Source organism: Psychrobacillus sp. FSL H8-0510, from assembly GCF_038008345.1.
GTDB classification, from domain to species: domain Bacteria; phylum Bacillota; class Bacilli; order Bacillales_A; family Planococcaceae; genus Psychrobacillus; species Psychrobacillus psychrotolerans.
Genome location: NZ_JBBOYZ010000001.1, coordinates 519,043 through 634,385 on the forward strand (window position 1 = coordinate 519,043; position 115,343 = coordinate 634,385).

At 37.6% G+C, this 115,343-nt stretch carries 113 protein-coding genes, 2 pseudogenes and 1 riboswitch (2 of these 116 only partly in view); of the genes and pseudogenes, 76 read left to right on the forward strand and 39 right to left on the reverse strand.

Going from position 1 to position 115,343, the window contains the following annotated elements; genetic code table 11:
• Window positions 1-422: the 3' portion of a DUF2798 domain-containing protein gene (locus MHI40_RS02580; RefSeq protein ID WP_093535953.1), read on the forward strand. 94 nt of this gene lie to the left of the window's left edge; only the last 422 of its 516 coding nucleotides appear in the window; the start codon falls outside the window, past its left edge; it ends in the stop codon at window positions 420-422.
• A gap of 203 nt (window positions 423-625) precedes the next feature.
• Here the strand turns inward: MHI40_RS02580 and MHI40_RS02585 are convergent, their stop codons facing one another.
• From MHI40_RS02585 to MHI40_RS02595, 3 genes are all read right to left on the reverse strand, one after another.
• Entirely contained in the window at window positions 626-1,072 is a 447-nt protein-coding gene (locus tag MHI40_RS02585; protein ID WP_340761396.1) for a universal stress protein, read from the reverse strand.
• A gap of 18 nt (window positions 1,073-1,090) precedes the next feature.
• Entirely contained in the window at window positions 1,091-1,282 is a 192-nt protein-coding gene (locus MHI40_RS02590) for a hypothetical protein (protein WP_340761397.1), read from the reverse strand.
• A 195-nt stretch (window positions 1,283-1,477) separates the two neighbouring features.
• On the reverse strand, window positions 1,478-2,284 hold the full coding sequence (locus MHI40_RS02595; protein ID WP_093535949.1) for a TIGR00266 family protein: 807 nt from the start codon (window positions 2,282-2,284) through the stop codon (window positions 1,478-1,480).
• Window positions 2,285-2,444: 160 nt separating this feature from the next.
• On the opposite strand from MHI40_RS02595, the gene MHI40_RS02600 reads away from it, so the two are divergent.
• The 5 genes from MHI40_RS02600 (at window position 2,445) to MHI40_RS02620 (ending at window position 7,871) form a co-directional block, all read left to right on the forward strand.
• Window positions 2,445-3,923 carry an aldehyde dehydrogenase family protein gene (locus MHI40_RS02600; protein ID WP_340761398.1) on the forward strand — a complete coding sequence of 493 codons (1,479 nt, stop codon included), beginning with the start codon at window positions 2,445-2,447 and terminating at the stop codon, window positions 3,921-3,923.
• A gap of 15 nt (window positions 3,924-3,938) precedes the next feature.
• Window positions 3,939-5,096 (forward strand): saccharopine dehydrogenase family protein, encoded by a 1,158-nt coding sequence (locus MHI40_RS02605; RefSeq protein ID WP_340761399.1) that lies wholly within the window; start codon window positions 3,939-3,941, stop codon window positions 5,094-5,096.
• Between the two features lie 2 nt (window positions 5,097-5,098).
• Window positions 5,099-6,292 (forward strand): acyl-CoA dehydrogenase family protein, encoded by a 1,194-nt coding sequence (locus MHI40_RS02610; RefSeq protein ID WP_340761400.1) that lies wholly within the window; start codon window positions 5,099-5,101, stop codon window positions 6,290-6,292.
• A 349-nt stretch (window positions 6,293-6,641) separates the two neighbouring features.
• On the forward strand, window positions 6,642-7,409 hold the full coding sequence (locus MHI40_RS02615; RefSeq protein ID WP_340761401.1) for a threonine/serine exporter family protein: 768 nt from the start codon (window positions 6,642-6,644) through the stop codon (window positions 7,407-7,409).
• A 12-nt stretch (window positions 7,410-7,421) separates the two neighbouring features.
• Window positions 7,422-7,871, forward strand: a complete 450-nt coding sequence (locus MHI40_RS02620; RefSeq protein WP_093535939.1) for a threonine/serine exporter family protein — start codon at window positions 7,422-7,424, stop codon at window positions 7,869-7,871.
• 202 nt (window positions 7,872-8,073) lie between these two features.
• Here the strand turns inward: MHI40_RS02620 and MHI40_RS02625 are convergent, their stop codons facing one another.
• Window positions 8,074-10,086: an EAL domain-containing protein gene (locus MHI40_RS02625; RefSeq protein WP_093535937.1), complete on the reverse strand. Its 2,013-nt coding sequence runs from the start codon at window positions 10,084-10,086 to the stop codon at window positions 8,074-8,076.
• Window positions 10,087-10,216: 130 nt separating this feature from the next.
• Between MHI40_RS02625 and MHI40_RS02630 the strand changes: the two genes are divergently transcribed.
• From MHI40_RS02630 to MHI40_RS02645, 4 genes are all read left to right on the forward strand, one after another.
• Entirely contained in the window at window positions 10,217-11,143 is a 927-nt protein-coding gene (locus MHI40_RS02630) for a DMT family transporter (RefSeq protein WP_281249744.1), read from the forward strand.
• A 108-nt stretch (window positions 11,144-11,251) separates the two neighbouring features.
• Window positions 11,252-12,988 (forward strand): ABC transporter ATP-binding protein, encoded by a 1,737-nt coding sequence (locus tag MHI40_RS02635; RefSeq protein ID WP_340761402.1) that lies wholly within the window; start codon window positions 11,252-11,254, stop codon window positions 12,986-12,988.
• On the forward strand, window positions 12,972-14,792 hold the full coding sequence (locus MHI40_RS02640; RefSeq protein WP_340764363.1) for an ABC transporter ATP-binding protein: 1,821 nt from the start codon (window positions 12,972-12,974) through the stop codon (window positions 14,790-14,792). The genes MHI40_RS02635 and MHI40_RS02640 overlap by 17 nt, the downstream gene beginning before the upstream one ends.
• Window positions 14,793-14,802: 10 nt before the next feature.
• On the forward strand, window positions 14,803-15,681 hold the full coding sequence (locus MHI40_RS02645) for a GNAT family N-acetyltransferase (RefSeq protein ID WP_093535931.1): 879 nt from the start codon (window positions 14,803-14,805) through the stop codon (window positions 15,679-15,681).
• Between the two features lie 141 nt (window positions 15,682-15,822).
• Here MHI40_RS02645 and MHI40_RS02650 read toward each other — a convergent pair whose 3' ends face one another.
• Window positions 15,823-16,221 carry a VOC family protein gene (locus MHI40_RS02650; protein ID WP_340761404.1) on the reverse strand — a complete coding sequence of 133 codons (399 nt, stop codon included), beginning with the start codon at window positions 16,219-16,221 and terminating at the stop codon, window positions 15,823-15,825.
• 203 nt (window positions 16,222-16,424) lie between these two features.
• On the opposite strand from MHI40_RS02650, the gene MHI40_RS02655 reads away from it, so the two are divergent.
• The 3 genes from MHI40_RS02655 to MHI40_RS02665 all read left to right on the forward strand — a co-directional run bounded on the left by MHI40_RS02655 (window position 16,425) and on the right by MHI40_RS02665 (window position 18,491).
• A complete protein-coding gene (locus tag MHI40_RS02655) occupies window positions 16,425-16,847 on the forward strand; it encodes an NUDIX hydrolase (RefSeq protein WP_340761405.1) in 423 nt (140 codons plus the stop codon).
• Window positions 16,848-16,979: 132 nt separating this feature from the next.
• Window positions 16,980-17,693, forward strand: coding sequence for an AAA family ATPase (locus MHI40_RS02660; protein WP_093535925.1), 714 nt, complete (start codon window positions 16,980-16,982; stop codon window positions 17,691-17,693).
• 78 nt (window positions 17,694-17,771) lie between these two features.
• Window positions 17,772-18,491, forward strand: coding sequence for a glycerophosphodiester phosphodiesterase (locus MHI40_RS02665; RefSeq protein ID WP_340761406.1), 720 nt, complete (start codon window positions 17,772-17,774; stop codon window positions 18,489-18,491).
• Between the two features lie 511 nt (window positions 18,492-19,002).
• Here MHI40_RS02665 and MHI40_RS02670 read toward each other — a convergent pair.
• The 4 genes from MHI40_RS02670 to MHI40_RS02685 are packed head-to-tail and all read right to left on the reverse strand — an operon-like array spanning window position 19,003 to window position 22,780.
• Window positions 19,003-20,010 carry a FecCD family ABC transporter permease gene (locus MHI40_RS02670; RefSeq protein ID WP_340761407.1) on the reverse strand — a complete coding sequence of 336 codons (1,008 nt, stop codon included), beginning with the start codon at window positions 20,008-20,010 and terminating at the stop codon, window positions 19,003-19,005.
• Complete coding sequence (locus MHI40_RS02675) at window positions 20,007-21,008, reverse strand: FecCD family ABC transporter permease (RefSeq protein WP_340761408.1); 1,002 nt, start codon at window positions 21,006-21,008, stop codon at window positions 20,007-20,009. The genes MHI40_RS02670 and MHI40_RS02675 overlap by 4 nt, the downstream gene beginning before the upstream one ends.
• 55 nt (window positions 21,009-21,063) lie before the next feature.
• Window positions 21,064-21,984 (reverse strand): iron-hydroxamate ABC transporter substrate-binding protein, encoded by a 921-nt coding sequence (locus MHI40_RS02680; protein WP_340761409.1) that lies wholly within the window; start codon window positions 21,982-21,984, stop codon window positions 21,064-21,066.
• Between the two features lie 4 nt (window positions 21,985-21,988).
• Entirely contained in the window at window positions 21,989-22,780 is a 792-nt protein-coding gene (locus tag MHI40_RS02685; protein WP_340761410.1) for an ABC transporter ATP-binding protein, read from the reverse strand.
• Window positions 22,781-22,906: 126 nt separating this feature from the next.
• On the opposite strand from MHI40_RS02685, the gene MHI40_RS02690 reads away from it, so the two are divergent.
• Window positions 22,907-23,947, forward strand: a complete 1,041-nt coding sequence (locus MHI40_RS02690) for an NAD(P)/FAD-dependent oxidoreductase (RefSeq protein ID WP_093535915.1) — start codon at window positions 22,907-22,909, stop codon at window positions 23,945-23,947.
• A gap of 180 nt (window positions 23,948-24,127) precedes the next feature.
• On the opposite strand, the gene MHI40_RS02695 is transcribed toward MHI40_RS02690, so the two are convergent.
• Entirely contained in the window at window positions 24,128-25,150 is a 1,023-nt protein-coding gene (locus MHI40_RS02695; RefSeq protein ID WP_340761411.1) for a DUF2804 domain-containing protein, read from the reverse strand.
• A 114-nt stretch (window positions 25,151-25,264) separates the two neighbouring features.
• Here MHI40_RS02695 and MHI40_RS02700 point away from each other — a divergent pair, with 114 nt between their 5' ends.
• A complete protein-coding gene (locus MHI40_RS02700; protein WP_340761412.1) occupies window positions 25,265-25,753 on the forward strand; it encodes an amidase domain-containing protein in 489 nt (162 codons plus the stop codon).
• 100 nt (window positions 25,754-25,853) lie between these two features.
• On the opposite strand, the gene MHI40_RS02705 is transcribed toward MHI40_RS02700, so the two are convergent.
• Window positions 25,854-26,702: a DegV family protein gene (locus MHI40_RS02705; RefSeq protein WP_175496209.1), complete on the reverse strand. Its 849-nt coding sequence runs from the start codon at window positions 26,700-26,702 to the stop codon at window positions 25,854-25,856.
• 105 nt (window positions 26,703-26,807) lie between these two features.
• Complete coding sequence (locus MHI40_RS02710; protein ID WP_340761413.1) at window positions 26,808-27,380, reverse strand: glycerol-3-phosphate acyltransferase; 573 nt, start codon at window positions 27,378-27,380, stop codon at window positions 26,808-26,810.
• 50 nt (window positions 27,381-27,430) lie between these two features.
• Between MHI40_RS02710 and MHI40_RS02715 the strand changes: the two genes are divergently transcribed.
• Both MHI40_RS02715 and MHI40_RS02720 read left to right on the forward strand, forming a co-directional pair.
• Window positions 27,431-29,248 carry a sensor domain-containing diguanylate cyclase gene (locus MHI40_RS02715; protein WP_340761414.1) on the forward strand — a complete coding sequence of 606 codons (1,818 nt, stop codon included), beginning with the start codon at window positions 27,431-27,433 and terminating at the stop codon, window positions 29,246-29,248.
• A 61-nt stretch (window positions 29,249-29,309) separates the two neighbouring features.
• A complete protein-coding gene (locus MHI40_RS02720; protein ID WP_340761415.1) occupies window positions 29,310-29,885 on the forward strand; it encodes a nitroreductase family protein in 576 nt (191 codons plus the stop codon).
• Window positions 29,886-29,986: 101 nt separating this feature from the next.
• On the opposite strand, the gene MHI40_RS02725 is transcribed toward MHI40_RS02720, so the two are convergent.
• On the reverse strand, window positions 29,987-31,384 hold the full coding sequence (locus MHI40_RS02725) for a dipeptidase (RefSeq protein WP_340761416.1): 1,398 nt from the start codon (window positions 31,382-31,384) through the stop codon (window positions 29,987-29,989).
• Window positions 31,385-31,557: 173 nt separating this feature from the next.
• Between MHI40_RS02725 and MHI40_RS02730 the strand changes: the two genes are divergently transcribed.
• The 3 genes from MHI40_RS02730 to MHI40_RS02740 all read left to right on the forward strand — a co-directional run bounded on the left by MHI40_RS02730 (window position 31,558) and on the right by MHI40_RS02740 (window position 34,427).
• On the forward strand, window positions 31,558-32,829 hold the full coding sequence (locus MHI40_RS02730; protein WP_340761417.1) for a hemolysin family protein: 1,272 nt from the start codon (window positions 31,558-31,560) through the stop codon (window positions 32,827-32,829).
• Window positions 32,830-32,935: 106 nt separating this feature from the next.
• On the forward strand, window positions 32,936-33,394 hold the full coding sequence (locus MHI40_RS02735) for a DIP1984 family protein (protein WP_093535901.1): 459 nt from the start codon (window positions 32,936-32,938) through the stop codon (window positions 33,392-33,394).
• A gap of 484 nt (window positions 33,395-33,878) precedes the next feature.
• Window positions 33,879-34,427 (forward strand): RNA polymerase sigma factor, encoded by a 549-nt coding sequence (locus MHI40_RS02740; protein ID WP_093535899.1) that lies wholly within the window; start codon window positions 33,879-33,881, stop codon window positions 34,425-34,427.
• Window positions 34,428-35,054: 627 nt separating this feature from the next.
• Here the strand turns inward: MHI40_RS02740 and MHI40_RS02745 are convergent.
• The 3 genes from MHI40_RS02745 to MHI40_RS02755 are packed head-to-tail and all read right to left on the reverse strand — an operon-like array spanning window position 35,055 to window position 37,893.
• On the reverse strand, window positions 35,055-36,620 hold the full coding sequence (locus tag MHI40_RS02745; RefSeq protein ID WP_093535897.1) for an ABC-F family ATP-binding cassette domain-containing protein: 1,566 nt from the start codon (window positions 36,618-36,620) through the stop codon (window positions 35,055-35,057).
• Window positions 36,621-36,654: 34 nt separating this feature from the next.
• A complete protein-coding gene (locus MHI40_RS02750; RefSeq protein WP_175496208.1) occupies window positions 36,655-36,843 on the reverse strand; it encodes an SE1832 family protein in 189 nt (62 codons plus the stop codon).
• Window positions 36,844-36,888: 45 nt separating this feature from the next.
• The gene (locus MHI40_RS02755; protein WP_340761418.1) at window positions 36,889-37,893 is read right to left on the reverse strand and encodes a hypothetical protein; all 1,005 of its coding nucleotides are present in this window, start codon (window positions 37,891-37,893) and stop codon (window positions 36,889-36,891) included.
• A gap of 79 nt (window positions 37,894-37,972) precedes the next feature.
• Between MHI40_RS02755 and MHI40_RS02760 the strand changes: the two genes are divergently transcribed.
• From MHI40_RS02760 to MHI40_RS02775, 4 genes are all read left to right on the forward strand, one after another.
• Window positions 37,973-38,734, forward strand: a complete 762-nt coding sequence (locus MHI40_RS02760) for an NAD-dependent epimerase/dehydratase family protein (protein WP_340761419.1) — start codon at window positions 37,973-37,975, stop codon at window positions 38,732-38,734.
• Window positions 38,735-38,874: 140 nt separating this feature from the next.
• Window positions 38,875-39,438 carry an NADPH-dependent FMN reductase gene (locus MHI40_RS02765; protein ID WP_340761420.1) on the forward strand — a complete coding sequence of 188 codons (564 nt, stop codon included), beginning with the start codon at window positions 38,875-38,877 and terminating at the stop codon, window positions 39,436-39,438.
• A 134-nt stretch (window positions 39,439-39,572) separates the two neighbouring features.
• A complete protein-coding gene (locus tag MHI40_RS02770; RefSeq protein ID WP_340761421.1) occupies window positions 39,573-40,091 on the forward strand; it encodes a sigma-70 family RNA polymerase sigma factor in 519 nt (172 codons plus the stop codon).
• Complete coding sequence (locus tag MHI40_RS02775) at window positions 40,084-41,388, forward strand: DUF4179 domain-containing protein (protein WP_340761422.1); 1,305 nt, start codon at window positions 40,084-40,086, stop codon at window positions 41,386-41,388. Before MHI40_RS02770 ends, MHI40_RS02775 begins: the two co-directional genes overlap by 8 nt.
• A 71-nt stretch (window positions 41,389-41,459) precedes the next feature.
• Here the strand turns inward: MHI40_RS02775 and MHI40_RS02780 are convergent, their stop codons facing one another.
• Both MHI40_RS02780 and MHI40_RS02785 read right to left on the reverse strand, forming a co-directional pair.
• Entirely contained in the window at window positions 41,460-43,448 is a 1,989-nt protein-coding gene (locus tag MHI40_RS02780) for a bifunctional diguanylate cyclase/phosphodiesterase (protein ID WP_340761423.1), read from the reverse strand.
• Window positions 43,449-43,649: 201 nt separating this feature from the next.
• Window positions 43,650-45,839 carry a DNA topoisomerase III gene (locus tag MHI40_RS02785; RefSeq protein WP_340761424.1) on the reverse strand — a complete coding sequence of 730 codons (2,190 nt, stop codon included), beginning with the start codon at window positions 45,837-45,839 and terminating at the stop codon, window positions 43,650-43,652.
• 326 nt (window positions 45,840-46,165) lie between these two features.
• Here MHI40_RS02785 and MHI40_RS02790 point away from each other — a divergent pair, with 326 nt between their 5' ends.
• The 6 genes from MHI40_RS02790 to MHI40_RS02815 all read left to right on the forward strand — a co-directional run bounded on the left by MHI40_RS02790 (window position 46,166) and on the right by MHI40_RS02815 (window position 51,951).
• Entirely contained in the window at window positions 46,166-46,837 is a 672-nt protein-coding gene (locus tag MHI40_RS02790) for a hypothetical protein (protein ID WP_340761425.1), read from the forward strand.
• A 16-nt stretch (window positions 46,838-46,853) separates the two neighbouring features.
• The gene (ybaK, locus tag MHI40_RS02795; protein WP_340761426.1) at window positions 46,854-47,336 is read left to right on the forward strand and encodes a Cys-tRNA(Pro) deacylase; all 483 of its coding nucleotides are present in this window, start codon (window positions 46,854-46,856) and stop codon (window positions 47,334-47,336) included.
• Window positions 47,337-47,421: 85 nt separating this feature from the next.
• Window positions 47,422-48,069, forward strand: coding sequence for a YczE/YyaS/YitT family protein (locus MHI40_RS02800; protein WP_340761427.1), 648 nt, complete (start codon window positions 47,422-47,424; stop codon window positions 48,067-48,069).
• A gap of 78 nt (window positions 48,070-48,147) precedes the next feature.
• Entirely contained in the window at window positions 48,148-49,209 is a 1,062-nt protein-coding gene (locus MHI40_RS02805; RefSeq protein ID WP_340761428.1) for a hypothetical protein, read from the forward strand.
• Window positions 49,210-49,352: 143 nt separating this feature from the next.
• Window positions 49,353-50,543, forward strand: a complete 1,191-nt coding sequence (locus MHI40_RS02810) for a glycine C-acetyltransferase (RefSeq protein ID WP_093535875.1) — start codon at window positions 49,353-49,355, stop codon at window positions 50,541-50,543.
• A 448-nt stretch (window positions 50,544-50,991) separates the two neighbouring features.
• Window positions 50,992-51,951 (forward strand): L-threonine 3-dehydrogenase, encoded by a 960-nt coding sequence (locus MHI40_RS02815; RefSeq protein ID WP_093535873.1) that lies wholly within the window; start codon window positions 50,992-50,994, stop codon window positions 51,949-51,951.
• A gap of 271 nt (window positions 51,952-52,222) precedes the next feature.
• Here MHI40_RS02815 and MHI40_RS02820 read toward each other — a convergent pair whose 3' ends face one another.
• The 5 genes from MHI40_RS02820 to MHI40_RS02840 all read right to left on the reverse strand — a co-directional run bounded on the left by MHI40_RS02820 (window position 52,223) and on the right by MHI40_RS02840 (window position 56,008).
• Complete coding sequence (locus MHI40_RS02820; protein WP_093535871.1) at window positions 52,223-53,563, reverse strand: YjiH family protein; 1,341 nt, start codon at window positions 53,561-53,563, stop codon at window positions 52,223-52,225.
• Between the two features lie 107 nt (window positions 53,564-53,670).
• Window positions 53,671-54,357, reverse strand: coding sequence for a bacillithiol biosynthesis deacetylase BshB2 (gene bshB2, locus MHI40_RS02825; protein WP_093535869.1), 687 nt, complete (start codon window positions 54,355-54,357; stop codon window positions 53,671-53,673).
• Window positions 54,358-54,370: 13 nt separating this feature from the next.
• Window positions 54,371-54,721 carry a YojF family protein gene (locus MHI40_RS02830; RefSeq protein ID WP_093535867.1) on the reverse strand — a complete coding sequence of 117 codons (351 nt, stop codon included), beginning with the start codon at window positions 54,719-54,721 and terminating at the stop codon, window positions 54,371-54,373.
• 126 nt (window positions 54,722-54,847) lie between these two features.
• Complete coding sequence (gene thiD, locus MHI40_RS02835) at window positions 54,848-55,681, reverse strand: bifunctional hydroxymethylpyrimidine kinase/phosphomethylpyrimidine kinase (protein WP_093535865.1); 834 nt, start codon at window positions 55,679-55,681, stop codon at window positions 54,848-54,850.
• Between the two features lie 69 nt (window positions 55,682-55,750).
• Entirely contained in the window at window positions 55,751-56,008 is a 258-nt protein-coding gene (locus MHI40_RS02840; RefSeq protein ID WP_093535863.1) for a hypothetical protein, read from the reverse strand.
• 103 nt (window positions 56,009-56,111) lie between these two features.
• Here MHI40_RS02840 and MHI40_RS02845 point away from each other — a divergent pair, with 103 nt between their 5' ends.
• Genes MHI40_RS02845 through MHI40_RS02865 form a run of 5 tightly spaced genes read left to right on the forward strand, consistent with a single transcriptional unit; the run spans window position 56,112 to window position 58,385 of the window.
• Complete coding sequence (locus tag MHI40_RS02845; protein ID WP_340761430.1) at window positions 56,112-56,861, forward strand: DUF4230 domain-containing protein; 750 nt, start codon at window positions 56,112-56,114, stop codon at window positions 56,859-56,861.
• Between the two features lie 5 nt (window positions 56,862-56,866).
• Window positions 56,867-57,520, forward strand: a complete 654-nt coding sequence (locus tag MHI40_RS02850; protein ID WP_340761431.1) for a uracil-DNA glycosylase — start codon at window positions 56,867-56,869, stop codon at window positions 57,518-57,520.
• A 37-nt stretch (window positions 57,521-57,557) separates the two neighbouring features.
• Window positions 57,558-57,737, forward strand: a complete 180-nt coding sequence (locus MHI40_RS02855; protein WP_340761432.1) for a uracil-DNA glycosylase — start codon at window positions 57,558-57,560, stop codon at window positions 57,735-57,737.
• A complete protein-coding gene (locus MHI40_RS02860; protein ID WP_093535855.1) occupies window positions 57,734-57,985 on the forward strand; it encodes a YwdI family protein in 252 nt (83 codons plus the stop codon). The genes MHI40_RS02855 and MHI40_RS02860 overlap by 4 nt, the downstream gene beginning before the upstream one ends.
• A gap of 19 nt (window positions 57,986-58,004) precedes the next feature.
• Window positions 58,005-58,385, forward strand: a complete 381-nt coding sequence (locus MHI40_RS02865) for a DUF423 domain-containing protein (RefSeq protein WP_093535853.1) — start codon at window positions 58,005-58,007, stop codon at window positions 58,383-58,385.
• A 156-nt stretch (window positions 58,386-58,541) separates the two neighbouring features.
• Here the strand turns inward: MHI40_RS02865 and MHI40_RS02870 are convergent, their stop codons facing one another.
• The 7 genes and pseudogenes from MHI40_RS02870 to hemQ all read right to left on the reverse strand — a co-directional run bounded on the left by MHI40_RS02870 (window position 58,542) and on the right by hemQ (window position 62,801).
• On the reverse strand, window positions 58,542-59,939 hold the full coding sequence (locus tag MHI40_RS02870) for an amino acid permease (protein WP_340761434.1): 1,398 nt from the start codon (window positions 59,937-59,939) through the stop codon (window positions 58,542-58,544).
• 336 nt (window positions 59,940-60,275) lie between these two features.
• Window positions 60,276-60,404 (reverse strand): formate--tetrahydrofolate ligase, encoded by a 129-nt coding sequence (locus MHI40_RS02875; protein ID WP_340761435.1) that lies wholly within the window; start codon window positions 60,402-60,404, stop codon window positions 60,276-60,278.
• Window positions 60,405-60,406: 2 nt separating this feature from the next.
• Window positions 60,407-60,685 (reverse strand): annotated as a pseudogene (locus tag MHI40_RS02880) (formate--tetrahydrofolate ligase); the annotation flags it as partial.
• A 108-nt stretch (window positions 60,686-60,793) separates the two neighbouring features.
• Window positions 60,794-60,943, reverse strand: a complete 150-nt coding sequence (locus MHI40_RS02885; protein WP_340761436.1) for a hypothetical protein — start codon at window positions 60,941-60,943, stop codon at window positions 60,794-60,796.
• Between the two features lie 235 nt (window positions 60,944-61,178).
• Complete coding sequence (gerQ, locus tag MHI40_RS02890) at window positions 61,179-61,508, reverse strand: spore coat protein GerQ (protein ID WP_340761437.1); 330 nt, start codon at window positions 61,506-61,508, stop codon at window positions 61,179-61,181.
• A gap of 18 nt (window positions 61,509-61,526) precedes the next feature.
• Window positions 61,527-61,941: pseudogene (locus MHI40_RS02895) on the reverse strand (cell wall hydrolase).
• 110 nt (window positions 61,942-62,051) lie between these two features.
• Window positions 62,052-62,801 (reverse strand): hydrogen peroxide-dependent heme synthase, encoded by a 750-nt coding sequence (gene hemQ / locus MHI40_RS02900; RefSeq protein WP_093535847.1) that lies wholly within the window; start codon window positions 62,799-62,801, stop codon window positions 62,052-62,054.
• A gap of 152 nt (window positions 62,802-62,953) precedes the next feature.
• Between hemQ and pta the strand changes: the two genes are divergently transcribed.
• Both pta and MHI40_RS02910 read left to right on the forward strand, forming a co-directional pair.
• Entirely contained in the window at window positions 62,954-63,898 is a 945-nt protein-coding gene (gene pta / locus MHI40_RS02905; RefSeq protein WP_340761438.1) for a phosphate acetyltransferase, read from the forward strand.
• Window positions 63,899-63,918: 20 nt separating this feature from the next.
• Window positions 63,919-64,749, forward strand: coding sequence for a lipoate--protein ligase family protein (locus MHI40_RS02910; protein ID WP_340764365.1), 831 nt, complete (start codon window positions 63,919-63,921; stop codon window positions 64,747-64,749).
• A 19-nt stretch (window positions 64,750-64,768) separates the two neighbouring features.
• On the opposite strand, the gene MHI40_RS02915 is transcribed toward MHI40_RS02910, so the two are convergent.
• A complete protein-coding gene (locus MHI40_RS02915; protein ID WP_093535843.1) occupies window positions 64,769-65,392 on the reverse strand; it encodes an RsfA family transcriptional regulator in 624 nt (207 codons plus the stop codon).
• A 255-nt stretch (window positions 65,393-65,647) separates the two neighbouring features.
• Between MHI40_RS02915 and MHI40_RS02920 the strand changes: the two genes are divergently transcribed.
• From MHI40_RS02920 to MHI40_RS02930, 3 genes are all read left to right on the forward strand, one after another.
• A complete protein-coding gene (locus tag MHI40_RS02920; protein WP_093061364.1) occupies window positions 65,648-65,875 on the forward strand; it encodes a DUF1450 domain-containing protein in 228 nt (75 codons plus the stop codon).
• A 76-nt stretch (window positions 65,876-65,951) separates the two neighbouring features.
• The gene (locus MHI40_RS02925) at window positions 65,952-67,247 is read left to right on the forward strand and encodes an HD domain-containing protein (RefSeq protein ID WP_340761440.1); all 1,296 of its coding nucleotides are present in this window, start codon (window positions 65,952-65,954) and stop codon (window positions 67,245-67,247) included.
• 26 nt (window positions 67,248-67,273) lie between these two features.
• A complete protein-coding gene (locus MHI40_RS02930; protein WP_093535839.1) occupies window positions 67,274-67,789 on the forward strand; it encodes a YwgA family protein in 516 nt (171 codons plus the stop codon).
• Between the two features lie 731 nt (window positions 67,790-68,520).
• Here the strand turns inward: MHI40_RS02930 and MHI40_RS02935 are convergent.
• Window positions 68,521-68,706: a 2-hydroxymuconate tautomerase gene (locus tag MHI40_RS02935; RefSeq protein ID WP_093535837.1), complete on the reverse strand. Its 186-nt coding sequence runs from the start codon at window positions 68,704-68,706 to the stop codon at window positions 68,521-68,523.
• A gap of 66 nt (window positions 68,707-68,772) precedes the next feature.
• Between MHI40_RS02935 and MHI40_RS02940 the strand changes: the two genes are divergently transcribed.
• Complete coding sequence (locus MHI40_RS02940) at window positions 68,773-69,294, forward strand: YwhD family protein (RefSeq protein ID WP_340761441.1); 522 nt, start codon at window positions 68,773-68,775, stop codon at window positions 69,292-69,294.
• Window positions 69,295-69,633: 339 nt separating this feature from the next.
• Here MHI40_RS02940 and MHI40_RS02945 read toward each other — a convergent pair whose 3' ends face one another.
• Window positions 69,634-71,700, reverse strand: a complete 2,067-nt coding sequence (locus MHI40_RS02945) for a transglycosylase domain-containing protein (RefSeq protein WP_340761442.1) — start codon at window positions 71,698-71,700, stop codon at window positions 69,634-69,636.
• Between the two features lie 166 nt (window positions 71,701-71,866).
• Here MHI40_RS02945 and speE point away from each other — a divergent pair, with 166 nt between their 5' ends.
• Window positions 71,867-72,700, forward strand: a complete 834-nt coding sequence (gene speE, locus MHI40_RS02950) for a spermidine synthase (RefSeq protein WP_093535831.1) — start codon at window positions 71,867-71,869, stop codon at window positions 72,698-72,700.
• Window positions 72,701-72,704: 4 nt separating this feature from the next.
• Window positions 72,705-73,577, forward strand: a complete 873-nt coding sequence (speB, locus tag MHI40_RS02955) for an agmatinase (RefSeq protein WP_340761443.1) — start codon at window positions 72,705-72,707, stop codon at window positions 73,575-73,577.
• A 145-nt stretch (window positions 73,578-73,722) separates the two neighbouring features.
• Here speB and MHI40_RS02960 read toward each other — a convergent pair whose 3' ends face one another.
• Window positions 73,723-74,811 carry a diguanylate cyclase gene (locus tag MHI40_RS02960; RefSeq protein ID WP_340761444.1) on the reverse strand — a complete coding sequence of 363 codons (1,089 nt, stop codon included), beginning with the start codon at window positions 74,809-74,811 and terminating at the stop codon, window positions 73,723-73,725.
• A 213-nt stretch (window positions 74,812-75,024) separates the two neighbouring features.
• Here MHI40_RS02960 and MHI40_RS02965 point away from each other — a divergent pair, with 213 nt between their 5' ends.
• The 24 genes from MHI40_RS02965 (at window position 75,025) to MHI40_RS03080 (ending at window position 101,862) form a co-directional block, all read left to right on the forward strand.
• Complete coding sequence (locus tag MHI40_RS02965; protein WP_340761445.1) at window positions 75,025-75,444, forward strand: DUF1934 domain-containing protein; 420 nt, start codon at window positions 75,025-75,027, stop codon at window positions 75,442-75,444.
• On the forward strand, window positions 75,445-77,112 hold the full coding sequence (gene argS, locus MHI40_RS02970; protein ID WP_340761446.1) for an arginine--tRNA ligase: 1,668 nt from the start codon (window positions 75,445-75,447) through the stop codon (window positions 77,110-77,112).
• Between the two features lie 323 nt (window positions 77,113-77,435).
• Window positions 77,436-77,576, forward strand: a riboswitch (cobalamin riboswitch).
• Between the two features lie 122 nt (window positions 77,577-77,698).
• Window positions 77,699-78,652: an ABC transporter substrate-binding protein gene (locus MHI40_RS02975; RefSeq protein ID WP_340761447.1), complete on the forward strand. Its 954-nt coding sequence runs from the start codon at window positions 77,699-77,701 to the stop codon at window positions 78,650-78,652.
• A gap of 4 nt (window positions 78,653-78,656) precedes the next feature.
• Entirely contained in the window at window positions 78,657-79,640 is a 984-nt protein-coding gene (locus tag MHI40_RS02980) for a FecCD family ABC transporter permease (RefSeq protein WP_419958817.1), read from the forward strand.
• Window positions 79,641-79,644: 4 nt separating this feature from the next.
• The gene (locus MHI40_RS02985) at window positions 79,645-81,117 is read left to right on the forward strand and encodes an adenosylcobinamide amidohydrolase (protein ID WP_340761449.1); all 1,473 of its coding nucleotides are present in this window, start codon (window positions 79,645-79,647) and stop codon (window positions 81,115-81,117) included.
• Window positions 81,117-82,076, forward strand: a complete 960-nt coding sequence (cbiB, locus tag MHI40_RS02990) for an adenosylcobinamide-phosphate synthase CbiB (RefSeq protein WP_340761451.1) — start codon at window positions 81,117-81,119, stop codon at window positions 82,074-82,076. The genes MHI40_RS02985 and cbiB overlap by 1 nt, the downstream gene beginning before the upstream one ends.
• Window positions 82,063-83,139 (forward strand): pyridoxal phosphate-dependent aminotransferase, encoded by a 1,077-nt coding sequence (locus tag MHI40_RS02995; RefSeq protein WP_340761452.1) that lies wholly within the window; start codon window positions 82,063-82,065, stop codon window positions 83,137-83,139. Before cbiB ends, MHI40_RS02995 begins: the two co-directional genes overlap by 14 nt.
• Window positions 83,112-83,642: a bifunctional adenosylcobinamide kinase/adenosylcobinamide-phosphate guanylyltransferase gene (locus tag MHI40_RS03000; RefSeq protein WP_340761453.1), complete on the forward strand. Its 531-nt coding sequence runs from the start codon at window positions 83,112-83,114 to the stop codon at window positions 83,640-83,642. The genes MHI40_RS02995 and MHI40_RS03000 overlap by 28 nt, the downstream gene beginning before the upstream one ends.
• Before the next feature lie 21 nt (window positions 83,643-83,663).
• Window positions 83,664-84,482 carry a cobyric acid synthase gene (locus tag MHI40_RS03005; RefSeq protein ID WP_340761454.1) on the forward strand — a complete coding sequence of 273 codons (819 nt, stop codon included), beginning with the start codon at window positions 83,664-83,666 and terminating at the stop codon, window positions 84,480-84,482.
• A complete protein-coding gene (gene cobS, locus MHI40_RS03010; RefSeq protein ID WP_340761455.1) occupies window positions 84,479-85,228 on the forward strand; it encodes an adenosylcobinamide-GDP ribazoletransferase in 750 nt (249 codons plus the stop codon). Before MHI40_RS03005 ends, cobS begins: the two co-directional genes overlap by 4 nt.
• Window positions 85,198-85,797: a histidine phosphatase family protein gene (locus MHI40_RS03015; protein ID WP_340761456.1), complete on the forward strand. Its 600-nt coding sequence runs from the start codon at window positions 85,198-85,200 to the stop codon at window positions 85,795-85,797. Before cobS ends, MHI40_RS03015 begins: the two co-directional genes overlap by 31 nt.
• Window positions 85,749-86,150: a bifunctional adenosylcobinamide kinase/adenosylcobinamide-phosphate guanylyltransferase gene (locus tag MHI40_RS03020; RefSeq protein ID WP_340761457.1), complete on the forward strand. Its 402-nt coding sequence runs from the start codon at window positions 85,749-85,751 to the stop codon at window positions 86,148-86,150. The genes MHI40_RS03015 and MHI40_RS03020 overlap by 49 nt, the downstream gene beginning before the upstream one ends.
• Complete coding sequence (locus tag MHI40_RS03025; RefSeq protein ID WP_093535799.1) at window positions 86,134-86,724, forward strand: cob(I)yrinic acid a,c-diamide adenosyltransferase; 591 nt, start codon at window positions 86,134-86,136, stop codon at window positions 86,722-86,724. The genes MHI40_RS03020 and MHI40_RS03025 overlap by 17 nt, the downstream gene beginning before the upstream one ends.
• Before the next feature lie 6 nt (window positions 86,725-86,730).
• The gene (locus tag MHI40_RS03030; RefSeq protein ID WP_340761458.1) at window positions 86,731-87,213 is read left to right on the forward strand and encodes an ECF transporter S component; all 483 of its coding nucleotides are present in this window, start codon (window positions 86,731-86,733) and stop codon (window positions 87,211-87,213) included.
• The gene (locus MHI40_RS03035) at window positions 87,206-87,868 is read left to right on the forward strand and encodes a hypothetical protein (protein ID WP_340761459.1); all 663 of its coding nucleotides are present in this window, start codon (window positions 87,206-87,208) and stop codon (window positions 87,866-87,868) included. The genes MHI40_RS03030 and MHI40_RS03035 overlap by 8 nt, the downstream gene beginning before the upstream one ends.
• A gap of 258 nt (window positions 87,869-88,126) precedes the next feature.
• Window positions 88,127-90,283 (forward strand): (Fe-S)-binding protein, encoded by a 2,157-nt coding sequence (locus MHI40_RS03040; protein WP_340761460.1) that lies wholly within the window; start codon window positions 88,127-88,129, stop codon window positions 90,281-90,283.
• A 379-nt stretch (window positions 90,284-90,662) separates the two neighbouring features.
• Complete coding sequence (locus MHI40_RS03045; protein WP_340761461.1) at window positions 90,663-91,871, forward strand: acetyl-CoA C-acetyltransferase; 1,209 nt, start codon at window positions 90,663-90,665, stop codon at window positions 91,869-91,871.
• Window positions 91,868-92,719, forward strand: coding sequence for a 3-hydroxybutyryl-CoA dehydrogenase (locus MHI40_RS03050; RefSeq protein WP_340761462.1), 852 nt, complete (start codon window positions 91,868-91,870; stop codon window positions 92,717-92,719). The genes MHI40_RS03045 and MHI40_RS03050 overlap by 4 nt, the downstream gene beginning before the upstream one ends.
• 14 nt (window positions 92,720-92,733) lie before the next feature.
• Window positions 92,734-93,870, forward strand: a complete 1,137-nt coding sequence (locus MHI40_RS03055) for an acyl-CoA dehydrogenase (protein WP_093535787.1) — start codon at window positions 92,734-92,736, stop codon at window positions 93,868-93,870.
• Between the two features lie 232 nt (window positions 93,871-94,102).
• Window positions 94,103-95,242, forward strand: coding sequence for an acyl-CoA dehydrogenase (locus MHI40_RS03060; protein ID WP_340761463.1), 1,140 nt, complete (start codon window positions 94,103-94,105; stop codon window positions 95,240-95,242).
• A 9-nt stretch (window positions 95,243-95,251) separates the two neighbouring features.
• The gene (locus MHI40_RS03065) at window positions 95,252-95,869 is read left to right on the forward strand and encodes a TetR/AcrR family transcriptional regulator (RefSeq protein WP_340761464.1); all 618 of its coding nucleotides are present in this window, start codon (window positions 95,252-95,254) and stop codon (window positions 95,867-95,869) included.
• Between the two features lie 36 nt (window positions 95,870-95,905).
• Window positions 95,906-99,163, forward strand: coding sequence for a fused isobutyryl-CoA mutase/GTPase IcmF (icmF, locus tag MHI40_RS03070; RefSeq protein WP_340761465.1), 3,258 nt, complete (start codon window positions 95,906-95,908; stop codon window positions 99,161-99,163).
• Window positions 99,164-99,501: 338 nt separating this feature from the next.
• Window positions 99,502-100,047: a DNA-directed RNA polymerase subunit delta gene (rpoE, locus tag MHI40_RS03075; RefSeq protein WP_340761466.1), complete on the forward strand. Its 546-nt coding sequence runs from the start codon at window positions 99,502-99,504 to the stop codon at window positions 100,045-100,047.
• A gap of 219 nt (window positions 100,048-100,266) precedes the next feature.
• A complete protein-coding gene (locus MHI40_RS03080) occupies window positions 100,267-101,862 on the forward strand; it encodes a CTP synthase (protein ID WP_093535779.1) in 1,596 nt (531 codons plus the stop codon).
• Between the two features lie 365 nt (window positions 101,863-102,227).
• Here the strand turns inward: MHI40_RS03080 and MHI40_RS03085 are convergent, their stop codons facing one another.
• Window positions 102,228-102,416, reverse strand: a complete 189-nt coding sequence (locus MHI40_RS03085) for a DUF2529 family protein (RefSeq protein ID WP_340761467.1) — start codon at window positions 102,414-102,416, stop codon at window positions 102,228-102,230.
• 160 nt (window positions 102,417-102,576) lie between these two features.
• Here MHI40_RS03085 and MHI40_RS03090 point away from each other — a divergent pair, with 160 nt between their 5' ends.
• From MHI40_RS03090 to pckA, 4 genes are all read left to right on the forward strand, one after another.
• On the forward strand, window positions 102,577-102,735 hold the full coding sequence (locus tag MHI40_RS03090; RefSeq protein ID WP_340764609.1) for a hypothetical protein: 159 nt from the start codon (window positions 102,577-102,579) through the stop codon (window positions 102,733-102,735).
• 157 nt (window positions 102,736-102,892) lie between these two features.
• Window positions 102,893-103,237, forward strand: a complete 345-nt coding sequence (locus MHI40_RS03095) for an ArsR/SmtB family transcription factor (protein WP_340758911.1) — start codon at window positions 102,893-102,895, stop codon at window positions 103,235-103,237.
• A gap of 105 nt (window positions 103,238-103,342) precedes the next feature.
• Window positions 103,343-105,097: a SulP family inorganic anion transporter gene (locus tag MHI40_RS03100; protein WP_340758912.1), complete on the forward strand. Its 1,755-nt coding sequence runs from the start codon at window positions 103,343-103,345 to the stop codon at window positions 105,095-105,097.
• 34 nt (window positions 105,098-105,131) lie between these two features.
• Window positions 105,132-106,640 (forward strand): phosphoenolpyruvate carboxykinase (ATP), encoded by a 1,509-nt coding sequence (gene pckA, locus MHI40_RS03105; RefSeq protein WP_340758913.1) that lies wholly within the window; start codon window positions 105,132-105,134, stop codon window positions 106,638-106,640.
• 217 nt (window positions 106,641-106,857) lie between these two features.
• Here pckA and MHI40_RS03110 read toward each other — a convergent pair whose 3' ends face one another.
• From MHI40_RS03110 to MHI40_RS03125, 4 genes are all read right to left on the reverse strand, one after another.
• On the reverse strand, window positions 106,858-107,223 hold the full coding sequence (locus MHI40_RS03110; protein ID WP_340758914.1) for a DUF6262 family protein: 366 nt from the start codon (window positions 107,221-107,223) through the stop codon (window positions 106,858-106,860).
• Window position 107,224: 1 nt separating this feature from the next.
• Entirely contained in the window at window positions 107,225-109,138 is a 1,914-nt protein-coding gene (locus MHI40_RS03115) for a tyrosine-type recombinase/integrase (RefSeq protein ID WP_340761468.1), read from the reverse strand.
• A 3-nt stretch (window positions 109,139-109,141) separates the two neighbouring features.
• A complete protein-coding gene (locus MHI40_RS03120; RefSeq protein WP_340758916.1) occupies window positions 109,142-110,227 on the reverse strand; it encodes a tyrosine-type recombinase/integrase in 1,086 nt (361 codons plus the stop codon).
• Window positions 110,228-110,340: 113 nt separating this feature from the next.
• Complete coding sequence (locus MHI40_RS03125; protein WP_340761469.1) at window positions 110,341-110,691, reverse strand: DUF2529 family protein; 351 nt, start codon at window positions 110,689-110,691, stop codon at window positions 110,341-110,343.
• Window positions 110,692-110,858: 167 nt separating this feature from the next.
• Between MHI40_RS03125 and MHI40_RS03130 the strand changes: the two genes are divergently transcribed.
• The 5 genes from MHI40_RS03130 to glpX form a co-directional block, all read left to right on the forward strand.
• Complete coding sequence (locus MHI40_RS03130) at window positions 110,859-111,215, forward strand: response regulator (RefSeq protein ID WP_340761470.1); 357 nt, start codon at window positions 110,859-110,861, stop codon at window positions 111,213-111,215.
• Between the two features lie 204 nt (window positions 111,216-111,419).
• Entirely contained in the window at window positions 111,420-112,277 is an 858-nt protein-coding gene (locus tag MHI40_RS03135; RefSeq protein ID WP_340761471.1) for a class II fructose-bisphosphate aldolase, read from the forward strand.
• Between the two features lie 83 nt (window positions 112,278-112,360).
• Window positions 112,361-113,008: a fructose-6-phosphate aldolase gene (fsa, locus tag MHI40_RS03140; protein ID WP_090565661.1), complete on the forward strand. Its 648-nt coding sequence runs from the start codon at window positions 112,361-112,363 to the stop codon at window positions 113,006-113,008.
• Window positions 113,009-113,027: 19 nt separating this feature from the next.
• Entirely contained in the window at window positions 113,028-114,305 is a 1,278-nt protein-coding gene (locus tag MHI40_RS03145) for a UDP-N-acetylglucosamine 1-carboxyvinyltransferase (protein WP_340761472.1), read from the forward strand.
• A gap of 249 nt (window positions 114,306-114,554) precedes the next feature.
• Window positions 114,555-115,343 carry the 5' portion of a class II fructose-bisphosphatase gene (gene glpX, locus MHI40_RS03150; RefSeq protein WP_093535769.1) on the forward strand. 174 nt of this gene lie beyond the right edge of the window, so 789 of the gene's 963 nt are visible here — the first part of the coding sequence; it begins with the start codon at window positions 114,555-114,557; its stop codon lies off the right edge, out of view.

Below are 115,343 nucleotides of genomic sequence, written 5' to 3' on the forward strand. Positions count from 1 at the left end.
TCAACATAATTCTTGCAGCTGGAGGATTTAACAGTGAGGTTGCAATGGATATGTTAATCCTGTTGCCTATTATTTGGGTTATTGTGATGATTATAGAACCGTTAGCTATCGGTCGTTTTGCTGAATTTTTAGCATCTAAATTTATTTCACCAACAGACGGTTTTGCTGCTCGTATTATGTTCCGTACACTGTTCACAGTTTTAGGTATGTCATTTACAATGACTATTGTTGGCGATATCATGGGGAATGGATTTACAACTGATATCTTTACTAACTTTATCCAAATTTGGCCACGTAACTTTTTAATAGCTCTATTCTTAGAAAGTTTGGTTATTCAACCGATTGCACGTTTTGTAATGGTTAAAATGCATGAAGCTCAAGATAGAAAAGCATTAGTTCAAACAAATACACAAAGTATCTAGGTAAAGTAAGGTACATGGACATTGCACTTACACATCGGATGAAGCTTTCTGTAATAGGGTAAATGAATCAGGAGAAGCTACGAGATACAGTCACGTAGCTTCTCTACTTTTTTAAGTAATCCTCCAATGTCGGTTCCCTAAAAGGTGAATAAGTTAATCCTATAAAAAAAGCGTCCAGACTTTTGAAAGTCTGGACGCTTTTTTTATATTGTTGAACCAGGTGTACGAATGACTAATACATCACATTTAGCTGAACGCACGATTGCTTCAGATACCGAACCAATTAAATAGCGTTCTACTGGCGTATGACCAGTAGCACCGCAAATAATTAAATCTGCCTCCACTGATTTAGCAATCTCTTTTGTTATTACTGTTTTAGGTGAACCATATTCAATAATGACATTTACATTTTCAACACGAGCCGCTATAGAGCGAGCCTTATAGCGATCTAAGATTTCCCGAGATTGTTCTTTAACTTCCTCCGCAACTTCTTGATCAAAAGCTCCAAAATAACGCGTATCAATAATGTTTACGATATGTAATTGCGCTCCTTCATTTCGATATGCAATATCAATCGATTTGCGGAATGCATATTCAGCCTCTTTTGAACCATCTACCGCTACTATAATACTATTATATTGATTTTCCATTGTTTACATCTCCTCCTTTTATATATTGGTTGAAGCTAGAACCATACCTACACCTAGCTTCCAAATTATATGTGTTAAGTTAAACATCCAAGTTGCTGTATCTGTCATTATTGTAACATAGAGCATGTAACGGATAACTGCTGTAATATGGACTTTTGGTCCGTATTTAAGGAATTCTCTCCCGATAATTGGAGTAAAAGTACAGTTCAATAAATTACATTACAAAATCCTCTTGTTGAGAAATACATTTTTTAATGATTAATGTGGAAAGCGTCACTTGAAACAGAAATCAGGGTTATTATATTGTTCAAAATACTTGGGGCACTTAGTTCAAGGTATAAAATATTATAATTTCATAAAAAAAAAGAATGGCTTAAAAAGCAAGCCATTCTCAAGGATTCCGATTTATTTCCCACCTAGCAGGTCAAATAATCCACCAGTTATACTACCTTCACCTTTTGAACCACCACCAGGTGTTTGGGGAGCTGCTGCAAATACTTTACTAGCCAATCTACTAAATGGAAGTGACTGGATCCATACGGTACCTGGACCACGAAGAGTAGCGAAGAATAATCCCTCTCCACCAAATAAGGCTGTTTTAACTCCTTTTACCATTTCAATATTGTAGTCAACGTCCGCAGTCATTGCTACGAGACACCCAGTATCTACGCGTAAAACTTCTCCTTGCTGAAGAGACTTTCTATGAATTGCCCCACCAGCATGAACGAAAGCGAGGCCATCACCTTCTAGTTTTTGCATGATGAAACCTTCACCACCAAAAAAGCCTGCTCCTAACTTACGCTGAAATTCGATGCCAATCGTAACCCCTTTTGCTGCTGCTAAGAAAGCATCCTTTTGACAAATAATTTTGCCACGGTATTGGCTTAAATCCAATGGAATAATTTTACCTGGGTAAGGTGATGCAAAGTAGACGTGTCTTTTTCCGCTACCTGTATTAGTGAAAGTTGTCATGAATAAACTCTCTCCTGTAAGCATACGCTTACCTGCACCCATTAATTTGCCCATAAGACCACCGCCGCTACCAGCAGAACCCGATGAGCCATCGCCGAAAATAGTTTCCATTGAAATACCGTCTTCCATCATCATTAAACTTCCTGCTTCGGCAACAACAGTTTCCTTGGGATCTAATTCGATTTCAACAAATTGCATATCATCACCGTATAATTTGTAGTCAATTTCATGATTATTCATGAACAAATTCCTCCTTAAATTTTTCTCTACCATTTATACGAAAGCAGGGTGAAAAAGTTTCATTCGAAATATCCAAAGATTTTTAAAGGGATTTATGAAATTTTATAGAATATATGAATAATGGAAGCGTTTACATTTAAAAGTGAAAAGAGGGAATAAAATGAAATTAACTAACTTTATTAATGGCAATTGGCAAGACTCCGAGGGTGCAGATTATACACCAGTGGTAAATCCTGCAAATGGTGAACAGCTATCAGAGGTGAGGCTATCTACGGAAGAAGATGTAAATCTTGCGGTAGAAGCAGCAGTAAAAGCACAAAAAAAATGGGCACTCGTTCCTGCACCTAAACGTGCAGATTATTTATATGAAATTGGTAGGATAATGAAAGAAAAGAAAGAGCACCTTGCTCAAGTGTTAACAAAAGAAATGGGAAAAGTAATTGAAGAGGGACGCGGAGAAGTTCAGGAAGGCATTGATATGGCGTTTTACATGGCAGGAGAAGGGCGCCGATTATTTGGAGAAACAACCCCATCGGAATTGGCAGACAAGTTTGCGATGAGTGTCCGTTCACCTATTGGAGTAGTGGGGCTCATTACACCATGGAATTTTCCGGTGGCAATTGCTACGTGGAAATCCTTTCCCGCTATAGTGGCAGGAAATGCATTTATTTGGAAACCGGCAACGGAAACTCCGATGATGGCATATGAAATGGCTAAAATCTTTGAGGAAGCCGGACTTCCACCTGGAGTGGCTAATGTCGTTTTTGGGTCAGGTTCTCAAGTTGGGACAGCTATGATCGAACATCCAGATGTAAAGGTTATCTCGTTTACTGGTTCTACAGAAACAGGGAGTAAGGTAGCCGAGCTTGGTGGTCGTCACTTAAAGAAAGTTTCTCTTGAAATGGGTGGAAAGAATGCAGTAATCGTCATGGAGGATGCAGACCTACCATTAGCAGTGGAAGGTATTTTATGGAGTGCCTTTGGAACAGCGGGACAAAGATGTACAGCATGTAGCCGAGTTATTGTGCATAAAGATGTAAAAGAAGACTTAGAAAAAATGCTCCTAGAACAAATGGAAAAACTAACGATTGGCGATGGACTAGATGAAACGGTGAAAATTGGTCCAGTTATTAATAAAAATGCTCTGGAAAAAATCCATTCCTATATAAAAATTGGACAAGATGAAGGGGCAACTCTCCTAACTGGAGGGGAAATATTAAGTGAGGGTATGTTGGCAAAAGGAAATTATTATGCCCCTACGTTATTTACAAACGTGAAGCCAAATATGCGAATAGCGCAGGAGGAGATTTTTGGTCCGGTTGTTTCCTTGATAGAAGTAGGTTCTCTAGAAGAAGCGATTGAAGTAAATAATGGAGTGAAATTTGGATTATCCAGCTCAATTTATTCGAATGATGTCAACAAAGTATTCCGTGCACAGCGTGATTTAGATACTGGAATTGTATATATTAACGCAGGTACAACAGGCGCAGAAATTCACCTGCCTTTTGGAGGAACAAAAGGGACTGGAAACGGACATCGCGATTCAGGGGTAGCAGCATTAGATGTGTATACAGAATGGAAGAGCATATATATCGACTACAGTGGGAAATTACAACGCGCACAAATAGACACAGAATAATAGGGGGAAAATTATATGATAGTTGCTGTATTAGGTGCAGGGTTAATGGGGAAAGAAGCAGCTCGTGATTTAGTGTTAAGCCCAAACGTGGATAAGGTTCTTTTATGTGATCTAGATGTAGGTCAAGCGAAGATGTTTAAGGAAAGATTGCAAAACTCCAAGATTGAAGTTTTAAGACTAGATGCTAACGAGGATGATAGCATACGCAAAATCATGAGAGAAGCGGATGTAATTATTAATGCATTATTTTATACATTTAACGAAAAAATAGCTCGGCTTGCTATAGAAGAGGGAATCCATTCTATTGATCTGGGAGGACATATTGGTGGAGCAACGGATCACGTATTAATGCTTCATGAAAAAGCTAAAACTAAGGGGATTACTCTAATTCCGGATTTAGGTGTTGCTCCTGGAATGATTAATATATTGGCTGGATACGGAGCTTCCAAACTTGATGAAGTGAATGCTATTCGTTTATATGTCGGTGGAATACCAGTTGAACCAGAGGGGATTTTTGGTTACAATATTGTTTTTTCATTGGAAGGGGTCTTTGATCATTACACAGATGCTTCACATGTCGTGAGAGAAGGGAAACTTCAGGAAATTCCTTCACTTTCAGAAGTAGAACCTATTACTTTTGAAGGATATCGTGAACTGGAGGCATTTCATACAGCAGGTGGGACTTCAACTCTACCTAAATCTTTTCCGAATGTGGATACACTTGAATACAAAACGATTCGATATAAAGGACATGCAGAAAAATTCAAACTGCTCGTAGACTTAGGGCTAACAAACAAAAATACAGTTGTTAATGTGAATGGCAATATGGTAAAGGCGCGAGATGTATTAAAGGAAGTCCTAACACCTCAATTATTACTCGGGGATAAAGAGGATGCAGTATTGCTGCGGGTAATTGTAGAAGGTTTAAAAGATGGGATGCCTACAAGCTTCACTTACGAACTGGCGACCAAAAAAGACTCCCTTTCAGGTGAAACAGCAATGGCTAGAGCTACAGCAAATACGATTTCCATTGTTGCGCAAATGATTGGTAACAACGTCATCAAAAATCGGGGAGTATATCCACCTGAATTAATCGTTCCTGGTGAATTATATATAAGAGAGATGGCAGCAAGAGGCGTAGAAATAAAAGAATCTAGTACTAGAGGTGAGTAAAGATGAACTTTGACTTCTCAGAGGAACAAGTACTGTTGCGCAAAACAGTTCGGCAGTTTGTAGATCATGAAATAATTCCTCATATGTCAAAATGGGAATTAGACGGTGCATTTGATCCTGCCATTTGGAAAAGACTCGCAGACCTTGGATTGATGGGTGTTTGTATACCTGAAAAATATGGTGGCAGTGGAATGGATTATAATTCACTTGCTATTGTTTGTGAGGAATTGGAGCGCGGAGATACGGCTTTTAGGACGGCAGTTTCAGTTCATACCGGTTTAAATTCCATGACCTTAATGCAATGGGCAACAGAAGAGCAGAAGATAAAATATTTGTTGCCACAAGCAAATGGTGAAAAAATTGGAGCGTTTAGTTTAACAGAACCAGGTGCAGGTTCAGATGTAGCTTCGATGTCTACAGTAGCAGTACTTGATGGTGACGACTATATATTAAATGGCCAAAAGACATGGATTTCTCTTTGTGATGTGGCTGATCATTTTATTGTTTTTGCTTATACCGATAAATCTAAAAAGCACCATGGTATTAGTGCGTTTATCGTGGAGCGTACACTGGACGGATTCTCATCTAAAGCGATTAAAGGTAAGTATGGTATTAAGTCAGGGAATACAGGAGAGCTATTTTTTGACAATATGCGGGTGCCAAAAGAAAATCTTCTTGGGAAAGAGGGAGAAGGATTTAAGATTGCCATGTCAGCCCTAGATAATGGTCGATTCACAGTAGCAGCAGGAGCTGTTGGACTTTCAATAGCTTGTTTGGAAGCAAGTGTGAAGTATAGCAAAGAACGTCAAACGTTCGGAAAAGAGATTGGCAGACATCAGCTTGTTCAACAGATGATTGCTAAGATGGAGGCCGGACTTCAAATGAGTCGCCTTCTCGTATACCGTGTAGGCGAACTAAAAAACAAAGGTGTGCGCAACACAAGAGAAACATCTCTAGCAAAATGGCAGGCATGCGATTTTGCTAATAAGGCAGCAGATGATGCGGTGCAAATACATGGGGCATATGGATACTCCGATGAATATCCAGTAGCTCGATATTTGAGAAATTCTAAGGCTCCAGTTATTTATGAAGGAACGCGAGAGATTCATACAATTATGCAAGCAGAGTACGTCCTCGGTTACCGAGAAGACAAAACGCTAAGCAATATGCTGCCGAAGTGGCCATTTGACGAATAAAGCTTTAGTAGCAGCATGACCATAAACAAAAGCTCCCGAAGAATCTATTCGGCAAGAGTTTAACTTTAATATAACCCAGTACTTCTAACTAGCCCGCTAAGTGATAGGAGTTAATTTATTATATAATTTATAACACTAAGCGTGATTTTCGCGAGGAACAATGATAATAATTGCCTCTATTTGCTACGGATGAATTTAAAAGTTATAATATGAATATATATTGATAAACTATATTAGAAAAATATTAAGTCTGAAAGTGGCTATTTTAGTCACTTTCTTTGTTTTTTTATAAAGTAAAGGTTTCATCAGTATTTGTTTTTTTATAGTTGGTTCTATAAGATTAGCTTAAATGGAAGAAAGAAGGTGTTCCTTATTGGATACAGATTATGAATTGGTAGTGGAGAGCTGTTTACTTGCAGGACGGTTAATGATGGAAAGTGGTGCTGAAACGTATCGAGCAGAAGATACGATGGACCGCATGGCTATTTCACAGGAACTTACGCAATCTCAAAGCTTTGTCACTCCAACAGGGATCATTTTTAGTGGGAATAAAAACCTTCCAACAAGATTAGTACGAATAAATGCTAGAACGACGGATTTAGGTAAAATCGCCTCCGTTAATAATGTATCTAGAAAATTAGCTTTTAGAGACATTACAATTGAAGAGGCATATAGCGAGCTTAAACAGATTGAAGATGAACATAAAACCTATCCATTTTGGATTCAAATAGTTGCAGCGGCAATTGCTTCAGGTGCATTTCTTTTATTATTTTCCGGAAAACTAATAGATGTACCTACTGCTTTACTTGCAGGAGGAATTGGTTATGCAATAGCAGATCGGTTAGAGATAAGGACGAGGGTTAAATTTTTTGCGGAATTTTTTGCGGCGTTTGTGGTTACTGTCATTGCAACCATTTCAGTTGCCATTGGTTTGGGAAGTGAAATAGATACCATCATTATTGGTTCTGTTATGCCACTTGTTCCAGGTCTACTCATCACCAATGCAGTCCGCGATTTAATGGCTGGTAGTTTTGTATCAGGTCTATCCAAGGGAGCAGAAGCTTTCCTCACAGCGTTTGCAATTGGAGCCGGAGTCGCGCTAGTACTATCACTGTAGGGAGGATTCAAATTGATATATGTAGTTCAAGGTATTTTAAGTTTTATCGCAGCCGCAGCGTTTGGAGTAGTATTTAACGCACCTAAGAAATCGCTGTTTTACTGTGGAGTAGTGGGGATGACCGGTTGGATTGTTTATATGTATGTGAACTCGTTAAATCAGGATCAGGTGAGTGCATCGTTTGCAGGAGCCTTCACCGTTGCATTCGTATCCCATATAATGTCCAAAAAATTTAAAATGCCGATGATTATTTTTAGTGTTGCAGGAATCATTCCATTAGTCCCTGGAGGCACGGCTTATAATGCCATGAGAAGTGTTGTGGAAAAAGATTATGCATTAGCTCTTGAATTTGCTTCTCTAGCTTTACTGATTTCAGGTTCGATTGCAATGGGCTTAGTATTTGCTGAAATTATTACACAGCTTTGGACGAAAGCAATTCTAAGATTAAAAACAAAACCGTGAGCAAAGAGACTTTGTCTTTGCCCGCGGTTTTTAAATTTTCAAGTCCGCGAGTATATCACCAATGAGCGCTGGTAATCGAAGAACGAAAGCGAGTAACCGAATGAATACAGCGAGTAAATGCTCAGCTACCGCAAGTAAGTTACCTAAAAAATAATGTAAAAAAAGTCTGCCCTGGGGACAGACTCTTTAAATGTTTCCTATTTTATAGCATTTTTTCTACTTCTTCTGCGGAAATTGGCGGGCTAATGTAATAGCCTTGGACTGCGTCACAGCCGACTCGTTTAAGTAGAGCAAACTGTTCGGCACTTTCAACACCTTCCGCGACCACTTGAAGGTCTAATGATTGGCCAAATTGCACCAAACCTTGAACAAGCTTCTCGAGTTTTTCTTGTTTAGTTACAGAATTTATGAAAGATTTGTCTATCTTCAACTTCCCAATTGGTAACATTTGCAAGTATCGTAAAGAAGCATAGCCTGTTCCGAAGTCATCTAACACAAAGACGATTCCATCTTGCTGCAGCTTCTGTATTTGCTGAACAATTGCTTTTTCTGCCTCTGCTTCGAGTGCAAATTTTTCAGTAAACTCGATTTGGATAAGTTCTGGAGAACATTTGTACTTTTCAAGTACTTTTCGAATGGTCTTTACCATATTTTTATCTCTAAATTCGCGAATAGAAGAGTTAAAGCTCACTTTGATAGGCATTCCTTTTTGAGCCCAAATAGCAGCTTGCTCACAAGACTTTTCTAACATAAACTGACCAATCTCATTGATCAATCCTGTTTCCTCAGCGATAGGAATTAGTTCCTCTGGTGAGACCGTTCCCAGTACACTATCTTCCCATCTAACTAATGCCTCTACAGAAGTTATTGCTCCAGTTTTGACATCTTGTTGAGGCAAGAACATGACGTGTAAATCACGATGATTCAATGCTTCTAATAATCGCTTTTCAATTTGAACCTTACGAGAAAGTTTTGAATGGTCAGATTTGGAAAGAGTCGCAATCATACTGCCTCCCTCTAATTTAACCTTTTGAATTGTATTAGTAGTTGCTTTTAACAAATGGAGGTAAGATTGCTGATCTTCCGGATACCTTGTAATTGCTCCACTAACAGTAATCGGGATTATTTTGCTGTCTAAATAGATTGGATTTTGCTTTAAATAATTGGCAAATCCTTGGATATACCAGTCACTTAAAGGAGTGACTATTGCAAAATCATCTCTACCGGATCTTGCTATAATAGAATCTTCAAAGTAAATTTTTAATCGTTTAGTGAACTCATTTAACATTTTTGTTTCTGTTTGATCATTAAAAATTTCTTTTAACGTATAAAATTGATCAATGCCAATGAACACAAAAGAAAATGATTTTTTTTCATTAATATATTCATTTACTACTTCTTCTAGACGATGTCTGCTTAGCAAACCTGTTTCTGTATCTACATAAGCTATTTGTTCAAGTTTAGTCTGCATTAATTTTTTTTCTGTTATTTCATCTTCCAATAATAAAAAGTAAGGAGTATTATTTTGAGTATTGTGGACTGGAATAGCGAGTAAATTCACCCAAAAAGTAGTTCCGTCTTTTGTGATTTTCTCCACGGATCCTTGAAATACTTTTCCATCTCGAAGACGCGTAATTATTTGGTTTCCAATTGCCATATGTTCAGGGGTGTCCGGGAGTAACTGCCAAAATGATTTTCCGACAATTCGTTTAGGAGTCCAGGCACTCTTTTTCAAAAACTTATCATTCGCATGCATGATTAGTCCCTCGGGATCTATATAGACGATCATGTAGGAATTAGACAATCCTTTTTTTATGAGTTGAAGCTCATGAAAAGAAGATGCTTCCATGAGATCCTTTGTATCTGTTTTAATCTGAAATAATACATAGCGCGTGTCTTGCCATGAAAAAGACTTTGCTACGATGGAAGTTTTTATAGCTATTCTATCTTTTGAATATAGAACTACAGGACTAATCTCAAAGGGATCCTCTGTTTGTAAAATAGTTTCCCAATTTGCAGTTATGTGACCTTGTGTATAGTCTGTAAAAAATGGTACATCCATGTCTTGTAGATCATTAATAGAGTAACCTAATTGTTTTACTGCTTCTTGGCTACACCAGACGATCTTGCCTTTGTTGTCCGTCATAAAACTCGGTGTCGGCAAATGTTTAAAAAAGGTGTTGCCTAGGTCTAAAGATTCTTCCTTGAGAAACATATACAGGGCCTCCTTAAATAGTCTAATATTTTTTTATTTCGTTTCTAAAAGTCATTAGTATAATACCATATATTCATTTATTTATAAACAGGTGGGTAAAAAGTACTTTCGAAAGTGGTGTGTTTAATTGATAAAAAATGATTTTACAAGGTCCAAAGGTATACTGCTTATAATTCTTGGGTCTATACTATGGGGGGCAACCGGACCCATGATGGAATGGATATTAAATAATACAAATTTGTCCGTTTCCTTTTTTTTGACGGTCCGCTTAATAACGGCCGGTTTATGCATACTATTTTTTCTCGCCATAACTGGTAAGCAAATATTTCTGATATGGACAGATATTAGTTGGCTTAAACAATTAGTTGTTTTCAGCGTGCTAGGAATGTTAGGTGTTCAATATACATTTGTTGCTGCAATTGAAGCAAGTAATGCATCAATCGCTACACTTCTTCAGTTTCTAGGACCTGTCTATATCATTTTATTTTTATCTTGGAAGAACAAAATATTTCCACCTAAATATCAGATTATAGGTATTATCGGCACGCTAATTGGTTTGTTTTTGTTGTTAACGAATGCAAATGTGAAGGTATTATTAATAAGTAAAGAAGCTTTACTTTGGGGCTTAGCGGTAGGTGTAGCTTTTTCCATTTATACCGTCTATCCCGCTCGATTAATGAAAGAGTGGGGAGTTCTTCTTATTGTAGGTTGGGGAATGTTAGTAGGAGGGGTAGTGCTAGCAGGAGTTACCCAAGTATGGAAATCAGATGAATGGACTCATCTTACTGTATTTCCTATAAACTTGATCGTCGTAATTATTATATTAATAGGAACCATTGCGTTTATCTTGTTTTTGTCGAGTATGAAATACATAACAGCAGTGGAAACAAGTATACTTTCTAGCATTGAGCCATTAACCGCGATGATTATATCGGTATTCTGGTTTGGACAAATACTTGGATCATGGCAATATATTGGAGTAATTATTATGCTTCTATTTGTCACCTGGCTCTCTATTGCAGGAGAAATTAAATGGATGCGTAAAAGTAAAGGATGACTTTCAAAATATTAAGTCATCTTTTTCTATGTCTTCAGAAGAGTTTATGGCATAATAGGTTTTACAAGAATTAATTCGAGTATCGAAGAATCTAGGGGTGTTTTAATTTTGAAGACAATTCTTTCTTATTTATCTCCATATAAAATATTGGTTATTGTCGCTTTAGTGTTGATGTTAGTAGAGCTTTCCGTAGAGCTTGTTCAACCATTGCTAATTGCTATTATTATTGATGATGGTATTTTGGCTGAGGACCAGCAAGCTATTATTCTTTGGGGAAGTATCATGCTCGGGATATCTTTTTTGGCATTCTTAGCAGGAATTATTAATACATATATCGCTTCCCATATTGTGCAAAGTTATGGGTTTGATATACGTCAGGCATTATTTAAAAAAGTGCAAGCCTTTACAATGGCTACTTTTTTAAAGTTTCCAACAGCTAGTTTAATCACACGTTTAACTACTGATGTGACAATTACACAAAATTTAATTTTTATGGGATTACGTATTATGCTTCGAGCGCCTTTACTAGTCGTGGGAAGTATTATTATGTCCTTTATAGTGGATCCATACTTGGCTATGTTCTTAGTAATAGGTGCTCCATTTTTAGTTGTATTCTTATACATAATGAGTAGGAATGGCTTAAAATTATTTAGTAAAGTTCAAAAAAGGGTAGACCTGGTCACAAGGAAAATACAAGAAAATTTACAGGCGGTACGTTTAATAAAAGCATATTTGCGTGGTAATTTTGAGTCAAGTCGTTTTGCATCTGTTGCAGATAACTTAAAAGTGGATAATGTTAAAGCATTCCGTATCATGGAGTTAATACTGCCTGTATTGCTCTTTGTAATGAATGTCAGCTTATTGGCAGTATTATGGTTTGGAGCAAAAGAAATTCAAACGGGTGACGTGGAATTAGGGGAGCTAGTAGCTATTATTAACTATGCGATGCGTATGACAGGTGCCTTTTCTATGTTTGCTTTCATTATTATTTTCTTCTCTAGAGCAAAAGCATCATCGGAACGGATGGAGGAAGTGCTCAAGGTCGAGGAGGGCATTGAAATTATTAATGAAGACTCAGAAGGGACGACTCCGGGAATAGGAGAAATTGAGTTTCAGCATGTGTCATTTCATTACCCAACGACAGATTTACCTGTATTAAAAGGCGTCTCCTTTAAAGTGCAACCAGGATCCAAGCTTGCGATTATGGGAGCTACTGGTTCTGGAAAATCAACGCTTCTCAATTTAATCCCGAGGTTTTTCGATACAACAGAAGGAACTATATTAATAGACGGAATCGATGTTAAAGAATGGCCACTTAAAGAGTTAAGAAAGATAATTGGACTTGTTCCTCAACAATCTATTCTTTTTACGGGAAGTATAGAAGAAAATATTGGTTGGGGAGATCAGGCAGCGACGGAAGAGTTGCTGAGAGAAGCAGCTAACCAAGCGCAAATTCATGAATCTATCGAACAATTCCCAGACCAATATAATACGAGAGTAGGGCAAAAGGGAGTCAATCTCTCTGGAGGTCAGAAACAGAGATTATCCATTGCACGTGCACTCGTAAGGAAACCAGAAATATTATTATTAGATGATAGTACAAGTGCATTAGATGTTTCAACAGAAAATGCGTTGTGGGAAGCTCTTGAAGAAGAAAATGCAACGATGCTTGTTATTACCCAGAAAATCCGAACTGCAAAGGGCGCAGATCATATTTTACTATTAGAAGAGGGCCAGGTATCTGCTTATGGAACTCATGATGAGTTGATGAAGGACTCCACTCTTTATAAAGCAATAGCGGAATCACAACAAGAGGGGGGCGAACATGATGAACTTCATTCGTAAACCTTTCGGCTATGAGCCTATTATTACTAAAGAAGATTTACAGAAAGACCATAAAAAGAAGGTGGATAAAGCTTCCGATTGGAAGGGTGTTTTAAAGGGGATTTGGAATTTAGTAGACGAACAACGTTTTCTATTAGTCATCGTTCTTCTGATGGTAGTTGTCAGCTCGGCATTAGCTTTAGTTGGACCATATCTAATCGGAGTAATTGTGGATGACCATATCTCCAAAAGTATATTTGTCGGTCTTTCCAAAATAATTGGAGTATTACTTTTCGTTTACTTGTTTTTCTCTATTGCTACTTATTTGCAAAGTTATTGGATGATCGGCATTTCTCAGCAAACAATATTTAGACTTCGTACAGGATTATTTGAACATTTACAGAAGCTCCCCGTGTCCTTTTTTGATAAACGCCAGCACGGCGAGCTAATGAGTCGTATGACAAATGATATTGAAAACGTTAGTCAAACTTTAAATTCGTCCTTTATCCAAGTATTTTCAAGTATTCTAACTTTGGTTGGGACAACAGTTGTCATGCTTTTATTGAGTCCGCTTATGACCTTAGTGACGCTTATCATTGTGCCTTTTATGTATTTTGCAATGAGATGGATAACGAAGCGTACCTCAAAATTATTTAAGGAACAGCAAAAAGCAGTTGGTGAACTAAATGGAATGATTGAAGAAACAATTTCTGGTCAACGAATTGTAAAAGCCTTCTCACAAGAAGGAAGAATGCTAGAAGAGTTTGCTATTAAAAGTGAACGCTTAAAGAGAACTGGATTTTGGGCTTTAACTTACTCCGGTTTTATACCAAAAGTGATGAACTTATTGAATAATACAAGTTTTACACTAGTTGCTGCTGTAGGTGGGTTATTAGCCTATTATGGGCATGTGACAATAGGAGAGATTGTTATTTTTACGGAGTATTCAAGGCAATTTACTCGTCCATTAAATGATTTAGCTAACCAATTCAATACGGTATTATCTGCAATTGCAGGTGCGGAACGTGTTTTTGCTATTATGGATGAGCCAATTGAAGACGACGCTGCTCTAGACAATGCAGATTATGTATTGAAAGGAAATGTAACATTTGAAGATGTAACGTTTTATTACAACAAAGATGATGAGTCTCCGACTATTTCCAATGTATCTTTTCATGTGGATTCAGGGAAAACTGCCGCATTAGTTGGCGCAACAGGAGCTGGAAAAACGACCATTATGCAGCTGCTAGCGCGTTTTTATGAAGTAAATGGTGGACGCATATTAGTAGACGGGATTTCTATCGATGAGTTGCCTAGACATACACTACGAAGTCAAACGGCATTTGTTTTACAGGATCCGTTTTTGTTCGAAATGACGGTAAGAGAAAATATTAGATATGGCAAATTAAATGCTACGGATGAAGAAGTGTTACACGCTGCTAAAGAAGCGAATGCACATGATTTCATCATGAAACTACCAAATGGCTATGACACCATTTTATCAGCTGATGGTGGCGAAATTAGTCAAGGTCAAAAGCAGTTATTATCCATTGCACGAGCGCTAATTGCAGATCCAGCAATACTTTTATTAGATGAAGCAACATCGAGTATAGATACTGTGACCGAGATGAAAATCCAAGAGGCACTTGAACGACTAATGGAGGGAAGAACGAGTTTTGTAATAGCCCATCGACTAAATACGATACGCCAAGCTGATTTAATATTCGTGATGGAAGCTGGAAAACTAATCGAGTCGGGTACTCAAGATGAGTTGTTGCAAAAGAAAGGCAAATATTATAGTATGTTAACGAATTCAAAGACTTAAGGAGAAATAAATGAATATATCTATAATGACTGTGTCCTTTCCTTTAGACGAGGAGACAATGGAAGAAATAACGGAATTGATAGTTGAGGCAGAAAACATGGATAAAGTGGATTATACTTCTCTGCTAAATGTAGGGGAGCTATCCGACTTCTATACAAAGGGTTTTTGCATATTAGCCTATGAGGACGATAGCGACCGTTTGGTTGGCGTGTTAACGTCCATTGATCGAATAGCGACACTCGATTTTGAATGGAGTAGTGTTGTGCTACCTGGTGTTCGGAGATTAGGGATAGGCGAAAGACTGGTAAGAGAATTGGGCAAAAATCTAGAAGTAAGAGCAGCTGTTTCAGATATCGCTTTAAATCCAGAAAGCTCGGAAGCAGGTAAGCAGCTACTGCATAAACTTGGATATGCTTTTGATTTTCAAGAGCGAACAATGGTAGCAACTGCGATGAGAAAAGTGGAAATAGAAAGTGAAGTCGAAGTATTAGAATACACCAAAGAAGAGTCAGAGGTCGTTGACGTATTAGTAAGTGCATTTGGCGACACGGAAGAAGAATCTAAAGTGTTAATTGCTTTTAATACTCAAACGCCAAATCGTCATTTGATGGTTGCTTACTTACAAGGTGAAGTAGTCGGAACAGTTACTGTAGTTGAGGAAGGCGAAAAGCTATGGGCGACAGGGCTTGCTGTTCATGAAAATGCACGTAATAATGGTGTGGCAACATCCTTATTAAACTGGAGTAAAAACGAAGCTAATCGTATGGGGAAAACATCGGTCTATTTGGATGTAGAAACTGATAATACTCAGGCATTGTCTATTTATGAAAGAGCTGGATTTACGACAGTGAGTAATACTCATTTTTATACAAGAAGTTTGCTAAATTAGGCAATGTTAAAATAGGTTGCTGATATTGAAATAGAGAGGGCTTGGAGAACTTCCAAGCCCTTTTCTTGTGTTTACTAAGGCATGTCGTTAGAAATTATATTATTATTTTTGATATTAGGAGGAGAAAAAAAGGTTTTTCTATTATTTTGGGAGATTTAGTTGCCATGAAACTCCGAAACGGTCATTTAGCCAACCAAACTTTTTACTAAAACCATAGTCACCTAAAGGCATGAGTGTTTGTCCACCTTCGTTGAGTGATTGATAAAGATCGTTCAGTTCCTCTTCCGTATCACATGTAACAAATATGGAGACTGAAGGAGTAAAAGAAAATTGATGTTTCACATGACTGTCAATACACATAAATTCTTGCTGTTTTAAAGTAAAAGTAGCCTGCATTACCGTTCCTTCTTTTCCAGATTCATTAGGTCCGTAACGAACAATACTTGTAATTTGAGAATCCTCGATAAGGTTTGTGTAATAATTCATCGCTTCTTCTGCATTGTCATCTTGAAACATTAAGAATGTCGCTAACTTTTCCATTTAATCTACTCCTTTTCATATCAATCCTCTAAAGTATAAATCAATTCTTATAAAAATATCCATAATCGATTAATTGACCTTTTTCTTAAACAGCGTCTTCAATTAAATGGAACAGAGAGGATAATCATTTCTTCAAGATAAGAGGTACAAATAGAGGAAAAGACTTTTGCTATATAGAATATACAAAATGAGGGGGGAAGATAATGTTCATCGTTAATGTTGAAGGGGCAATCTACCAAAATGATAAGTGGCTGTTAATAAGAAGAAGTGAAAAAGAAGAGCACGCAGGAGGGTTATTATCTCTTGTTGGAGGTAAGGTAGAGAAAGATGGGATATCTTCCAATATATTAGAAGAAACGCTAAAAAGAGAAATTTCAGAAGAAGTGGGTGTACAGGTTTCCAATCTTAGGTATGTTAACAGTACTTTATTTGTAACTGATACGGGTTTAACTGTCGTAGACATTGTTTTTCTTTGCGAGCATGAATCTGGCATACCTTATGCTAAATGCCTGGATGAGGTGAGTGAAGTTTATTGGGTATCGGCACAGGAAATTTTAGATAATCCAGACTTGCCAGTTTATCTGAAAGCAAATATTAAATTGGCATATAAACTTCTCCATTCTTAGTGTATTAGACAGGGAAGTACCTGGAGAGACTTAGACCTTGGTATGGAACCGTTCGTAGATAGAGGATATGAATTTATAAAAGAGTTAGCTAATACATATAGTAACAAACTAATTATGGATTGAGGTGAAAGGATGTTTTTAAGAAGAATTGAACTCCAAAGAGATAATATTTCATCTTATAATCAGTATCCATTTTCTATACCATCTATCAAAAACTTAGATCAACTAGATTTACACAACAAAGTTACTTTTTTCGTAGGAGAAAATGGATCGGGAAAATCTACTTTGTTAGAAGCTATAGCAGATAAATGTGAATTCAATACGGCTGGAGGAGGAAGAAATAACTTTTACGAGGTAGATGCATCAGAATCATCACTTGGAGATTATATAAGGCTCTCCTGGCTTCCGAAAGTTACCAATGGCTTCTTTCTTCGTGCGGAGTCATTTTATAATTTTGCCACTCATATAGATACACTGGGAACTGGTCCTTACGGCGGAAAATCCTTACACCATCAATCTCATGGAGAGGCATTTTTCTCGCTTTTCTCTAATAGATTTAGAGGTAGAGGTATTTATTTGCTAGATGAGCCGGAAGCGGCTTTATCACCAGCACGTCAGCTAGCGTTTCTAAGAATTCTACATGACTTAGTACAAGAAGATGATAGCCAATTTATCATCGCCACACACTCACCTATTTTATTAGGTTACCCGGAAGCTGTTATTCTAAGTTTTGACAACGGGGAAATTACAGAAATAGAATATGAAGAAACGGACCATTTTCAACTGACGAAATACTTTTTACAAAATAGAGAAAAGTTTTTGAAAGACATTTTAGAAGAGGAATAAAAGCTGGTGATTTGTGCTTTCTTATACAAAAAACAAAGAGGTATAATAAAGTGAATATAGTACAAGGAGGTAGGCTCCATGAAAATTTATGCCCATCGAGGTTCTTCAGGTACGCATCCAGAAAACACAATCGCAGCTTTTAAAGCAGCTGCAAAACTACCAATACATGGTGTGGAATTCGATGTTCATATGACGAAAGACCATGAATTGGTTGTAATACATGATGAAACCATCAATCGTACATCCAATGGAACAGGGTTTATCAAAGATATGACATTAGCTGAATTAAAGAAATTTGACTTTGGTTCTTGGTACTCCCACGAATTTAAAAAAGAAACAATCCCCACGCTAAGAGAAGTGCTATATGTATTTAAAGATACACCTCATCATCTAAATATAGAGCTGAAATCTGACGTTTTTCCATATGAAGGTATGGAGCAGGCAGTGCTACAAATGTTAAAGGATTATCGATTAGAGGCTCGTGTCGTAATCTCCTCGTTCAACCATGAGATGGTTCGGAATGTTAAACAATTGGCTCCACCTATAGAAACGGCTGTACTCTTTATGGAAGTTATGATTGAACCGCACAAATATGCTGATGTAGTAGGAGCAGATGCCTTACATGCATTTTTCCCGACAGTTCTTAGGAAAATGGGAGCAGAAGCAATTGGAAGTGGTAAAAAAGTTCGTGTTTTTACAGTCAATGATGAAAAATATGCAGATTTGTTAAAGCGAATTGGGGTAGATGCTATTTTCACGGACTACCCAGAGAAAATGTGGAAATACCTTCAATCATAAGAAAATGGACTACGAAAAATATTCGTAGTCCATTCAATTTGACGACAAAGGTATTTTTATAAACGGTTATGAATAGTAATAAATGTTCCTAAGGATGTTTATTCATCCTATTAAAAGTAAGAATTGAATACTCTATTGGAACTGTTTATAAGGCAAGGTCCACCACGAAGACTCCAGTGGGGAAAGCTTGAGCTGAAGACCCCGCAGGAACGTAGTGACGAGGAGGCTGAAGCCAAGCCCACGGAAAGCAAAGTGGTGGGCCTTACCGAGTTTAATATTCAACTCTATACCCCTAAAATTGAGTTTGTCTACAGTCTGAATGGACTACGAGAAAAATTCGTAGTCCATTTTTTTGTATAATTATTTACTTGCGCGACAGTATTGTATACTCGCGTTCATCTGAAGATTACTTGTGGACTGGGAAATGCATCTATTTAAATTAATCTGCACTGCTACGTTCTAAAAACTTCTGAGCAAATGAGTTCCAATTGTAAAAGAGTAAACTAAATAATTACTTTCTCATCAATAAATACATAAAGTAAGGAGCCCCTATTAAAGCAACGACTACTCCGGCTGGTATACCATTTGGTTCGATAACATTGCGACCGATAGTATCAGCAAATAGCAAGAGCCAACCACCAATGAGGATAGAAATAGGGATGAATAATTGATGACGTGGTCCAACTAATGATTTGGCAATATGAGGGGCCATTAAGCCTACAAAAGCAATTCCTCCAGTTACAGACACTGCAGATGCTGCAAGAGCCACAGCGGCTAATAAAAGGGTAATACGCTCCTTCTCAATTGCAACACCTACGCCAATTGCTACAGGTTCATTTAAGTTGAGTAAGTTTAGTTTATTTGCCTTATATAACGTAAACGGAATAAGTACGATTAGCCAAGGTAAAAGTGCCAAAATAAATGGCCAATCCGCACCCCAAATATTCCCTGCCATCCAATTAGCAATGAAGTCTACTTTTTGACGATCAGCTGAAGAGATAAAGACAATCATTAAGCCTGAAAGAGCCATAGAGAATCCAACACCAACTAAAATTAATCGAACTGGCTGTAGCCCTGTTCCTCGGTTATACGAAAGGATATATATAAAAATTGCAGTAATCAAAGCGCCAACAAATGCCACTAAAGGTAGTAAGTATACAAAAGAACCAGATTGAATCGGTATGAATAAGAAGAAAATTGAAACTGCCACTCCGGCTCCGGAGTTAATCCCAATAATACCGGGATCTGCTAAATCATTACGTGTAATGCTTTGTAAAATAGCACCAGATAGCGCTAAAGCCATTCCAGCAAGGATTGTAATGATAATTCTTGGTAAGCGAACAGAGAACAAAACAAATTCCTCTTTAAATGTGCCTTGCCCTAAAAAAGTTGGTAATAGACGATTAAAGGTTAGGGTAGAATAACCAATACCTGCACTTATAAAAACAGTAATAACGATCAACGATAGTAAAACAATAAAAAGTATACGTTGTTTTTTAACTTGCTGACGATGAATCATTGAAAAATACGCCCTCCTTTACGAACGATCACTAAAAAGAAAGGTAATCCCATAATAGCTATAATGGCAGCGACTGGTGTCTCATACGGAATATTTATAGTTCGTCCAATTGTATCAGCAATAAGCATTAGGAATGCTCCTGCTATAACGGACATAGGAATAATTAGACGGTAGTCTGTTCCAACTATTGATCGAACAATATGAGGGACCATTAAACCAACAAAAGCCATATTTCCTACAAGTGCTACAGAGGCTCCGGCAAGTAGAATAACAACTATAAATAAAATTGTTTTCGTTTGAGTAGTTTTTTGCCCAAGTCCGACTGCTACTTCTTCATTTAAACTTAAAATAGTTAACTGTCTAGATAGTAAAAGTGCTACAACGATTCCCATAGCGATAAAGGGAGTAATCATCTGGAGCTGACTCCAGGAAGTTCCTATTAATCCACCCGCTGTCCACATAGAGACATCTTTCGAAATCTTAAAATAGATTCCCACTCCGTCGGCAACAGCATACAAAAACGCGGATACTGCTGCACCAGCTAGAACTATTCGGAGAGGGGAAAAGCCACCTTTTTTCGTTGCCCCAATACCAAATACCATCACTGCACCAACTGCAGCTCCTATAAAACATGCAATAGTGATACCAAAGTAATTTATCCCAGGAATTAGTGCAAGGCTAATAGCGAGGGCTGCGTTCGCACCCGATGTCAATCCTAATAATCCAGGATCGGCGAGGGGATTGCGCGTTATACCTTGCATAATAGCACCTGACACCGCTAAAGCAGCACCAACCAACATTGCTGCAACTTCTCTAGGGAGTCTTAGCTCTCTTAATATATTGATAGAATCGCTTTTGACACCAGTAAAAATTGATTGCCATACATCTTGTAAGGATGTCGAAGCTGCGCCAAAAACCATTGAAACACAGAACATTCCTACCAATAAAATAAGCCCAATAACAAACTTTAAACTAAAATGAATAGAGGTTTTCATCATGTTATCCTTTCTACAAAAATAGTGGAGGAATCCCAATAGAATTCCTCCACTATTATTACTTATTGTTTAAGAAACTTTCTTTAAAGAACTCCAATTGATAGTCTAATGATATAGGATCATTAAAGTAAAATTCTTCTGCATTTGCTTCAAATAGTTGGCCGTTTTTAACAGCAGGAATATTTTTAAAAACATCTGTTTCTTGGAAAGAGTTATCTTGATCTGCGACTTTACTTAAAATCACATAGTCTCCCGAATATTCAGGGAGAACTTCTAAAGATAACGCATAATATCCAGCCTCTAAAGCCATTTCTTTTACTTTGTCAGGCATTTTTAGACCCATTGCTTGATAAAGAACTTCTGTTCCGCGACCCCAATTATCGCCGAAGACATATAATTGTTTGTCAAAGTTTTCGAAAACTGAAACAGTAGCATTTTCTCCAATTACTGCTTTAATTTCTTCTCCAGCTACTGCCGAACGTTCTTTGAAATCATCAATCCATGTTTGTGCTTCTTGTTCTTTATTCAGTAGTTTTCCTATTTCTAAATGCTGCGTCAAATAATCTACTTTTCCATAAGTGAATGTGACTGTCGGTGCAATTTCTTTAATTTTATCTAAGTTTTGAGTAGTAGAGGATCCGATGATTAAATCTGGGTCTAATTCAATAATTTTTTCTAAGTTTTCTTCCGATACTTCCTCCACATCTGCTAGGTATGCATCGTATCCAGGATTAGATTTTGACCATGAATCAACTCCCACTAAATTTACATCTAGTGCAGCTACGTTTCCTGCATAAGTTGAAAGAACGACAACTCGTTTAGGATCTGCTGGAACTTCTACCGGTCCAGTTTCAGATTCATATGTAATGGTAGTAGGTTCATCTTTCGTTTCATTTGCTGGTGTATCAGTGGTTTCACTGTTGCAAGCACCTAAGATAAGTACTAGTAAGATTGTAATCGGCAATATTAGCTTTTTCATCTGTCTATTCCCCTTTTAGTAAATCATATGTAATACACATTGGTTTGCCCGTACGTGGATCTATTCCGATTTCGGCATCTATATTAAAGACACCACGTAACACTTCTTTTGTGATAACTTCTTCACAAGGACCAGCTTTCACAATTTGTCCGTCCTTTAAAGCCACGATATAGTCTGCAAAACGTGCAGCTTGGTTTAAATCATGTAATACCATTACAATGGTGCGTTTTTCCTCTTGATTTAGACGCTGCAGAAGTTCAAGAACTTCCAATTGATGCGCCATATCTAGGTAAGTGGTAGGCTCATCAAGAAAAATAATCTCCGTCTCTTGTGCAAGAGCCATCGCTATCCATACGCGTTGACGTTGACCGCCAGAAAGAGAATCAACTGGTAAATACTTAAAAGTACTTGTGTTTGTAACTTTCATTGCCCAATCTATTACTTCATAATCCTTTTGAGAAAGCCGACCAAAACCTGTTTGATATGGGAAGCGTCCGTAAGAAACTAATTCACCTACTGTTAGACCGCTAGCGCTTTCTGGAGTCTGAGGTAAAATTGCCATCTTTTTGGCAAGAACTTTCGTGTTTTCTTTGGATACATTTTTACCATCTAATACGACCGTACCAGACTGATGAGAAATGATACGTGTAATAGCTTTAAGCAGGGTGGACTTCCCGCATCCGTTAGGTCCAATTATTGTAGTTATTTTCTGATTTGGAATTTGTACAGTTAAATCTTTTACGATCAGTTGCTCACCGTAGCCAATGGATAAATCGTCCGTATATAAACGAACCATTTTAAATACCTCCAAACTAATTCTTGCTAAATTTACTGATAACGATTATCATTATCATATTAGCAACTATATTTAATTATTCAACTTATGTCAACAAATAATTTTTAGGGGTAGGAGACTAAAAAAATGCATAATGTATTTGATGTGACGGTTATTGGTGGAGGTCCAGCGGGGTTGTATTCTGCTTTTTATAGTGGTTTAAGAGAAATGAAAGTGAAAATTATAGAGTTCCAACCTCAATTAGGTGGAAAGTTGCATGTGTATCCGGAGAAAATGATTTGGGACGTAGGTGGCCAGACTCCAATTTCCGGTGAACGATTAATCGAACAATTAGTTCAACAAGGACTAACGTTCGACCCAGAAGTTGTAGTGAATGAGAAAGTAGAGTCCATTACTCGCCGAGAAGACGGTATTTTTGTTTTGCACGCCGCTTCAGGAGTGGAACATTTTTCGAAAACTATTATCATTGCAGTAGGAAGTGGGATTTTGAAGCCTACCAAACTAGAAATTGAAGGGGCGGAGCGGTTCGAGGTCAGCAACTTAAACTACACAGTCAAATCAATTCAACGTTTTAAAGATAAGACAGTCATTATCTCAGGTGGAGGAAACGCAGCAATTGATTGGGCAAATGAATTGGAGCCTATTGCCAAAAAAGTATATGTGACTTATCGTAAAGATTCGTTAAATGGTCATGAAGCACAGGTAACTCAGTTGCTAGAAAGCTCTGTAACCTGCTTTTTCAATACGAAGATTACTAAGCTATTCGCTAATGCAAATCATGACATGATAGAACGAGTTGCAGTTCTTAACAATGAGACAGGCGAGGTTATTCAAGTAGAAGTCGATGAGGTTATTATTAATCATGGCTATGATCAGGATGCAGAACTTCTGAAAAAGAGTAAAATATCCATTGATATTGCAGATGATTTCTATGTGAAAGGTACTAGTAGAGGGGAATCATCTGTTGCTGGGATTTATGCAGCAGGGGATATCATCCAATATCCAGGCAAAGTAAATCTAATAGCCGGGACATTCCAAGATGCAGCTAATGCAGTGAATCAGGCAAAGCAATATATCCAACCAGATGCTAACAAATTTGCAATGGTCTCCTCACACAATGAAGTATTTAAAGAACGAAATAAAAAGTTAGTGAAGCAACTCGTATAACATGGGTGCATAAGGTTCTCCTACCTAAAAAAGTTGTCTCTAAGTAACCAATACTTACTGGAGACAACTTTTTTTATGCAGAAAACGTACCAGGGAAAATCTTACAATTCCAACTAGCAAAGGTGTACTAAAGGAAAAAGAGGATCGTGACATTAGTCGCGATCCTCTTTTTCTTGCCACTCACCATTTAGCTTGATGTTCTTCGATGCATCCGAGTAATTGTTTTACTTCAAGAGTTGGTCCATTTTCTAATTGAATTCTACCATTGAAATAACCCATCATTTGATTTACCTCGGAGTATATAAATTTCATATCCGTTTTAGCAATCCGGTGGAAAAAGGGAGTGAATGTCATATTCACATCTTCAGAGAATTTTGTATGGACTTTCCATGGTTTCATAAAGTCTTTTGTATCGTATGTAAAAAGTAAGTCTTCATGAATTTTGGTCATTTTACCATCTATGAAAATCGCGTTTTCCGTCATACCTGTACCATCTGTCCATTTGGCTCCAAAATTTAAACCAATTCTTTTGGAGCCAACTCGTTGAGAAGCAAATCCCCAGTTCCAAATAGCAGCTCTTGGCCAAACTCCTCTACCATAGTCAAGAACAGCAAAATTGTCCTCTGGCTGGAATGTGAAGCGGGAATCTCCAATCTTTACAAAACCGGTCGTCGGTAGAGTATGGTGCTTCCCAGTAAATTGAAATTGTTGCCGATTCCAAGGAATAACAACATTTAACGAATCATCTTCAATTGGATGAGATATATGTAAATCTGCATGTAATAAGTCTCCATCAAAATCAGGAATTGTTACGGTCATATGCGTCTCGTTTTGTATATACATTAGTTGGATAGACATTTCTTTGGAATGAAGTTGAATACTTTCTAATATATTTGTTGGCATTTTTAGTTTATTTCCCAGGGGAATCGTAACTGTCTTTTCAACATAACGTTGTGTTTCATAATTAAGGAAATAGACAAAGCAAACTGCTGCGTAATCTAGGTGACTAATCGTCGCAGAAAAAAGAATATCGTCCCCAAAAACACACCAATAATTCCATTTCTTCTTGCGCATATAATGACCTTTCAAGTTGCTTTCAATTAGAGGCTTCTTTGCATATCCAATTGCCTTGGGGTTCAAATTACCTTTTTTATCGCAAAGTAGAGTGGGCTCTGAAATTTCTTTTTCTGCATGCTGTTTCACGGACCATCTTCCTTTCTAAAAGTAATTTGTCGAAAAAATTAATTAGTTCATTTATTCCATACTAGCATATATTTCCTGTTTAATCATATAAACAAAATAGAGGGAGGATGAAAATTGGCGACATACAATCGTGAGGCTGCAGTAGCCTATGCACAGAAATGGTGGAACAGTAATAATCCAAGGTTTCCAATGTTCGATGTGGACTGCACTAATTATATTTCACAATGCCTGTTTGCAGGAGGGGCTCCAATGAGAGGGCAACCCAACAGGGAGAGAGGGTGGTGGTTGAGCAGTGAAACATGGAGTTTGAGTTGGAGCACTCCGCATTCATTGCGTTGGTACTTAGCAGGCTCTACAAAGGGTTTGCAAGCAACACAAGTAAATTCGCCTGATCAGTTACTCCCAGGGGATCTTATTTTTTATGATTTCCAAGGCGATGGCAGATATGATCACTCGACCATAGTAACAAGTGTTCAAAATGGTGTTCCTTACGTTAATGCCCATACAAATAATAGCCGCAATAGATACTGGAGCTACGAGGATTCTTATGCACATACACCGAGGACGAAGTATATATTTTTCCATATAAAAGATAAGTTTTAATGGGAAAACTTTCGGTAAAAATAATATAATAATTGTCAAAAGACTTCCGAAAAATAGATATTCGGAAGTCTTTTAATATGAGCTATATCTTGTTTAGTTCCTACAAATACCATAGTAACGCAACTGTATCCTCTCCAGCATGTACTGCTAGGGATGTACTAATCTCGCCAATTGTAAACTGTAAATGTGGTGCTTGTTGTAAAATGGCTTCTTTTAAATCATTTGCTTGCTGCTCGGCATTCGCGTGCATTATATATACATGTTGTAAACCATCATTTACCGAGGCTTCAACTGCCTTATTGATGAGATACTGGATTGCTTTTTTATGAGAACGTACCTTATCTAATTCCTTAAGCTCTCCTTGTGGAGTAATTTGAATAACAGGTTTTATTTTAAGGAGGCTTCCTAAATAGAATTGTACACTACTTAGCCTTCCACCTTTATATAGTTGAGTTAAATTTCCTATTAGAATATAGTTGCGAAACTTCGATACCATTCCTCTTAATGCTGCTGCAATTTCCTGGTATGATTGACCTGCTTCTTGTAATTGCAGACCTCTTTCAACTAATCCTGTAATCCCAGCAGATAAGGAAAGGGAGTCAATAAATTCAACTTGAACTTGTGCGATACCAGCTCCACTAATAGAGGAAGAAAGTGTTCCGCTAAGACTTTTAGAGACATGAATTGCTATGATAGAATTATATTCTTTCCCTAATTTTTCATACAACAGAGCAAATTCACCTGCGGAAGGTTGAGAAGTTTTAATAGACGCTGTTCCATTTCGTATACGATCGTATAGTTGTTCGTGTGTAAGATCTACACCATCTACAAACTGCTCTAATCCAAAATGAATATTGATAGGGATTACGTATACATCGGGGTGGTCTTTTAGTGTGTTGCTCAAGTACGCACTACTATCGATTAACCACGCGATTTTATTCATAGTCATTTTGAACATCCTATCTTGTTTAGTATTTAAATAATAGTAATTATATCATACGAATACATATTTTATAATTGTATAATCAAGGAAAATACTATGAAAGTAATAGTATTATGCTTTCTTATTCCACCATCTTTCCTCCCAAGATTCTACAATGTCGAAGCGGTGACGAATGAGAATAATGATAATGGCAATAGAAACCGGCCAAAGAAAATAAAATGCAGGAATTATCCATATTAAAATAGCATATGCACTAAATGCAACAGTCATACTAAGGGTTGCACTTCTGAATAGCAGTATTAAAGCGAGAAAACAAAGGACTAACATCCCAAACAATTGTGGTTGTATAATCATGGAGACACCGATGAACGTGGCAATCCCTTTACCCCCACGCCCTTTTAACCAAAAAGGGAATAGATGTCCTAAAATTACTGCTAGGCCGCCAGCGGCTATATATTCCAGTGGATACTGAAGATAAAAACCGATATAAATAACAAGGACACCTTTTAAAAAGTCACCCAAGAAGGTAAGAAGAAATGCAGATTTACCAAGCACAGCACCCGCATTTCTTGCGCCAAGATTTCCACTTCTTTGTTTACTTAAATCGACTTTTTTCCATTTGCCAATCCACCATGCTGAAAGAAAATTACCGACTGTATAACTTAATAACCAATATAAGAGCATATTGTCACCTCAATATATATTCTATTTGTTAGTAAAGGGGGGAATACTTTTTGAAGCTTAAATTATATTTGTTATGTATTCCGTTATTATTTTTACTTGCATCTTGTACGAACTCCGAAAATAATTTACCTAAAGCAAAAGATGGAGTTCTAGTTTTATCTAACGATAATTTCTCAGCTAACAACAAAATACCTCTCAATGGAGAATGGGAGTTTTTTTGGGAAGAGTTACTGAATGAAAGCGAAATAAAAGAACGTACGAAAAAAATGAATCCACCTAACATAAATGTACCATCTTACTGGGAGGATTCGGTTTATACAGCACATGGTTATGGCACATATTATTTGAAAGTGATTTTACCAATAGACAAAGTAGGGAATACTTTAGCGATTACTACCGTCAATCAGGGAACCTCTTATACGCTCACGGTAGATGGAGAGCGAATAGCATCTAATGGGTATGTTGGAAATAGTAAAGAAACAAGTATTCCGGAATATTCCGATCGTTTAGTTTATTTTACACCAAGGGATAGGGAAATAAATATCGTATTACATGTTTCTAATTTTACACACAAATTTGGTGGAGCATTTAACCCAGTTTATATAGGGACACCTGAGAAAGTAATGTATACTCACAATATTCAACTGGCAACCTCCATGTTTATAATTGGAGGTATTCTAATAATGGGCGTTTATGAAATATTTATTTACTTGTTCAGAAGAAAGGAGAAGGTCTTCCTTTATTTCGGGTTGATTAATATTGTGATCGCCATATACTCGCTCTTTAAAATGCCATACTATTACAACAAGATATTTACAGATGTTCCATGGATCTGGGGACATCGTATAGAGATAATTTCAATTTATTTATTGTTTTTACTTTACTTACTGTTAGGAAAGTCCATGTATCCAAAAGAAATGAAGAAGACGCCAGTACTAATTGGCGTAATTATTTCGTTAGTATGCATAGTTCTCACTTTAGTGTCGCAGCCAAGTTTTTATAGTTCTTTATTAGAATATGTTTTTATCATTTTGGGAATATATATGATTTATAATCTATATGTTGTTCTACTAGCCTATAGGAGGAAGCGACCAACTGCACTCGTTAATTTAATAGCAATCATGGTATTCTTTGCAGCAGTTGTAAATGATGTATTCGCATCATTGAACTTTATCGAATCTCTTCCGTTTGTGACTATTGGATTCTTTTTTTATGTATTAATACAGTCGATCAATTTAAGTCGTGAATTTGCGCTAAAATTAAATGAAGCGGAGGACCTTTCTTTTGATTTGAAAAAATTGAACTTATCATTAGATGAAAAGATAAAAGACAGAACGGAAGAGCTCTATCAAAAAAATGAAGAACTAGAGCGATTGACTTTACTAGATGGTTTGACTGGTATATATAATCGGAGGTACTTTGAAGAACATTTGACTATCTATTTCGAGGAAGCACGATTGTCTACCAAGCTATTAGCTGTTTTAATGATTGATGTGGATAACTTTAAATTGTATAACGATCAAAAAGGACATGTTGCAGGGGACCATTTGTTGATTAATCTTGCTCAACTTTTGAACGATCTCTGTATACCAAATAGTTTTGTTGCTAGATACGGAGGGGAGGAGTTTTCTATTGTTCTAATGGATTACTCTGTTCAAGAGATCATCCAGTTTGCAGAAAATGTTCGTCTGGCAGTGGAGGAACAAAAGTATGAGCAAAGTTCTAACTCGACTTATATCACAATTAGTATTGGGGTATCCTCTACAGAAAATCATTCGTTTGTTCATAAAGAAGAGCTTATAAAAAGAGCAGATCAGGCTTTATACGCTTCTAAGTCAAACGGAAAAAATCAAGTCACTTTCTTATAAATGATTAAATTGGTATGATGGAGAAAATAACTATTAGTGAAAAGGGAGAATGGAATAGTAAATGGTGCAATCACTGACAGTACGAGATGCGATAATTCAAAGAAGATCTATAAAATTATTTAATGGACAGCCTGTAGATAGAGAAATGTTGTTATCTATTTTAGATGATGCTGTTTGGGCGCCCAACCATCAATTGAGACAGCCATGGAGATTTATCGTGGCATGTGGGAAAGAATTAGAAGATTTATATACTGTACTTAAGGAATTTGCAATTCCAAAATGGAATGAGCTTTCTGAAGAAGACTTAGAAAAGCAAATGAAGAAATTTACTACTCCTGGAGGTTACGTCTTTGTTGTAGTTCCTGAGGATGCTCGTCAAAAAGAACGTTTAGAGGATTATGCAGCAGCAAGCATGCTTGTACAAAACATCCAATTACTAGCTTGGGATCAAGGTATTGGATCTTGTTGGAAAACGCCCGGATATTTAGATAATCCATTGTTCCGAAAAACACTTGGAATTCAACCTGGGGAACGTATTATTAGTATGCTACAAGTCGGATACTTTGATGAAATGCCAAAACCAAGAGATCGCAAGGGCGTGGAAGACCTAGTAACGATATTTGAAAAAAAAGAATAACTAAAAGTAAAGCGGGTGAGAGGCATAGGTCTCTCACGCGCTTTTTTTAGATATTTAGTGCATAAAAAAACACATGGATTAGAAAACCCATGTGTTCATAGTTATTTTTTTAAATCTTCTTTTGAAAGCTCAGCTAACTCGAAATAATAATCACCAATTACGCGAAGCCCTTGGTCGAAATTTTCTAAATGGAAATGCTCGTTAGGTGCATGGAAGTTTTCTGAAGATAATCCGAAGCCCATTAATACGACTGGAAGTCCAAGAATTTCATCAAATGCAGCTACAATAGGAATAGATCCTCCGCCACGAGTATATGCTGTAGGAACGTTATACACTTTTTCATAACTACGCCCAGCAGCTTGAATAGCAGGGTGGTCGAAAGGAGTGATGAACGGCTTACCTTTATCGAATTCTGTAAGGGTAACAGCAACTCCAACTGGCTTGTTTTTTTCAATATGTGCTCTTAATTTAGCAACAATTTCATCTGGATCTTGATCAGGCACTAGGCGGCAAGTTATTTTTGCCCCAGCTTCACTTGGAAGAACTGTTTTAATACCTTCACCCGAGAAACCTCCGAAGACACCGTTAATCTCTAAAGTAGGTCGTGCCCACACTCGTTCTAAATGAGTGAAGCCTTTTTCACCGAATAATTCATCGACACCAACTTCGGCCTTCAAATCATCTTCATTGAAGCCAAGGGAAGCATAAGCTTCTCTTTCTTCATCAGCTAAAGGACGAACATTGTCATAGAAACCTTCTACTTCAATCGTTCCTTCTGCATCACGGAAAGATTCCAAGATAGAAACTAGTGCGTGGATGGAGTTTTGAACACCGCCACCATAGAGACCAGAGTGAAGATCGCCTTTTGCACCTTTGACATCAATTTGAACGCCACATAACCCACGTAACCCGTAGCACACTGCTGGTTGACCAGGACCTTGCATACCCGTATCAGATATGACAATAACGTCTGCTGAAAGTTTTGCTTTATTATTTTCAATATATTCTTCAAGATTAGGGCTACCAACCTCTTCTTCACCTTCTATTAAAAACTTAACATTTACTGGTAAGGATTTATTTGTTTGAAGAAGTGCTTCAATAGCTTTTACATGCATAAATACTTGTCCTTTATCATCACTTGACCCACGAGCATATAATTTATTGTCTCTCACTTGTGGTTCAAATGGTTCGCTATCCCATAAGTGAAGTGGATCTACTGGTTGAACATCATAATGTCCGTATATAAGCATAGTAGGTTTACCTTCTGCATGTAACCAATCAGCATAGACGACGGGATGGCCACTAGTTTTATCGACTACCACATTGTCTAAACCTGCTTTAGTTAGAGAATCTGCAAGCCACTCAGCACCTTTTTGCATATCAGCTTTATGTTCAGATAAAGAAGAAATACTTGGAATACGTAAAAATTGTTTCAGTTCTTCTAAATGTTCTTCTCTTTTCTCTGTGAAATAATGGTCTAATGTAGTTAGTTGACTCATTACAATCCCTCTTTTCAAAAAGTTTCGTGAATAGAAATAGTATAGCATAATTTATCATTATACTCGGTATAATTAGTCATGATCGATATTAGTTTTGTGACAACTAAAATCACAATATGATATAGTAGTAAGAAACATATGAACGTATTTAATACTCACAGGAGGCAACAATTTTGTACATAGAATTTGTACTTTTTGCTATTTCAATACTTGTATCGCTTTTTCTATCAGGTAGTGAAACGGCGTTAATGACAGTTAATAGGACGAAGGTCCAGCTAAGAGCAGAACAAGGAGACAAAGAATCGGAGAAACTACTTGCACTGCTATCAAAGCCGGACCGTATGATCATTACTATCTTAGTAGGGAATACAATAGCCAATATAAGTATGGCTGTCATTTTAATATTAATCGCAGAACACTTTGCATGGCATATTGGCTGGTCAATCGCGATATTAACCGTCTTTATTATTTTATTTTGTGAAGTACTTCCTAAAACAATTGCCGCAACATTTTCGGATCGGGTTGTATATGTGGTGTCACCACTGATACGTTTCCTTGTTATCCTTTTGCGTCCAATTACCGCGTTTATAGCTGAAATAACGAATCTATTTATTCGCATTGGTTCAAAAGGAGCAATAACAGAGACGACAATTACGAAAGAAGAGTTACTATCGATGGTTGATCTTGCTTCAACCGACGGAACTTTTGAAGACGACGAATCAGAACGTATTAAAGGAATGCTGGATTTTCCGAATAAGGACGTTTCTGATGTTTTATCTACTCATAGAACAGAAGTAGTTGGTATTCCTATGGAAGCTACATATGAAGATGTTCGAGATACCATCTTGGAGCATCATTATACTAGGTATCCTGTGTATGACGATAGCTTGGATACTATTGTTGGTATGTTTTACTCGAAAAAGTTTATCGAATGGTCTATGGATACTTCTGTAGGGATTGATACATTTATCGATAAAGATCCATTATTTGTCGTACAAACTTTAAGTGTGGAGAAAGTATTTAAATTGATGCTGACTCGCAAAAAACATATGGCTGTTGTTTTAGATGAATATGGCGGAACACTTGGTATCGTCACGCATGAAGATTTAATAGAAGAAATGATAGGGCAAGAAATTGAAGATGAAACAGATAATGACGAAGAAATTCTTGTGCATGAGATGACAGAAAGCCGTTTAGTCTGTGCAGGTAGAATGGAAATTGAAGAAGTCAATTCGCTATTCAACATTTCAATTGTGAATGAAAACGAAACGATAGGTGGCTTTGTCTTAGATCAGTTAGGCCATGTGCCAGAAGAGAATGAACAATTCGCCTATGAAAATCTAATGGTCGAGATCAATGAAATGGATCGTAGTCGCATAGTTAAATTGACTATTACAAAAAGAGAAGAAGTAACTGAACCGGAGACCGAAAAACAAGAGGATTAATCGCCTCTTGTTTTTTTGCGTTAAATAGCAAAGGTATTTTTTTTATGAAAAAGAGGACTTACCCTATTGAAAAGCGAATAGCTTTATTATATAGGGGGCGATAAGCATGAAATTAGGAGAAGCTCTAATAGTCCGATCAGATTACCAAAAGCGGATTGAACAGTTGAGAAATAGATTACTTCAAAATGCTAAAATACAAGAAGGGGAAACCCCGAACGAGGATCCTTATGAATTAACAAAAGAACTGAATCAAATATTTAGTAACTTAAAACAGCTTATAAAAAATATAAATCGGACCAATTTACTGACTACTTTTGGTGAGCAACAATCTCTTGCCGATGCCTTAACGGAACGAGACTTACTTGGTCAAGAAAGGAAGATATACAGTGCTTTACTGGATGTTGCTGCCATGCAACACGAAAGATACTCTAGAACCGAGATTAAATCTATCACAACAATTAATGTAAAAGATACGCAGAAATATGTGGATGAACTATCCCGAAAACATCGAATGTTGGATACTAAAATACAAGAAATTAATTGGCTTACTAATGTAATCGAATAGTCGAAAGTTGGTAGCGAAATGTTAAGGCGAGTACAAACCTTCCGACAGGTCAAGTCGGACTTACCGGCAGAGGTTTCGGGGTAACCTCGAGGTTCAACTCCTCATAATACAAGTTACACCCAGTACTGTCACACAAGTACAAGTTATCTGGAACAATTAACTACCGCGTACTGATTTTCATTTCGTGAGGGTGGATAAGGGGAACTTTTATAAGTTATGACTTTCATATGGCTCTTTGACTGTAGTTGAACTAGAGGAACTCTAGTTTTTCTACAGTCTTTTTCTGAGTTAACTAGTATTGGTTGAAGACGATTATGTAAAAAAGAGTGGAACAAAATTAGAGTAGGGCCATGGATAGTTATTATCCTCCTAAATTTTGGCTTACACCTTTGTAATTCTTCTGAAAGAGAATACGATGGAGGGTAAGGTTAAAGTTTGGCATTATAGAGTTAACAAGAAAGAAAAGCCGAGCGGAGGAAATAACATGCAGGTTCAATTAGAAGAAATTTACGAGCAATATAACCGTTACATATATTATTTATCATTGAAATTAACAAAAAATCAAACAGAAGCAGAAGACTTAATGCAAGAAGTTTGGGTAAAAGTCGTAAGATACGAATCTTATATGAAAGAAGTAGATCATGTCAAAGCATGGTTAACTACCATTTGTATGAATACATTTCGTGATCGCTATCGCAAACAAGTAAGACGTAGTAAATACGTAGCCAATCAGCCAGAACAATTGGATATTTCATTGCTGGACTTAATAGCAGCGGATGTTCTATCCGTTGAAGAGCAATTAGAAAAAGAAGATGTTGGTGAAATGATTCGATCTAAAGTAAGCGAATTGGATAGCATCTATCAAAAAACAGTTATGTATTTCTATGTACATCAATTTTCATTAATCGAAATTGCTGAAGTAATGAAAGTGTCCATTGGCACAGTAAAATCTAGACTATTCCGTGCTAAACAGCGTTTAAAAGAACTAATCATGAATGATGAATTTGCAAAAGATTCATTAGTACTTGCATAGAAAGTAAGAGCCTTCCACTTTAGAAGGCTCAGACTGTAGACAAACTTAATTTTAGATGTATAGAGTTGAATATTAAACTTAGCAATGCCCACCACTTCGCTTTCCGTGGGCTTGGCTTCAGCCTCCTCGTCACTACGTTCCTGCGGGGTCTTCAGCTCAAGCTATTCCCACAGGAGTCTTCGTGGTGGACCTTGCCTTATAAACAGTTCCAATAGAGTATTCAATATCTTACTTTTAATAGGATGAATAAAACCCTTATGAATATTTATTACTATTCATATCCATTTATAAAAATACCTTTGTCGTCAAACTGAGCCTTCCATTTTGGAAGGCTTTTTTAAACAATGTGCATAGGCTAAACATATTTTTTAGAGTGAATAATACTACTGATTTTCGTTTCAACGCCTTTCATGTTTCGAAGCTAGAGTAGCGATGCGGAATCAGGTGGAAGCCAGTATACTTTCTCTAGTTATCCTTATCCAAAATTGCACTTACCTGTTTCTAAGGGTTGAAGAAGGCGTAGGAGAGACAAACGCCACAAAAATACTGAAAAAAGGATGCTGTTGGTTGTGATGTCACAACCAACAGCATCCTAAAAAATGTACTCGGTAATAATATAGCAAAACGCTACTCTTTAATAACTTCTTTACCAGTAGAGAACCATTCTTCCACGTTCCATACTTTTGTAACAAGCCCCTCATAAAATTCAGGTTCATGGCTTACTAGCACAATTGTCCCTTTGAATTCTTTCATAGCTCGTTTTAACTCTTCTTTCGCATGAATATCCAGATGGTTGGTCGGCTCATCAAAGATTAACCAGTTTGTTTCTTCCATCATTAATTTACATAGACGAACTTTAGCTTGCTCGCCACCGCTTAAACTTGAAAGGGGACGAGAGATATGATCGCTTTTTAGTCCAGTACGAGCTAAAGCACCACGTACCTGTGCTTGTCCCATGCTTGGGTATGTTTCCCAAATAGCTTCAATCGGTGTGATATCTCCAGCTTTTACTTCCTGTTCGAAATAACAAGGGGTTAAAAAGTCGCCACGTGTTACTTTTCCGTTTAAAGGAGGTATTTTTCCGAGAATTGTTTTAAGCAAAGTCGATTTACCGACTCCGTTCATTCCGACTAAGGCAATTTTTTCACCACGCTCAATGGAAAAAGTCAATGGAGGTAGTAAAGCCTTGTCGTAACCGATTTCCAAATGCTCTGCTTCTACAACATAGCGACTAGGGCTACGAGATTCCTTGAAACTAAACTCTGGTTTGGCTGCCGTTTCCGGGCGGTCGATTCGTTCTATTCGATCCAGTTGTTTCTGACGAGATTTTGCTCGTCCAGTCGTAGAGTATCGTGCTTTGTTTTTGGCGATAAAATCTTCTTGTTTTTTAATGAAATCCTGCTGCTTTTCATAAGCATCAATATGCTGTCTTTTGTTTAGTTCAGCAAGCTCTAGGAATTTCTCATAAGATGCGGTGTATCTTGTCAGTTTCGAAAATTCTAGCTGGAAGATAACGCCTACGATACCATTCATAAATTCAGTATCATGGGATATCAATAAAAATGCGTGTGGATAGTTTTTTAAATAATTGGAAAGCCAGTTTACATGCTCTTCATCTAAATAGTTGGTCGGCTCATCCAATAGCAAAACTTTAGGTTTTTCTAATAATAGCTTTGCAAGTAAAACCTTTGTACGCTGACCACCAGAAAGTGCTTCGACTGGTCGATCTAAACCAACAGCATCTAACCCAAGACCTCTAGCAACCTCTTCTATCTTCATATCTAACGAATAAAAGTCACCGGCATCTAAAGCATCTTGAATGTCCGCCATTTGCTCTAATAACACTTCAAGCTCCTCGGGAGTAGCTTCTGCCATTTTTCCAATAATTTCGTTTAACTCTGCTTCTTTTTTATAAAGCGGTAAATAAGCATCGCGTAGTGTATCAAACATTGTACGTCCTGGTTGTAGACGAGTATGCTGATCTAAGTAACCGTAATGGGTACCTGGCAGCCATTCTACACGTCCTTCGTCATGAATGATTTCACCTGTTAATATATTCATTAATGTTGACTTTCCAACACCATTGGCACCTACAAGTCCAACATGCTCACCCTCGACTAAGCGAAATGAAACATCCTTAAATAGGGTACGATCTCCGAATGTATGTCCTAAATTTTCTACTAATAAGCTCATGTATCTATTTCCTCCAAAAAGAAAGCTCAGCGGATTATAATAATTCCGCGAGCTGTTTGTTTAGTTCTGCAAGTTTTTCTTCCATTGTTGCTAGTCTACGTTCAGCATTTTCAACTTGAGTAGGATGGCCATTTGACTCTAACTTTTCCATATCACCTTGCAAGTTAATATAGTCCAATTTTAGCTCAGCAATTTCTGATTGTAGCTGTGATTTTGTCATCATCGATCACCTTCAGTATTTTGCATTCATTGTAGCATAAAAAAGGACCTAGCGTACGATTTCTTGTTCCTCTTTCGAACTTGCAATGGTTTGTTCAATCAGTTTGACTAATTCTACTAAGTTATTACTAAAATCAAAACGTTTCTGCTTTTGTATAAAGGCGTTTCTTCTATTATCATGAAGGATAATTTCCATCACCGCATTTTGAAGGTAAGATTGTTTTATCTTTCTACCAAGTCCTAGGTTTGCGAAGCCATGTCCTTCCTGAGGGAATGCGTAGTTAACTTCATCTTCGTGTGCACAAAGAACGATGCAAGGAATTTGAAATTGGGCTACTAGGAATGGCATATATGTTCCGGAAGTTATTACTATATCACCGTTTGGAAGGAATGTTTCAGGTTCTGACGTAGAGACAATTTTTATCGATTTGCGTGTAAGTGCAAATCGTTTCAGTTCGAGTATATCATGCTTGTAATGTTCGTCCACTAATACGCTAATCTGAAGTGGAATATGAAGTTGTACAAGATGTCTTAAAGTTCGGTAAGTTAAATTTTCGGGATCTTCATGCGGAAAACTTACGATAATATGCGGGGGATCCTGTATCGTGTTATTATTTTTATAGACCGCTTTTTTGGTTGGAATATAGCCAAGCGGACCAAATACATATTGCTCTTTCGTTAAGTCCTTCGGATTTTCATACAATGATTGAATGACAAGATCAGCCAATGTCCCACCATCTCCATGGTCGTCCAAATGAATAAGCGTACTATTGAACATTTTTAAACGACGGATAAGATCCTTTTCCGAATTTCCACCATCATGCATAATACAAGTAGGATCAAAAACTTTCATTTCCTCGATTAGGTGTGAATTATTTCTATACAAAAGAGGTTGGGTTTGCTGTTTTTTTAAATATTGAATGAGGCTTGTATTAGAGTTATGCACAAAAATTTCGAAGTTAGTTGGTTTTAATGAAGAAAGTAATGCTACTGCACGATCAACAGGATAAAGTCCACGATGTGGCAGTGTATTTAATATATAAGCTAGTTTCATATTACATCTTCCTTTCCAATAGTTATCTTTTAAGTGTATGGAAATGGACAGGTGCTTATGACAAAAGGGGGGAAGTAAAATGGCTAAAAGAGTGGCTATAGTAGTAGGTGCTACTGGTTTTACTGGAAAATTCTTAGTAAAACAACTATGTGAAAGTGAAGAATATGCTGCAGTATCAGTAATAGTAAGAAGAGATTTTGCTTATAAGCATGCCAAACTTGATGTTCAGGTTAAGGATTTTGATAAATTAGAAGAAAACGATTTAGATATTGCAGACGATCTATTTTGCTGTCTAGGTACCACGATGAAAAAAGCTAAGTCAAAAGAAAATTTTGAACGAGTAGATTTAGAATATCCATTAAGAATTGCTTCCTTAGCCAAAAAACGTGGGATTCCAAATTTTCACGTTATCTCGGCAATCGGCTCCAGTAAAAAGTCACCTTTTTTCTATAGTCAAGTGAAGGGCAGATTGGAGGAGGGGTTATTAGCAATAGACCTACCGCATCTGTTCATTTATAGACCTTCGTTGCTTACTGGAAATCGAGGAGAATTTCGTTTAGGGGAGCGCCTATCAGAAGGTGTTTTCAAACTTTTAAATCCTATTTTAATAGGGCCGCCGTTTAAAAGACTTCGCTCTATTCAAGGGGAACAGCTGGCTTTTGCTATGTACCATTATGCATTACATAATACAAAGAATAGTGTAAACGTCTATCAACCACTGGACATTTTAAATGCCAAGCCATTTGAGACAGTGGAAGTAGAGCCCATTTCACGGGAAGAGTTGTTTAATTGGGATAATCGAGAGGATATTTTTGTAGATAAAGATACTTCGAAAGATTAAGATTTCTGAAAAAATTAAAATGTTCAAAAGCGTCATAACCTCTCCGTCAAAAGGATGAACTTTGATAAATTGGTTCTCATTTTACAATTTTAGCGTCTTTTTTTGATACAATAAAGGACGAATAAGGAGGTTTTTGTAAGATGAAAATTCTACTCGTAGACGGAACGGTAATTGGTACGAAAACTGGTGTCATCTTAGAACAAGTGAAGGACTATATAGAAGAAGTCAATTCAGAGTACACTTTAGAAATTATTCACCTTTCAAATTATGAACATCAGTTTGTAGATGGACGTCCCTTTGAAAACTACAATGATGACATGAAACTATTGGTGAGTAAATTTGACCAAGCAGATGGTTTCATTATCGCATCACCTATTTTCCAAGGTTCTATACCAGGAGTACTGAAAAATACCTTTGATTTTCTTCACCCCAAATCCATGCGTTATAAACCAGTATCAATCGTTGCCAATGGTGGAACATACCAACATCATCTTGTCATAGAAAATCAGCTCAAACCGATTTTAGATTATTTTAGATGCCTAGTAACACCTAATTATGTTTACACACATAAAAGTCACTTTGATGAAAACAATGTCATTATCGATAATGATGTACATGATCGTTTAAGAGAGCTTGCTCGTGTATTTGTTCAATACGCAGAAATGAGCAAAAACCTTTCTAAGGAACCGATGGATGTCCACTAAAAATGTAAGATGTCTCTGTAAATAGAGATGTCTTTTTTTATGGCCATTATTTATCCTTCAACAAAAATTATATTCAAATGAACTTTATTGGCTTTGTGATGTCTAATATATATAACAGACAAGGGGGTGACGCAGTGGAGACAATTGAAATAGCTAAGAAAGCCATTAAAGGGGATGAGGAGGCTTTCTTACAGATAATGCAATTATATAAAGATACATTATATCGAACAGCTTATGCATTTTTAAAGAATGAACATGATGCACTGGAAGCTATGCAGGAAGTAACCTTTCGAGCATATCAAAAAATACATACATTGAAAGAACCCACCTTTATGAAAACATGGTTAGTAAGAATTATGATGAACTATTGCCAGGATCAGTTGAAGAAAAAGAAAAGGGATAGTCCGAGTGAAATCCTACAGACGATAGGATATAAGGAAGATACTACCTACCTAGAAATGAACGAAGCAATTGCTTCCCTATCAACTGCTGACCAACAGTTAATATTCCTGAAATATTTTCAAAATACTAAAATTAAAGAAATTGCAAAACTAGAAAGAATCCCAGAGGGAACTGTTAAGTCGAGGCTTCATAAAGCACTTAAGTCACTTAGAAATTTCCTATCAGAGAAGGGAGATGCTGGCCATGTATGAAAAAGAAGAAGACATGTTAGACATAACAAAAAAGAAGCTAGAGCAAGTGGTTGTACCTGAGCAACTCTTAAATACTGCAATTCAACTGGGAATAATACAAGCGAAAGCTAAAAGAAGAAAACGCAATAAAACACTATGGGCTTTTTCTGTTGCAGCAATTCTGATACTAACCTTAGTGACATCCATTCGTGTATCACCATCATTTGCTAGTGCAATTTCAACAATACCGGGAATGGAGAGTTTCGTGCATCTCCTTCATTTGGACAAAGGAATGAAAGCAATCGTCGAGAATGATTATTATGAGGTCATCGGTATTGCTCAAGTTAAAGATAATATAACTTTTACAGTAGATGGAATTATTATTGATGAAACAGGAGCGGAAGTTTTTTATACATTAGAAGCTCCGCACTCACTAGAGAATATAGATTATGAGAATATCAAGTTTTTAAATAATAGTCAGGAGCTATTAGCAGCGATCAGTTATGATCCACCAGACCAAGAAACTGGAAATAGAAAAGAAGGTACATTTAGTTTTGTTTTTAGTGATATAAAAAAATTATCAAGTATGAATTTTGAACTTCAATTGGAAGCAGAACAAGCTAATAAGACAACGGTTTTTAAGGTGCCATTTACACTAAAAAAAGAAATTAAGTCAGGGAAAATATATACATTAAATAAAACTGTTGAGATGGATGGTCAACGAATTGAAGTTAAGAAGATAAAGGTATACCCATTAAGAGTAGCCCTTGTTTTAGAATTTGATGAAGAAAATGATATGAAAATATTGCAGTTTGAGGATATGCGATTAGAGGATGAAAACGGAGAAGTATGGAGTTCCATTCAAAATGGTATAACTAACTTCGGTGAAAATGAAAATAAAGAAAATATGTATTTTTTAGAAAGTAACTATTTTAAGGAGCCAAAAGAGCTGTATTTAAAATTTGAAACGGTGCAAGCACTCCTTAAAGAGGAAAGCTATTTACTCGTAGACTTTGCAAAAAAGGAAATCATTGAACAGCCATCCGATAGAAAAATGGAAATATTAAATGTTGGTAGTAATACAATTGAACTGAAATATAGACCTATAAGAGATAATCATATGTATTCTCTATTTTCTCAAGGGGAAAATGCTAAAGGTGAGATAATTGATATACCACGCGAAAGCAATTGGGGAGACCAAGATGAACAATTTACCGAAGTAACTATAGATGCAAAAGGCATTATTAACCCAGTTAAAATAGAGTTCGTTGCATATCCCAATTACTTAAATGGGTCTGTTTCGCTCCAAGTAAAATAGGTGGTTGGATATAGAGATTAGATAGGTAATAATAACAGGTGAAGAAAATATGCTTTTTCTTCACCTGTTTATTAGTTATTTATTAAGTAAGTTTGTTCAAATTCGTCGAGAGAAACAGGCTTAGAGAAATAGTAACCTTGAAAATATGTAAGACCTAGGCTATTCAAGTAATCGACCTGCTCTTTTGTTTCTACACCCTCTGCAAGAACATCGCATTTTAATCCTTTGGCAAGATTCATAAATGTATGCAATATGAGCTCCGCATTAGTTTCTTTACCGATTTTATCCACAAAATACTTATCTATTTTCAATTTATCGATTGGAAAATCGACAAGATCTGCTAACTTAGAATACCCCGTTCCAAAATCGTCTAAGGATAAGCGGATTCCATATTTTCGACAAAAGGCAATATTACTTAATATATTTTGGTCGGTGTCTAAATTAGCATTCTCAGTAATTTCGATATCTACCATCTGTGGTGGAATATTATAAAACTGAATAAAGTGAATTAAATCATTAAAAAATTTCCTGTTTCCAAGTAGCTTCGGAGTAATATTAATAGCTACTGGCTTATTAAAACCATAGTCCCGGATCCATTTAGAAACTTTGGAAAACACCTCGCAGATCAAATACTTTGTGAGTTCCTCTATTCTTCCACTATTATCAGCAATTCCAATAAACTCTGGAGGAGTAATATACCCGTACTTCGGATGAATCCAACGAGTGAGCACCTCTACGCCGATTACTTCATTATTTGTAGAATCGAATTGAGGTTGCACAACAAAGTGAATCGCAGTATCTTTTAGATTCCCATGTAACTCATTTTCAATATGGACCTTACGTTCTATCTCCTCAATCATCGAGTATTCAAAGAAACTGAAGTTATTAATACTTCGTTTTTTGGATGTATACATAGCAACATTAGCGTAACGAAATAGTAAATCGGTATTAGACGCATCCTGAGGATATCTAGAAATTCCAATGCTTAGACTTAACGGAATAGAAGGTACTGATTTGGATTCAGAAATTTCTTGGAAGTCTTGAACCAATTTATTTGCAATAATACTTAACTTTTCTTTATCTACTTCATCTGTGAAAATAACAAACTCATCGCCACCCACTCGGGAGACTACCTTGTCTACTTTGATGGTTTGGTTAAAAAAATTAGCCATTTCCACAAGAATTGCATCCCCGCGTGTATGCCCATACATATCATTTATCAATTTAAAGCCATCTAAATCTATATAAAAAAATGAAAAAGGCTCACCGTTTTTTATTTTACGCTGTAGCAGGTCATAGGTCATTCTACGATTAGGTAAATGTGTTAAAAAGTCAAAATAAGCTAAATTCCTTAAATCTTTTTCAATATTTTTTCTTTCGGCTATATGATGGAAAAAAACAGACAAACCACCTTCTTCTATTGGATAAGCTTTAACCTCGAACCATGTAGGTATTGATGGGATGAAAATTTCTTGTTGTCGAGTTTCCTGTTCTAACATTACTTGTTGAAGAAAAGGGAAAAATTCTGTCTCTAACAAAGAAGGGCTTTCGGAACTTTTATAGTTAAAGCTTGGAAGTACTTGGCTGAGTAAGGTTTTTCCATACTCATTTATGTATGTAATATTCCAACTTTTATCGACTGAAAAGAAAGCATCTGTCATACTTTCTAAAATATTCTTCATCTCTGAGACTACTTCTTGCTTATATGCTGAGTAAATAATAATTGCACCTACTCGATTGGAAGAGAGGGTCAATTTGTACGTACGAAATAAATAGTAATACTGCTTTTGTTCTATAGAAATTGTAAACTTCTTTTGAAATTCATCTGTATCTCCACGCAGTATTTGTTGAATAGAATCCAATTGCTCGTAATTCTGTGTTGACTCCAATAAGTCTGTGAAGTTTGAGTTCTTAACAATTAGAGGAACAAATTCATTCAATGTTTCAATCTTTTTCCACGCACTATTCATGTTTATTATGTTTCCAGTATCGTCCAGTACAATGATTAAATCTTCTGAGGCATTTAATATTGTATTTTTTAAGGGGACAGCTATATCCAACTATTTCACCTCATAAGTTCAGTGTTATTATGTCAATAATACCACCTATCGGATAAAAAAGGGTGAGAAAATAGTAATGTAAATGTAAAAAAATGATGTAATTATGATTATATTGGAGTAATAGTTGAAAAGTATGTGGAAATAATAGATAGAAAAAACTATACATCAGATCCTAGTTAGGAAATGATGTATAGTTTTATATTATTTTAAATTTAATTTTTTTAATGCTTCTGCTAGTGCTGTATTTACAGGTTCTTCTTCTTGGTTTTGTTTCTTTAAATACTTTTGTACATCGCGTTTATCCACTTTACCACCTAAATTTTTTTTCCGGCGTTCGAAAGCAGATAATTTTTCTCGGAATCCACATTTACATGTGAAGATCTGACCATCACCCTCACCGCGCAATTCCAGTTTTTTCTTACATTGTGGACAACGGGCATTAGTAACTCTTGCGACGTTTTTGCGATGGCCGCATTCACGATCTTGACATACAAGCATTTTCCCTTTTTTTCCGTTCACTTCAAGCATAGGTTTGCCACAATCAGGACAGCTTTTTGTGGATATATTATCATGCTTGAATTTTTTATCACTATTTTTGATATTGCTAACAATTGTTTTTGTATAAGTTTTCATTTCATTAATAAATACGTTTTTACTCAATTTCCCTTTTGCAATTGCATCCAGTTTTTGTTCCCATTCAGCTGTAAGAGCAGGGGTTTTTAGATCTTCTGGAACTAATTCAAGTAATTGTTTCCCTTTAGAAGTTAAGTAAATATCCTTTCCTTTTTTCTCCATAAGGAATGAATTGAACAGTTTTTCAATAATATCTGCCCTTGTAGCAACTGTTCCTAATCCACCTGTTTTATCCAGTGTTTTAGCTAGTTCCTTATCCTGGGTACCCATATACTTTGCCGGATTTTCCATAGCTGTAAGTAAAGAACCTTCATTGAATCTTGCCGGTGCTTTCGTTTGTCCTGATGTTTCAGTAACTAATTTCACGGAAAGTTTATCGCCTTTGTTTATGCTAGGAAGTAGTTGTTCTTTCATGTCTTCCGTATTTTCTTCCTCATCAAAACGATTTTCATATACTTCCTTCCAACCTGACGAAAGAATCGTTTTTCCTTTTGCTACAAATAATTCATCGCCAATAGACGCTTTGACCGTAATTTGCTCATATTCAAAAGGAGGATAAAGTACTGCTATAAAACGTTTAATCACTAAATCATAAATTTTGCGTTCTTTATCTGTAAAGTTAGACTGTATTACTGTTTCTTCTGTTGGAATAATAGCGTGGTGATCTGAAACCTTACTATCATCCACAAATGCTTTGGTTGCTTTAATAGGCTTTTGTAATACTTTGTTAGCAAATGGTCTATATTGCCCAATGCCAGATGACTTTAGACGTTCTGGTAATGTCTCAACAATATCAGTAGAAATATATCTTGAATCCGTACGAGGATACGTTAACACTTTATGTCGCTCATACAAGGTTTGCATAATACCAAGTGTTTCTTTCGCAGAATATCCAAATATTTTGTTGGCATCCCGTTGGAGCTCAGTTAAGTCATATAGTTGAGGCGCAAAGCTTTTCTTATGTTTTTTATCGACCTCTACGATGGTTCCTTGTTTGTTGTCCACTTTAGAAACTATTTGTTCTACTTTTTCTTTAGAGAAAGTACGAGAGTCATTTGTTTGTTTGTCGACCCAAGTAAGCTTTAACTTTTGATCTGTATGTGCTTCCACACCGTAATATGTTTTCGGTTTAAAGTTTCTAATTTCGTTTTCTCTTTGAGCAATAATCGCGACAGTTGGAGTCTGGACACGTCCACATGAAAGTTGTGCATTGAATTTACTTGTAAGTGCGCGAGTTGCATTTAACCCGATATACCAATCTGCCTCAGACCTTGCAACAGCTGCGTGATATAAATTTTCATAAGCTTTACCTGGTTTTAAGTTTTGAAAACCATCTTTAATAGCTTTATCCGTTACAGATGAAATCCAAAGTCGTTGAACAGGTTTTTTAACCTTAGCTTTTTCAATAATCCATCTCGCTACTAATTCACCTTCACGACCAGCATCGGTTGCAATGATAATATCACTGACATCCGTACGCACTAACTGACTTTTGACCGCATTATATTGTTTGCTTGTTTGTTTGATAACGACTAGCTTCAAATCATTTGGGAGCATTGGTAAATCATCCAAGTTCCACGTTTTATATTTAACATCATAAGTTTCAGGATCTGCTAATGTTACTAAATGTCCCAATGCCCAAGTAACGATATATTTGTCACCTTCTAAATAACCGTTTCCTTTTTTATGACACTTGAGGACATTTGCAATGTCTCTTGCTACAGAGGGCTTCTCTGCTATTACTACACTTTTCTTCATTTTATAACTTCCCTTCGAACTACCATTAAAAATTAATATATCATATAATAAGGGCTTTTGCAGTGGCGGACGCCCTTAGTCAACCTGGTAGTTAGCGACTTATATTCAATGTTCAGATTGCGTAAAAAACAGTTTTGGCTCTTTTATGAATTTTATAAGACATTTTAAAAATTATGGATAAGTATAAAAGACCTATAAAATTAAAAATTTTATAAAAAACTATTTGAGTCTTTATGCATGTGAAATTCATGACAATAGTAAGTTTGAATATTTTGTGAAAGTGGTAAAATGTTAAGAAGGAGAACTATATGGAAAGAGGTGGAAGAATGATGTTGGTGAGGGCGACAGGAAACGGTACTTTGAACTTAATAGCAGAAGCAGAACAACGTAAACAAGCCTTTCAGCGTAAAGATGTAGGACAAGCCTATCGTAAAAATGCTGAATATTATCAGCCTAAAAAGAATCCTACATTAGCAGACTTAGAGGATTTGTTACTTGGGAAGAAGGAAAAAGAAAGTGATTCCCCCGAAATAAGTGCGGCAGTTAAAGAGTTTCAGCAACTAGAAAAAAGCAAAAGTATGCTAGAAATAAAAGGACCAGCAGTTCCAGTGCAAATAGTAGGCGGTCCTACCCCTGAAAAGACGATAGAGCTATTAGAGAAAGTTAGAAGTTCTGCACTTGCTCCTGATCACCTGAGTTCCGAAGACTTACGACTAGCGGCCAATGCTACTGCAAAAATACAAACCGTTCAAACACAAATTACATTAAACGAAGAAGCAACTAGACAAATCGAGGTTGAAGCAAAAAGACAAAGAGAAGATGAGGCTGCGGTATCTAATCGCTCTGTTCAATATGATCTCCAATCCCCTGGGGTGCAACGGGAGGATTTACAGAAAAAAAGATATATAGAACAAGCAATTGCAAAATACTCATTTCAAGTGCAAATGAAAAAATATGGCTTTACTGACCAACAGCCAAGTTTCTTCCGCATAGCATAAGAAGGGGCTTCCAAATATGAGCAAAAAACAAAAGACGAATGCGGTGCGTAAACTTGAACAGCAGAACATTGCGTTCGATATAATAGAATATGAGCTAACTGGCGATCAAGTAGACGGGGTAACTGTAGCAGATAAAATAGGCTATCCCGTTTTTGTTGTCTATAAAACACTGCTTGTTACCGCTGGAGCAAATAAGCATTTTGTTTGTATTATTCCAGTACATAAAGAATTAGATTTAAAAGCAGTAGCAAAAGTGGTAGGCGAGAAGAAAGTTGAGTTGTTGCCGTTAAAGGAATTGCAACCAACTACTGGTTATATTAGAGGGGGATGCTCCCCAATTGGGATGAAGAAATTATTCCCAACATGGATAGATGCAAGTGCAGAGAGTCTTGATTTTATCCTCGTAAGTGGTGGGAGAATAGGTCTTCAACTAAAACTAAGTCTACAGGATTTACTTCAGCTAACGAATGGGCGAATTGCAACAATTATTAAAATGTAATCATTTGATAAAAACACCGTTATAATTGACCTACTATATACTGGAGACTTCTAGGCGGTTTTCAGAAACAGGAAGTAGGATTCGAATGAAGCAATTAGTTTGGCGTTGGATTTTTTTTGTTACGGGAGTCACTACTATGGCGTTGGGAATTTCGATGACCATTAAAGGACAGCAATTTGGAATTGGACCATGGGATGTATTTCATGTTGGTTTATATAATCATCTTGGTTTAACTATCGGGACTTGGGCAATTTTGACGGGTATCACGATTGTATTGGTTACGATGATTGGAACGAAGAAATTTCCGCAGCTTGGTACATGGCTAAATATTCTTTTTATAGGATCGTTTATTGATGTGTTTAACTGGCTTTTACCTGATATCACAAGCTATATAGGGCAAATAATTATATTTGTTATTGGGGTTGTTATAACTGCAGTCGGTGTAGGGGTTTATGTTTCTCCAAATGTTGGAGCAGGTCCACGTGATTCTCTTATGCTGTTACTCATGGCTAAAACAGGTTGGAGTATTAAAAAAGTAAGAACCGGAATTGAAATAATTGTGGCACTTGCTGGCTGGGCACTTGGTGGACCGGTTGGACTAGGTACTATTATTATCGCGTTATTGCTTGGACAGATAGTCCATTATTCATTGCCTTTGTCTCAAAAACTACTATATACCATTTCCGGTTATACATTGCCGTATGTGAAAAAGAGTGTGGAAAATCAAACTTGATTTTCCACACTCTTTTTCATATTTTACTAGGACAGTGCATATAGTATTTCTTGAAGGAATGATAGGGAGGATGACGCTATGAACGGGGTAATTACTCATTATATGGGAAGGTCATATACGGGACAAGGTGTGAAAAACTTTTACAAGGAAATTATTCAAGAGGCGAACAAAGTATATTTCTTTAAGGGGCCGACCACCTATCGATTGACCGAGATATTCAAGGAAATAGGCTATAATGCAGTGCGTAGAGGTAAAAATATGGAGTGGTTTTATGACCCAATGCATGAGGATTTGCTGGAAGGCTTGTATATCAATGAAACAAAAACACTTTACTTACAAGCTGACACTGTAGACCCTATCTATTACGGGGCAGGACACGAATGGGTACCCTATTATGAAGCATATAATGACCGCAAACTTCATGATATTGGACCAATAGTAAAAGAAAAGCAGATTACTAATGATGTATGGCTATCAAAAGGGCTTCATGCATTATCTCGAGCAAAAAAAATTCATGACGAATGGGAACTGCTTATACAAGGAGCCATAAATTGGGAAGGCATAAACACTTTGCTTGAAGAACGTACTAAGAAAAGTATCGGTAATATACAACTTCAAAAGAATCCAAAGGTTACACATCGGTTAATGGGTTCTCTTACTCCACTTGGTGCAAAGGATACTTTGGAGTCTATTTCTAAAAACTTGAAAAATAGATTGTATATAAAAGGATTACCGGGTAGTGGAAAGTCTTCTTTTATGAAGAACTTTGGGGAAGAGGCAAAGCTACATGGATTAGATGTAAGGTATATTTGGTGTGGCTTGGATGCAAATAGTGTAGACGGGATAGTGATTCCAGAACTCCAATTATGTGTGGTCGATGCGACGAGTCCTCATGTTTATGAGCCAGAACGTAATGGAGATGAAATTATAGACTTCTTTCCACATATCAATCAAACCATGTTAAATGAAGATAAAATAGTAGAGGTAAGAAATGACTATGCAAGTGAGATGGAACTTGCTCAAGATTATTTATGCACATATTCGGGAGAATCGAAAATGATTAAGATGCTTTACGACTCAGCAATTGAAGAGGAAAAGTGGAGAGAATTACAGGAGAAAATGCTTGAAACGATAAGATGAAAGCATGGAATTAATCGGAGAATAGCAATAACAAGGCCCTACGGACAAAAGTCTGTAGCGCTTTAAAATAGCAGCTTTATTTTCCTCAAACCTTTTCACATGGTAAGATAGAGTAGAATATGACCCGTGAAAGGATGAGTAACATGTCTCACATATTAAATAATTTTTTAACTGAAAACTTAAATGAATTGAAGAACCAAGGTTTATATAATGAAATCGACCCAGTAGAAGGTCCTAATGGCGCGAAAATAAGTGTGAAGGGCTCTGAGCTCATTAATCTCTCATCGAATAACTATTTAGGACTTGCAACAAATCCAGAGCTAAAACAAATTGCAAAAGATGCGGTGGACAAGTATGGAGTTGGAGCTGGAGCTGTCCGTACGATTAATGGAACACTAGATCTACATGTGAAGTTAGAACAAAAGCTAGCGGAATTCAAAGGAACGGAAGCGGCTATATCTTACCAATCAGGTTTCAACTGTAACATGGCAGCTATTTCTGCAGTGATGGACAAAAACGATGCCATTTTGTCAGACCAACTAAATCATGCGTCTATTATTGATGGATGCCGACTGTCTCGTGCGAAAATCATAGCATTTAACCACTCCGATATGGATGATTTACGTGCTAAAGCAAAAGCTGCAACAGAATCAGGTCAATATAACAAGGTGATGGTTATTACAGATGGCGTTTTCTCGATGGATGGAGATATTGCGAAGCTTCCAGAAATCGTGGAGATTGCGAAGGAGTTTGATCTAATAACTTATGTAGATGATGCACATGGTTCAGGTGTAACTGGTAAAGGGAAGGGAACTGTGAAGCATTTCGGTTTAGAAAAAGAAATCGATTTCCAAATTGGTACTCTTTCTAAAGCAATCGGTGTTGTAGGTGGATACGTTGCAGGTAAAAAGGATTTAATCGACTGGTTAAAGGTTCGTTCACGTCCATTTTTATTCTCCACAGCATTACCACCAGGTGATGTTGCAGCAATTACTGCAGCAGTTCAAATGATTATTGATTCCACTGAATTACACGACAAACTTTGGGATAATGGTGACTACTTAAAAGCAGGTTTATCGAAACTTGGATTTAACATCGGAGCATCCGAAACACCGATTACACCATGTATTATTGGCGATGAAAAATTAACGCAAGTCTTCTCCAAACGACTATTCGAGGAAGGCGTTTATGCCAAATCTATTGTCTTCCCAACCGTACCAAAAGGGACAGGACGCGTTCGTAATATGCCTACCGCAGCCCATACGAAAGAAATGCTAGATGAAGCTATCGCTGTTTATGAGAAAGTTGGTAAAGAGCTTGGTGTAATTAAATAGTTTAAAACAGCTACCAAGTTTAAAACTTGGTAGCCTTTTTTATGGAAACAAAGTTAAGTTTAATTTTTCATATTTGTTTCTATACATTTAAATGAATAAAAAAATTATAATTTTGGACATCCTTTGACTAAACAAAATGCTATCCTCAGCTACTAATCGAAAAGTGCTCAAATCATCTTTTTCTTACTATAATTACATCTATTGCATAAGGCATAACTGCAAATAGACAAGCACCGTTAATGCAACTCCTAAAACAAATATAGAGATGTATGGAAGTAGTCTCATATGATCCTCCTGTACTTCACTATAAGAAACTCTTTTAAAGTTGTATTGTGTTTATTGAGGGAACATTGTATAATTAATTTCACGAAAGACTAGTAATATCAATGGTTTTGGTGTCAATTTTGTACTCCTCAAAAATACAAATGTTTTTGGAAGGAAGAATAATATGAAAAAAATTATGGTTACCGGAGCTCTAGGGCAAATCGGTTCAGAGTTAATAACCAAATTGCGAAAAGAGTATGGTTCAGACAATATATTAGCAACGGATATTAGAAATGTTGTTTCACCTGTATCAGAAAGTGGTCCTTTTGAAATTTTAGATGTGACCGATGGGGAAAAAATGCATCAACTTGCGAAGGATTTTAAAGCAGATACGATGATCCATATGGCAGCTCTTTTATCAGCAACTGCAGAGGCTAAACCATTACTTGCATGGAATTTAAATATGGGTGGGTTAGTAAATGCACTAGAAGCTTCTAGAGAACTAGGTTTGCAGTTCTTTACTCCAAGTTCTATTGGAGCATTTGGGCCTTCTACGCCTAAAAAGAATACTCCTCAGGATACATTACAGCGTCCAACAACGATGTATGGAGTGAACAAAGTCTCAGGTGAATTATTATGTGATTACTACTTTAATAAATTTGGGTTAGACACACGTGGATTGCGTTTCCCAGGGCTGATTTCCAATGAAACTTTACCTGGTGGTGGAACGACTGATTATGCAGTGGATATTTATTATAAAGCGATTAAAGAGGCTTCGTATACATCATATATTGCAGCTGGAACATATATGGATATGATGTATATGCCAGATGCTTTGCAGGCAATTGTGGACTTAATGGAGGCAGATGCTTCAAAATTGATCCATCGCAATGCGTTCAATGTAACGGCAATGAGCTTTGAACCAGAGCAAATCGCAGCATCTATCCGTAAGGAAATACCGACTTTCACTATGGACTTTGAAGTGGATCCGATTCGTCAAGCAATAGCAAATAGCTGGCCAGATTCTATAGATGCAGCTGCTGCAAAGGAAGAATGGGGCTTTTCATATAAATATGATCTAGATGCAATGACAAAAGATATGTTAACTAAACTAGCAGCAAAACAAACAGCGGACCTTCTATAAGGTCCGCTGTTTTTCTGTTGTATCATTAATTGATTTTGGTGCTATAAAAATTGGATAACATTTTTTCTCTAGTTATCTAAAAAAGACGATGGACAATCAAAACCCATAAGATTACCGAGAAAAAAGAGGCTATTTGTGACATTAGTCACGAACAGCCTCTTTGAAAATCAAATGGTAATCATATAGCATAAAATCTGTCCAAAGTACTTTAACAATAGAAACAGGTTTTATCTACAAAGACCGGGTGTTTTTTATACCTGGTCTTTCTTATTTAAAACAATATATGTGCGACTACTGCAATGATTGGGAATGAAATAAGCGTACGTAATAAGAAAATAACGACTAAGTCTTTAATATTAACCGGAATTTTCGAACCTAATAACAAGCCACCAACTTCAGACATATAAATCAGCTGCGTTACAGACATTGTAGCGATAAAGAAGCGAGTCATTTCTGATTCAATAGATGCTCCAAGAATAGACGGAAGGAACATATCCGCAAAACCAACAACCATTGTTTGTGCTGCTGCCGCTGCTTCTGGAATACCAAATAACATTAATAGGGGCTCAAAAGGTTTACCTAAAATAGTAAATACCGAAGTATACTCTGCAAGCATTAATGCAATTGTACCGAATGCAAGTACTACAGGTGCAACTCCAATATACATATCAATCACATTTTTTATACCATCCGTAAAAAACTTGCCAATTGAACGGTTTTTACTAGCCGTGTTCAATGCATTTTCTAAACCATGCGTAACGGCATTATAATTTTCAGGGTATTTCTCTGCTTCTAAATCAAGAGGACGTCCGTCAATATGTGTATCCTCTTTTCCAGCAAGTGGGTAAATTCTTGGCATGATAAACGCAAGTACAACACCACAAAGTAGAACGGTTAAATAATACGGTATAAAGTAATTGCCTAAACCAACTTGATCTAATACAACGATACAAAATGTTATAGAAACAACGGAGAAAGTAGAACCAATAATAGCTGCTTCTTTCTTCGTGTAATAACCTTCTTCATACTGTCTACTAGTAAGCAAAACTCCGATTGTCCCATCTCCAACCCATGAAGTAAGTGCGTCAACGGCAGAGCGACCGGGTAACTTAAATAGAGGACGCATGATTTTCACCATCATCGTACCAAAGAACTCCAATAGTCCGAAGTTTAGTAGTAGAGGTAACAACAATCCTGCGAACAAGAAAATGGTAAATAGGAAGGACACCAGTCCAGTAGGACTTAATAACATTCCACCTGTATTTTCACTCCAAATTGCCTCAGGACCAATCTGCCAGATGATTAAAATAGAAAAGACTGCACCGACAATACGTGTAACTGTCCAAAAAGGAGTTACTTTGAATAAGTTATTGATAAAAGTCTCTTCTTTTGGTCTGAACAGAAAAATAATCGAGCCAATCGCAGCGATTAAAAGTGTTACTAATGCAACCCATTGGACGACTGGTTCAAGTAAGGTAGAAAGAATACTAGCAAACCATGCAATAGGTATTTGAATTCCTTCGTCAATAGGTAGAGGGATCATAAAAAGAATAACACCTGCTATAGATGGTAGCAGGAATAATAGCCAAGTGGATAAAGAAAACTTTTTCATGCAAAAGACCAACTTTCTATATATATGAATATTTATACATCAACTAATACTGTTTATACATAATAATTCAATTGCATGAAGAAGTCTATAGCTTAAAGAAAGTTCCTTTATTCGAAATCTTTGGAGAAGTCATATGTGTAAAAACGTTCGAAGTTTAGCCAATTTTCTGCTTCAGTTTCTCCATCAGCTAGACGTTTATCCATTTCTTCTAACATCCATGCAGTCTGTGAAATATGCGCACGCATAGATCCCATTTTTTGTTCTGCAGCTTCTTTAATGTTATGAACAATATCTGGCTCTCCTAAGACTTCCTTAGAATCATTTGAAAACGCTAAAGCATATATTGTTGGGCGTTGTTCCTCAGGCATACGTCTCACTGCGCGAATCATTGCACGTCCAGTCGCATCATGATCAGGATGAACTGCATAATTTGGATAAAACGTAATTACTAGGGAAGGGTTCGTATCAGAGATTAGGTTTTGCATCATCTCTACCATTTTTTCATCGTCCTCAAATTCTACCGTTTTATCACGTAAACCCATCATACGAAGGTCTGTCACTCCCATTGCTTTAGCAGATGCAAGTAGTTCATCTTTGCGAACTTGCGGCAATGTCTCACGAGTGGCGAAAGGAGGGTTTCCTAAGTTTCTTCCCATTTCCCCTAGTGTTAAGCAAGCGTATGTAACCGGAATTCCTTGCTTAATATAAGTTGCTATTGTACCTGATACCCCAAATGCTTCATCGTCAGGGTGAGGGAATACAACTAATACATGTCGTTCCATTGGTAATGTCATTTATGTGTCCTCCTTAGTAAGTAAATGGTGTTTTGCTAATTTGTAATGCAACGGCCAATTTCCCAGTTTGGTCATGTCCAGCCATCAATAATCTTCCGTGCTCATCTAACTCGAAATGGGTAATCCCTTGTGCATATACCCAACCATGCGGGAGTTTTAACCCTATACGATGTGGAGATTCTCCTGCTATTTTCCCAAGTTCGTAACGTATGATAACGTTACGAATGAATGCACCCGCATTAAACACACTCTCATTAAAATGTGCCGCATAGGCTCCATTTGTTGTTTCTAAATGTATATATACATCTTCGTTTGCAAAATTATTCAAAAGCTCCTGCAAGCGTTCTACTTGAACAAGTTCCATTCATATTGCCTCCTAGTATACTGTCTGCTATTAGTATAATGAAAAAAACTTAATGATGCGAATGATTGAATTAGACACAAAAAAACTCGTAAGTCATCGATGACTCTACGAGTTTTTAAATACTTATTAAACAGTTGTAGTAGTTACTTCTGGAGCGCCGAATTTACCTTTAGCACCGTGAAGAACTGGTCCAACGTATTGATTTAATTTCCAACCGTGTGCGATAGCGGCTGAAACGAATTCTTTCGCTTCAAAAACTGAATCGGCAACAGAAAAGCCATTAGCTAAATTTGCCGTTATTGCTGCAGCAAACGTACATCCAGCACCATGATTAAACGTAGTTTCTGTTTTTTCTGTTTCTAAAAGTGTATGTGTTTGTCCATCGTAAAATAAGTCTACAGCTTTTTCGTGCTTTAACTGCTTACCACCTTTGATGACTACATTTTTCGCACCAAGAGCATGAATTTTTTCTGCGGCTGCTTTCATATCCTCAATTGTGTGCAATGCACCAAGGCCGGAAAGTTGTCCAGCTTCAAACAGGTTAGGGGTAACGACTAATGCGCGTGGAAGTAAAAACTCGATCATTGCATCCACGGTCCCCGGATTTAGGACTTCATCCTCGCCTTTACATACCATAACAGGGTCAATTACTACACTTTTAACTCCAGCTTCTTCTATAATATTACCGGCTGTCTCTATAATTTCTTCCGTACTTAACATACCAGTTTTGATAGCATCCACATTTGTAGATAATGCCGTTTTTGCTTGGCGTTTAATCTCTTCTACTGGCAATGAGAATACACCGTGGCTCCAACCGTTATCAGGATCCATAGTAGCAATAACTGTTAAAATATTCATGCCATATGTACCGTGTTCTTGGAAAGTCTTTAAATCTGCTTGAATTCCAGCTCCACCAGAAGTATCGGAACCAGCTATTGTAAGTGTTTTTTTGATAGACATTGGACTTATCTCCTTTTTCTATGCTGCGTATAATTATTTTATTGTAGCAGATTTTTTCGGATATTTACATTAAGGAATCTTAGGAGCTGTCCAGAACTTATATAAAACAAATAAACAAACAACAACAAGTATACCTGTTACAAGGGAGCCAACTATAATTTCGTTTACCCATAGTGAAACAGATAAGAAAATAAGGAATGCAATAAGTAAAACAAATACAAAAATAAAGCACCCCAATCCAATGTTTTTAGCTCCTTCTGGAACCATATTGGTACTAGCTGCTTTTTCAATCTGTTTTAATTTTTCTCGATAGTGAAAATCTGCCATTTGAAAAAACTCCTTTTTTTTATCGTACCATGGTAGATTAGTTGTTAATAGCGAAACTTTTAGCTAATGTAAACGTAATAGATTTAGAGGAAAGAGGGATGATATGCGAAAAGAGGACAAGATTCGTGAAATGGAAAAGCTCTTGGAAGAATTAAAAGCTCAAGATGAGTTGGCAGCTACTATTGCAGAAAGCCCTTCACGTAAAGGATTTAATGCTTGGAAGATGCCACGAACTTTATACAGGTTTGGTACAAAGTCCTTCCTACTTATTGGACTACTCATTCTCTTATTAATAGCAGCCCTTCCATTTGCAGCTTTTTGGGCTATTAAAGGAAGTACGTTCACTGAAAGTAAAGGCTCATTTGTGGAACAAGTACAAGCGTTAAATGAGTTGTCAACTGCCCAGGCTTATACGAAAGTAATTATTGAAAGACAAGATAATGCAGTATTTGGAAAAGAGATTGGCATTGATTTACCTGGCACTAAGCGACAACTTCTAGTGGTTATACCTGGTTCTGTCAAAGCAGGTGTCGATTTTTCGCAGGTGGTCGAGTCAGATATAGATTTAGATGAAGAAAATAGGACGGCTAAGTTAATATTGCCAAAGCCTGAATTTCTAGGTGGGCCAGAGATTTTATTTGAACAGGTAGAAGTATTTTCATATGAAGGACTATTCCGTGAGAAAGCAGATATTAAAGAGGGATATGAACTTGCAGAGACTGCAAAAGAAATGATGATTGAAGAAACAACTGGACAAGGTATTTTAGAGCTAGCAGAAGAAAATGCGGCTAAGTCAGTGAAAGAAATGTTCCAGTTAGTGAATTATGATGTAGAAGTGGAGTTTAAGGAGTGACAAGTATGCCTAGTTGGAAAGATGTGTTAAGAGAGGAACAGGAGAAGCCTTATTTTAAAAAGTTACAATTATTTTTAGATGAGGAATATGCATCTCAAACAATTTTTCCCAAACGTACCGAAATCGACAGTGCGTTTAAGATGACCACCTATGATAATGTCAGGGTAGTAATTTTGGGACAAGACCCTTATCACGGAGAAGGGCAAGCCCATGGGATGAGCTTCTCTGTGAAGCCAGGTGTTCGTATACCTCCAAGCTTACGGAATATGTTGAAGGAATTAGAAGATGATTTAGGTTGTCCTCTTCCAACGAGTGGATATTTAGAAAAGTGGGCGAAACAAGGGGTCCTTTTACTAAATACAGTTTTAACTGTACGAGCAGGAGAAGCTAACTCTCATAAAGGAATGGGTTGGGAAACTTTTACGGATACAGTAATCCAAAAGCTCTCCAACCGAGACAAACCTATTATATTTGTTTTATGGGGTAAGCCAGCGCAGTCTAAAATAACACTAATTGACACAGAAAAACATACGATTCTTCAAGCACCCCATCCAAGCCCATTAAGTGCACATCGAGGATTTTTAGGAAGTAAGCCATATTCTAAAATCAATGCGAGTTTAGCTGCATGGGGGGAGGAACCAATCGATTTTTGCCTATAATTATGCTACGATAGGCAATGGAAAGTAGGGGAGGACATTGGCTGTAAATTGTTTCAAATGTCGACATTTCTTTACGACATGGGATGCGAGAAATCCTCGTGGTTGTAAAGCTTACGGATTTAAAACAAAGGAACTTCCCTCCGTAGTAGTACTGCGTTCCTCAGGAATGGAATGCATGAAATTTGAACCAAAGCAAGTGGAGGGACTAAGACAATGATTTCTAATGAGCAACTATTAATGCAAATAGATAAACATCTAAAATATGCAAAAACTAGTGGCAATGAGCAATCTTTCAGAGAATCATTAGTTGCGATTAAAGCATTGTGTGATGTTGGTTTAGAAGTGCAAATTCCATTACAAGTTCCAACTACTAGAAGTGTGCAAACGACTTCAACAATTTTACCTACACAACCAGTTGCTATAAAAGAAGAAGATGCAAATGGTGATTCCCTATTCGATTTTTAAGAGAAAGAAGGAGAGTTTCGTGAAGTTTTTTATTATAGCAGGTGCTATTAACGGTTTTCTATCCGTAGCACTTGGAGCCTTTGGAGCGCATCTTTTGGAAGGTAAAGTGGCTGACAAATACTTGGCAACATGGGAAACAGCGGTACAATACCAGATGTTCCATGCATTAGCTTTAGTTGCTATTGGTATATTGATGAGTAGCAAGGTACTCGGTCCAATTTCTACCTTGAATACTGCAGGATACTTTATACTTGCAGGAATTATTATCTTCTCAGGTAGTTTATATGTATTGAGCTTAACAGGTATTAGCATTTTAGGAGCAGTAACACCAATCGGTGGAGTAGCATTTTTAGTTGGATGGATTATGCTTATAGTAGCCGCGGTAAAATACGCAAACTAATCGGGAAGTCGAACCTATCAAGGGTTCGGCTTTTTACAAAAGAAATTGTTGCAGAAATAAAATGCAGTGATAAGAAGTACAAAAGTTTGACGATTAACTATCGCTATTCAAAAAACACCTGCCTCATCTCATTGGATGAAGCAGGTGTTTTTCATGTTATAGGTTATTTGCTTTTTTAACACTATTATAGAACAGGATTCCGCTAGCTAGTAAAAGTACACCAAATATAAAAGTTATCAAGTCTGCAGTACCAGCATAGATGACCCAGATGGAGTAAAGGGTAGCAAAAAAACCAATGATTCCGTCCAATATTCGAGTTCTTTTCGCGCTGTACGTTTCCCCTGTATAGACTAGCTTCAACTGGAAAGTGGAAGCGATAAAGTAAGGAACCAAGTACGACAGTGTGGCCACAATAATCATGAAATCGAATGCTGCGGCAATTGTATTAGAAATAGTGGAGAAGATAAACAATTGTCCTATCCCGTTTGTAATGATCATCGAGAAAACAGGTATCCCTTTTTCATTTACTTTTAAGAACGAGGGAATAAATAATCCCTGTTTTGCTGCTTGATACGGAATTTCAGCGCTTAGCATAACCCAACCAACTGTTGAGCCGAATAAACTGACTAGCCCAATTGCAGCTAGAACTTTACCTCCAACTGGCCCAAGTACAGTAGAAATAGCATCAATCAGTGGTTTATCAGACGCTACGAGTGCGTCATGGTTTAACATTCCTAAAACGAGAGTGCTAATTCCAATATAGATGGCAAGGGCAATAAGCAGTCCGAGAATGGTAGCACGTTTCACATCAATTGATTTTTTGGCACGTGATGCAAAAACAATAGCGGATTCAACGCCTACAAATGCCCACAGTGTTGCGACTGCAGCGTTATTAAGCTGTCCAAATAACCCGATTTGATGTCCAAGCTCATCGTATCTTGGTGCAGCAAATGGAAGGATATTTGCTTTCTGGAAAGCAAACAGGCCAATCACAATGAATAACAGAAAAGCGATTACTTTTGTAGCTGTTGCCACTAGATTGATTTTCCCGGCACCCTCCATCCCATTAAGAATAATAAAATGAACTCCCCATAATAGAAGAGAACAGACAATAAAAGTTAACGCATTTCCTACTTTTAATGTAAAGGAGCCGATTGTAATAAGCTCTGCCTGACTTATTAAGATTGGGAAAAAGGTGGATAGATAACCTGCAAACGTCGTAATGATAGCGATGTTCCCGACCAAATTTCCAATCCAATATCCCCAAGAAGACATAAAACCCGATAGAATTGAAGAATTGCTTCCAGTTTTGAACAACTCCTTGGCATAGATTTGTGGTCCACCGTTTAAATCAGGTTTTCTGATTGCCAAGTTTCCGAATACAAGGGCAATCATCAAAACCCCGCCACCTGTAACAAGCCAAGCGGACAGAGCACCAGCTGGGCTGGCAACCTCACTTAATGTGCGTGGTAGCATAAAGATACCTGAGCCCACCATATTACCAACTACTAATGCAGTCAGTATCCATAAACCAAGTTTTTTATTTGAATCCATTCCTAATTATTCCTCTCTAATGACCTCTAAAAAGAGTATGTTATTTAAAAACAAGCATAGTTAAAACCTCTACTCTAGCATGAGTAGAAGTGGGTGATATTTATTCACTCGTAACAATATAGAATCATGTTAGCTAAAAGTCAAATGTCACCCAATTCCGATTATAATTAAGTGCATACCATTAAATCTGATTATCTAAACTTCGTTTTATAGTAGGTAGAGAAAAAAAGTGCTTGGTACCGAAACTTATTGCGTGACATAATTGTCTCGCTTGAGTCTCGGTGCCAGGCACCATTTTCTTATAGAGTGATTTAGATTAGACCGATTGCTTCACCGTCAGGACCAACATCCATCAGGACCAACATCCATTTTTAGAGCAGCAGGCTGTTTTGGTAAACCAGGCATCGTCATGATGTCGCCAGTCAGGCAAACTAAGAAACCTGCACCTAGCTTAGGTAAGTGCACGGAGTTGCTACAATAACGACAGCATCCGGATGGAAATTAACTTTTCTTGATTTGATGTGCATAAATTTTTCAGCACCTAGATCAGCTCCGAAGCCTACTTCAGTCACGACCACACCCACAAGTCTGCGTGCAGTGTTGGTGGCGATTAAAGAGTTACACCCGTGCGCAATGTTCGCAAATGGGCAGCCGTGAATAATTGCTGGTGTCCCTTCAATTGTTTGTACCAAGTTAGGTTTGAACGCATCTTTTAGTAGTAGTGTTAGAGCTCCTTCGACCCCAACAAATGAATATTGTCTACTGGTAAATTCAATGGAGCATAAAAAAAAGAAATTAGTTCCCAATCTCCCACATATATCCTACATTACCGTATCGTTTATCATTTTCCTCTTTTAAAACAAGCAACTGCTTTTTTGTGCATTTATTTCATCTGAAAAGACCTGGTGAAACTTGTAACGTTTTAAAGCATAGGCAATGATGTCCTCAAAATTTATAGAGAACTCTTCATTCGGTTCTTCAGGGTCATTACTGTAAAAATACATATTAAAATCTCCTTTACCATGCCCACTGGACCATGAAGCAAAGTAACGATTTGAGGTTTTCAATCCCTCAACATTAAGTGTTAACTCCCACGAGTCGAAACTTTCTCGAATTGGCCCAACAGATACATCAGCAGAGAAAAAAATTCATATCTACGTTTTTATTATAAGAGGACCGGGTCTGAGTTTCACTCAAACAACAAAAAAGCTTATTCGCATAACGAATAAGCTTTAAGTATTAAGCGTAATAATTAATTTCTTCATCAAATGTTACATAATCTAAGTAAATCATAAGCATTAAGTATCTTTTACCATTTGGATCACTAATAATAACATGATCGCGACCTGCAGCTTCTATATAGCCGGTAACTACAAAATTATTCCTTTCTCGGTTGTTCTCGAACGTAAAATAGAATGTACCTAACTTGCCTTTGTTGGCTCTTAAAATATTTTCAATATAAGATTCTTCCTGTCCTCTAGTAGCTGCCGGTATTTGAGGGGGGGTCATAGGTTGTTGCATTTGCTGCTGTTGAGGGAAACCTCCTGGGTGCCAATAATATTGAACCATTCATACATCCTTTCTCGATTAAATTTCTGGACAATCTGCAGTGGAAGGAAAGAAGAAACGATGCGATTTTAAACGACCTGTATTCCATTGGTTATACCACTGTGCAGGGTATTCACCAGGTGGTTCAAAAAAATCATAAAGAACGGGTCGCAGGATGAAAACGTTCACCATTAATAACTCTTTGGGCGAGCCTTATATCTTGTTCGCGTGCTCGTTGATAAAAGTACGATTTCTGCGTTGCTTCAAATCCTCCAGGGCTTTGAAAAACCATTTCCTCTAGTGTACGGATATCTTTGAAATCTAGGCAGGCAGCACGAACTCTATTTACTCCTACGTTTCATACCATGAGCATGCCGAGCCCACCTTCCGCTTCTGCTCGCATCAGCCGTGCAAGTAATTCCATTTGTTTCGTGGTGGATTTGACGACTGCCACTGCATCACCTCCTACCCATACACTATGCAAACAGATTGCAAATGATGAACAAACTTTGTATAGACATATAGAAGTAAAAAAAAAGACTGCACAATAGCAGTCCTTTCATTTTAGATATTAAAGAATGTAGAGCGTTTCTCGCCTGCAAGAATAGTACCAGTGAAGAATGATCCAAATTCAGCATAACGAGCGCTTACTTCATCAAAACGCATTTCATATATTAGCTTTTTAAATTGAAGAACATCGTCTGAGAATAGTGTTACGCCCCATTCAAAATCGTCAAAGCCGATTGATCCAGAGATAATTTGCTTAACTTTTCCAGCGTAGCTGCGACCGATCATACCATGGCTACGCATTAAATCTTTACGCTCTTGCATTGGAAGCATATACCAGTTGTCATTACCGTCACGACGCTTGTCCATTGGATAGAAGCAAATATATTGAGAACGTTGAAGCTCTGGATATAAACGTGCACGTACATGTGGGTTTTGATATGGATCTTCGTTAGATTCACCAGCAAGGTAGTTAGACAACTCTACTACTGAAACATATGAGTAACCTGGAATTGTGAAATCGGCAATTGTTAATTTATTAAATCTTGCTTCTAGTTCTTGAAGTTCATCCATTGTTGGACGTAATGTCATTAACATAAAATCAGCTTTTTGCCCAACGATTGTGTAAAAAGCATGTGCTCCTGTTTTAGCATCATCCGCAAGTTGCATTTCATCTAAAAATGCTACGAACTCATCTGTAGCTTGTTTGCGTAGTTCTGGATCTACTTGTTTCCACGATGCCCAGTCCATTTGGCGGAAATCATGTAATACGTACCAACCATCTAATGTAATTGCTGCTTCATTCATAATTTATGACACTCCTTTAGATTAAAAATATCTCCCATTTAGTGTATCATATAGTCCCGAACATTTCTTCTAATGGTACGGCTCGCACATGACAATCTGTGACAATCTCGTGTATGCTTGAAGTAACAAAAAAGAGCGTAGGAGGAGACAATATGGCAGATTTATTTCAAGAGATAAAAGAGAAATTAAGGGACGCCAAACTATCCATTATATTGCCAGAGGGAAATGATGAACGAATCATTTCAGCGGCATTGAAACTCCAGGAAGAAGGAATTATTCATCCTATTATTATTGGAAACAAAGAAGAAGTCCCTTCTGCTTTAACTGTTATTAACCCTCAAAATTATGAAAAAATGGACGAGCTTGTCGCTGCTTTTGTAGAACGTCGAAAAGGCAAAGTGACAGAAGAACAAGCTCAAGAGATCCTACAAGATGTTAATTATTTCGGAACGATGCTAGTTTATATGAAAAAGGCAAATGGCTTGGTAAGCGGAGCAGCGCATACGACTGCTGAAACGGTACGTCCTGCATTACAAATTATTAAAACAAAGCCAGGAATCTCGAAAACAAGTGGAGCATTCATTATGGTGAAAGGGGAGACTCGGTATGTATTTGCGGATTGTGCGATTACCATTTCCCCAACGAGCGAGGATTTAGCAGAAATAGCGGTTGAAAGTGCTAAAACAGCTGCAGCCTTTGGTATAAAACCGAAAGTGGCGATGCTATCCTTCTCTACAAAAGGCTCGGCGCAATCAGAGGAAACTGAAAAGGTAGTGAGAGCAACTGAATTAGCCAAAGAGTTGGACTCCACTATTCTAATAGAAGGAGAGCTACAATTTGATGCAAGTATAGTCCCTGCGATAGCGGCGAAAAAGGCGCCTGATGCTGTACTACAAGGGGATGCGACTGTATTTGTATTTCCTTCATTAGAGGCAGGGAATATTGGTTATAAAATTGCGCAACGTTTAGGTGAGTTCGAAGCAATTGGCCCTATTTTACAAGGATTGAATGCACCAGTTAATGATTTATCACGAGGTTGTTCTGCAGAGGATGTTTATAAGTTAGCTTATATTACTGCTGCACAAGCACTTATTTGAGGAGTAGTCACATGTCAGAAATAGAAGTTTTATTGCAGCAAGAAAAATGGCGATTTTGGGATCAATCGCTTAGTGGGAAAAGTAGATCTGCACTTGAATCATTCGCATCAGATGATTTACTATGTCACCTAGTAGGACAACAACAGTCACCGGCTACTGTACGTACGTGGGTCCACTCTCAAACTGTTGTTTTAGGTATACAAGATCACAGACTCCCGTTTGTGGAGGATGGGCAGAACTTTCTTCGTACCCAGGGATATTCCCCCATTGTACGAAATTCGGGAGGACTAGCAGTTGTTTTAGATGAGGGTGTACTAAATGTATCTATTATTTTACCGGAAGCGAAGCAGGCGATAGATATTCCTACTGGTTATGAAGTGATGCTTGCATTCGTCGAGCTTTTATTCCCCGAAGCAGATGGGAAAATAGAAGCTTATGAAATTATTGGATCGTATTGTCCAGGTTCATATGATTTAAGTATAGATGGTAAAAAGTTTGCGGGAATTTCTCAGCGAAGATTGCGTCAGGGAATAGCAGTGCAGGTGTATCTATGTATTGAAGGTAGTGGAAGTGAACGAGCAGAACTGATACGTAGATTTTACGAAATTGGCATTCAAGGTGAAAATACTAAGTTTACATATCCAGATATTAAACCAGAAGTGATGGCATCTATGAATGAACTGCTAGATACCTCGTTTAGAGTAGAGGATATCGTTATTCGTATCCAACAATTGCTCCAACAGTTGTCAGACACAGTCATCCATCAATCTGTCACACCTGATGAAATGGACTTGTATATGTTTTACATGCAACGAGTAGTAGATCGCAATAAAAAAATGCTAGAAAAATAAAATAAAAACCACCAATCTTCTAAACGATTGGTGGTTCTTTAGATACGAGATTACCATTCTTCTCCATTTGGAAAACGGGTACTGCTGGTATTTCCTCGTCGTTTAAAGTTACAAGACGTCTTGCACGGTTCATGATCTGAACGAATTGCTCGTAATCTTGTTTAATAGCTGCGTTTTCTTTTTCTAGTTTTGCAAGCTCACTTTCTAATTTACGAATCTTTTCATTCGATATAGTTGAAAGGTGACGGTATCTAGAAACATCTGAATCACTATGTTGCAAACGTACGAGATATGCAATGATAATATCGATCGATAATGCAGATACCGGAATGGATTGGGTGCGTTCACCATCATCTTGAGATTTAGCTAGATAAATTCCATTTCCTCTTCGTCTATAATCTTTTCCTAATATACGAAGCTTTTCTTTTCTTTCTTTTTTCGCTTCCTTTAACTCATTTTCATATTGATGACGAACGACTGCGTTCCAGCGAAATCCACAAGCTGCTGCAGTTCTATTTAATTCGTCTCCTGCTTCTTCAAATGCGTTTAGTTGCGTGCTGCCTTCTCGAACGTGACGTAATACCATCTCTGCTAGCATTTCATCATTCTCTGTCATCCATGCGTCTTGTCTAATTTTTACCATGTTCTTCCTCCTGCCATGTTCATAGTTTCGTTGTTCTATTAACATAATGGTCAACTTAGTGCTCTTTTATTCACGTAATATACACTTGATAGCAATATAAACTTTAAGATACAATGACCTGTAGACTATTACTATTAAACATTCAGCTATTTGTACTAAAACTAATGAAAAAATGATAATGTTTCCGGCGGATATCGCAGATATTAAGAGGAGGCAATTACGCCAACACGTAATGAATGAAAGGGGTTGAAGACTATGGCAAACCATTTTCGTGTTTGCGATGAGTGTCAAGCCGTCAATTTAAAAACATTAATACCTAAACTAAAAGCGATTGATCCGGAAGCTGAGATTGAAGTGAAAGAATGTCAGTCGTACTGCGGTCCCGGACGAAAAAAAACATTCGCCTTTATCAATAATCGTCCCGTTGCTGCGTTAACGGAAGACGAATTAATGGAAAAAGTACGAGCGAAGATAGCAGATTAACAGAACTTTTGCCGTGTATTCAATATGCGGTTTTTTCTTTATAATGAATACTAAACTACATTTCGGAGGTGGAAGAATGAGCTATGCGACACAAAAGCTAGCAGAAGAAAAAGTGTTTAAAGATCCAGTTCACCGCTATATCCACGTTCGTGATCAGGTCATCTGGGATGTTATCGGAGCAAAAGAGTTTCAACGACTTCGCCGGATTAAACAGCTCGGAACTACATATCTAGTTTTTCATGGTGCCGAACATAGCCGTTTTAATCACTCACTAGGTGTGTACGAAATTGTGAGAAGAATCGTAGATGATAGCTTTAGTGGACGTCCAGAATGGGATGATTCAGAAAGGCTAGTAGTATTATGTGCTGCTCTTCTCCATGATTTAGGGCACGGCCCATTTTCTCATGCATTTGAGAACGTATTTGGGTTAGACCATGAATATTTCACCCAACAAATAATACTTGGCGATACGGATGTCAATATGATACTAAAAAGAGTTAGCGAAGATTTTCCGCAACGAGTTGCCGATGTTATCGGTAAAACATATCCAAACAAGCAGGTAGTAAGTTTAATATCCAGTCAAATAGATGCTGACCGTATGGATTACTTGCAAAGAGATGCTTATTTTACTGGGGTAAGTTATGGACATTTCGATATGGAAAGAATTTTGCGTGTCATGCGACCAAGAGAAGACCAAGTAGTCATCAAATCGAGTGGAATGCATGCAGTGGAAGATTATATAATGAGTAGATATCAAATGTATTGGCAAGTATATTTCCATCCAGTTTCCCGTAGTGCCGAAGTAATTTTGACGAAAGTTCTACATCGAGCAAAAGCATTAAGTAAAATGGGTTATGATTTTAAACAGCAACCGACTCATTTTAGAGGATTCTTTGATGGTACATATACTTTAAATGAGTACCTTGCTTTAGATGAAGGGGTTTTATTAACTTATTTTCAGTTATGGATGTCAGAAGATGATCCCATTCTATCGGATTTGAGCGATCGTTTTGTGAACCGGAAGCTATTTCAATATATAGAGTTCGATTTAGCGAAAGATTATATGAAGATGAAAGAATTAGAATTACTATTCAAAAAAGCGGGTATAGATCCAGAGTATTACTTAGTGTTCGATTCCTCTTCAGATCTACCATATGATTTTTACCGTCCAGGAGAAGAAGGCGAACGAATTCCAATACATTTGCTAAAACCTAACGGGGAAATTCGTGAGCTATCACGTGAATCGGATATTGTAGAGGCAATCTCTGGGAAAAGAAGAACAGACCATAAATTGTACTTTCCAGAAGATATCTTGACGAAGGACGGAAAGAAAAAAGCATTGAAGAAACAAATACTCGATTTATTAACTTAATGATTTGAAGTAAAGGAGGGGTCTAAGTGATAGAAGAACATGCAAAAGTTGTGCAATTTATCGGAGCAGCGGATGGCATTACGGGTCGGAAAAAACTGCAAAAAATGATTTACATCGCAAAAAAACTTCAATATCCATACAAGGAAAAATACGAATTCCATTTTTATGGCCCTTATTCAGAAGAGCTTACCTTACGGATCGAAGAATTATGTAATATGGGATTCCTACAAGAAGAACGCCAAGACAAAGGCTCCTATGTACAATATAAATACCAAATGACTGACGCAGGTGAGCATTTTACTAAAATGGCTCAAGTTCCTGAAGCACCAAGAGATTTGGTAGCATGCATTAACCAAATGAAAGATAAAAGTTCCCGTTTCCTTGAACTAGTATCGACGTTATTATATTTCGATTATCTCCCAAAAGAAGAGCAAATCGAAAAACTTCATGTCGTTAAAGGAAAACTCAATTTTTCAAAAGAAGAAATCGACGAGGCCTTCACATTTGTCATGAACCTCATGAACGAAAGAGCTATCCAATAGGATGGCTTTTTCTTTTGGAAAAAAATATTCATTCCGAAAGTAAAGGATACCATTGAGCAAGTAAACTTACTTAAAGTGCAAGTAAGATCCGGGTAATATTGATTTCCGCTTCAGGTGGACACTTTCCGCGGGCACGGCTTCAATCTGCTCATCACTACGAAAACATATGCTCCTGCGGTTACTCGTCGCAAAGACATTGGTCTAACAAAGTTTGACCAATGTCTTTCCTGCGGGGCTTTCAGCTCGCGCTGTTCCCACTGAAGTCGCCACCGTGCACTCCAATAGACAAAGTCCACTTTATGTAAACAGATAATATCACATAGATTTCGTCTTTTATATTGAACTAAGTATTTATGCAATTGATTCTACTATAATTTAGCTTTACAGATTGGTACTTTATATAATCTGCCTATTCATCGTGTTTATCATAAACACTCAGTTTTATTAATGGGTAATTACTACTCAATTTATTGATTGTAGTGAAAGTCGGCGACTCCAGCGGGATAAGCGAGAAAGTCGAGACCCCGCAGAGAGCGAAGCGAACGAGGAGGCTTGACCTCGCCCGCGGAGGCCGACAGGATGTTGGTCACGAAGGCGTTGCCACACGATGTGGCGTCATTAGCCTTTGTACCCCGACTGTAACGGAAATCAAAGGTATTACTTTCATAGCTTAGTACAAATAAGCCCCATAAAAAAACGAATCCTATATAAAATAGAATTCGTTTTTATTGTTATCTATCACTAAATAACTTGCCAGCAGTTCCATAATGATTCTTCGGCATTTCTTCGATGAATACAGTAACATTCTCGATTGGAGCATTAACTGTTTCGGAAACAGCAGCAGTTACCTTCTCCACTAATGCTCTTTTTTGCTCGTCGGTACGACCTTCAAGCATTTTTACTGTGACATATGGCATTTCATTTCCTCCTTTAGTGAACTTTTCTGTATACTAGTATCATAACAGAATGGAGGGAACTGTCGAATGACGAACGAAGAAAAACCAAAACAAAAGGTAGGCTTCACGATTATTAAAAATGATCCGACTGACGGACATAAGGGATTCGGTATAGGTTCTCTGTCATTAGAGAATGTATCTCCAGTCATTATTGATATAGAAGAAGACCTTGCTAGGGTAGAAGTTGGAGCAATGCATGCAAGAAGTGATACAGAGCGAGGCATTAAGTTTACAACGAACCGAGAAGACTCCCTGGGAGGGAAATCGTATTGGCTTGTTTGGGTGACGATCGATTATAATCCACAAGGACCATATTATGCTGGGGTCAGTGCTTGTGAAATGGTTATTAACCGAGAAAAACGTCGCGGCTATAAGAATTTAGCTGATCACGTTAATCGCATGGACAAATCAATGAAACGTCATATTTTAGTCGATTTTATGGATGACCGCTCAAAAAATATTTTACGTGAATTTTTACAGTCTCATAACAGAGAAATGTGGGATAGAAGTGAAGAAAAACTACATCAAGACCTATCTGTCGAAGCCTAGTATACAAATAGTCCGTTAGGTAGTTGAATTAAAGACGAAAAGACAGTACAATTTAGATAAAGCTTACTTCCAAGTAATGCTAGGACACTTAGTGGACGCAAGTAGGTAAAATGTATGCGTGAATTGACCACCCATTCCAATGACCGCATTCATTTACAGAAAGCCAAGCTAAGAAAAAGCTTACTACTACCTAATTATAGGTGGCAGTAAGCTTTTTATTATGCTTATAAAAACGAACAACGCATTAGTGGAAGGAATTCATACGATTATAACGAAATACGACCAATTTCTGATTTCTTTCCATTGGTTTTCATCATTATTCAATCAATTCTCCAAGTTCTACTCAAACAAATTAAATGGGAAAATTGACCACGGTTCAGATTCTTCCACACTCTCCTCGAATGTTTGCTGCTTCAATTTAGGGTCGGTGCAAAGCTTAGTTGGAACATCTTTTTGTTTCATGTAAACTAGTCGCTGTTTTTCACAAGCAGATGTAGCGATTCCACCTGTTTCTATATCGACAATGACGCCCTGAACACCGTCCGGGGCTATGAAAGGCTCAACCGGAAGTCCTTGGTGAACTGCTTCCATAAATTCAATCCAAACTTGTTTCGTTACTTGTCTTGCTTCCGCATCACTCACTTGTTTACCTTGATCATAGCCATTCCATACACCTGCTGTTAATTGAGGTGAGAAGCCTATCAAATATTGGTCTGTATTTGTAGTTCCAGATTTTGCAGCATAAGGTCTGGTTTGTTTTGCCCGAATACTTATCCCAGTAGCAGGCGAATAGTCGTTGAAAACGGGGTCGAACATACCTGTGAGTAAATGGGATAGTATAAACGAGTCCTGTTCGCTTAAAACTTTTTTCCCTTTTTCCTCATTGTTCTCTATATCATAAATGACGTTCCCGCTTTTATCAGTTATTTTTGTTATATACTTAGGTTTTTTCTGAATTCCACCAGCAGATATAGTGTTATAAACTTTTGTCATTTCTAATAGCGAAACTTCTGTTGTACCGAGAGCAGTAGAGGGAGCATCCTTTACCTTCATATCTAGATTAAATCTTTCTGTTAACCGTTGAAAAGGTTTATATCCAATTTGTTCTAATGTTTTAACGGCATAAATATTATCGGAAATAGCGAGGGCCTGTGCCAATGAAATAGGATGACCAGCGAACTCCCCGTTCACATTTTTAGGTTCATATTCTTGGCGGCCATTATCGTATGTGAAAATAGTACGCTCACTTTTCATATAAGTGAGCGGAGAGAATCCGTTTTCTAAGGCTGCCGCAAATAATAACGCTTTGATGGTAGAACCTGGCTGCCTTTTTGCTTGTGTAACTCGGTTGAAGGGACTATCCGTGAAATTTCTTCCACCGAGCATTGCAGTTACATAACCAGTATCTGGTTCCATACTTACAAATCCTATTTGTAGTTCTCCTTTTGGCATCCATTTTTCAACTATTTCTTCCGCTACTTGTTGATGTTTTTTGTTTAAAGTGGTTTCAATCGTCCATCCACCTTCTTCAATACGGCGACCATTTTCCAAAGTGATTTCTGTTGCTTCTTTCCACACTTCTTCTAAAAAGTAAGGGGCCGTTTTTTGCTTTATTAGAGAGTCCTCTGCTTTTAATACATAATTTTCATTGAATGCTCGTTCCTTTTGGTCAGCAGTTATCTTTTGTTGGTTTTCCATCAATGTTAGGATTAGTTGCTGACGAGTAACTGCTTTTTCTTCATTTACTAACGGTGAATAATAGGTAGGGCCTTTCGGTATTCCAACTAATAGGGCGGATTCTGCTAGAGTCAAAGATTTAGCGCTTTTCGCAAAATAGAATCTACTCGCTGCCTCGACGCCATACATACCATGACCAAAGTACACTGTATTCAAATAACCTTCTAACAGTTCGTCCTTATCGTAGAAAAGCTCTAATCGGTAGGCATATAGTGCTTCATTTATCTTTCGAGTCCAAGACTTTTCATGGGTAAGAAACAAATTACGAGCATATTGCTGCGTAATTGTACTGGCTCCTTCTACTTTTTTTCCAGCTTTTATATCCTTTAAAATGGCTCCAGCAATCCGTGAATAATCAAATCCATGATGCTCATAAAACTCCTGGTCTTCTACCGCCACAGTGGCTTGAGGTAAAAAAGGAGACATCTCCTCCAATGAAATCCAATATCTCCGTTGGTCCTCAAAGCGATCGCCGATAACATTTCCTTGACTGTCTAAAAATACAGAAGAAATTGGGACTTGAATTATGGGTGCACCAACGATTTGAGCATATATTCGGAGCGTGATGAATGCGCTCAAAAGTGCACAGCCAGCAGCAACACATAAAAGGAATATCCTTTTCCATCGTTTGCTTCGTATGACTTTTTTTCTATGTTGAATACGCCCCATTAAATCAACTCCGTTCCAAATGATGTTTTCATTAGTATGAGAACAATAGATTCAAATTAAACGGGCAAACAAAAAAGTATTGCACTTTTGTCAAAAAGCACTATACTTTCAATGTATTTATTTTTTTATAAATACCAAAAACCATTGTAGAAACGGAGATAGATAAATGGCTGGATTTTGGTTTACAGAGAAGCAAACCGAGAATTTTGGCATCACAATGAAGGTGAATCGCACACTTCATACCGAGCAAACAGATTTTCAATTGTTAGAAATGGCAGAAACAGAAGAATGGGGAAATATGCTCTTCTTAGATGGCATGGTAATGACCTCTCAAAAAGATGAGTTTGTATACCATGAAATGGTTGCGCATGTTCCTTTATTCACACATCCTAACCCTGAAAATGTGTTAGTAGTTGGTGGTGGAGACGGTGGAGTAATTCGTGAAATTATGAAGCATCCAAAAGTGAAGAAAGCAACACTTGTTGATATAGATGGAAAAGTAATTGAGTACTCAAAAATATACTTACCAGAAATCGCATGTGAATTAGAAAATCCTCGCGTAGACGTGCAAGTGGGCGATGGTTTCATGCATATTGCAGAATCTGAAAATGAATATGATGTGATTATGGTAGATTCTACAGAACCAGTAGGACCAGCAGTTAACCTGTTTACAAAAGGTTTCTATGCTGGAATTTCTAGAGCTTTAAAAGAAGATGGTCTATTCGTTGCACAATCGGACAACCCATGGTTTAAGGCAGATTTAATCCGCCAAGTTCAAAAAGACGTAAAGGAAATCTTCCCAATAACTAATATGTATTTGGCGAATATTCCTACATATCCAAGCGGACTTTGGTGCTTTACAATTGGATCTAAAAAATATGATCCACTTCAAGTTCCGGACGAGCAATACTTTGATATTGAAACAAAGTATTACACAAAAGAGCTTCATAAAGCGGCATTTGTACTACCAAAATTTGTGAAAGATCTTGCAGGAGAGTAAGGCTATGCGATTTAGTGAAGAATACTCAGGAAATGTTTTTATAAAAAGCAAACAAAATTATGATGAAGCACAAGCAGTCATTTATGGAATGCCAATGGACTGGACTGTAAGCTATCGTCCTGGATCACGTTTTGGTCCTGGTCGTATCCGTGAAGCTTCAATAGGTTTAGAGGAGTATAGCCCGTATCTTGACCGCGAGCTAGATGATGTGAACTATTTTGATGCAGGGGATATTCCTTTACCATTTGGTAATGCAGAGAAAAGCTTAGAGTTAATTGCAGGCTTTATCCGCCAATTACTGATAAATGGGAAGATTCCAGTAGGCATGGGTGGAGAACATCTAGTGTCCTGGCCTGTCATGAGGACAGTGGCAGATAACTATGATAATCTAGCCATTATCCATATGGATGCACATACAGATTTACGCGAGGAGTATGAAGGAGAACCGCTTTCTCATTCGACACCTATTCGTAAAATTGCTGAATATATCGGTCCTAAAAACGTCTATTCATTTGGAATTCGTTCAGGCATGAAAGAAGAGTTTGACTGGGCAAAAGAAAATGGTATGCAAATTCACAAGTTCGAAGTTTTAGAGCCTTTGAAAAAAGTGCTACCAACACTTGAAGGACGTCCAGTCTATGTCACAATTGACATCGACGTTCTTGACCCAGCACACGCACCAGGAACTGGAACTGTAGATTGTGGCGGAATCACAAGTCGTGAGCTTTTAGCTTCTATCCACGCAATTGCAAACTCCGGCGTAAATGTAGTAGGTTTCGATTTAGTCGAAGTAGCACCAAATTACGATCCATCAGAGCAAACAGTAAACACTGCAAGTAAATTACTACGTGAAATGATATTGGGTTGGGTTAAGTAGAACGGAGTATCTGGTGTTACTGCGACGAGCTTGCGCAGGAGCAAACAGTAAACACTACTAGTAAATTACTACGTGAAATGATATTAGGCTGGGTAAAATAGAACGCAGAAAAAGTGATGTCCTAACTAAGGGCATCACTTTTTTATCAAACCAATATATTTTGATTGATATGAACTACTTTATTTCTTCCAGAAGTTTTAGCAAGGTAAAGGGCTTCATCAGCAAGTTTGTATAATTCATGTGTGGTTACAGCATCTTGTGGGAAAGTACTAATACCACCTGAAGTAGTTATATCTAACTTTTCTCCAGTTGAGATTTGAAATAATTTCTTTTCTATTGATTGTCGAACTAGATCAGCAACTTCCAGTGCTTTTTCATCTGTAGTATTTGGGAGGAGTATTGAAAACTCTTCTCCTCCATTTCGAGAAACAATGCCCCCAAAAGGTTTACTAGTATCTTTCATTCGGAGTGCTAATTCTTTCAATACTTCATCTCCAACGGGGTGCCCATATGTATCGTTGACCTTTTTGAAATAGTCTATGTCTAGTAATAGGAGTGAAAAAACTTCATTTTTTGCTATAAGATTTTGAGTATGTTCTTGGAATTTACGGTTATTATATAGACCCGTAAGATAGTCTGTTACAGATATCTCTTCAATATGCTTTATTTTTTCAAATAGAGAGTTTAGCTGTTTAAGGGTAATGAAAATAATGGAAAAAGACACGATTGAAAATATGATAAAACTGATAATAGCTAACGACGTTTCAAATTTCCAACTGCCTAAGAAACCTAAAACAATAGAAGTTTGTATGATGGAATAACCAAAAAAGTAAGGGACGTTTTGAAAGGTCATTGTTTTCTTCCAACTGCAAACTCCAATAACCAATCCCACTATAATAGTGCTACTTCCTGCTATAAGAGCACTTGTAGAATATCCGTACATAAACAAACGGAACACTCCGATAATAATGCCGCTTATAATAGGTGCGAATGGTCCTCCTAAGACACCGGATAATGCAATAACAGCCATTCTTCCGTCCATAATAACGACATCAGTAATGTTTATAGCAGTTAACATTAACAAACAACCAGTAAGTCCACTTAACAATCCAAGTATAAAAGGGGTGTATTTAGAAGATGGAATATAAACATTTAATTTGTTTTGAAATGGTATGTAGGTAAGAATTGCAAAAGTAAAAAGAATACAAAAGTTAATAATAAAGTCAATTAGCAATAGAGTCACCTTCTTAATAATCTGAATCTATTATAGCCTTTTAGACTAAATATGGTATACATTTTTATGCAATTGGTTGTCATAAACGTTAAATTTAAGCTATAATATGAAGGTTATAGTAAAATGCAACGTTAGTGTGAATAAGCTTCCTATCGCTAGTTATTGCCAACTGAGAAGCTGACATAAATAAAATATCTACAAAGGATGTTAAGCATGTCTACACCAGTACAAAAGACAGTAAAAGTACAATTAGTTTCTACAATTCGTCATCCAAATGTCCAAGAAGAAACAATCAACATAAAAACAAAAGGCACTTTAACACTAAAAGGCGAACAAAATTATTTAGTTTATGAAGAATCTCAAAATGAAAAGACTATTCGAACGACTGTGAAACTAAGTGGGCAGAATGCCTTGATATTACGAAGTGGTGGAGTCAAAATGCGTTTGCCTCTTGAACGTGGAGAGTTCCAAACTGGGAGCTATGAAACTCAATATGGGACAATGATTATTACAACAAATACGAAGCACTTACACTTTGAGGTTGGACGCTTTCAAGTGGAATATGAGCTAATTATAAATGAAGAAGTGGCCGGTACATATACATTAGAACTAACTTATACGGAGGCGGAATAAATGAACGCAGTAGAAAAGCTACAACAAACCATTAAAGATGCATTACAACAGGCAATAGTGAAAGCAGAACTTGTAACGGAAGAGCAAATTCCAACTATCCAACTTGAAACTCCAAGAGACAAAGCAAATGGTGACTATGCAACAAATATTGCGATGCAATTAACAAAACTTGCGAAAAAGAATCCTCGTCAAGTGGCGGAGGCAATCATAGAAAACCTAGAGTTGTCTGGAACAATGATGGAAAAAGTGGATATTGCAGGTCCAGGATTTATGAATATTACTGTTCGTAAAGATTACTTACAAGATGTAGTGAAGGCTGCTTTAACAGAAAAAGAAAACTACGGCCGCTCAACTTCAGGTGCTGGAGAGAAAATTCAAGTAGAATTTGTTTCTGCAAATCCAACTGGTGATTTACATTTAGGACATGCACGTGGGGCATCTGTAGGTGATTCTTTAAGTAACGTTCTTGATTTTGCTGGATTTGATGTTGCTCGTGAATATTATATTAATGACGCAGGAAACCAAATTCATAACTTAGCGATCTCCATTGAAGCTCGTTACTTCCAAGCTCAAGGATTAGACCAAGAAATGCCTGAAGGTGGCTATCACGGGCAAGATATTATCGATATTGCTGCAGCTCTTGTTGCAGAACATGGCGATAAATTTGTCTCTATGTCAGATGAAGAACGCTACAAAGCATTCCGTGCACATGGGTTAAAAGTAGAGCTTGCAAAACTACAAAAAGACTTAGCTGATTTCCGTGTTGGTTTTGATAACTGGTTCTCGGAAACTTCTTTATATGAGAACGGCAAAATTGAAGTGGCTTTAGATAAGTTACGTGCAAATGGTCATATTTTTGAAGAAGAAGGAGCTACATGGTTCCGTTCGACGACATTTGGAGATGATAAGGATCGCGTGCTTATTAAAGGTGATGGTTCTTTCACTTATTTATTACCAGATATTGCGTACCATGAAGATAAGTTAGTTCGTGGATTCGATCAACTGATTAATATTTGGGGAGCAGACCACCATGGCTATATTCCACGTATGAAAGCAGCCATTGAAGCACTTGGATATGAGCGTGAAAAACTAGAAGTATCGATTATTCAAATGGTCCAATTATATAAAGACGGCGAAAAAATGAAAATGAGTAAACGTACAGGTAAAGCTGTTACCATGCGTGAACTTGTAGAAGAAGTAGGACTGGATGCAGTACGTTATTTCTTCGGTATGCGTTCAGGTGACTCACATATGGATTTCGATTTAGACTTAGCTGTTTCTCAATCCAATGAAAACCCAGTATTCTACGCTCAATATGCACACGCACGTATTTGTTCGATTTTACGTTCAGCAGAAACGCAAGGAATGAAAGTATCGACTGATTCACTTGAATTATTGCAAAGTGAAAAAGAATTAGACTTACTTAAAAAAATTGGTGACTTCCCACAGATAGTTGCAGATGCTGCAAAACTTCGTGCTCCTCACCGTATTGCAATCTATATCCAAGAACTAGCAACGACTTTCCATAGCTTCTATAACGCAGACAAAGTATTAAATGCGGATAATCTTCCTCAAACAGAAGCTCGTCTGGCACTAGTAACTGCTGCGCGAGAAACAATTGCAAATGCCTTACGTTTACTAGGTGTATCTGCTCCAGAACAAATGTAATACAAACTGCAAACCCTCGACTTCGGTCGAGGGTTTTTTAAAATACAGATAGATATTATGATGGAAGTAATTCCCGGTACGAGGGTAAATGCCCCGCCAGAGTAAGTAAACACAGTTTCATCCGCGAGTATTTCAAACGGGAGCGCAAGTAATAGGGCTTCCAAAGCGGGTAACCACCAATCATTCGCGAGTAATCCAATAGACGAGAGTAATATCACCAACCTGGAGAAAGATGTACATTATCTCAAAGGTCAGGCAACGCTTCACTCAAAACGAAGTCGACAGTTGTATAAAATAAGGTATAATGAAGGCAAAGCAATATGAATAATTTAATGCATAGAGGTGCTCTCGCAATGGATTGCTGGAGTTAAAAGGGAAGCTGGTTAAAGTCCAGCACGGTCCCGCCACTGTAAGTGATAGAACATATCACGAGTCAGAAAACCTGCCTATATGCTTTGCACCCGTTACCTACGAGGATAGGTTTGGTGTAGATCTGGCTCGTTGTGACTTCGCGCAGGTTTATACCTATCTATCTCTCATCATAGGATGGGAGATTTTTTATTGTCTAAATTAGGAGGAATGTAAAATGAAAAAACGATGGTTAATCGCTGTAATGGCGGTACTTTTATTAGTTGGATGCGCACAGGAAGAAACGAAAAAGGTAGAAAGTACTGAGACGGAGCAGTCGGCCAGTGAAAATATAGGATTCCCAATGACATTGACGGATGCCGTTGGAGAAGAAGTTACGTTAGAGGCAGCTCCGGAGAAAATCATCTCCATGATTCCTAGTAATACAGAGATCTTATTTGCACTTGGGTTGAATGAGGAAATTATAGGGGTAAACGATTTTGAAAGCTATCCAGAAGAGGCATTAGAGAAAGAAAAAATCGGTGGCATGGAGTTCAATGTGGAAAAAATCCTTTCGTTAGATCCGGACATTGTGTTTGCGCATGAATCGATTGTAGGAATGGCGGAAGCTGGACTGCAACAACTACGTGATTCGAATATTTTGGTGTATGTGGTGAGTGACGCTAAGGATTTTGATGAAACATATACAACTATTGAAGAAATGGGTCAAGCTACTGGGAAACTTAAAGAAGCCCAAAAAATTGTAGAAGACATGAAAGTAAAAGTAGAAGATATCCAACAAAAAGTACAAAAAGTAGAATCGAAGAAAACTGTATTTGTTGAAACTTCGGATGTTCCAGAAATTTATACAACAGGGAATGGAACGTTCATGCAAGAGATATTAAATATGTTGAATGCTACAAATATTATGGAGGATCAAGAAGGTTGGGTAAAAATTGATCCCGAAGAAATTGTAAGTCGTAACCCAGATGTAATGCTTATCACATACGATTACGTAGAAGGTATTGTAGAACAAGTGAAACAACGTGATGGATTTGATACAGTTACTGCTATTCAAAATGATGCAGTGATACAAGTAAATGAAGACACGACGAGCAGACAAGGTCCACGTTTAGTGGAAGGATTAGAAGAAATTGCGAAAGCAATCTATCCGGAGGCTTTTAGTGAGTAAATCAATGATCGGTTACATCATGTCCATTTTTGTGCTTTTGTTAGCAATTTGGCTTGGTGTATCGGTCGGTTCTGTGAAGGTGCCGATCCAAACGTTATGGGATACGGGGGCCGATGCGATAGCGACCAATATCGTTTGGAAGATTCGTATGCCGCGAGTGGTACTAGCTGGTTTAGTAGGTGCATCTTTGGCGATTGCTGGTGCTGCATTTCAAAGTTTGCTTAAAAACCCGCTTGCTGACCCCTATACATTAGGAGTCTCGTCCGGTGCCTCGGTCGGTGCTGTGGCTACGCTCTTTTTCGGGATTTCCATACCGTTTTTAGGGATATTTACATTACCTGTCTTTAGTATGGTTGGTGCGTTAGTGACAATGCTATTAGTTATTTCATTCGCCAAGCTAGTAGATCGTGGGATGAAAATGGAGACGATTATTTTAACAGGAATTATTTTTAGTTCCTTTTTGGGATCTGTAATTTCGTTAATGATTGCTTTAACTGGTGAAGAGTTGCGTCAAATTATTGGATGGTTGCTCGGTAGTGTGTCGATGCGAGGCTGGAGCTTTGTGCAGATGGCCTTACCTTTTGTTATTATCGGAACGTTTTTATTGTGGATAAACAGAAGAGAGCTTAATGCCATGCTGTTTGGGGAAGAACGTGCCAAGCACTTAGGAGTAGATGTGAAAAAGCGCAAAATGATGATACTTATTGGTGGGTCTATGCTAACTGGTACGGCCGTTTCTGTGTCAGGGACGATTGGCTTTGTAGGACTAGTTGTGCCACATATGACTAGGCTTTTATTTGGCTCGGATAATCGCCATGTATTACCATTGAGCTTTATAAACGGGGCTTCGCTTTTAATCATCTGTGATCTGGTATCTCGTACGATTATTTCACCGACTGAGTTACCAATTGGTGTTATTACAGCATTTATCGGAGCACCTGTGTTTGCATTTATATTCTTTAAACAACGTAAAAAAGGAGGCGTTTAACACCATGCTAGAGATAAAAAATGTTTCAGGTGGTTACGACGAAAAGCTAGTTGTCCAAAACGTCTCCTTTCAAGTGAAAAAGGGAGAAATGCTAGGCATATTAGGACCGAACGGAAGTGGTAAATCTACCTTACTAAAATTGATAAGTGGCATTTTACCAATGAAATCAGGAGAAGTCCTTATTGAAGATAAAACACTTCAATCCTTTGCTTCTAAAGAGCTCGCAAAAAAAATGGCAGTACTTCCACAATTACATAGTCAGGCTTTTTCTCATACGGTTCGGGATACTGTTTCACTCGGACGTTACCCCCACCAAAGCGGCTGGTTTTCTAGTTGGTCTAACGAGGATGAAGCGGCGGTTCAAGCTGCGATGAAGCTAACGGCCATCCAAAGATATGAGCATCAGCTGTTGGAACTGCTGTCAGGAGGGGAACAACAACGAGTATTTGTAGCTCAGGCCCTTGCACAGCAAGCACCTATACTCCTGCTGGATGAACCTACCAATCATCTAGATATTGCCCATCAAAAACAGTTACTCGATACTATAAAAACACAAACGATAGAAAATGAAATTACGGTTATTAGTATTTTTCATGATATAAATCTTGCCTCTTTATACTGTGATCGCCTCTTACTGATGGATCAGGGGCAGATAAAAGTAATCGGGGAACCACAGGAAGTAGTAAAGAAAAGTCTAGTGGAAGCAGTTTATGAAGCACGAGTAAGTACTACTTCACATCCAGAGCGTCCAAAACCTCAAGTGACCATTTTGCCAGACGTAATGGAACGTTATAAGGAGCGGATTATCAACGCTGAAAACTTTAAAGTAACGGAAGATTATGTCCTTTTTCAAGCAGAAATACAATTGAAGACATGGTCTTCTGCGGTCATTAATGCAGGAAGTGGCTGGTATAAAAACTTCGTCAATAGAAGAGTAGATGCTAGTTATGCTTGTGATAATGTACAAGAAGAAATGCTCGTCTACTTGGCGAATAACGGATTTTCTGAAGCTGATACAGTAGGAATGATGACTGCGGTAAGGACAACGGATGCCGTCATCAAAGAGTATAAGACACCTTTTGGTAATATTATCATTATGGTGACTGCGGGAGTAGGGAATGCCGTGGACGTTTCTAGAGCATATGAAGTAGAGATGCTTCCAGCAATAGGAACGATTAATACATGGGTAATTGTAAATGGGGAACTTTCGGACGAAGCTTTTATACAATCTGTTATTACAGCCACCGAAGCGAAAACAAAAGCTCTCGCATTTGAGCAAGTGAAGGATCCGCGAACGGGAACGATTGCCACTGGAACATCAACGGATAGTGTGTTAATAGCAGCAACACAAAAAGGGACGCATATTCCTTATGCAGGACCAATTACTGAAATAGGTAAGAAAATTGGACTTGGTGTGTATGAATGTACTGTGGAAGCTATTCAAGTTTACAAAAAAGCAAAAGGTTGGGAATCATAATGGGTCCGCATATTATAGCTATAGCAATTGGTTTGATACTAGACCGAATAATTGGAGATCCACCAAGTTGGCCACATCCCGTAAAGTTCATTGGAAAGCTCATCACGAAACTGACAGGCTGGTTGAATAAAGGAAGAGCTCGCAAAGCAAAAGGAGTTTTACTCGTTATTATAGTCGTTGGCATTACCTTCTTCGCCACTTTAGCTATTCTAATAGGTGCCTATTCCGTTCATATATGGGTCGGAATTGCAGTGGAAAGTATTCTAATCGCATCAGGGCTTGCCCAGAAGAGTTTAAAAGTAGCAGCAATGGATGTGTATAAACCATTAGTAGCAAAAGATTTACCGTTAGCAAGACAAAAACTTTCCTGGATTGTTGGTCGAGATACAGAGAAGTTAAACGAACAAGAAATTACACGGGGTGTCGTGGAAACAGTTTCGGAAAATATTAGTGACGGCATAACGGCACCACTTTTTTACGCCTTCGTATTTGCCGGTGCTCCAGGACTTTGGTTATATAAAGCGATCAATACGCTCGATTCAATGGTCGGTTATAAAAATGAAAAGTACTCCGAATTCGGATATGCTGCTGCAAAGTTAGATGATATTGCAAATTATATACCGAGTCGATTGACGGGCTATATCATTATGTTGTGGGGCAAAAAAGAAAGTAAGTTGCCTTTTGGTAAACGGATGAAAGGCTGGTGGCAGGATGCGAAAAAGCATCCAAGTCCAAATAGTGGCTATCTAGAGGCTGCAACTGCTTATCAGCTGGGTATTCAACTGGGGGGCATTAATACATACAAGGGAACTGTTTCTAATCGTGCACTTATGGGGATTGGTGAAGTTCCATTATCGCCAAACCATATATTAAGCAGCCTATCTCATTTGAATTCGGCTGTCGTTCTATTTTGGCTATGGATGATGGTGATCGGAGGGATATTATTTGGCATTACCTAATCACGGAGCAAATGCTAATCACGTTTATGAACAACTAGGAATGAGCATGCCTGAAACGGTTTTCGATTATAGTGAAAATGTGAACCCACTAGGACCGCCAACTTTTGTACATGAAAAATGGTCAACGTATGTAAAGCTAATTACTAAATATCCAGATCCACTGGGAGAACCGTTTTTATCAGCTGCTGCAAAATTTCACGGTGTACCAGTAGAAAATGTAATAGTTGGAAATGGAGCAGCAGAAATATTCGCAAGCCTTGCAAAACGATATGAAAATAAACGCGTTGTATTGGTTCATCCAACTTTTTCTGAATATGAAGCAACTCTTACTCCTTACAATGTGTACATCAAGGAAATAATTGCAACTGGGAAACTTCCTTTGGATGAAGTGCTCGATGAAGTAGAGTTTGCGGAAGCAATTTACATTTGTAGACCAAATAATCCGACCGGGTATTTAATTCCATTAGAAGAAATTATTCAAATAGCAAATTATGCGAAGACGTATAAGTGTGAAGTTATTTTAGATGAAGCATTTCTCGATTTTATAGATGAAAAAGAATCATTTATCCCTTATTTAAAAGATTTTCCAAATGTTATTGTTGTACGCTCAATGACGAAAATGTACGCTATTCCGGGAATTCGTCTTGGGTACGCGCTGGCTAGTAAAACCATCGTTAGCGATATCCGTTCGAGAATATCACATTGGAATAGTAATGCGATTGCCACGACAGTCGGAGCTGACTGTTTGCTAGAAGAAGACTACCGAATAACAGCAATTGCATTTGCAAAAGAAATGCGAGAGCAAATGACAGCGTTTCTAGAGAGATGGAATTGTATCGTGCTACCATCTCAAACAAATTTTATTTGTTTTCAATTGCCAGATCCTGCTCTTTCAAAGGAGTTTTTCGAAAGTTTGTTACATAAAGGTTGTGTACTTCGCCATACAGAAAACTTCAAAGGACTTAACGGCAAATGGTTTCGTGTGGGGATGAAAGAGGAGCCTCAAATGAAGTACTTGCAAAAGGAGATGAGCGCATGGTTCGAGGAAAACTTATCTTCATAACGGGAGGTGTGCGCAGTGGCAAAAGTAGTTTTGCTGAACATTATTTAATGGATAGGTTAGCAAAACGAAATGTGTACATCGCTTCTGGCGTTGCGGTAGATAATGAAATGAGCGAACGCATAAAAAGGCACCAAGACGATCGTGAAAACTACCTAGTCGAATGGATAACGATTGAGCAACCAAGCCATTTTGAGCAGGTCCTTCCTCACATCCAAAAGGGAGACGGTATCTTATGGGATTGTGTCACTACTTGGTTAGCGAACGAACTCTATGATGGACAAATGGAATCAGTAGAAGAGCAATTGTATGAAACAATTGACCAGTTAATAGAAAAAGCTAAACTAGTCGTCATTGTTTCAAATGAAGTGCTCGACGAACCTTTATCAAATTATGAAGATACAGCGCTTTATCAATCTTGGATTGGAAGAATTCATCAAAAGCTTGTAGCGATGGCAGATCATGCCTTTGAGATGGAGTATGGCTTAAGCCACCAGTGGAAGTGAGGGATATAGGTGAAGGGTTTAATGATACAAGGTACTGCTTCCAGCGTTGGGAAAAGTTTGATATGTACAGCTATTTGTCGACTTCTTGCAAATGAAGGAAAGCAAGTGGCCCCTTTTAAATCGCAAAACATGTCAGGCTTAAGTATTCATACAGAGGATGGTTTGGAAATAAGTGTTTCGCAATCCTTGCAAGCAAGGGCAGCGAAAATCCCTTATTCAGCTGAGATGAATCCTATATTATTGAAACCAATAGGGAATATGGAGTCAGACATAATTATTCTAGGAAAAAAGTTGGACACAATGAGTGGCATGCACTACCGGGAGCAATTTTTTGAAAAAGGACAAGAACTTATAAAAAATTGTTTAAGCCTGCTGTCTGCCTCTTTTGAGTATTTGATATTAGAAGGTGCGGGGAGTCCCGTTGAAGTAAATTTACGTGAACGTGAGTTGGTGAATATGCGAGTAGCTGACATGGCAGATATTCCAGTTATATTAGTGGCTAATATTGAGTTTGGCGGGGTTTTTGCATCCCTAGTTGGGACACTTGAACTACTGCCAGAATCACAAAGAGCGCGTGTAAAAGGGATTATTATAAATAAGTTCCAGGGAGATATTTCTTTATTTCAGGACGGAATCGATTTCATCGAAACATATACAGGAATAGATGTGTTAGGAGTCATCCCTTATTTTGAAAATGAATTTGAGGAAGAAGACGGAGAAGAAAAAAATGGACAAATGGCATCAAATGAACAAATAAATGAATGGGCCACCCATTTTAAAAAGCATGTAAAGTGGGGAAAAATTTTAACTATTTTATCTAACAATGCGGTGAAGAAATGAAGAGCATTTTGTTAGCACTTCAATTTTTTACGGTGCTGCCAGTAAATAAAAATTTACCGATGGACAAACGATCGATTACAGGAATGTATAGTATCTTCCCTTGGATCGGGGGAGGCATAGGTGCCTTTTCTTGTTTAGTGCTCTATTTCGATTGGAGTTCACTAATGACTGGATTTTGTATTGTCCTTCTCGGAGTTGTCCTTTCTGGTGGTCTCCATATGGATGGTTTTATAGATACTTCGGATGCGTTTTTTTCCTATAAAGATCGATTGAAGCGATTCGAAATATTGGAAGATCCTCGAGTTGGAGCTTTTGGTGTGATGGCAGTAGTTTTTTTAGTCTTCGGTAAGGTAATTATAGTATCCGAAGTGTTATCGACAGATTCCTTTCATTGGGTTTTTGTATGGCTAATTCCTTTTTTCTCACGAGCTATGCTTACACTGCTATTTTCATTGACGAATACTGCTAAGGCAAGTGGTCTTGCTTATTACTTCAAGGGAAAAATAAATGCAAATATCGTCCTAATCGCAGCCATATGTAATTTTGCTATTGGTCTAGCTGTGTTAGGATGGATGACAAATTGGATGGTCGCCGTCACGTTTGCGGTTGTGTTATTTGCTTTTATTTGTTTATTCCGTAATTGGATATTGAAAAATTTCGGTGGAGTGACTGGTGATTTACTTGGTGCAAGTGTGGAAATATCGGAGGTGAAGCTATGGATAACGCTGTTGTTGTTACTCTCATAAGGCATTTGCCTACGCAAGCAAATCGAGACAAAAAGTATATTGGCTGGACCGATGAACCCATTCTTGCAGGATTGAAGACAAAAAAAAATGCGTGTGAAACCAATGAAATAATCGGTAGCGATTTAATTCGCTGCAAACAAACAGCCGCTCAACTATTTAGCGGAGTTCCTTATACTGACGATGCAAATTTTCGTGAATGCTCATTTGGTGACTGGGAAAACAAAACATATAATGATTTAAAAGAGGAAGCTTCCTACAGAAATTGGCTGGATAATCCGTTGCAGTTAGCACCTCCAAATGGGGAGTCAATGCAAACAATGGAAAATCGCGTGTTAAAAGCTTTCTTAGCAGCATTTGAAAAGTTAGAGCAACCAGTAATCATTACGCATGGTGGACCCATTCGGTTTTTATTGACCAAGTTTGCAAGTGTAGAAAAGAACTTTTGGGATTGGGAAGTACCTCATGGCAGTATGTTTACAATGTATTGGGCCGATAAAAAAGCTGTATTGGAGGGGACACGATGCACGTCATTTTCGGTGGAGCATTTAATGGAAAACGAGCGTATGTAGAGCAGATGGTGCAAGGACGCAATGTCCAGTGGTTAAATGTTGAAGTAGATGCATATGTTTTATTGCCAAATGTAGAAGTGATTGTTGTTTCTGGTGTCGAGCATTTGTTACAGACCGAAAGTAATGAGTTACTACAGAGAATGGAAAAGTGGCGTACACAAGCAGAAGTGGTCGTTATTGCAACGGAAATAGGTCGAGGAATTGTACCGATGGATGCCAGTATACGCAAGCTGCGGGATGATGTCGGTCGATTTTATCAACAGCTGTTTACAAAGGCATCGCGTGTAACGCGAATATGGTACGGTATATCACAAACAATAAAGGGAGATGGGCAAATTGAAAATTTACACTAAAACAGGTGACAAAGGACAAACAGGTTTAATCGGGGGAAGAACGGACAAAGACGATATCCGCGTAGAAGCTTACGGAACAATTGATGAAGTGAATTCATTTATCGGAAAAGCAGTAACAGAGCTAGATTCATCGAAGTTTGCGGATATTCTAGAGGATCTAGAAACAATTCAGCATGAGCTCTTTGACTGTGGTGGAGACCTTGCAAATGTTTCCAATCGTCGCGTTTATAAAATGACAGACGAAGCAATTGATGCAATGGAAAAAAGAATTGATGTACTAGTTGAAGAAGGGCCAGTTTTAGAGAGATTCATCCTACCTGGAGGAACTCCAGCTGCGGCAACGCTTCATATTGCTCGTACCATTACTAGACGTGCAGAACGTTTGACTGTTACGTTAACGAAGTCACAAGAGGATGTGCCGACTGTGGTACAGCGCTATTTAAACCGTTTATCAGATTATTTATTTGCGGCAGCACGTGTAGCGAATGTGAGAGAAAACGTTGCGGATGTTGAATATGTTCGCAGTGCAAAAGTTTTTAAAAATGTAGGAAGCGAGAAGGTAGAAGGGAAGTAAGGTTATATGAAACTTCGAGTATTAACACTTGCGGCTATGTTTGCAGCACTATGCGCAGTCGGGGCATTTATTAAAGTTCCTGTCGGCATCGGAAGTGCTGCATTAGATACGGTGCCGGCGCTGATTTCAGCTTCCTTTCTGCCACCCGTTTATGCTGGTGCTGCATCGCTAATAGGTCACTTATCATCCTCTTTATATGCAGGGTTTCCGTTAGGGCCATTGCATATAATTATAGCTGTGGAAATGTTTGTCATTTTATACGTATTCACAAAGCTGCACCAATCAGGGCATCACGTTTGGAAATGGATTTTCTTTATCTTTGCTAATAGTGTCCTTGCAACGCTACCATTTTACTGGATCATTTCACCGGCATTCTTTGCGGCAGCCCTCCCAGGTATCACACTTGCGACTATTTTAAATGCAGCAATCGCTATGATTGTCTCGCCAGTAGTGGAGCGAGTGATGAAACGTGTGAAAACTCATGCGTAATGCGAGCCTATTGCCCAATGGATTCGTATTAACGACAGATAACTCCGCAGGCATCGGAGAAAAAAAGAATGACGTAGTTTCAACGCCAGACGAAATAGTCTCTTATTTCGTAGCAAGAGTTGCATTACTAGAACAATGGGCAGCTGGTGCAAATCCACTGTCCATAGTAGTTCATAACTTTTCAGGTAGCCAAAGCTGGAATAAATATATTACTGGTATAGAAAAGCTATTTAACGAAATAGGTATAAATTGCCCCGAAATTACCGGCAGCAGTGAAACAAATATGGAAACACTGCAGTCAGCAATCGCTGTGACCATGCTAGGTGAAACCGTTACAGAAAAGAATAAAGATGTTCGCTGGTATGTATACGGCATGCCAAGTGTCGGGGAAGAAGTTATTAGGAATAGTGAAAAAATCGCAAACTTGAAAAAGATTAAGGAAGCAGTAAGTCTAGGATTAGTACATCAAGTATGGCCAGTTGGATCAACCGGAATTAAAAGCGAGTGCGAACGAATAGGCATAAATGCACATTTAGCAGAGTGGGATTTAGAGAAATCGGCAGGACCAGCTACCACAGTTTTACTTGGCATTGATAGGATGAAAGAAAGCGAAGCAAAACTTCATTTTGGCCACTATTTTGAGACGATCTCTTGAGGAGATGGTCTTTTTCTTTTGGGTAGGTACTGCTACTTCGGCAAAATAGTTAGCAAATCATAGGTTACACGGATGATGAATACTGAAGTAACAAACCATTTGCGAAAAAAATTAAAAAATTCACATCTATCGGAATAAATAACTATTGACTGAATGCTCATTCAGTTTTAATATTGAATTACTTATATATTAGTTTACGAATCTAATGTATTATTCTATTCAAAGTATCATTTTACAACTCAGAGGGGGAGAAATAAGATGAATCCATTTTTAATTGCAAACTGGATACTGTTTATCGCAGTAGTTGTGTATGCTGTTGGATTGTTCGCATATTTGTTGAAAACAAGATATACGTATATCAAACTAGGGAAAAAAGTCGAATTTGAAGATAATGTGAAGGAAAGACTTCGCAAAATATGGGTGTATGTTTTTGGACAAAAGAAATTATTAAAAGATAAGAAGAGCGGAATTATGCACGTTATGTTCTTCTATGGCTTCTTATTAGTCCAAGCAGGAGCAATCGATTTTATTTGGAAAGGGTTAGCGCCAGGGTCTCATATTCCGCTTGGTCCATTATATCCAGCGTTTACTTTCTTCCAAGAAATTGTCACACTATTAATCTTAGTTGCTGTAGTATGGGCATTTTATCGCCGTTACGTAGAGAAATTAGTTCGCTTAAAACGTGGATGGAAAAATGGTTTAGTACTTATTTTCCTGAGTGGATTAATGCTTTCTGTTTTGATCGGAAATGGTATGGGGATGATTTGGCACGGGCATAGTGCTACTTGGTCAGAGCCAGTTGCTTCAGCTATCGCTATTATTTTTGGTTTCTTACCACCGACAGCAGGAGCAGTAATTTTCTTTGCAATGTGGTGGGTGCATTTAATCATTCTATTAACATTCTTAGTGTATGTTCCACAATCAAAGCATTTCCACTTAATCACTGGACCTGCAAACGTTTACTTCCACCGTTTGGACAAAGTTGGTAGATTACGTCCGATTAATTTTGAAGAAGAAGAAAGCGAAGACCCAGAGGCAGAAGAAGAAATGCCTTCGTTCGGGGTAGGTCGCATTCAAGATTTTACGCAAGCACAGATGATCGACTTCTACGCATGTGTAGAATGTGGTCGTTGTACGAATATGTGTCCGGCAACTGGAACAGGGAAAATGCTTTCACCAATGGACTTGATCGTAAAGCTTCGTGATCATTTAACATTTACGGGAGCAGTGGAAACGAAGAAAAAACCTTGGGTACCAGCACTAGCATTCCAAGGAACAAAGGGAAATCAACTTGCGATGGCTGCTGGAGCAGAAGGCGCAATAATCGAAGACATTTATAGCCCATCTCTAATTGGAGATGTTATTACAGAAGAAGAAATTTGGGCTTGTACAACTTGCCGTAACTGTGAAGATCAATGTCCAGTTATGAACGAACATGTGGATAAAATTATTGACCTTCGCCGTTACTTAGTAATGACGGAAGGGAAAGTAAACCCTGATGCACAACGCGCAATGACTAACATTGAGCGTCAAGGAAATCCGTGGGGCCTTAACCGTAAAGAAAAAGAAAACTGGAGAGATGCTCGTCCGGAAATTCATATTCCAACAGTAAAAGAAGTATCGAAAGCTGGAGAAGAGTTTGAATACTTGTTCTGGGTTGGTTCGATGGGATCCTTCGATAGCCGATCACAAAAAATTGCTCTGTCATTTGCACATTTGATGAACGAAGCGGGAGTTAAATTTGCGATACTTGGCAATAAAGAAAAGAACTCTGGGGATACACCACGTCGCTTAGGAAATGAGTTTTTATTCCAAGAGTTAGCTGGTTCAAATATCTCAGAATTTGAAAAAGCAGGGGTAACGAAGATTGTAACAATCGATCCTCATGCATATAATATCTTTAAAAATGAATACGGTGATTTTGGATGGAACGGAGAAGTTCTCCATCATACAGAAATGCTATATGACTTAGTGCAAGATGGTCGCTTGAAACCGCAATACGCAGTGGAAGAAACAATTACATTTCATGATTCTTGTTACTTAGGACGCTATAATGATGTATACGATGCACCACGTGAAGTATTAAAAGCTATTCCAGGTGTGAAGCTAGTTGAGATGGATCGTAATAGAGAAAATGGTATGTGTTGTGGAGCCGGTGGCGGACTAATGTGGATGGAAGAGCATGTTGGAAATCGTGTAAACGTAGCTCGTACAGAACAAGCACTAGAAGTAAATCCAACTATTATTTCTTCAGGATGTCCATATTGCTTAACAATGTTATCAGATGGAACGAAAGCTAAAGAAGTGGAAGAAACAGTAGGGACTTACGATATTGCTGAACTTCTAGAGAAATCGATATTTGGGGAATTTATTCCTCCGGTGGAAGAGGAAGAGTTAGAACAAATCGTTCAATAATGAGAAATGTGCAGACACCCCAGTACCACCCCTAAAAAGGGTTTGAGGAATGACGATAAATTTGTCCTATTCTTTATCTGTCATTCTGAAACGGCTCTTGGGGCTAGGCTAGATGCTGGAGTCTGAATAATATTATATTTATATTGCAAATAGTCTTATAGTTTCGTAAACTAATCTTAATCACGTTTTAAATGGTAGTAAAAGCCAGAATGGTTCACCTAATAGTCAGTGGGAGAAAAACAACACTGATGAATGTTTCACTTTATAGTAAGGGAGTAATTTGTTACTCCCTTTTTTCTTACAAATGAATCGAGCGAGCGTTCAGTCGTTTTTTATTTTTGAAAAGTTGGAAGCGTATACAACAATAAGGGGTGTCTATATGACGAAAACAGTTATTTTGGATGGAGCACGTACAGCTTTTGGTAAATTTGGAGGAGCATTGAGTACTTTAACTGCTTCTGATCTTGGTGGAGTAGCTATTAAAGAAGCTCTAAATCGCTCTGGTATTGACCCTGAGCAAGTAGACGAAGTAATTATGGGGACTGTTTTACAAGCAGGCCAAGGACAGATTCCTTCTCGCCAAGCAGCAACTAAAGCTGGGATTCCTTGGTCCGTCAAGACGGAAACGATCAATAAAGTATGTGCCTCTGGAATGCGGAGTGTCACACTTGCTGATCAATTGATCCGCCTTGGTGACGAGGAAGTAATTGTCGCAGGTGGCATGGAATCGATGTCTAATGCACCATATTATTTACCAAAGGGCAGATTCGGCTTACGTATGGGAGATGCGACGATGGTTGATGGTATGGTTTACGACGGTTTATCTTGTTCGTTCCATCCTAAAAATGTTCATATGGGAACTTACGGTAACTCGACTGCAGAAACGTTTGAGCTGTCTCGTGAAAAACAAGATGCTTGGTCGTTTAGAAGTCATGACCTGGCATTGAAGGCTATAGATAATGGGGTATTAGGAGAAGAAATTGTCTCACTTGAGATTCCACAACGAAAAGGTGAGCCTGTCATCGTGAAAGAGGACGAATCACCGCGCCGCAATACATCATTGGAATCATTAGCTACACTTAAGCCAGCTTTTGGTAAAGAAGGCACAATCACAGCAGGTAACGCACCTGGTATTAATGATGGGGCTTGTGCACTCGTATTAACAAGTGAGGAAAAAGCAATGTCACTTGGAAAAGAAGCACTTGCTTACGTTATCGGCCATGCAGAAGTAGCGATTGAACCGGAGAAATTCCCACAAACACCTGGATTAGTAATTAATAAAATCCTCGAGAAAACGGGTAAAACACTAGCGGAGATAGATCTATTCGAAATAAATGAGGCATTTGCAGCTGTTGCATTAGTAAGCAGTCAGCTAGCAGGATTAGACGAAGAAAAAGTAAATGTAAATGGTGGAGCAGTTGCACTTGGTCACCCAATAGGCGCATCAGGTGGGCGAATTATACTTACACTTGCGTATGAATTGAAGCGTCGTGGCGGTGGTATCGGAATCGCTGCAATTTGTTCCGGTGGCGGTCAAGGGGATGCCATCATGATCGAAGTTCCAAAAACAGGAGGCAGTGAAGCATGAATATCCAAAAAGTATTAGTAATCGGGGCAGGTCAGATGGGATCTGGAATTGCTCAAGTATGTGCACAAGCAGGATTTGACGTAAAACTAAATGATCGTGAACAACAATTTTACGATGGTGGTATCCAGACAATTACAAAAAACCTTTCTCGCAATGTAGAAAAAGGTCGGATGACGGAAGATGAAAAAAAATCAGTACTAAATAAAATTACAATGTCCCTGTCTATTGAAGATGCTAACGATGTCGATTTAGTAATCGAAGCTGCAGTCGAAAACATGGAGATTAAGCAATCTATTTTCAAACAACTAGATGACATTACACCGGCACATACAATTCTAGCAACAAATACTTCCTCGTTACCAATTACAGAAATAGCAGCTGCGACAAATCGTCCAGAGCAAGTTATTGGTATGCATTTCATGAATCCTGTTCCAGTGATGAAGCTAGTAGAAATCATCCGTGGACTCGCTACATCTGATGAAGTTTACACAGCGATTGAAGAAATGACGAAGAAACTAAGCAAAGTGCCAGTAGAAGTAAATGACTTTCCTGGATTCGTATCTAACCGTATTTTAATGCCAATGATTAACGAAGCCATCTACACACTTTACGAGGGTGTTGCAACGAAAGAAGCTATTGATGATGTGATGAAAATGGGGATGAATCACCCAATGGGACCCCTTCAACTGGCGGACTTTATCGGCTTGGACACTTGTCTTTATATTATGGAAATCTTACATGAAGGATTTGGAGACAGTAAGTACCGTCCATGTCCGTTATTACGTAAATATGTGAAAGCCGGATGGCTAGGAAAGAAAACAGGCAGAGGATTCTACATCTACGAATAAAAGGGGCAACTAGAATGGAATTGAAATTCACAGAAGAACAACTGATGATGCGCAATATGGTGAGAGATTTTGCTAAAACAGAAATCGAACCTTTTATAGATAAGATGGAGCAAGGGGAGTTCCCACGTGAAATTTTGAAGAAAATGGGAGAACTCGGCTTAATGGGCATCACTGTTCCAGAACAATATGGTGGCTCAGAGATGGATTTTACAAGCTATGTAATTGCCATTAATGAGTTATCAAAAGTGAGTGCTGTAGTAGGGGTAATTCTATCCGTTCATACTTCAGTTGGCACGAATCCGATATTATATTTCGGTAACGAGCAACAAAAAAACAAATATATTCCAAAGCTTGCAACAGGTGAATATTTAGGTGCCTTTTGCTTAACGGAGCCATCTGCAGGATCGGATGCTGGAGCTTTGAAAACAAAAGCTGTCAAAAAAGATGATCACTATGTATTGAATGGCTCAAAAGTTTTTATTACAAATGGTGGAGAAGCAGACGTGAATATTGTTTTTGCTTCAACGGATCCTTCTCAAGGTTCGAGAGGTATTACGGCGTTTATTGTCGAAAAGGATACACCAGGATTTATCGTAGGGAAAGATGAACATAAAATGGGTCTCCATGGTTCTAGAACTGTTCAACTAACATTCGAAGATATGAAAATACCTGTAGAAAACAGACTTGGTGAAGAAGGAGAAGGCTTTAAAATCGCAATGGCCAATCTAAACACTGGGCGTATCGGTATTGCAACGCAGGCACTTGGGATTGCAGAAGCCGCTTTCGAAGCCGCTGTTGAGTACTCTAAAGAACGTGTACAATTCGGTAAACCAATTGCAGTAAACCAAGGAGTCGGATTTAAACTAGCTGACATGGGAACTGCTGTAGAAGCTGCTAGATTACTAGTCTATCGTGCAGCAAGTCTTCGTGAACAAGGACTTCCTTGTGGTAAAGAAGCATCGATGGCTAAACTATTTGCCTCAAAAACTGCAGTAGACGTGGCGATTGAAGCGGTGCAAGTATTCGGCGGATATGGTTATACAGAGGATTACCCAGTAGAACGCTACTTCCGTGATGCGAAAATCACGGAAATATACGAAGGTACAAGTGAAATTCAACGTATCGTAATTGCCAAACATCTAACGAATTAAAACTGTTATTTAAGAGCAATTCCGCTCTATACGAAAGCGAACTTCAGTCATACGAGAGAGATTGGGAGCTATACGAGAGAATTCCAAAGCTAAATGAGAGACTGTCAGCTGAACGAGAGAGATTTGGTTCTATACGAGTAAGAATTTCGGTCATACGAGAGAGGCCACAAGCTATACGAGAGACCCTCTCTCGCTGCTCCAACAAACTAAACTTAAAAAGGCGGGATTAATAATGAATTTCCAACTATCAGAAGAACATGAAATGATTCGTAAAATGGTAAGAGACTTTGCAGAAAAAGAAGTGGCGCCAACTGCTGCTGAACGTGATGAAGAGGAACGCTTTGATCGTGGCATTTTCGATAAAATGGCTGAACTTGGCTTAACAGGAATTCCATGGCCGGAAGAATACGGTGGAATTGGTTCAGATTATCTTGCATACTGTATCGCAGTTGAAGAGCTATCACGTGTTTGTGCGTCAACAGGTGTAACTTTATCGGCTCATACTTCACTTGCGGGTTGGCCAATTTTCAAATATGGCAATGAAGAGCAAAAACAAAAATATTTACGCCCAATGGCAGAAGGTACAAAAATCGGTGGATATGGTTTAACAGAAGCTGGTTCAGGTTCAGATGCGGGTGGTATGAAAACTACGGCAAAATTAGATGGCGACCATTATGTCTTAAACGGTTCTAAAATCTTTATTACAAACGGTGGAATTGCAGACATATATGTTGTCTTTGCAGTAACAGATCCAGAGTCGAAGCATAAAGGTACAAGTGCATTTATCGTAGAAGCAGACTTCCCAGGATTCTCTGTTGGGAAAAAAGAGAGAAAATTAGGGATTCGTTCTTCTCCAACGACAGAAATTATTTTTGATAATTGTCGTATTCCGAAAGAGAATCTTCTTGGGGAAGAGGGGCAAGGATTTATTATCGCTATGAAAACATTAGATGGAGGACGTAACGGAATTGCCGCTCAAGCTGTTGGTATTGCACAAGGGGCATTAGATGCATCAGTAACTTATGCAAAAGAACGTGTGCAATTTGGTAAGCCAATCGTTGCAAACCAAGGGGTATCCTTCAAACTTGCAGATATGGCAACTTCTATCGAAGCATCTCGTTTGCTTACATATCAAGCTGCTTGGTTAGAGTCAAATGGACTTTCATACGGTAAAGAATCGGCGATGGCGAAACTAATGGCTGGTGATACAGCGATGAAAGTAACAACAGAAGCTGTTCAAGTATTTGGTGGATATGGTTATACAAAAGATTATCCAGTAGAACGTTATATGCGTGATGCGAAAATTACACAAATTTATGAAGGTACGCAAGAAATTCAACGATTAGTTATTTCTCGTATGTTAACAAAGTAATCGATGTCTATGGAAAAGAAACATGAAGTAAAGACATCGGTGAAAGATGAGAATCTTATTGAAAAAAGAAGAGAGCAAATGATTCGTGCAGCTGTTACTTTATTCAAAGAAAAAGGATTTCACCGTGCAACTACGAGAGAAATAGCGAAAGAAGCTGGCTTCAGTATTGGGACTTTGTATGAATATATTCGTACGAAGGAGGACGTATTGTATCTGGTTTGTGACAGCATTTACAACGAAGTGCATAATCGCCTTTCACAAATTAACGCAGAGAATGGTACCATCGGCGATTTAAAAACTGCGATCCGTCACTACTATGGTGTGATTGACGATATGTCAGATGAATTCGTAGTTATGTATCAAGAATCCAAATCACTCCCAAAAGGGGCCTTGGAGTATGTACTAACAAAGGAATTAGAAATGGTCAAAATTTTTCACAAGATAATAACGGGCTGTATTCAGGCAGGGGAACTTGAATTAACCGACGCACAAGCACAACTGTATGCACATACTTTAGTCGTTCAAGGGCAAATGTGGGCATTTCGCAGATGGGCATTGCGCAAGGAATTTACAATCGAACAATTTACAGAACTACAAATGGAATTATTACTACATGGGATGAAATAAAAAAGCACGTTCAACATAACAAGGGGGAATATCAACATGTCTACGGTAGAAGTATATCGTCCAAAAAATCATGTACGTTTCGTTACAGCATCCAGTCTGTTTGATGGACATGATGCATCTATCAATATTATGCGCCGCATTCTACAAGCAAGCGGAGCAGAGGTTATCCATTTGGGACATAATCGCTCGGTAGAAGAGGTAGTAAATGCTGCCATTCAAGAGGATGTACAAGGAATCGCCATATCTTCCTATCAGGGAGGACATGTTGAGTATTTTAAATATATGAAAGACCTACTCGTCGAACGTGGAGCACCACATATTCGCATATACGGCGGGGGCGGCGGAGTAATTATTCCGAAAGAAATAAAAGAATTACAAGCGTACGGCATTTCCGGCATTTTCTCACCAGAAGATGGACGTAAATTAGGGCTTCAAGGAATGATCAATCAAATGCTTGTGGAATGTGATGTAGCAACAGAAGCAAAAGGTGTAAGTGAAGAAATTTCTAATGTAACGACAGAAAACCCAGAAGTTCTTGCACATCTAATTACCGTAGCGGAAGAAGCTTATCAAACACATAATGGGGAAGCAGTTCAAATGCTAGAGCAAGCAAAAGAATTATCTAAAAGCACTCCAGTACTAGGTATTACAGGTACGGGGGGAGCGGGTAAAAGTTCATTAACGGATGAATTAATTCGTCGTTTCCTACAAGAGCTTCCGGATAAGAAAATTGCTGTCATATCTATTGACCCAACGAAGCAAAAAACGGGTGGAGCACTGCTAGGTGACCGTATTCGTATGAATGCAATATTCAACAAACGTGTATTTATGCGCAGCTTAGCTACTCGGGGTTCACGTACAGAATTATCAGGAGCGCTTGCAGATGTACTGGACGTTGTAAGAGTTGCTGGATACGACATGATTATTGTAGAGACAAGTGGAATCGGACAAGGGGATGCGGAAATTACAAATGTATCGGATGTCTCGATGTATGTAATGACTAGCGAGTTCGGAGCACCCTCTCAATTAGAGAAAATTGACATGATAGATTATGCAGATTTAATCGTGATTAATAAATTTGAACGTAAAGGCTCTGAAGACGCTCTTCGCCAAGTGCAAAAGCAGTATCAACGCAGCCGTGAACTTTGGCATGATGATTTAGATACGATGCCTGTATATGGAACTATTGCTAGTCAGTTCAATGATAAAGGAACGAATTCATTATTTGCGGCACTAGTTGCTACTATAAATGAAAAGACTGGTTCTACTTGGGAGACCTCGTACGATCAATTTGTGAAAACGCAAAAACAGAACGTCATTATACCAAATGAACGCCGTTACTACTTACGTGAAATTACAGATGCTGTTCGTGGATACCATCATAAGTCGGAAGAACAGGTTGGCTTTGCAAGAAGACTGTTCCAGCTAGAAGGTGCAATCGAACAAGTGAAGGAAAAAGCGTCAGATGATGTCCTAGTTCAGTCTCTTGAATCATTAGCTGCAGGTGTTCGTGACGAACTGACGGCAGAATCTAAACGCATTTTAGAAAACTGGGCAGCTTTAAAAGAAGCTTATGCTGGAGACGAGTTTATCACAAAGGTTCGAGATAAAGAGATTCGCACGATTCTTCGTACGGAAAGCTTATCAGGAATTAAAATACCAAAAATAGTATTACCTAAATTCGTAGACTATGGGGAAATTTTACGTTGGGTGTATAAAGAAAACGTGCCGGGTTCATTCCCGTATACGGCAGGTGTTTTTCCGTTTAAACGAGAAGGGGAAGACCCGAAACGTCAATTTGCTGGAGAAGGAACACCGGAACGAACAAATCGTCGCTTCCACTATTTATCGAAAGATGATGATGCAAAACGTTTATCGACTGCGTTTGACTCAGTGACACTATACGGAGAAGACCCAGATCATCGTCCGGATATTTATGGGAAAGTTGGGGAGTCTGGTGTTAGTATTTGTACATTAGAGGATATGAAAAAGTTATATGATGGCTTTGACTTATGTGCACCTTCCACCTCGGTTTCGATGACGATAAATGGACCGGCTCCAATTATCCTTGCAATGTTCATGAATACCGCAATTGATCAACAAGTACGCCTGAAGGAAGAAGAACTAGGTCGCACCCTAACTGTTGAGGAGTTTACAGAAGTTAAAACTTCCACGTTACAGGTCGTTCGAGGAACTGTTCAAGCAGACATATTGAAAGAGGATCAGGGTCAAAATACATGTATCTTCTCTACGGAGTTTGCACTACGAATGATGGGAGATATTCAGCAATATTTTATTGACCAAAAGGTTCGTAACTATTATTCTGTCTCTATTTCGGGATATCATATTGCAGAAGCGGGAGCTAATCCGATTTCGCAACTAGCATTCACACTGTCAAATGGCTTTACCTATGTAGAATATTATTTAAGTCGTGGCATGAATATAGATGACTTTGCTCCGAATTTATCGTTCTTCTTCTCGAACGGATTAGACCCAGAGTATACGGTTATTGGACGTGTCGCTCGTCGTATTTGGGCAGTTGTTATGCGTGACAAATATGGTGCAAATGAGCGTAGTCAAAAGTTGAAATACCACGTACAAACATCTGGTCGAAGCTTGCACGCTCAAGAAATCGACTTTAACGACATTCGTACAACATTACAAGCTCTGATGGCACTACAGGACAACTGTAATTCGCTACATACAAATGCTTATGATGAGGCCATTACAACTCCTACAGAAGAATCAGTTCGTCGTGCAATGGCGATTCAAATGATTATTACGAAGGAACATGGGCTTTCGAAAAATGAAAATCCTCTGCAAGGTGCTTTTATCGTAGAAGAAATGACAGACTTAGTAGAAGAAGCTGTTCTGTCCGAATTCGATCGTATTAATGATCGTGGTGGAGTGCTTGGAGCAATGGAAACACAATACCAACGTGGCAAAATTCAAGAAGAATCTATGCACTACGAGATGAAAAAGCATACCGGCGAGCTACCTATTATTGGGGTGAATACTTATTTAAATCCTAATCCTGCTTCTGACGAGGATATTAATAATATGGAAATCGCACGTGCAACGACAGAAGAAAAAGAGACACAGATTACAAATTTACGAAATTTCCAACAAAAGAACGAAGCGGAGACAGAGGAAGCGCTTGCTCGCTTGAAGCAAGTTGCAGTTACTGGTGGCAATATTTTTGAAGAGTTAATGACCACTGTTCAAAAAGCAAGTCTTGGTCAAATTACACATGCCTTGTATGAAGTTGGGGGACAATATCGACGTAATATGTAAATGGATAGCACCCTGAAAAAATAATTTAGTGTTCCGATGATTATCGGAACACTTTTTTACTATTTTTTTGTATAATATACCTAGTATGTAGTAAAGGAGAATTTGAATGAAAAAACCTGTTCACATTTTGATCATAATGATTCTTTTACTACTAACTTTTTTTCTATATAACAAACAACTAGCCTCTGTGCCACTTCTTTTAATATCATTTTACTTGTTTACAATTGTAGGATGTAAAATTTCTCTTTTCAAAAAGAATAAATGAATGTAGCATATAACATACTTGTGTGTATATAATGAAAAGTATGCAAACGAAACATAGAAAGGACGTGCACGATTTGAAATTTCGTGAAATGACAATAACACAACTACAAGAAGAATCGTTAATCGATCTAGCATTTGCGATTTTAGAAGATAAAAAGAACTCATTAACTTTAAAGGAATTATTTGATGAGATTCAACATTATAATGGATTAACAGATGAGGAAATGGCTTCTCGTAAACCTCAATTCTATACAGATATGAATATTGACGGGCGCTTTTTAGCAATTGCTGAAAACCAATGGGGCCTTAGAGAATGGTATCCAGTAGAACAAATTGAAGAAGAATCAGCTCCTACAGTAAAAGTTCGTAAGAAGAAAGATAAAGTAAAAGATAATGAATTAGACGATTTAGATGAGGATGAAATTATCTTCGAAGAAGAATTTGATGAGTTCGTAGAAGATGACGATGATGACGACGACGATGATGAGGATGATCCAGTGATCGAGTTTGTCGGAGCAGAGATCGATGAAGTAATTGAAGAAGACTTGATTGATGAAGACGATGATGAATTTGAGATTGATGAGGACTTAGACGAAGAAGACGAAGAAGAGGAAGAATAATTCTTGACTTATTTTCTTATGCGCTATAAGATTTTATTGGGCTCTTTTTAAAGAGACATTACTCATGTGCATATGCGCTCCCCTGCAACGAAGCAGGCGGAGCGCTTTTTGTTATTGCTTTACTCTTATTTATTTTGAGTGTTTTAGGCATACTGAAATAAGAAAATGTTCCCATCATATGTGGTGGCGAGCTAGATATTACATTAGGAGGAACACATAATGACTAAATTTATATTTGTTACTGGTGGGGTTGTATCCTCACTTGGAAAAGGGATTACGGCTGCTTCACTAGGTCGTTTATTAAAAAATAGAGGTCTAAACGTAACGATCCAAAAATTCGATCCTTACATCAACTTAGATCCTGGTACAATGAGTCCATATCAACACGGAGAGGTTTTCGTAACAGATGATGGGGCAGAAACAGATTTAGATTTAGGACACTACGAGCGTTTTATCGACATTAACTTGAACAAATACTCGAATATCACAACAGGTAAGGTCTACTCATCTGTCCTAAGAAAAGAACGTCGTGGCGATTATAATGGTGGGACAGTTCAAGTAATTCCACATATTACTAATGAAATCAAAGATCGCTTGTTTTTAGCTGCAAAAGAAACACATGCAGATATCGTTATTACAGAGATCGGTGGAACAGTAGGAGATATCGAATCTCTTCCATTCCTAGAAACAATTCGTCAAATGAAACGTGATGTGGGTAGCGATAACGTAATGTATATTCACTGTACTTTAGTACCATTCATTAAAGCTGCTGGAGAAATGAAAACAAAACCAACACAGCATAGTGTAAAAGAATTACGTAGCCTAGGTATTCAACCAAATGTAATAGTACTTCGTTCAGAAATGCCAGTTCCTCAAGATATGAAAGATAAAATTGGCCTTTTCTGTGACATCAGACCAGAGGAAGTAATCGAATGTATCGATGCAGATTCTCTATATGAAATTCCGTTGAATTTACAAGCACAACATTTAGACCAAATTGTAGTAGATCATTTCAAACTTCAAACTCCTGAAGCAGATATGACAGATTGGATTGGTTTAGTGGACCAAGTAAAATCATTGTCGAAAAAAGTTCGTATTGGTTTAGTAGGTAAATACGTAGAACTTCAAGATGCATACATTTCAGTAGTGGAAGCGATGAAACATGCTGGCTACAAATTTGATGCTGACGTAGAAGTGAAATGGGTAAATGCAGAAGAAGTAAATGAAGACAATGTTGCTGAAATTCTTGCTGATGTAGATGGAATCCTTGTCCCTGGTGGATTTGGAGACCGTGGTGTAGAAGGTAAAATTTCCGCTACTAAATTTGCACGTGAAAACAATGTACCATTCTTAGGTATTTGTTTAGGTATGCAATTAGCAACAGTAGAATTTGCCCGTTCTATTCTAGAACTTGAAGGTGCTCATTCTACAGAGCTAGATCCAACAACACAACATTCTATTATTGATTTATTGCCAGAGCAAAAAGACGTAGAAGACCTTGGTGGAACCCTTCGTTTAGGATTATATCCATGTAAGTTAACACCAGGTTCAAAAGCACATCAAGCATACGGAGAAGAACTAGTATACGAACGCCACCGTCACCGTTACGAGTTTAACAACGAGTACCGCGAGCAATTCGAAGCAGCAGGATTTGTCTTCTCTGGTACAAGCCCAGATGGTCGCCTAATCGAAATCATCGAGCTACCAGATCACCCATTCTTCGTAGCTTCTCAGTTCCATCCGGAATTTGTGTCACGTCCACAACGTCCACAACCACTATTCCGCGACTTCATCAAAGCAGCTGTTGGTGAATAAGAAATGTGGAAGACGCCGTTTAGTTGCGAAAAGCGCTGGAAGACTTGAAAGAAAAGGCGTCATTTGCCTTTACTAAGAGTCTGAAGCGATCGAGCAGCTGGCGTCTGTAACTGGACCATCTAGAAAAGTGAAAGCACCAACCACAAAAAAGGATTCCTCATGCGATTTAGCATAAGGAATCTTTTTTACTTAGTGGAATAACTATTTAATAATATCCTGCATGGTTGTGCCTTCCTATAACAGCCGACTTGACAGAAATGACGATCTTGCATGATGGAAAACTTGGGTAGTCATCAGCTGTAATAGATTAAATGGGAAATAATTCAAAACAACTAAAGAATAATCTCTTTAGGCATTTATATAAACTATTCACCGACTAGCATTTCATTTACCTGCATTTTCACTGCTTCATATACAAATAATCCAGCTAGTGCATGTGGGAGCACAGTGCGGCCTCCGTCTTCAGTAGGTAGTAGTCCTTTCGAGAGTTTAGTGGATATATATGTATAGGCAAGTTCAGCTAGCATATTATCTTCACTTACTGGTTCTGTCAAATATCAATAGTAAAGTGGGAGAAATATTATGAAAGCAATCTCTTGGCTTTGACTACATGTCTTCAGAGTTAGCATAACTAAATTATAAAATTACCTTTTTTATGAAAGAATTAGTCAAAAAAGATAAGAAAAACTGTTTAACTTTATGGGGGCACTTCAAATGAGTGGTCGCCTTTTTATTTCGTTTACCCCTGTAAATTTAGTTTTCGGTGGGGATCATGTCGTTTTGCCTTTATTAGAACAGGAACTTGTACCAACTGGATGGATAAACGAAGTCTGGTCGTTCGCTGTAAAGATACTTCGCACTAGGAATTGTTGATTAACTAATTAATTTAGGTATTAACGATAGAAAACTACATTTCTGTATTTTTAACTTAAAATGATTTGTAAATCAAAAGAACTGGAGGTATAATTCGATTATACATATTCAAACATTTGAATATGTATAATCGAATTTGTCAAAGGAGGAAAATTGATTGTGGACAGATATACAACAATTTAAAGCTGATTTTTTTAAAGCCTTGGCACATCCACTAAGAATACGGATTCTTGAATTACTGTCAGAAGGAGAAAAGAGCGTTACAGAAATTCAAAGCACTCTTAATAGTGAAGGTTCCGCAGTTTCCCAACAACTAAGTGTATTACGCTCTAAAAATATTGTAGTTGGTATCAAAAATGGTAAACGAGTTGTTTATTCACTTCGCGACCCATCCATTATAAAACTTTTAATAGTTACACGAGAAATCTTCAATAATCATTTAATTGATACCCTTTCTATGTTAGAAGAATTAGATGAAGAAGATACACTTTCTAAATCATAGAATCGGAGTAATCAATGGAAATTTAAATAGATATAACTCCCTAAACAATCAATAATATACAATCAATTTACTATTTTAATCATTCATAGAAAAAGAAGGGGTATAATGAAAAGCTTTTTTACAGGAAGATTTGATGACTATTCAATACGGCATTTCCAAAAAGATCTTCTTTCAGGCGTTATTGTAGGGGTAATTGCTATACCATTAGCTATGGCATTTGCTATTGCATCAGGTGTGAAACCAGAATACGGGATTTACACAGCATGTATTGCTGGTATCTTAATTTCTTTATTTGGTGGATCGAAATATCAAATTGGAGGACCTACTGGTGCTTTCGTACCTATTCTTTTTGGGATTGTCATAGCTTATGGATATACAGATTTATTACTTGCTGGTTTTTTAGCCGGTATTATCTTGTGTTTAATGGCGATTTTTAAAATAGGTTCTTTGATTAAATTCATCCCTCGTCCTGTCACAATTGGTTTTACTTCAGGGATTGCCATTATTATTTTCACAGGGCAAATTGAAAATTTCTTTGGACTGACAGGGCTTGAAAAACATGAGAAGTTCATTGACAACATGAAGGAAATTATCTTTCATATTGATACAATGAATTTTTATAGTATAGGAATTGCCATATTGTGTCTTTTCGTCATTTTACTCACACCGAAATTATTGCCGAAAGTTCCTGGATCACTAATTGGTTTAATCGTAACAACAATAATAGCAACAGTATTCTTTTCAGGCAATATTTCAACTATAGGCTCCACCTTTGGAGAAATTCCAAGCCAACTCCCTCATTTTCGCTTTCCCGATATAACATGGGAAAGAATACAGCGTTTAATAGTACCTGCATTTGTAATTGCTATATTGGGAGGAATTGAATCTCTCTTATCCGCTGTAGTAGCAGATGGGATGACGAATAGTAAACACAATAGTAATCGTGAATTAATGGGCCAAGGAATTGCAAATATCATTACTCCTTTATTTGGAGGAATTCCAGCTACAGGTGCAATTGCACGAACAGCGACAAATATTAAATCTGGTGCTACTTCTCCTATGTCAGGGATTATTCATGGGATTTTTGTTTTATTAACCCTCTTAATATTAGCACCCTATGCTTCACTTATTCCGTTAGCTAGTATGGCGCCTGTTTTAATGATAGTGGCTTGGAATATGAGTGAAAGAAAACAGTTTCTTCATGTGTTGAAAATGAAAAGTGGCGATTCTCTTATTTTATTGGTTACATTTCTTTTAACTGTCTTCACCAGTATTACGATAGCAGTTATGGTTGGTCTCATCTTAGCTGTCGTTTTATTCGCAAAACGCATGAGTAATATGTTGGTTGTTTCCAAAGTGTTACCAGACCACACTCATAAGAATGAAATTGTTCAATCCCATGTAGTTAACGAAGCTCATAACTGCCCACAAATTAGCATTTATACAATTGAAGGGCCACTTTTTTTTGGTGCTGCACAAGTGTTTGAACAACGCATAATGGATACAATTCATTATGAACCTACTGTCTTGATTTTACGTATGGGGAAAGTACCGTTCATCGATTCGACAGGTGAAGCGAATTTGAAGAATATTGTCAATTATTATAAAAAACAAGGTGGAATTCTTGTGCTTTCAGGTATAGTTGATGATTTGAAAAAGTCATTGAAAAAGTCTGGTCTTTATGATGAAATTGGTGAAAAGTATATATTTAGTCGTACAGGCGAAGCCATTGACTATTCCATCTCAGAAATTAACCATAATAAATGTTTAGGATGTAAGCATTTCGCTTTTCATGAATGCAATCAACTTTCACATACAGGAAATCTCGATAAAAAGGAGTCTAAATTACTAGAAATATAAAAAATAAAAGATAACTAAAAAGGATGGATATAAAATGGGACTAAACAACGCACTCAAATTACATTTTAATATAACACCTAGTCAACTAATAAAAATCGCTATCAAGCGTAAAGAGGTTCAACTTTCTTCTGGTGGCGCGATAGTAGCGAAAACAGGTAAATATACAGGCCGTTCACCTAAAGATAAATTTATTGTTAAAGAACTTGCCTCTGAACTTGCAATTGATTGGAAAACAAATCAACAAATGACGTCAGCAAATTTTGATCTTCTTTTAAAGGATGTTTCTAATTATCTAGAAGAAAAAGAACTATTTGTATTTGATGGGTTCGCTGGAGCCGATCAAGCATATCGTCTACCTATTCGAATCATTAACGAGTATGCTTGGCATAATTTATTTGCTCATCAATTATTTATTCGTCCAACAAAAGAAGAGTTAGCTGTACACAAAGAAGATTTCACTGTAATCTGCGTTCCTAATTTTGAAGCTACACCTTCCATTCATGGAACAAATTCCGAAACTTTTATTGTGATTAATTTCGATAAAAAAATCGTATTGATTGGAGGAACACAGTACGCAGGAGAGATTAAAAAATCGATTTTTACTATAATGAATTATCTTTTACCAATTAATGATGTTCTTTCTATGCATTGTTCTGCAAATAAAGGATTAAATGAAGATGTTGCTTTATTTTTTGGTTTATCAGGTACGGGAAAGACCACTCTCTCAGCAGATGCTAATCGTATGTTAATTGGTGATGATGAACATGGTTGGTCAGACAAAGGTGTATTTAATATTGAAGGTGGTTGTTACGCAAAATGCATCAACTTATCAGAGGAAAAAGAACCAGAAATATTTCGCGCGATTACTTATGGATCTGTTTTAGAAAATGTCATAATCGATCCTCATACACATTTGGCAGATTATAATGATTGTAGTTTAACAGAAAACACACGAGCAGCTTATCCGATCCATAACATTCCGCATGCTCTTAATCCGAGTACGGCAGGACATCCAAATGTTATTTTCTTTTTAACAGCAGATGCGTTCGGTGTTTTACCACCCATTTCTAAATTATCAAAAGAACATGCCATGTATTATTTTCTTTCAGGTTATACCAGTAAATTAGCTGGAACTGAAAGGGGCATAACAGAACCAGAAGCAACATTTTCAACCTGTTTTGGTGCACCATTCTTGCCATTATCACCTAGAGTTTATGCTGAAATGCTTCGAGAGAAAATTCGGAAACATGACGTGGATGTTTATTTAATTAATACAGGTTGGTCAGGAGGCCCTTATGGAATAGGCGAACGTATTTCCCTTTCCCATACTCGAGCGATGGTTACAGCAGCTATTGAAGGTCAATTAGCACATACAGAATTTGAAATGGAACGGAGTTTTGGTCTTAACATACCTAAAAGTTGTCCTAATGTACCATCTGAAATTCTTAACCCCCGCAATACATGGAAAGATAAAGAGGCTTATGATATCCAAGCAACAAAATTAACAAATCTATTTCGGGAAAATTTCGAGAAGTTTTTATAAAAATCATAAAATAAAGGGTAAGTGGAGAAAAACGAGTCGTTTTTCTCCACTTACTTTTGTATATTTTGATTTTTCCCCAAGGGAATGTTATCTATCCAGTAACATTAGCTGTAGTCTAACCATAGAAGATCTTCGGGAATGCCTTGCTCCATATTTAACAGAGTGCTTTTCTTGTTTTAATTTGCAATGTACTATTTTATCTTATTCAACAAGACCTCTAAAACAACTTGCCATGTAATTTTTGAACTTGATCCCTTAATTGTTTGTTTTCTTCTTCTAGTGCCTTTATTCGGATTTTTAATGTCTTAATTAAACTATCTTCTGAACGAAGGTTTTTACTCTGTTTACGGGGAACTAATTCACTTATTTGCATCCCTCTTAATGTCTCTATTCTAGTTCTAATGTCTTTTTGTTTGTACAGCCATGACTTTGAAACACTTGCTTTTTGTGCAACGGAATTAAAATTAATCTTCTCTTTTTTCAGTGCCATCTCTGAAATTGTCTTTTCAACCCTAATTCTTGTCTTCTCCGACTTTTCTTTGGATAGTTGAATTATGGCAGTTGTGTTACTCTTTCTAGTCATCTTAATTCGTCTCCTTTAACGAATGAATAATTTGCTCTAATCTATTTTTAACACGTTCGTTAGTTTCAACCTGACGCTGCCATTGGTTCTGTTTAGCCCTATTTAATATTTCTTTAGTTCGGTCTAAGTGCTCTTCATGTTCATTTAGAAATTGTTTACTTGTACAGAAGTTCGTACAATCTAAACAAGCATTTGCGTGAGGACACGGTCCCGCAATTACTGGTAAACGACAATAGCCATTAGGAAGTGCTTGTGCATTGATATTTTTTTTAAACCATTGAAGATCTGTATTGTCAGCTTCAGTATTTTCTTCGGTTAAATCCAGAATGCTACCGCTATTCGTCACCAAAGTTTCCTTAAACTTTATGAACTCTTTCTTTAGAGTTTCATCAAAAATATGGGCATATCTTGCAGTCATTTCTGGTGATTCATGCCCTAAGAATTTTTGAACAATATGCTGTGGCACTCCGTTGTTTATCATTCTAGTGCCAACTGTATGCCGAAAGGCATGAGCATGAAATCGGAAAATCTCTCCTTTATTATCCTTTATCTTTTCTTCATAAGCTAATTTATTTAATTTAACTCTAAAGGTATCTTGCTTCAATGGAGAACCATCTTTCCGTGGAAATACATATACACATCCATCGTCAAGTTCATAAGCCACTCTTTGCTCTTGAACCAATATCAATGCAGCAATTTCTTTAGAAATAGGAATGGTATGTTCTTTCTTCATTTTCCACTGATAATACTTTAAAAAGCAATCCCCTTCTTTATCTGTTATGACACTCCCTTTTTTCAATGTACAAAGTTCACCGATACGCATTCCGCATTCTTGAAGTACCATAACCATTGCAGCCATATAAGGTTCCAATTTATCCAATTTAACATTTAATTGTTCAAGGACATGTTCATCTATATAACGTGGTTGTGCCTTCGGCACTTTAGGATAATCTTCTCGAAAGATAAGGATTTGGGAAGGCGAATCCTTCCAATCAAACCTTTGAAGTGTAGAGAAAAAAACTTCTAAAGTAGATATTCGTCCAGTCGCAGTACTAGGTTTTAAACCTTTTAAATTAATTTCATTTAAATATTGCTCAACTTCATTCCTAGTTAATTGATGAATCCTTCGTATGCCTTCACAATTTGTATTTATAAAATTAAAAAACTCTCTTAATTTTGACGCCATATCAACTACATGGGAAAAGCTACGTGTATTTAACATTAACTTACAATATCGCTTGACGATTTCTTTAAAATAATCATTTTCAAAACCCTTGAAATTGATTGTATATTCGTAGGACGTTGGATTTATCTTATCTTCCGGCAATGAAAGTTTTCTTAGATCCCAAACATCTTTATCCCATTCTTCACCATCAAAATAGAAATCCTCATAGAACTCCATAAACTGTTTTAAATTAGTAACGTAGTAGGAGTTCGCTTGCACAGAAATTTTATTTTGATTTATATCAAGCTTGTAATTTTTAGTCGTAGATTTTATTCCTTGTTCTACTAAGTAAGTTCGGTATTCCGTCAAAGCTTTTACTATAGGTACTTCAGTTATAGAGGTAATATCGGGATATTTTAAATTTAAAAACCCCAACATTCGACTTATCACTGTTCCTTTTCTAATCCAAACAGTTTTTGCACTCCAAGTTCCATTATTTAAGAGAACATAATAAAAGTATTTTAATTCTGTTTTTAACCAGATGTTTTCTACTTTATCAAAATTTACCCAACGATTTCTTAACGAAGGATTCTTACTTAACTCTATCGCACTAGGATGTGGGCAAATTCTTATATCCCATCTATCTGCTGCCCAAAACCCTTGTAAGACACTAGTCATATCCGCTATTTTTTTATTAATCTCTGTGTTAGTGACGAGCTTTCGATTTGTTGCAACGCTTGGAAATTTCATTTTTTATGTTTCTCTCCCTTGGAGATACGCTTTATATTCATTTTTCATATCTTGATCAGAAAGATGAACGTATGTATCAAGTGTTGTTTGTACATGTGCATGACCTAACCTTTTTTGTACGTAAGCAGCATCCCATCCACTTCTAATGAGTTCTGTGGCATGCGTATGACGCAACATATGGGCAGTGAAGGTAATCCCTGTCCGTTTCACCAATCGCCTTATAAGATCTAATACACTTTGATATTTTAGAGGTTTCCCAAAATAAGATTCTTTGAGATTTATAAATATATAATCATGCTCCAAATCTTCCCCATATTCATGAACTAAATAATCGGTGTATAAAGCCATTAATTCCTTGCTAACATCGATTGTTCGTTCTTTTCTAAGCTTAATATAAGCCCCATTTTCGTTGTGATCTCTTGGCATGATATTAATCTGATTATCCCAAGTAGAAATATCTTCGATACGAAGGGATAATACCTCTCCTACCCGAAGTCCTCCTTCATACATAAGCATAATAAGTAACTTATCCCTTTTTGTATGACACGCATCGATTATTGCTTTAACTTGTTCGTGTTCTAATACTTGTACAAGTTTCTTTTTGACCCTAAGCTTTAAAATATTTTTTTGATAAGATTTACCTTTAGAAATATGGTGAAGAAACCCCTTGAAATTTCTTCCCCTCGCTTCTTTAGTCATATCTATAGCTTTAAAATCTCCTGTACGATTTAAATACTCTAAGAAACTAGTTACAGCATTAAGTATGGCATTAACAGATGTTTCTTCTCTTTTAGCCTTCTTTGGTTGTAAATCTATTACCTTTACCTCCCCCGTTGGATTTCTTAACCATCCCACAAAGTTTGACATTTCCTCGAATTTCAAATCTTCTAATCTAATTCCTCTTTGGCTCATAAATTCATAAAACAGCTTGAGATGATAACAATATGTTTTAATCGTATTTGGCGCTTTCCCCGTATTATCCAAGTACTTTATATATCTCTTAACCGGTTCTACCACTTCAAAATTTTTGTCTAATAGTATGTATAATGGATATGATTTTTCCTCAACAACTACTTTTTGAACTTTCATTTCTCCACCACCTTTAAATACCTTAACTCCTATAAATAATACCTATATTTATTCATTAGTTAAAGTATTGAATTAAAAAAATCCTAAACTTTAAGTACTTAGAGTACTCTAGTTTAGGATACTATGTTTATTGCTGCTAATGCACTGAAAGGTATAAACTCGTCATTCAACTTTTTAGCTAACTTCAAAGCTTCTTCGTCTTCACAGGAACGAGTAAGAATCCAAACCCGGTCTGCACTTGTCAGCTTTATTTCAGGTGACCAAACTTGCATAGATGGAAAAGGTTCGGCTGCAAACTGTGCATTAATGGAAATACTTTTCATTTCTTCAAAAGTGGCGAAAAAAACTGTTCCTTCTCTAGCAGCTGCCTGGGCAAGCAAACGAGCAGTTTCCTCCATATTTTCTTCCTCTGAGCCGGCAATTCTTTGTAATAAACCAGAAAGTTGTGTAGTCAACATCTTCATTAATATTCACCTCTTCTTTATTATAATGCATATGGCGTTTTTTAAAATATATAGTTATGGGTAATAAATCAGGTTAATATGGAAAAATTTTAAATAAAAAGAGGGAATGACGCAACTAATATCGTATAATACAGATAGGGGATAAATAAAGAAGGAGTTTGCATGTTATGAAACATATCTTAATAGTAGATGATCAGTTAGGAATACGATTATTATTGAAAGAAGTGTTTGCCCAAGAAGGGTACGAAGTCAGTTTAGCTGCAAATGGATATGAGGCATTAGAAATTTTGAAGGAACACAAGATCGATGGTGTTTTACTCGATATGAAAATCCCAGGTATGGATGGAATTCAAATTTTGAAGTTAATCAAAGAACAATGGAGTGATATCCCGGTCATGATGATGACAGCATACGGCGAATTGAATTTCATAGAGGAATCAAAGAGGTTAGGTGCATCTCTCTACTTTACTAAGCCATTCGATGTATTTGAACTAAGAGATTCTGTGAATAATCTCCTGAAATAAGTTGGAACAGCAGGCAGTGGAAAACATCGCCTGTTTTTGTTATGATGTAAAAGAAAAGTGGTAGATACCATTTAAAACTATTATATAGTTCTGTTAATAGTATTGCGTAAGTATATATTTTTTCAGGCGATTGGTATCTCCGTTTAAAGAATAAGAAACAAAGATAATATGGAGAGTAAAAGCAAATAGAGGAGGTCCATTTCAATGGCTTTAGTTTCGATGAAAGAAATGCTGGAAAAAGGGAAAAAAGAAGGATATGCAGTAGGGCAATTTAACATTAATAATTTAGAGTTCACACAAGCAATCCTGTTAGCAGCTGAGGAAGAAAAATCTCCAGTAATTTTAGGAGTATCTGAGGGTGCAGCAAAATATATGGGTGGTTTCATTGCAGTCGTATATATGGTTAAAGGACTAATGGAATCTTATAAAATTTCCGTTCCAGTGGCAATTCATTTAGACCACGGTTCTAGCTTTGAAAAATGTAAAGAAGCAATTGATGCAGGATTTACTTCTGTAATGATTGATGCTTCTCATCATCCGTTTGAAGAAAATGTAGAAACTACAATTAAAGTTGTAGAATATGCACATGCTCGCAACGTATCTGTAGAAGCTGAACTGGGAACAGTTGGTGGACAAGAGGATGATATTATTGCTGAAGGAGTTATCTATGCAGACCCTGCTGAATGTGCAGAACTTGTGAAACGTACAGCAATCGATTGTTTAGCTCCAGCTCTAGGTTCTGTTCATGGACCATACAAAGGTGAACCAAACTTAGGCTTCAAAGAAATGGAAGAAATCTCGAAACTTGCAGACCTGCCACTTGTTTTACACGGTGGAACTGGTATACCAACACATGATATTACACGTTCTATTTCACTTGGAACTGCAAAAATCAATGTAAATACAGAAAATCAAATTGCTGCTACTAAAGCTATTCGTGATTTCTTTGCTGCTGACACAGAGCAATATGATCCACGTAAATATTTGACGCCTGCACGTGATGCGATTAAAGCAACAGTAATCGGTAAAATGAGCGAGTTTGGAAGCTCAAATAAAGCTTAATAATAATTAGAAAAATAGCTACAAGGGAGAAGTGTTCAATGAACCTTCTCCTGTTTTTCCATCATGAGGAGGATATTATTCATATGAAATTTTTTATCGATACTGCCAATTTTGACGAAATAAAAGAAGCACACGCTTGGGGGATTCTATCAGGAGTAACAACGAATCCATCTCTAGTTGCAAAAGAAAATATCTCATTCCACGATCGCCTTCGTGAAATTACTGCGTTAGTAGACGGATCAGTTAGTGCAGAAGTAATTGCACTAGATGCAGAAGGAATGATTAAAGAAGGTAGAGAGCTTGCTGCCATAGCACCAAACATTACTGTAAAGTTACCAATGACTCCAGAAGGTCTGAAAGCATGTTCAGTATTCCGTTCAGAAGGCATTAAAACGAATGTTACGCTTATTTTCAGTGCAAACCAAGCATTATTAGCAGCACGTGCTGGGGCAACGTATGTATCGCCATTTTTAGGTCGCCTAGACGATATCGGTCATGATGGTATGGAACTGATTGCGAAAATTGCTCAGATATTTGATATTCATAATATCGACACTGAAATTATTGCAGCTTCTATTAGACATCCTCAACATATTACAGATGCAGCTTTAAACGGTGCACATATTTCAACAACACCTATTAAAGTATTGAAACAATTATTCAATCATCCTTTAACTGACAAAGGAATTGAAGGATTTCTAGCGGATTGGAACAATCGTAAAAGCGAGTAACAAGACGAGGGAGAACTGTATGGAAGTTTATAAAATAAAAGGGGGACAACGCCTTCAAGGAACTATTAAAGTAAGTGGGGCAAAAAATAGTGCAGTTGCACTTATTCCTGCTTCTTTATTGGCGAATTCCCCTGTAACTATTGAAGGATTACCAGAGATTTCGGACGTTTTAACACTAAAAGAAATTTTAGAGGAAGTAGGAGCTAAAGTAACATTTGAAAATGGAACAATGACGATTGATCCGACAAATGTTGTGGATATGCCTCTACCAAATGGCAACATCAAAAAACTACGTGCATCTTATTACTTAATGGGTGCCTTACTTGGACGATTCAACAAAGCAGCAATTGGTTTACCTGGTGGGTGCCACTTAGGGCCACGACCTATTGATCAGCATATTAAGGGGTTTGAGGCTTTAGGTACATCAGTATCCAATGAACATGGTGCGATTTATTTGCGTGCACAAAACTTAGTTGGCGCGAAAATCTATTTAGATGTTGTAAGTGTAGGTGCTACTATTAATATTATGTTGGCAGCCGTTAAAGCAAAAGGCCGTACAATCATTGAAAACGCAGCAAAAGAACCGGAAATTATTGACGTTGCAACATTATTATCTAATATGGGTGCGAACATCAAGGGTGCAGGTACAAATGTCATCCGAATTGACGGTGTTGATGAATTACATGGTACAAAGCACACGATTATTCCAGATCGTATTGAAGCTGGCACATTTATGATTATGGCCGCAGTCGCTGGAGATGGTGTGACAATTGATAATGTGATTCCCTTTCACGTAGAGGCATTAACTGCAAAGCTTCGTGAAATGGGTGTGAAGGTGGAAGAATATGAGGAGAAGATTGTTATTCCGAAAGTGGAAACAATCTTACCTGTAGACGTAAAAACTTTGGTATATCCAGGTTTTCCAACCGACCTACAACAACCTTTTTCTGTATTGATGACCCAAGCTACTGGCACATCTGTTATTACAGATACTATTTACTCCGCTCGATTTAAGCAAATCGATGAGTTACGTAGGATGAATGCAAATGGACGTGTGGATGGAAGAACGGCAATTATTACAGGACCGGTAAAATTACAAGCAGCTACTGTTCGTGCAAGTGATCTTCGTGCTGGAGCAGCGCTTGTACTTGCAGGTTTAATTGCTGATGGTGAAACGGAAATTCAAGATATATTCCATATAGAACGTGGTTATAGCTCATTAGTAGATAAGCTTCAAGGACTTGGAGCGAATATTAGACGAGTAGAAATAAAAGAAATAGAAGTAAATAACGATTAATACTCTACTAGCAGTGTGGTTTATTTGATATTTGAAAATTATATTGTTATTTGTCTAGCCTCTCGAGTAGCTTAAGAACTACAAATAAAGGCAAAGAACGCCTTCATTGCAGTTCTCCCTGCTTTCATCAGGACTGACATAGGCATTTACTATTTTCTTAATATCAAATTTGACAAATATGCTACAATGAGACAGGAAGAAAAGCAATTTGGAATTTCTGATATTGCAAAACTGGAGGCTTATATTATTATGGAACGTAGTTTATCAATGGAATTGGTTCGAGTAACAGAAGCAGCAGCAATCGCATCTGCACGTTGGATGGGGCGAGGGTTAAAAAATGAAGCGGATGATGCAGCAACAACTGCGATGCGTACAGTTTTTGACACGATTCCTATGGAAGGCGTAGTTGTAATCGGAGAAGGAGAGATGGACGAAGCACCGATGTTGTATATTGGTGAAAAACTTGGTCTTGGAAGCGACGGTCCTCACGTTGACATCGCAGTAGATCCTTTAGAAGGTACAAATATCGTAGCTTCAGGTGGTTGGAATGCACTTGCGGTACTTGCAGTTGCCGATCGTGGAAACTTACTTCATGCTCCAGATATGTACATGGATAAACTTGCCGTAGGACCTGAATCTGTAGGTCTAGTGGATATTAATGCATCAGTTTTAGATAATTTAAAAGCAGTTGCTCGTGCAAAAAATAAAAACATTGAAGATGTTGTGGCTACTATTTTAGGTCGTCCTCGTCATCAAAAAATTATTGATGAAATCAGAGCAGCTGGTGCACGTATAAAACTAATTACAGATGGTGACGTTGCAGGAGCTATTAATACTGCGTTTGATGATACAGGTGTAGATATTTTATTCGGTATGGGTGGTGCTCCAGAAGGAGTTATCGCTGCTGTTGGATTAAAATGTTTAGGTGGAGAAATCCAAGGGAAACTTATTCCTCAAGATGAAGCAGAGCTTGAGCGTTGCATCAAAATGGGATTAGACGTAAACAAAATTTTACGTATGGAAGACTTAGTTAAAGGC

Excerpts from the sequence above, each read along its gene's own strand:
- MHI40_RS02585 (WP_340761396.1), bottom strand. The coding sequence starts at position 1,072 with ATGGAAAATCAATATAATAGTATTATAGTAGCGGTAGATGGTTCAAAA.
- MHI40_RS02595 (WP_093535949.1), bottom strand. The coding sequence starts at position 2,284 with ATGAATAATCATGAAATTGACTACAAATTATACGGTGATGATATGCAA.
- MHI40_RS02600 (WP_340761398.1), top strand. The coding sequence starts at position 2,445 with ATGAAATTAACTAACTTTATTAATGGCAATTGGCAAGACTCCGAGGGT.
- MHI40_RS02605 (WP_340761399.1), top strand. The coding sequence starts at position 3,939 with ATGATAGTTGCTGTATTAGGTGCAGGGTTAATGGGGAAAGAAGCAGCT.
- MHI40_RS02610 (WP_340761400.1), top strand. The coding sequence starts at position 5,099 with ATGAACTTTGACTTCTCAGAGGAACAAGTACTGTTGCGCAAAACAGTT.
- MHI40_RS02615 (WP_340761401.1), top strand. The coding sequence starts at position 6,642 with ATGGAAGAAAGAAGGTGTTCCTTATTGGATACAGATTATGAATTGGTA.
- MHI40_RS02625 (WP_093535937.1), bottom strand. The coding sequence starts at position 10,086 with ATGTTTCTCAAGGAAGAATCTTTAGACCTAGGCAACACCTTTTTTAAA.
- MHI40_RS02640 (WP_340764363.1), top strand. The coding sequence starts at position 12,972 with ATGAACTTCATTCGTAAACCTTTCGGCTATGAGCCTATTATTACTAAA.
- MHI40_RS02645 (WP_093535931.1), top strand. The coding sequence starts at position 14,803 with ATGAATATATCTATAATGACTGTGTCCTTTCCTTTAGACGAGGAGACA.
- MHI40_RS02650 (WP_340761404.1), bottom strand. The coding sequence starts at position 16,221 with ATGGAAAAGTTAGCGACATTCTTAATGTTTCAAGATGACAATGCAGAA.
- MHI40_RS02655 (WP_340761405.1), top strand. The coding sequence starts at position 16,425 with ATGTTCATCGTTAATGTTGAAGGGGCAATCTACCAAAATGATAAGTGG.
- MHI40_RS02660 (WP_093535925.1), top strand. The coding sequence starts at position 16,980 with ATGTTTTTAAGAAGAATTGAACTCCAAAGAGATAATATTTCATCTTAT.
- MHI40_RS02665 (WP_340761406.1), top strand. The coding sequence starts at position 17,772 with ATGAAAATTTATGCCCATCGAGGTTCTTCAGGTACGCATCCAGAAAAC.
- MHI40_RS02670 (WP_340761407.1), bottom strand. The coding sequence starts at position 20,010 with ATGATTCATCGTCAGCAAGTTAAAAAACAACGTATACTTTTTATTGTT.
- MHI40_RS02675 (WP_340761408.1), bottom strand. The coding sequence starts at position 21,008 with ATGATGAAAACCTCTATTCATTTTAGTTTAAAGTTTGTTATTGGGCTT.
- MHI40_RS02680 (WP_340761409.1), bottom strand. The coding sequence starts at position 21,984 with ATGAAAAAGCTAATATTGCCGATTACAATCTTACTAGTACTTATCTTA.
- MHI40_RS02685 (WP_340761410.1), bottom strand. The coding sequence starts at position 22,780 with ATGGTTCGTTTATATACGGACGATTTATCCATTGGCTACGGTGAGCAA.
- MHI40_RS02690 (WP_093535915.1), top strand. The coding sequence starts at position 22,907 with ATGCATAATGTATTTGATGTGACGGTTATTGGTGGAGGTCCAGCGGGG.
- MHI40_RS02705 (WP_175496209.1), bottom strand. The coding sequence starts at position 26,702 with ATGACTATGAATAAAATCGCGTGGTTAATCGATAGTAGTGCGTACTTG.
- MHI40_RS02710 (WP_340761413.1), bottom strand. The coding sequence starts at position 27,380 with ATGCTCTTATATTGGTTATTAAGTTATACAGTCGGTAATTTTCTTTCA.
- MHI40_RS02720 (WP_340761415.1), top strand. The coding sequence starts at position 29,310 with ATGGTGCAATCACTGACAGTACGAGATGCGATAATTCAAAGAAGATCT.
- MHI40_RS02725 (WP_340761416.1), bottom strand. The coding sequence starts at position 31,384 with ATGAGTCAACTAACTACATTAGACCATTATTTCACAGAGAAAAGAGAA.
- MHI40_RS02735 (WP_093535901.1), top strand. The coding sequence starts at position 32,936 with ATGAAATTAGGAGAAGCTCTAATAGTCCGATCAGATTACCAAAAGCGG.
- MHI40_RS02740 (WP_093535899.1), top strand. The coding sequence starts at position 33,879 with ATGCAGGTTCAATTAGAAGAAATTTACGAGCAATATAACCGTTACATA.
- MHI40_RS02745 (WP_093535897.1), bottom strand. The coding sequence starts at position 36,620 with ATGAGCTTATTAGTAGAAAATTTAGGACATACATTCGGAGATCGTACC.
- MHI40_RS02750 (WP_175496208.1), bottom strand. The coding sequence starts at position 36,843 with ATGATGACAAAATCACAGCTACAATCAGAAATTGCTGAGCTAAAATTG.
- MHI40_RS02755 (WP_340761418.1), bottom strand. The coding sequence starts at position 37,893 with ATGAAACTAGCTTATATATTAAATACACTGCCACATCGTGGACTTTAT.
- MHI40_RS02760 (WP_340761419.1), top strand. The coding sequence starts at position 37,973 with ATGGCTAAAAGAGTGGCTATAGTAGTAGGTGCTACTGGTTTTACTGGA.
- MHI40_RS02765 (WP_340761420.1), top strand. The coding sequence starts at position 38,875 with ATGAAAATTCTACTCGTAGACGGAACGGTAATTGGTACGAAAACTGGT.
- MHI40_RS02775 (WP_340761422.1), top strand. The coding sequence starts at position 40,084 with ATGTATGAAAAAGAAGAAGACATGTTAGACATAACAAAAAAGAAGCTA.
- MHI40_RS02785 (WP_340761424.1), bottom strand. The coding sequence starts at position 45,839 with ATGAAGAAAAGTGTAGTAATAGCAGAGAAGCCCTCTGTAGCAAGAGAC.
- MHI40_RS02790 (WP_340761425.1), top strand. The coding sequence starts at position 46,166 with ATGATGTTGGTGAGGGCGACAGGAAACGGTACTTTGAACTTAATAGCA.
- ybaK (WP_340761426.1), top strand. The coding sequence starts at position 46,854 with ATGAGCAAAAAACAAAAGACGAATGCGGTGCGTAAACTTGAACAGCAG.
- MHI40_RS02800 (WP_340761427.1), top strand. The coding sequence starts at position 47,422 with ATGAAGCAATTAGTTTGGCGTTGGATTTTTTTTGTTACGGGAGTCACT.
- MHI40_RS02805 (WP_340761428.1), top strand. The coding sequence starts at position 48,148 with ATGAACGGGGTAATTACTCATTATATGGGAAGGTCATATACGGGACAA.
- MHI40_RS02810 (WP_093535875.1), top strand. The coding sequence starts at position 49,353 with ATGTCTCACATATTAAATAATTTTTTAACTGAAAACTTAAATGAATTG.
- MHI40_RS02815 (WP_093535873.1), top strand. The coding sequence starts at position 50,992 with ATGAAAAAAATTATGGTTACCGGAGCTCTAGGGCAAATCGGTTCAGAG.
- MHI40_RS02820 (WP_093535871.1), bottom strand. The coding sequence starts at position 53,563 with ATGAAAAAGTTTTCTTTATCCACTTGGCTATTATTCCTGCTACCATCT.
- bshB2 (WP_093535869.1), bottom strand. The coding sequence starts at position 54,357 with ATGACATTACCAATGGAACGACATGTATTAGTTGTATTCCCTCACCCT.
- MHI40_RS02830 (WP_093535867.1), bottom strand. The coding sequence starts at position 54,721 with ATGGAACTTGTTCAAGTAGAACGCTTGCAGGAGCTTTTGAATAATTTT.
- thiD (WP_093535865.1), bottom strand. The coding sequence starts at position 55,681 with ATGTCTATCAAAAAAACACTTACAATAGCTGGTTCCGATACTTCTGGT.
- MHI40_RS02840 (WP_093535863.1), bottom strand. The coding sequence starts at position 56,008 with ATGGCAGATTTTCACTATCGAGAAAAATTAAAACAGATTGAAAAAGCA.
- MHI40_RS02845 (WP_340761430.1), top strand. The coding sequence starts at position 56,112 with ATGCGAAAAGAGGACAAGATTCGTGAAATGGAAAAGCTCTTGGAAGAA.
- MHI40_RS02850 (WP_340761431.1), top strand. The coding sequence starts at position 56,867 with ATGCCTAGTTGGAAAGATGTGTTAAGAGAGGAACAGGAGAAGCCTTAT.
- MHI40_RS02860 (WP_093535855.1), top strand. The coding sequence starts at position 57,734 with ATGATTTCTAATGAGCAACTATTAATGCAAATAGATAAACATCTAAAA.
- MHI40_RS02870 (WP_340761434.1), bottom strand. The coding sequence starts at position 59,939 with ATGGATTCAAATAAAAAACTTGGTTTATGGATACTGACTGCATTAGTA.
- MHI40_RS02885 (WP_340761436.1), bottom strand. The coding sequence starts at position 60,943 with ATGTATTTTTACAGTAATGACCCTGAAGAACCGAATGAAGAGTTCTCT.
- gerQ (WP_340761437.1), bottom strand. The coding sequence starts at position 61,508 with ATGGTTCAATATTATTGGCACCCAGGAGGTTTCCCTCAACAGCAGCAA.
- hemQ (WP_093535847.1), bottom strand. The coding sequence starts at position 62,801 with ATGAATGAAGCAGCAATTACATTAGATGGTTGGTACGTATTACATGAT.
- pta (WP_340761438.1), top strand. The coding sequence starts at position 62,954 with ATGGCAGATTTATTTCAAGAGATAAAAGAGAAATTAAGGGACGCCAAA.
- MHI40_RS02915 (WP_093535843.1), bottom strand. The coding sequence starts at position 65,392 with ATGGTAAAAATTAGACAAGACGCATGGATGACAGAGAATGATGAAATG.
- MHI40_RS02920 (WP_093061364.1), top strand. The coding sequence starts at position 65,648 with ATGGCAAACCATTTTCGTGTTTGCGATGAGTGTCAAGCCGTCAATTTA.
- MHI40_RS02925 (WP_340761440.1), top strand. The coding sequence starts at position 65,952 with ATGAGCTATGCGACACAAAAGCTAGCAGAAGAAAAAGTGTTTAAAGAT.
- MHI40_RS02935 (WP_093535837.1), bottom strand. The coding sequence starts at position 68,706 with ATGCCATATGTCACAGTAAAAATGCTTGAAGGTCGTACCGACGAGCAA.
- MHI40_RS02940 (WP_340761441.1), top strand. The coding sequence starts at position 68,773 with ATGACGAACGAAGAAAAACCAAAACAAAAGGTAGGCTTCACGATTATT.
- MHI40_RS02945 (WP_340761442.1), bottom strand. The coding sequence starts at position 71,700 with ATGGGGCGTATTCAACATAGAAAAAAAGTCATACGAAGCAAACGATGG.
- speE (WP_093535831.1), top strand. The coding sequence starts at position 71,867 with ATGGCTGGATTTTGGTTTACAGAGAAGCAAACCGAGAATTTTGGCATC.
- speB (WP_340761443.1), top strand. The coding sequence starts at position 72,705 with ATGCGATTTAGTGAAGAATACTCAGGAAATGTTTTTATAAAAAGCAAA.
- MHI40_RS02965 (WP_340761445.1), top strand. The coding sequence starts at position 75,025 with ATGTCTACACCAGTACAAAAGACAGTAAAAGTACAATTAGTTTCTACA.
- argS (WP_340761446.1), top strand. The coding sequence starts at position 75,445 with ATGAACGCAGTAGAAAAGCTACAACAAACCATTAAAGATGCATTACAA.
- MHI40_RS02975 (WP_340761447.1), top strand. The coding sequence starts at position 77,699 with ATGAAAAAACGATGGTTAATCGCTGTAATGGCGGTACTTTTATTAGTT.
- MHI40_RS02980 (WP_419958817.1), top strand. The coding sequence starts at position 78,657 with ATGATCGGTTACATCATGTCCATTTTTGTGCTTTTGTTAGCAATTTGG.
- MHI40_RS02985 (WP_340761449.1), top strand. The coding sequence starts at position 79,645 with ATGCTAGAGATAAAAAATGTTTCAGGTGGTTACGACGAAAAGCTAGTT.
- cbiB (WP_340761451.1), top strand. The coding sequence starts at position 81,117 with ATGGGTCCGCATATTATAGCTATAGCAATTGGTTTGATACTAGACCGA.
- MHI40_RS03000 (WP_340761453.1), top strand. The coding sequence starts at position 83,112 with ATGGTTCGAGGAAAACTTATCTTCATAACGGGAGGTGTGCGCAGTGGC.
- MHI40_RS03005 (WP_340761454.1), top strand. The coding sequence starts at position 83,664 with ATGATACAAGGTACTGCTTCCAGCGTTGGGAAAAGTTTGATATGTACA.
- cobS (WP_340761455.1), top strand. The coding sequence starts at position 84,479 with ATGAAGAGCATTTTGTTAGCACTTCAATTTTTTACGGTGCTGCCAGTA.
- MHI40_RS03015 (WP_340761456.1), top strand. The coding sequence starts at position 85,198 with ATGGATAACGCTGTTGTTGTTACTCTCATAAGGCATTTGCCTACGCAA.
- MHI40_RS03020 (WP_340761457.1), top strand. The coding sequence starts at position 85,749 with ATGCACGTCATTTTCGGTGGAGCATTTAATGGAAAACGAGCGTATGTA.
- MHI40_RS03030 (WP_340761458.1), top strand. The coding sequence starts at position 86,731 with ATGAAACTTCGAGTATTAACACTTGCGGCTATGTTTGCAGCACTATGC.
- MHI40_RS03035 (WP_340761459.1), top strand. The coding sequence starts at position 87,206 with ATGCGTAATGCGAGCCTATTGCCCAATGGATTCGTATTAACGACAGAT.
- MHI40_RS03040 (WP_340761460.1), top strand. The coding sequence starts at position 88,127 with ATGAATCCATTTTTAATTGCAAACTGGATACTGTTTATCGCAGTAGTT.
- MHI40_RS03045 (WP_340761461.1), top strand. The coding sequence starts at position 90,663 with ATGACGAAAACAGTTATTTTGGATGGAGCACGTACAGCTTTTGGTAAA.
- MHI40_RS03050 (WP_340761462.1), top strand. The coding sequence starts at position 91,868 with ATGAATATCCAAAAAGTATTAGTAATCGGGGCAGGTCAGATGGGATCT.
- MHI40_RS03055 (WP_093535787.1), top strand. The coding sequence starts at position 92,734 with ATGGAATTGAAATTCACAGAAGAACAACTGATGATGCGCAATATGGTG.
- MHI40_RS03060 (WP_340761463.1), top strand. The coding sequence starts at position 94,103 with ATGAATTTCCAACTATCAGAAGAACATGAAATGATTCGTAAAATGGTA.
- MHI40_RS03065 (WP_340761464.1), top strand. The coding sequence starts at position 95,252 with ATGGAAAAGAAACATGAAGTAAAGACATCGGTGAAAGATGAGAATCTT.
- icmF (WP_340761465.1), top strand. The coding sequence starts at position 95,906 with ATGTCTACGGTAGAAGTATATCGTCCAAAAAATCATGTACGTTTCGTT.
- MHI40_RS03080 (WP_093535779.1), top strand. The coding sequence starts at position 100,267 with ATGACTAAATTTATATTTGTTACTGGTGGGGTTGTATCCTCACTTGGA.
- MHI40_RS03090 (WP_340764609.1), top strand. The coding sequence starts at position 102,577 with ATGAGTGGTCGCCTTTTTATTTCGTTTACCCCTGTAAATTTAGTTTTC.
- MHI40_RS03100 (WP_340758912.1), top strand. The coding sequence starts at position 103,343 with ATGAAAAGCTTTTTTACAGGAAGATTTGATGACTATTCAATACGGCAT.
- pckA (WP_340758913.1), top strand. The coding sequence starts at position 105,132 with ATGGGACTAAACAACGCACTCAAATTACATTTTAATATAACACCTAGT.
- MHI40_RS03110 (WP_340758914.1), bottom strand. The coding sequence starts at position 107,223 with ATGACTAGAAAGAGTAACACAACTGCCATAATTCAACTATCCAAAGAA.
- MHI40_RS03115 (WP_340761468.1), bottom strand. The coding sequence starts at position 109,138 with ATGAAATTTCCAAGCGTTGCAACAAATCGAAAGCTCGTCACTAACACA.
- MHI40_RS03120 (WP_340758916.1), bottom strand. The coding sequence starts at position 110,227 with ATGAAAGTTCAAAAAGTAGTTGTTGAGGAAAAATCATATCCATTATAC.
- MHI40_RS03125 (WP_340761469.1), bottom strand. The coding sequence starts at position 110,691 with ATGAAGATGTTGACTACACAACTTTCTGGTTTATTACAAAGAATTGCC.
- MHI40_RS03130 (WP_340761470.1), top strand. The coding sequence starts at position 110,859 with ATGAAACATATCTTAATAGTAGATGATCAGTTAGGAATACGATTATTA.
- MHI40_RS03135 (WP_340761471.1), top strand. The coding sequence starts at position 111,420 with ATGGCTTTAGTTTCGATGAAAGAAATGCTGGAAAAAGGGAAAAAAGAA.
- fsa (WP_090565661.1), top strand. The coding sequence starts at position 112,361 with ATGAAATTTTTTATCGATACTGCCAATTTTGACGAAATAAAAGAAGCA.
- MHI40_RS03145 (WP_340761472.1), top strand. The coding sequence starts at position 113,028 with ATGGAAGTTTATAAAATAAAAGGGGGACAACGCCTTCAAGGAACTATT.